Annotated in this window: 106 protein-coding genes and 1 tRNA gene (1 of these 107 running past the window's edge); 39 read left to right on the forward strand and 68 right to left on the reverse strand. The window is 38.2% G+C overall.

The window, feature by feature from the left end; translation table 11 throughout:
• Positions 1-409: 409 nt before the first annotated feature.
• From AC1M9F_RS06265 to AC1M9F_RS06295, 7 genes are all read right to left on the reverse strand, one after another.
• A complete protein-coding gene (locus AC1M9F_RS06265; protein WP_155757002.1) occupies positions 410-517 on the reverse strand; it encodes a DUF2474 family protein in 108 nt (35 codons plus the stop codon).
• Positions 518-528: 11 nt separating this feature from the next.
• Entirely contained in the window at positions 529-1,533 is a 1,005-nt protein-coding gene (cydB, locus tag AC1M9F_RS06270; RefSeq protein WP_481597333.1) for a cytochrome d ubiquinol oxidase subunit II, read from the reverse strand.
• The gene (locus AC1M9F_RS06275; protein WP_481597334.1) at positions 1,530-2,975 is read right to left on the reverse strand and encodes a cytochrome ubiquinol oxidase subunit I; all 1,446 of its coding nucleotides are present in this window, start codon (positions 2,973-2,975) and stop codon (positions 1,530-1,532) included. Before AC1M9F_RS06275 ends, cydB begins: the two co-directional genes overlap by 4 nt.
• A gap of 236 nt (positions 2,976-3,211) precedes the next feature.
• Positions 3,212-3,625 (reverse strand): DUF2946 domain-containing protein, encoded by a 414-nt coding sequence (locus AC1M9F_RS06280; protein WP_092768857.1) that lies wholly within the window; start codon positions 3,623-3,625, stop codon positions 3,212-3,214.
• 186 nt (positions 3,626-3,811) lie between these two features.
• Positions 3,812-4,705: an MBL fold metallo-hydrolase gene (locus AC1M9F_RS06285; protein ID WP_481597418.1), complete on the reverse strand. Its 894-nt coding sequence runs from the start codon at positions 4,703-4,705 to the stop codon at positions 3,812-3,814.
• A 14-nt stretch (positions 4,706-4,719) separates the two neighbouring features.
• Positions 4,720-5,136, reverse strand: a complete 417-nt coding sequence (locus AC1M9F_RS06290; RefSeq protein ID WP_179997938.1) for a DUF6691 family protein — start codon at positions 5,134-5,136, stop codon at positions 4,720-4,722.
• Positions 5,137-5,553: a YeeE/YedE family protein gene (locus tag AC1M9F_RS06295; RefSeq protein WP_481597335.1), complete on the reverse strand. Its 417-nt coding sequence runs from the start codon at positions 5,551-5,553 to the stop codon at positions 5,137-5,139. It abuts the gene before it with no gap.
• A 102-nt stretch (positions 5,554-5,655) separates the two neighbouring features.
• Here AC1M9F_RS06295 and AC1M9F_RS06300 point away from each other — a divergent pair, with 102 nt between their 5' ends.
• Complete coding sequence (locus tag AC1M9F_RS06300) at positions 5,656-5,973, forward strand: metalloregulator ArsR/SmtB family transcription factor (RefSeq protein WP_481597336.1); 318 nt, start codon at positions 5,656-5,658, stop codon at positions 5,971-5,973.
• Between the two features lie 117 nt (positions 5,974-6,090).
• On the opposite strand, the gene dsbG is transcribed toward AC1M9F_RS06300, so the two are convergent.
• The 3 genes from dsbG to dsbD are packed head-to-tail and all read right to left on the reverse strand — an operon-like array spanning position 6,091 to position 9,649.
• The gene (dsbG, locus tag AC1M9F_RS06305) at positions 6,091-6,822 is read right to left on the reverse strand and encodes a thiol:disulfide interchange protein DsbG (protein ID WP_481597419.1); all 732 of its coding nucleotides are present in this window, start codon (positions 6,820-6,822) and stop codon (positions 6,091-6,093) included.
• 20 nt (positions 6,823-6,842) lie between these two features.
• Positions 6,843-7,688: a prolipoprotein diacylglyceryl transferase family protein gene (locus AC1M9F_RS06310; protein ID WP_481597337.1), complete on the reverse strand. Its 846-nt coding sequence runs from the start codon at positions 7,686-7,688 to the stop codon at positions 6,843-6,845.
• Positions 7,688-9,649 carry a protein-disulfide reductase DsbD gene (dsbD, locus tag AC1M9F_RS06315; protein WP_481597338.1) on the reverse strand — a complete coding sequence of 654 codons (1,962 nt, stop codon included), beginning with the start codon at positions 9,647-9,649 and terminating at the stop codon, positions 7,688-7,690. The genes AC1M9F_RS06310 and dsbD overlap by 1 nt, the downstream gene beginning before the upstream one ends.
• 1,110 nt (positions 9,650-10,759) lie before the next feature.
• On the opposite strand from dsbD, the gene AC1M9F_RS06320 reads away from it, so the two are divergent.
• Complete coding sequence (locus AC1M9F_RS06320) at positions 10,760-11,572, forward strand: M48 family metallopeptidase (RefSeq protein WP_180028996.1); 813 nt, start codon at positions 10,760-10,762, stop codon at positions 11,570-11,572.
• A 45-nt stretch (positions 11,573-11,617) separates the two neighbouring features.
• Here AC1M9F_RS06320 and AC1M9F_RS06325 read toward each other — a convergent pair whose 3' ends face one another.
• The 4 genes from AC1M9F_RS06325 to hrpA form a co-directional block, all read right to left on the reverse strand.
• Complete coding sequence (locus AC1M9F_RS06325; protein ID WP_180028997.1) at positions 11,618-12,445, reverse strand: SDR family oxidoreductase; 828 nt, start codon at positions 12,443-12,445, stop codon at positions 11,618-11,620.
• Between the two features lie 469 nt (positions 12,446-12,914).
• Positions 12,915-13,685 (reverse strand): lysophospholipid acyltransferase family protein, encoded by a 771-nt coding sequence (locus AC1M9F_RS06330; RefSeq protein WP_481597339.1) that lies wholly within the window; start codon positions 13,683-13,685, stop codon positions 12,915-12,917.
• 19 nt (positions 13,686-13,704) lie between these two features.
• Positions 13,705-14,820 (reverse strand): beta-ketoacyl-ACP synthase III, encoded by a 1,116-nt coding sequence (locus tag AC1M9F_RS06335; RefSeq protein ID WP_035270185.1) that lies wholly within the window; start codon positions 14,818-14,820, stop codon positions 13,705-13,707.
• Between the two features lie 47 nt (positions 14,821-14,867).
• Positions 14,868-18,755, reverse strand: a complete 3,888-nt coding sequence (gene hrpA, locus AC1M9F_RS06340) for an ATP-dependent RNA helicase HrpA (protein WP_481597420.1) — start codon at positions 18,753-18,755, stop codon at positions 14,868-14,870.
• Between the two features lie 510 nt (positions 18,756-19,265).
• Between hrpA and ahpC the strand changes: the two genes are divergently transcribed.
• The gene (gene ahpC / locus AC1M9F_RS06345; RefSeq protein WP_035270191.1) at positions 19,266-19,829 is read left to right on the forward strand and encodes an alkyl hydroperoxide reductase subunit C; all 564 of its coding nucleotides are present in this window, start codon (positions 19,266-19,268) and stop codon (positions 19,827-19,829) included.
• A 76-nt stretch (positions 19,830-19,905) separates the two neighbouring features.
• Here ahpC and AC1M9F_RS06350 read toward each other — a convergent pair whose 3' ends face one another.
• The gene (locus tag AC1M9F_RS06350) at positions 19,906-20,490 is read right to left on the reverse strand and encodes an O-methyltransferase (protein ID WP_180028998.1); all 585 of its coding nucleotides are present in this window, start codon (positions 20,488-20,490) and stop codon (positions 19,906-19,908) included.
• Between the two features lie 65 nt (positions 20,491-20,555).
• Positions 20,556-20,777, reverse strand: coding sequence for a DUF1653 domain-containing protein (locus AC1M9F_RS06355; protein ID WP_035270203.1), 222 nt, complete (start codon positions 20,775-20,777; stop codon positions 20,556-20,558).
• 236 nt (positions 20,778-21,013) lie between these two features.
• Between AC1M9F_RS06355 and ahpF the strand changes: the two genes are divergently transcribed.
• The 4 genes from ahpF (at position 21,014) to AC1M9F_RS06375 (ending at position 25,292) form a co-directional block, all read left to right on the forward strand.
• On the forward strand, positions 21,014-22,579 hold the full coding sequence (gene ahpF, locus AC1M9F_RS06360) for an alkyl hydroperoxide reductase subunit F (protein ID WP_481597340.1): 1,566 nt from the start codon (positions 21,014-21,016) through the stop codon (positions 22,577-22,579).
• A gap of 174 nt (positions 22,580-22,753) precedes the next feature.
• Entirely contained in the window at positions 22,754-23,098 is a 345-nt protein-coding gene (locus AC1M9F_RS06365) for a hypothetical protein (protein WP_481597341.1), read from the forward strand.
• Between the two features lie 149 nt (positions 23,099-23,247).
• Positions 23,248-23,949 (forward strand): VIT1/CCC1 transporter family protein, encoded by a 702-nt coding sequence (locus AC1M9F_RS06370; protein WP_180028406.1) that lies wholly within the window; start codon positions 23,248-23,250, stop codon positions 23,947-23,949.
• Positions 23,950-24,080: 131 nt separating this feature from the next.
• Positions 24,081-25,292, forward strand: coding sequence for a YeeE/YedE family protein (locus AC1M9F_RS06375; RefSeq protein ID WP_481597342.1), 1,212 nt, complete (start codon positions 24,081-24,083; stop codon positions 25,290-25,292).
• A gap of 255 nt (positions 25,293-25,547) precedes the next feature.
• Here the strand turns inward: AC1M9F_RS06375 and AC1M9F_RS06380 are convergent, their stop codons facing one another.
• From AC1M9F_RS06380 to AC1M9F_RS06390, 3 genes are all read right to left on the reverse strand, one after another.
• Positions 25,548-26,846 (reverse strand): dicarboxylate/amino acid:cation symporter, encoded by a 1,299-nt coding sequence (locus AC1M9F_RS06380; protein WP_481597343.1) that lies wholly within the window; start codon positions 26,844-26,846, stop codon positions 25,548-25,550.
• Positions 26,847-27,381: 535 nt separating this feature from the next.
• A complete protein-coding gene (locus AC1M9F_RS06385) occupies positions 27,382-28,161 on the reverse strand; it encodes a TIGR03915 family putative DNA repair protein (RefSeq protein WP_481597344.1) in 780 nt (259 codons plus the stop codon).
• Positions 28,162-29,421 (reverse strand): putative DNA modification/repair radical SAM protein, encoded by a 1,260-nt coding sequence (locus AC1M9F_RS06390; protein WP_180028409.1) that lies wholly within the window; start codon positions 29,419-29,421, stop codon positions 28,162-28,164.
• Between the two features lie 178 nt (positions 29,422-29,599).
• Between AC1M9F_RS06390 and AC1M9F_RS06395 the strand changes: the two genes are divergently transcribed.
• Both AC1M9F_RS06395 and AC1M9F_RS06400 read left to right on the forward strand, forming a co-directional pair.
• Positions 29,600-30,649, forward strand: a complete 1,050-nt coding sequence (locus AC1M9F_RS06395; RefSeq protein WP_481597345.1) for an NAD(P)H-dependent flavin oxidoreductase — start codon at positions 29,600-29,602, stop codon at positions 30,647-30,649.
• A gap of 73 nt (positions 30,650-30,722) precedes the next feature.
• On the forward strand, positions 30,723-30,923 hold the full coding sequence (locus AC1M9F_RS06400) for a hypothetical protein (RefSeq protein ID WP_481597346.1): 201 nt from the start codon (positions 30,723-30,725) through the stop codon (positions 30,921-30,923).
• Between the two features lie 45 nt (positions 30,924-30,968).
• Here the strand turns inward: AC1M9F_RS06400 and dusB are convergent, their stop codons facing one another.
• The gene (gene dusB, locus AC1M9F_RS06405) at positions 30,969-32,015 is read right to left on the reverse strand and encodes a tRNA dihydrouridine synthase DusB (RefSeq protein WP_180028412.1); all 1,047 of its coding nucleotides are present in this window, start codon (positions 32,013-32,015) and stop codon (positions 30,969-30,971) included.
• 282 nt (positions 32,016-32,297) lie between these two features.
• On the opposite strand from dusB, the gene AC1M9F_RS06410 reads away from it, so the two are divergent.
• Together AC1M9F_RS06410 and AC1M9F_RS06415 are read left to right on the forward strand one after the other, a co-directional pair.
• Positions 32,298-33,503 (forward strand): DUF1615 domain-containing protein, encoded by a 1,206-nt coding sequence (locus tag AC1M9F_RS06410; protein ID WP_481597347.1) that lies wholly within the window; start codon positions 32,298-32,300, stop codon positions 33,501-33,503.
• The gene (locus AC1M9F_RS06415; protein WP_481597348.1) at positions 33,470-34,117 is read left to right on the forward strand and encodes an HAD-IB family hydrolase; all 648 of its coding nucleotides are present in this window, start codon (positions 33,470-33,472) and stop codon (positions 34,115-34,117) included. Before AC1M9F_RS06410 ends, AC1M9F_RS06415 begins: the two co-directional genes overlap by 34 nt.
• A gap of 22 nt (positions 34,118-34,139) precedes the next feature.
• Here AC1M9F_RS06415 and proB read toward each other — a convergent pair whose 3' ends face one another.
• Positions 34,140-35,273 (reverse strand): glutamate 5-kinase, encoded by a 1,134-nt coding sequence (gene proB / locus AC1M9F_RS06420; RefSeq protein ID WP_035265485.1) that lies wholly within the window; start codon positions 35,271-35,273, stop codon positions 34,140-34,142.
• Between the two features lie 28 nt (positions 35,274-35,301).
• Positions 35,302-36,513 carry an Obg family GTPase CgtA gene (gene cgtA / locus AC1M9F_RS06425; RefSeq protein WP_092767039.1) on the reverse strand — a complete coding sequence of 404 codons (1,212 nt, stop codon included), beginning with the start codon at positions 36,511-36,513 and terminating at the stop codon, positions 35,302-35,304.
• 257 nt (positions 36,514-36,770) lie between these two features.
• Here cgtA and AC1M9F_RS06430 point away from each other — a divergent pair, with 257 nt between their 5' ends.
• Positions 36,771-37,952 (forward strand): MFS transporter, encoded by a 1,182-nt coding sequence (locus AC1M9F_RS06430; protein ID WP_481597349.1) that lies wholly within the window; start codon positions 36,771-36,773, stop codon positions 37,950-37,952.
• A 55-nt stretch (positions 37,953-38,007) separates the two neighbouring features.
• On the opposite strand, the gene AC1M9F_RS06435 is transcribed toward AC1M9F_RS06430, so the two are convergent.
• Complete coding sequence (locus AC1M9F_RS06435) at positions 38,008-38,382, reverse strand: winged helix-turn-helix transcriptional regulator (RefSeq protein WP_481597421.1); 375 nt, start codon at positions 38,380-38,382, stop codon at positions 38,008-38,010.
• A gap of 117 nt (positions 38,383-38,499) precedes the next feature.
• Between AC1M9F_RS06435 and AC1M9F_RS06440 the strand changes: the two genes are divergently transcribed.
• Positions 38,500-39,363, forward strand: a complete 864-nt coding sequence (locus tag AC1M9F_RS06440; protein ID WP_481597350.1) for an SDR family oxidoreductase — start codon at positions 38,500-38,502, stop codon at positions 39,361-39,363.
• Between the two features lie 28 nt (positions 39,364-39,391).
• Here AC1M9F_RS06440 and AC1M9F_RS06445 read toward each other — a convergent pair whose 3' ends face one another.
• The 7 genes from AC1M9F_RS06445 to uvrB all read right to left on the reverse strand — a co-directional run bounded on the left by AC1M9F_RS06445 (position 39,392) and on the right by uvrB (position 48,403).
• Entirely contained in the window at positions 39,392-40,072 is a 681-nt protein-coding gene (locus AC1M9F_RS06445; RefSeq protein WP_481597351.1) for a hypothetical protein, read from the reverse strand.
• An 11-nt stretch (positions 40,073-40,083) separates the two neighbouring features.
• Positions 40,084-40,842, reverse strand: coding sequence for an MFS transporter (locus tag AC1M9F_RS06450; protein WP_481597352.1), 759 nt, complete (start codon positions 40,840-40,842; stop codon positions 40,084-40,086).
• 190 nt (positions 40,843-41,032) lie between these two features.
• Positions 41,033-42,490 carry a glyceraldehyde-3-phosphate dehydrogenase gene (locus tag AC1M9F_RS06455; protein WP_180028420.1) on the reverse strand — a complete coding sequence of 486 codons (1,458 nt, stop codon included), beginning with the start codon at positions 42,488-42,490 and terminating at the stop codon, positions 41,033-41,035.
• 245 nt (positions 42,491-42,735) lie between these two features.
• Positions 42,736-44,448, reverse strand: coding sequence for a hypothetical protein (locus tag AC1M9F_RS06460; protein ID WP_481597353.1), 1,713 nt, complete (start codon positions 44,446-44,448; stop codon positions 42,736-42,738).
• A 157-nt stretch (positions 44,449-44,605) separates the two neighbouring features.
• Positions 44,606-45,550: an EamA family transporter RarD gene (gene rarD / locus AC1M9F_RS06465; protein WP_481597354.1), complete on the reverse strand. Its 945-nt coding sequence runs from the start codon at positions 45,548-45,550 to the stop codon at positions 44,606-44,608.
• Positions 45,551-45,656: 106 nt separating this feature from the next.
• Positions 45,657-46,259: a lipocalin family protein gene (locus tag AC1M9F_RS06470; protein WP_180028423.1), complete on the reverse strand. Its 603-nt coding sequence runs from the start codon at positions 46,257-46,259 to the stop codon at positions 45,657-45,659.
• Between the two features lie 122 nt (positions 46,260-46,381).
• Entirely contained in the window at positions 46,382-48,403 is a 2,022-nt protein-coding gene (uvrB, locus tag AC1M9F_RS06475) for an excinuclease ABC subunit UvrB (protein WP_481591428.1), read from the reverse strand.
• 190 nt (positions 48,404-48,593) lie between these two features.
• On the opposite strand from uvrB, the gene AC1M9F_RS06480 reads away from it, so the two are divergent.
• The 4 genes from AC1M9F_RS06480 (at position 48,594) to AC1M9F_RS06495 (ending at position 55,615) form a co-directional block, all read left to right on the forward strand.
• Positions 48,594-49,379 carry an A1S_2505 family phage non-structural protein gene (locus AC1M9F_RS06480; RefSeq protein WP_481597355.1) on the forward strand — a complete coding sequence of 262 codons (786 nt, stop codon included), beginning with the start codon at positions 48,594-48,596 and terminating at the stop codon, positions 49,377-49,379.
• Between the two features lie 76 nt (positions 49,380-49,455).
• Complete coding sequence (locus tag AC1M9F_RS06485; protein ID WP_481597356.1) at positions 49,456-50,871, forward strand: diguanylate cyclase; 1,416 nt, start codon at positions 49,456-49,458, stop codon at positions 50,869-50,871.
• 145 nt (positions 50,872-51,016) lie between these two features.
• Positions 51,017-52,459, forward strand: coding sequence for a sensor domain-containing diguanylate cyclase (locus tag AC1M9F_RS06490; protein ID WP_481597357.1), 1,443 nt, complete (start codon positions 51,017-51,019; stop codon positions 52,457-52,459).
• A 261-nt stretch (positions 52,460-52,720) separates the two neighbouring features.
• Positions 52,721-55,615 (forward strand): calcium-binding protein, encoded by a 2,895-nt coding sequence (locus AC1M9F_RS06495; protein ID WP_481597358.1) that lies wholly within the window; start codon positions 52,721-52,723, stop codon positions 55,613-55,615.
• Between the two features lie 41 nt (positions 55,616-55,656).
• Here the strand turns inward: AC1M9F_RS06495 and AC1M9F_RS06500 are convergent, their stop codons facing one another.
• Complete coding sequence (locus AC1M9F_RS06500) at positions 55,657-55,839, reverse strand: hypothetical protein (RefSeq protein ID WP_179997905.1); 183 nt, start codon at positions 55,837-55,839, stop codon at positions 55,657-55,659.
• Positions 55,840-56,054: 215 nt separating this feature from the next.
• Between AC1M9F_RS06500 and AC1M9F_RS06505 the strand changes: the two genes are divergently transcribed.
• Positions 56,055-57,281, forward strand: coding sequence for a pyridoxal phosphate-dependent aminotransferase (locus AC1M9F_RS06505; RefSeq protein ID WP_481597359.1), 1,227 nt, complete (start codon positions 56,055-56,057; stop codon positions 57,279-57,281).
• A gap of 496 nt (positions 57,282-57,777) precedes the next feature.
• On the opposite strand, the gene AC1M9F_RS06510 is transcribed toward AC1M9F_RS06505, so the two are convergent.
• Positions 57,778-58,221: a hypothetical protein gene (locus AC1M9F_RS06510; RefSeq protein ID WP_481587793.1), complete on the reverse strand. Its 444-nt coding sequence runs from the start codon at positions 58,219-58,221 to the stop codon at positions 57,778-57,780.
• 239 nt (positions 58,222-58,460) lie between these two features.
• Here AC1M9F_RS06510 and AC1M9F_RS06515 point away from each other — a divergent pair.
• Positions 58,461-58,536, forward strand: a tRNA-Asn gene (locus AC1M9F_RS06515).
• 87 nt (positions 58,537-58,623) lie between these two features.
• On the opposite strand, the gene AC1M9F_RS06520 is transcribed toward AC1M9F_RS06515, so the two are convergent.
• From AC1M9F_RS06520 to AC1M9F_RS06570, 11 genes are all read right to left on the reverse strand, one after another.
• The gene (locus AC1M9F_RS06520; RefSeq protein WP_180028430.1) at positions 58,624-59,277 is read right to left on the reverse strand and encodes a MiaE family protein; all 654 of its coding nucleotides are present in this window, start codon (positions 59,275-59,277) and stop codon (positions 58,624-58,626) included.
• 14 nt (positions 59,278-59,291) lie between these two features.
• The gene (gene pdxJ / locus AC1M9F_RS06525; RefSeq protein WP_035267175.1) at positions 59,292-60,017 is read right to left on the reverse strand and encodes a pyridoxine 5'-phosphate synthase; all 726 of its coding nucleotides are present in this window, start codon (positions 60,015-60,017) and stop codon (positions 59,292-59,294) included.
• Positions 60,018-60,026: 9 nt separating this feature from the next.
• Positions 60,027-60,740 (reverse strand): DNA repair protein RecO, encoded by a 714-nt coding sequence (recO, locus tag AC1M9F_RS06530; protein ID WP_092767057.1) that lies wholly within the window; start codon positions 60,738-60,740, stop codon positions 60,027-60,029.
• Positions 60,741-60,752: 12 nt separating this feature from the next.
• Complete coding sequence (locus tag AC1M9F_RS06535; RefSeq protein WP_180028433.1) at positions 60,753-60,944, reverse strand: NF038104 family lipoprotein; 192 nt, start codon at positions 60,942-60,944, stop codon at positions 60,753-60,755.
• 26 nt (positions 60,945-60,970) lie between these two features.
• Positions 60,971-61,999 carry a GTPase Era gene (gene era, locus AC1M9F_RS06540; RefSeq protein ID WP_035267178.1) on the reverse strand — a complete coding sequence of 343 codons (1,029 nt, stop codon included), beginning with the start codon at positions 61,997-61,999 and terminating at the stop codon, positions 60,971-60,973.
• The gene (rnc, locus tag AC1M9F_RS06545) at positions 61,996-62,697 is read right to left on the reverse strand and encodes a ribonuclease III (protein WP_035267179.1); all 702 of its coding nucleotides are present in this window, start codon (positions 62,695-62,697) and stop codon (positions 61,996-61,998) included. The genes era and rnc overlap by 4 nt, the downstream gene beginning before the upstream one ends.
• Entirely contained in the window at positions 62,669-63,043 is a 375-nt protein-coding gene (locus AC1M9F_RS06550; RefSeq protein ID WP_035267180.1) for a DUF4845 domain-containing protein, read from the reverse strand. The genes rnc and AC1M9F_RS06550 overlap by 29 nt, the downstream gene beginning before the upstream one ends.
• A gap of 25 nt (positions 63,044-63,068) precedes the next feature.
• Positions 63,069-63,923, reverse strand: a complete 855-nt coding sequence (gene lepB / locus AC1M9F_RS06555; RefSeq protein ID WP_481591419.1) for a signal peptidase I — start codon at positions 63,921-63,923, stop codon at positions 63,069-63,071.
• Between the two features lie 16 nt (positions 63,924-63,939).
• Entirely contained in the window at positions 63,940-65,757 is a 1,818-nt protein-coding gene (gene lepA / locus AC1M9F_RS06560) for a translation elongation factor 4 (protein WP_035267184.1), read from the reverse strand.
• Positions 65,758-65,920: 163 nt separating this feature from the next.
• Entirely contained in the window at positions 65,921-66,382 is a 462-nt protein-coding gene (locus AC1M9F_RS06565; protein ID WP_481595972.1) for an acyl-CoA thioesterase, read from the reverse strand.
• A 112-nt stretch (positions 66,383-66,494) separates the two neighbouring features.
• Positions 66,495-67,880, reverse strand: coding sequence for a Do family serine endopeptidase (locus AC1M9F_RS06570; RefSeq protein WP_481597360.1), 1,386 nt, complete (start codon positions 67,878-67,880; stop codon positions 66,495-66,497).
• A 233-nt stretch (positions 67,881-68,113) separates the two neighbouring features.
• Between AC1M9F_RS06570 and nadB the strand changes: the two genes are divergently transcribed.
• Positions 68,114-69,745, forward strand: coding sequence for an L-aspartate oxidase (gene nadB / locus AC1M9F_RS06575; RefSeq protein WP_481597361.1), 1,632 nt, complete (start codon positions 68,114-68,116; stop codon positions 69,743-69,745).
• Positions 69,746-69,780: 35 nt separating this feature from the next.
• On the opposite strand, the gene AC1M9F_RS06580 is transcribed toward nadB, so the two are convergent.
• The 4 genes from AC1M9F_RS06580 to pabC all read right to left on the reverse strand — a co-directional run bounded on the left by AC1M9F_RS06580 (position 69,781) and on the right by pabC (position 72,764).
• A complete protein-coding gene (locus AC1M9F_RS06580; protein ID WP_481597362.1) occupies positions 69,781-70,200 on the reverse strand; it encodes a PaaI family thioesterase in 420 nt (139 codons plus the stop codon).
• A gap of 61 nt (positions 70,201-70,261) precedes the next feature.
• Positions 70,262-70,885, reverse strand: a complete 624-nt coding sequence (tmk, locus tag AC1M9F_RS06585; protein WP_481597363.1) for a dTMP kinase — start codon at positions 70,883-70,885, stop codon at positions 70,262-70,264.
• 14 nt (positions 70,886-70,899) lie between these two features.
• Positions 70,900-71,949, reverse strand: coding sequence for an endolytic transglycosylase MltG (mltG, locus tag AC1M9F_RS06590; protein ID WP_481597364.1), 1,050 nt, complete (start codon positions 71,947-71,949; stop codon positions 70,900-70,902).
• Positions 71,950-71,954: 5 nt separating this feature from the next.
• A complete protein-coding gene (pabC, locus tag AC1M9F_RS06595) occupies positions 71,955-72,764 on the reverse strand; it encodes an aminodeoxychorismate lyase (RefSeq protein WP_481597422.1) in 810 nt (269 codons plus the stop codon).
• 153 nt (positions 72,765-72,917) lie between these two features.
• On the opposite strand from pabC, the gene AC1M9F_RS06600 reads away from it, so the two are divergent.
• The 7 genes from AC1M9F_RS06600 (at position 72,918) to AC1M9F_RS06630 (ending at position 79,602) form a co-directional block, all read left to right on the forward strand.
• On the forward strand, positions 72,918-73,925 hold the full coding sequence (locus AC1M9F_RS06600) for a sulfate ABC transporter substrate-binding protein (protein WP_481597365.1): 1,008 nt from the start codon (positions 72,918-72,920) through the stop codon (positions 73,923-73,925).
• A 175-nt stretch (positions 73,926-74,100) separates the two neighbouring features.
• Positions 74,101-75,117: a sulfate ABC transporter substrate-binding protein gene (locus tag AC1M9F_RS06605; protein WP_481589028.1), complete on the forward strand. Its 1,017-nt coding sequence runs from the start codon at positions 74,101-74,103 to the stop codon at positions 75,115-75,117.
• Between the two features lie 15 nt (positions 75,118-75,132).
• Entirely contained in the window at positions 75,133-75,738 is a 606-nt protein-coding gene (locus AC1M9F_RS06610) for an alpha/beta hydrolase (protein WP_481597366.1), read from the forward strand.
• 84 nt (positions 75,739-75,822) lie between these two features.
• Entirely contained in the window at positions 75,823-76,656 is an 834-nt protein-coding gene (cysT, locus tag AC1M9F_RS06615) for a sulfate ABC transporter permease subunit CysT (RefSeq protein ID WP_035267202.1), read from the forward strand.
• Entirely contained in the window at positions 76,653-77,543 is an 891-nt protein-coding gene (cysW, locus tag AC1M9F_RS06620) for a sulfate ABC transporter permease subunit CysW (protein ID WP_481589027.1), read from the forward strand. The genes cysT and cysW overlap by 4 nt, the downstream gene beginning before the upstream one ends.
• Positions 77,544-77,555: 12 nt before the next feature.
• Positions 77,556-78,617 (forward strand): sulfate/molybdate ABC transporter ATP-binding protein, encoded by a 1,062-nt coding sequence (locus AC1M9F_RS06625; protein WP_481597367.1) that lies wholly within the window; start codon positions 77,556-77,558, stop codon positions 78,615-78,617.
• 55 nt (positions 78,618-78,672) lie between these two features.
• Positions 78,673-79,602 (forward strand): CysB family HTH-type transcriptional regulator, encoded by a 930-nt coding sequence (locus AC1M9F_RS06630; protein ID WP_481597368.1) that lies wholly within the window; start codon positions 78,673-78,675, stop codon positions 79,600-79,602.
• A gap of 95 nt (positions 79,603-79,697) precedes the next feature.
• Here AC1M9F_RS06630 and carO read toward each other — a convergent pair whose 3' ends face one another.
• Positions 79,698-80,435 carry an ornithine uptake porin CarO gene (carO, locus tag AC1M9F_RS06635; protein WP_481597369.1) on the reverse strand — a complete coding sequence of 246 codons (738 nt, stop codon included), beginning with the start codon at positions 80,433-80,435 and terminating at the stop codon, positions 79,698-79,700.
• Between the two features lie 298 nt (positions 80,436-80,733).
• Between carO and dapD the strand changes: the two genes are divergently transcribed.
• Positions 80,734-81,555 carry a 2,3,4,5-tetrahydropyridine-2,6-dicarboxylate N-succinyltransferase gene (dapD, locus tag AC1M9F_RS06640; RefSeq protein WP_035267212.1) on the forward strand — a complete coding sequence of 274 codons (822 nt, stop codon included), beginning with the start codon at positions 80,734-80,736 and terminating at the stop codon, positions 81,553-81,555.
• Between the two features lie 110 nt (positions 81,556-81,665).
• A complete protein-coding gene (queE, locus tag AC1M9F_RS06645; RefSeq protein ID WP_481589025.1) occupies positions 81,666-82,376 on the forward strand; it encodes a 7-carboxy-7-deazaguanine synthase QueE in 711 nt (236 codons plus the stop codon).
• A 71-nt stretch (positions 82,377-82,447) separates the two neighbouring features.
• On the opposite strand, the gene filA is transcribed toward queE, so the two are convergent.
• Complete coding sequence (gene filA, locus AC1M9F_RS06650; protein WP_481597370.1) at positions 82,448-83,323, reverse strand: putative pilus system protein FilA; 876 nt, start codon at positions 83,321-83,323, stop codon at positions 82,448-82,450.
• 276 nt (positions 83,324-83,599) lie between these two features.
• Here filA and queC point away from each other — a divergent pair, with 276 nt between their 5' ends.
• The 3 genes from queC to AC1M9F_RS06665 all read left to right on the forward strand — a co-directional run bounded on the left by queC (position 83,600) and on the right by AC1M9F_RS06665 (position 85,247).
• Entirely contained in the window at positions 83,600-84,268 is a 669-nt protein-coding gene (gene queC, locus AC1M9F_RS06655) for a 7-cyano-7-deazaguanine synthase QueC (protein ID WP_180028449.1), read from the forward strand.
• 16 nt (positions 84,269-84,284) lie between these two features.
• On the forward strand, positions 84,285-84,698 hold the full coding sequence (locus AC1M9F_RS06660; protein ID WP_481590297.1) for a hypothetical protein: 414 nt from the start codon (positions 84,285-84,287) through the stop codon (positions 84,696-84,698).
• Positions 84,699-84,785: 87 nt separating this feature from the next.
• Entirely contained in the window at positions 84,786-85,247 is a 462-nt protein-coding gene (locus tag AC1M9F_RS06665) for a peroxiredoxin (RefSeq protein WP_035267221.1), read from the forward strand.
• A gap of 57 nt (positions 85,248-85,304) precedes the next feature.
• Here AC1M9F_RS06665 and AC1M9F_RS06670 read toward each other — a convergent pair whose 3' ends face one another.
• Entirely contained in the window at positions 85,305-87,461 is a 2,157-nt protein-coding gene (locus tag AC1M9F_RS06670) for a TonB-dependent receptor (RefSeq protein ID WP_481597371.1), read from the reverse strand.
• A gap of 131 nt (positions 87,462-87,592) precedes the next feature.
• Positions 87,593-88,195, reverse strand: coding sequence for a LysE/ArgO family amino acid transporter (locus tag AC1M9F_RS06675; RefSeq protein WP_481597372.1), 603 nt, complete (start codon positions 88,193-88,195; stop codon positions 87,593-87,595).
• A 101-nt stretch (positions 88,196-88,296) separates the two neighbouring features.
• Here AC1M9F_RS06675 and AC1M9F_RS06680 point away from each other — a divergent pair, with 101 nt between their 5' ends.
• Positions 88,297-89,178 (forward strand): LysR family transcriptional regulator ArgP, encoded by an 882-nt coding sequence (locus AC1M9F_RS06680; protein WP_481597423.1) that lies wholly within the window; start codon positions 88,297-88,299, stop codon positions 89,176-89,178.
• Positions 89,179-89,205: 27 nt separating this feature from the next.
• Here the strand turns inward: AC1M9F_RS06680 and AC1M9F_RS06685 are convergent, their stop codons facing one another.
• Together AC1M9F_RS06685 and AC1M9F_RS06690 are read right to left on the reverse strand one after the other, a co-directional pair.
• On the reverse strand, positions 89,206-89,763 hold the full coding sequence (locus tag AC1M9F_RS06685) for a YceI family protein (RefSeq protein ID WP_481591406.1): 558 nt from the start codon (positions 89,761-89,763) through the stop codon (positions 89,206-89,208).
• A gap of 32 nt (positions 89,764-89,795) precedes the next feature.
• Complete coding sequence (locus tag AC1M9F_RS06690; protein WP_481597373.1) at positions 89,796-90,377, reverse strand: nicotinate-nicotinamide nucleotide adenylyltransferase; 582 nt, start codon at positions 90,375-90,377, stop codon at positions 89,796-89,798.
• Between the two features lie 103 nt (positions 90,378-90,480).
• On the opposite strand from AC1M9F_RS06690, the gene AC1M9F_RS06695 reads away from it, so the two are divergent.
• The 4 genes from AC1M9F_RS06695 to AC1M9F_RS06710 all read left to right on the forward strand — a co-directional run bounded on the left by AC1M9F_RS06695 (position 90,481) and on the right by AC1M9F_RS06710 (position 94,514).
• On the forward strand, positions 90,481-91,281 hold the full coding sequence (locus AC1M9F_RS06695) for an enoyl-CoA hydratase-related protein (protein ID WP_481591404.1): 801 nt from the start codon (positions 90,481-90,483) through the stop codon (positions 91,279-91,281).
• A gap of 56 nt (positions 91,282-91,337) precedes the next feature.
• The gene (locus AC1M9F_RS06700) at positions 91,338-92,087 is read left to right on the forward strand and encodes a nitroreductase family protein (RefSeq protein ID WP_481589018.1); all 750 of its coding nucleotides are present in this window, start codon (positions 91,338-91,340) and stop codon (positions 92,085-92,087) included.
• A gap of 159 nt (positions 92,088-92,246) precedes the next feature.
• Positions 92,247-93,263: a DUF6670 family protein gene (locus AC1M9F_RS06705; protein WP_481597374.1), complete on the forward strand. Its 1,017-nt coding sequence runs from the start codon at positions 92,247-92,249 to the stop codon at positions 93,261-93,263.
• 168 nt (positions 93,264-93,431) lie between these two features.
• Positions 93,432-94,514: a helix-turn-helix domain-containing protein gene (locus AC1M9F_RS06710; RefSeq protein WP_481597375.1), complete on the forward strand. Its 1,083-nt coding sequence runs from the start codon at positions 93,432-93,434 to the stop codon at positions 94,512-94,514.
• Here the strand turns inward: AC1M9F_RS06710 and AC1M9F_RS06715 are convergent.
• Together AC1M9F_RS06715 and AC1M9F_RS06720 are read right to left on the reverse strand one after the other, a co-directional pair.
• On the reverse strand, positions 94,463-94,780 hold the full coding sequence (locus tag AC1M9F_RS06715; RefSeq protein ID WP_092767083.1) for a YqfO family protein: 318 nt from the start codon (positions 94,778-94,780) through the stop codon (positions 94,463-94,465). The two genes, AC1M9F_RS06710 and AC1M9F_RS06715, sit on opposite strands and share 52 nt — an antisense overlap.
• Complete coding sequence (locus tag AC1M9F_RS06720; protein ID WP_481597376.1) at positions 94,773-95,681, reverse strand: LysR family transcriptional regulator; 909 nt, start codon at positions 95,679-95,681, stop codon at positions 94,773-94,775. The genes AC1M9F_RS06715 and AC1M9F_RS06720 overlap by 8 nt, the downstream gene beginning before the upstream one ends.
• 159 nt (positions 95,682-95,840) lie before the next feature.
• Here AC1M9F_RS06720 and AC1M9F_RS06725 point away from each other — a divergent pair, with 159 nt between their 5' ends.
• Positions 95,841-97,583 (forward strand): FAD-dependent monooxygenase, encoded by a 1,743-nt coding sequence (locus tag AC1M9F_RS06725; RefSeq protein ID WP_481597377.1) that lies wholly within the window; start codon positions 95,841-95,843, stop codon positions 97,581-97,583.
• 122 nt (positions 97,584-97,705) lie between these two features.
• Here AC1M9F_RS06725 and AC1M9F_RS06730 read toward each other — a convergent pair whose 3' ends face one another.
• Entirely contained in the window at positions 97,706-97,927 is a 222-nt protein-coding gene (locus tag AC1M9F_RS06730) for a hypothetical protein (protein ID WP_481587768.1), read from the reverse strand.
• Between the two features lie 699 nt (positions 97,928-98,626).
• Between AC1M9F_RS06730 and AC1M9F_RS06735 the strand changes: the two genes are divergently transcribed.
• A complete protein-coding gene (locus AC1M9F_RS06735) occupies positions 98,627-99,103 on the forward strand; it encodes a hypothetical protein (RefSeq protein ID WP_481597378.1) in 477 nt (158 codons plus the stop codon).
• A gap of 88 nt (positions 99,104-99,191) precedes the next feature.
• Here AC1M9F_RS06735 and AC1M9F_RS06740 read toward each other — a convergent pair whose 3' ends face one another.
• The 12 genes from AC1M9F_RS06740 to hcaD form a co-directional block, all read right to left on the reverse strand.
• Complete coding sequence (locus tag AC1M9F_RS06740; protein WP_257219859.1) at positions 99,192-99,314, reverse strand: KGW motif small protein; 123 nt, start codon at positions 99,312-99,314, stop codon at positions 99,192-99,194.
• A gap of 270 nt (positions 99,315-99,584) precedes the next feature.
• The gene (locus tag AC1M9F_RS06745; protein ID WP_481597379.1) at positions 99,585-100,298 is read right to left on the reverse strand and encodes an abortive infection family protein; all 714 of its coding nucleotides are present in this window, start codon (positions 100,296-100,298) and stop codon (positions 99,585-99,587) included.
• Positions 100,299-100,432: 134 nt separating this feature from the next.
• Entirely contained in the window at positions 100,433-104,266 is a 3,834-nt protein-coding gene (gene purL, locus AC1M9F_RS06750) for a phosphoribosylformylglycinamidine synthase (RefSeq protein WP_481597380.1), read from the reverse strand.
• Positions 104,267-104,496: 230 nt separating this feature from the next.
• Entirely contained in the window at positions 104,497-105,543 is a 1,047-nt protein-coding gene (locus tag AC1M9F_RS06755) for a M20/M25/M40 family metallo-hydrolase (RefSeq protein WP_481586385.1), read from the reverse strand.
• A 116-nt stretch (positions 105,544-105,659) separates the two neighbouring features.
• Entirely contained in the window at positions 105,660-106,583 is a 924-nt protein-coding gene (gene pstB / locus AC1M9F_RS06760) for a phosphate ABC transporter ATP-binding protein PstB (RefSeq protein WP_035267112.1), read from the reverse strand.
• A gap of 12 nt (positions 106,584-106,595) precedes the next feature.
• Entirely contained in the window at positions 106,596-107,984 is a 1,389-nt protein-coding gene (gene pstA, locus AC1M9F_RS06765) for a phosphate ABC transporter permease PstA (protein ID WP_481591394.1), read from the reverse strand.
• Positions 107,984-109,363, reverse strand: coding sequence for a phosphate ABC transporter permease subunit PstC (pstC, locus tag AC1M9F_RS06770; RefSeq protein WP_481597381.1), 1,380 nt, complete (start codon positions 109,361-109,363; stop codon positions 107,984-107,986). The genes pstA and pstC overlap by 1 nt, the downstream gene beginning before the upstream one ends.
• Before the next feature lie 99 nt (positions 109,364-109,462).
• Positions 109,463-110,488 (reverse strand): substrate-binding domain-containing protein, encoded by a 1,026-nt coding sequence (locus tag AC1M9F_RS06775; RefSeq protein ID WP_179997953.1) that lies wholly within the window; start codon positions 110,486-110,488, stop codon positions 109,463-109,465.
• Positions 110,489-110,842: 354 nt separating this feature from the next.
• The gene (locus tag AC1M9F_RS06780) at positions 110,843-112,375 is read right to left on the reverse strand and encodes a pyridoxal phosphate-dependent decarboxylase family protein (RefSeq protein WP_481597382.1); all 1,533 of its coding nucleotides are present in this window, start codon (positions 112,373-112,375) and stop codon (positions 110,843-110,845) included.
• Between the two features lie 3 nt (positions 112,376-112,378).
• Complete coding sequence (locus AC1M9F_RS06785) at positions 112,379-113,752, reverse strand: diaminobutyrate--2-oxoglutarate transaminase (protein WP_481591392.1); 1,374 nt, start codon at positions 113,750-113,752, stop codon at positions 112,379-112,381.
• 432 nt (positions 113,753-114,184) lie between these two features.
• Complete coding sequence (locus AC1M9F_RS06790; RefSeq protein ID WP_481595948.1) at positions 114,185-115,090, reverse strand: DMT family transporter; 906 nt, start codon at positions 115,088-115,090, stop codon at positions 114,185-114,187.
• A gap of 88 nt (positions 115,091-115,178) precedes the next feature.
• Positions 115,179-115,343: the 3' portion of a 3-phenylpropionate/cinnamic acid dioxygenase ferredoxin--NAD(+) reductase subunit gene (gene hcaD, locus AC1M9F_RS06795; protein WP_481589006.1), read on the reverse strand. 1,065 nt of this gene lie beyond the right edge of the window; the window shows 165 of its 1,230 coding nt (coding positions 1,066-1,230); its start codon lies beyond the right edge, outside the window; its stop codon occupies positions 115,179-115,181.

Below are 115,343 nucleotides of genomic sequence, written 5' to 3' on the forward strand. Positions count from 1 at the left end.
CAACTCAAACCTGAACTCAGGAAACATCACTTGTCACGGGTGACTCATCTTGACGCTTTGCCAGATTGCTCCACCAGTCTGGCTTTTTTTTCACAGTAATTAGACCATGAACAACGACAATTAAATATCAGTCTCGTGATTCCTTAAAACGGCGATAGTTATGTCATAAGTGATTGAAACGATTTCACTCATCATTCTCAAAGATTCAGATGATTCTTCTAATTTTATCTTAAATCAATTGTTTAAGTAAATTTTTAAAGCGTTGTTTTAGAAGCTAAAATCCGCTTAATTGTGCCTATATCATAGTTTCTATTACCCAATTATGATCAACAACGATTAGTCGTTAGTATTTAAATTAAAAACCCATCACCTAGATGATGGGTTAATTGTTGATGTCTCAAGATTTAGATTAATACGCCCACTGGATGAGCAATCGAAATAGACCAGCAATCAATAATAGACTTAAAAAACCACCGAGCCATAAAACAATAAACCACCCTGCTTGATTCAGTTTCATTATCATTCTCCTCAGTGATAACCTTCGTCACCAACACGAACCTTGTCTCTAAATACCCAATAAGATAAAGCGGTATAAAACAATATAATTGGGATTAGAATGAGTGCACCAATGAGAGCAAATAATTGACTACTTTGAGGTGCAGCAGCTTGCCAAATCGTTACACTTGGCGGAATGATATTCGGCCATAAACTAATTAAGAAGCCCGTATACGCAAGAAATACCAAAGCCAATGTATAGATGAAAGGCGCAAACTCCTGACGACGTTTACAAGCTCTGAGCGCTAGGAAAGTGAAAATCAATACCAGTAATGGTACGGGACTGAAATACCACATTTGTGGCTGACTAAACCAACGCTGTGCAATATCGTCATGTACAAGGGGAGTATAAATACTGACAGCGCCAAATATTAGAAATAACGCGATCATAAGCTTAGGCATCAGACGGTACATATGATCTTGTACACGCTCATCTGTTTTAAAAATTAACCATCCGCAACCGAGTGTCGCGTATAAAACAACAACGCCTAAACCTGTAAAGAGTGAAAATGGAGTGAGCCAATCCAGACCACCACCCGTGAACACACCATTGGTGGTCTGTATTCCTTGAATATAAGCGCCTAAAATCACACCTTGTAAAAATGAAGCTAAAATTGAACCCCAAATAAATGCTTGGTCCCAAAGTGCTTTAGTCCGATTAGCCTTAAAACGAAACTCAAAAGCGACTCCACGAAATATAAGCGCGATCACCATTAAGGTAATGGGCATATATAATGCGGACAATACAGTCGAATAGACCAGTGGAAAAGCGGCAAATAAACCAGCTCCACCAAGTACCATCCAAGTCTCATTGCCATCCCATACGGGTGCTACAGTATTCATCATGACATCACGCTCTTGGCGATCTTTCACAAATGGAAATAAAATACCAATTCCCAAATCAAAACCATCAAGAACGACATAAATCAACACACCTAGTGCGATGATCACAATCCAAATCAATGATAAATCAATCATTTCAAATTCTCCTGATCATTCACCTTATTTGATGCTTCAAGTTGTTGTTCATTATCAATGGTACTCATCGGGCGTTTAGATGCTCGGATCACTTCGCCATCTGAATGTGGTGTTGAATAAATAAATTCTGGTCCTTTCACCATCATTTTCAACATATAAAAGATACCGATACCAAATACGATGCAGTACACCACAACAAAAATAATTAGCGTAAGTCCAACCTGTTCCGCAGAGACAGGAGATAACGCATCTTTCGTACGCATTACGCCATAGATAATCCAAGGTTGACGTCCCACCTCTGTGGTAAACCAGCCTGCCAACAATGCAATAAAACCCGAAGGCCCCATCCACAAAGCAAACTTGTGCAACCATTTTGACTCATAGAATTTTCCTGTCTTACGTAGCCATAGACCAAATACAGCCAGTAAGATCATGAGCATGCCCATACCCACCATGATTCGGAAACTCCAAAAAACGATGGTTGAATTAGGTCGATCCTCAGGAGCGAATTCTTTTAAGCCTTTAACCTCACCATTAAGAGTATGTGTCATGATAAGGCTACCCAGATTTGGAATACCAATCGCATATTTAGTTTCTTCAGCTTCCATATCTGGAATACCAAATAGATACAACGGCATACCATGATCTTTATTGGTTTCCCAATGACCTTCGATTGCAGCTAATTTAGCAGGCTGATGTTCTAAGGTATTCAATCCATGTAAATCACCCACGAACATCTGTAGTGGAGCTAAAGCAAGGATCATCCACATTGCCATCGAGAATGACTTTTTAACTAACGTATCACGGCGTCCTTTGAGTAGATGCCATGCAGCAGTTGCGGCAACCAATAAGCCTGAAACCAAGAAAGCGGCCAGTGCCATATGGGCTAATCGATAAGGAAAGGATGGGTTAAAGACAATCGCGAACCAATCTTGGGGAACGATTATTCCATTTTCAAATGCAAAGCCTTGAGGTGTTTGCATCCAGCTATTAGATGACAGAATCCAAAACATGGATATACATGTTCCTATTGCCACCATTAAGGTTGCAAAAAAATGCGTCTTTGGTCCAACTCGCCCCCAGCCAAACAACATGATACCGAGGAAACCAGCTTCTAAGAAAAACGCACTGAGCACTTCATAAGTTAGCAATGGTCCGGTGACACTACCAGCTATACGTGAAAATTCACTCCAGTTGGTTCCAAACTGATAGCTCATCACCACGCCTGAAACGACACCCATACCAAATGAAAGTGCGAATATTTTTATCCAAAATTTAAACAGATCTCGATAAACAGGATCATTCGTTTTAAGCCAACGCCATTCGAGCACAGCCAAAAAACTTGCCAATCCAATCGAAATTGCTGGAAAGATAATGTGAAATGAAACAGTGAATGCAAATTGTATACGCGCCAATTCGAGCGCTGTTAGTCCTAGATCCATGAGGTCACCTTATCATTGAATTTTGTGGTGAATGTTGTTCTTCAATGAGTTTAAAACTACAGTCAGAATTACATTGTAGATGTCATGTATCATTCCGATAACACGCGATTTTAAATTCACTTTTTTGAGGATGAGTGAATACCGTCTGTTAGCTACAGACTGTTTAAAGATTTTTTTCATAAGATTGAACTCTAAATAAATTGATTAAGATCAAAATGATCCAAGGTTTAAATCAATTAGAGTCCAAAAGGTGGCGCTCGGCCTTGAGGCAGAAGATAGAGCTTCTGTAGAGAAAAATAGACATGCCAAAAAGAATTGCGGTAGAAGCTCAACTTGACTTGTAAGCGATCAAAAATTTCTTTTACACCAAAATCAAATGGTAAGACGAGGTCTCCATACACAGTGCAATATTGGCATTGGTGAGTAATTTGATTATGGTCGTGATGATGTTCGTTTTCACTCAAATGGTGGACGAGATCGTGATAAGTCTCATGAACATGCTGATGGCGTTCTGGAGAAAGTAAATTATGCATAATAGACATGCATACCGGAGCGACATGAAATTTCTCCGGTAAGATCGGTTGTAAATAAACCGCTAGTTGTAATAACACCGTTGCAAATGCAATGATGAGTCCACTAGATCTTAGCAAAATTTCCTCTCAACTCTTTTCAATAAAGAGTGTTTAGAAACATAGAAAAAAAATCAAGTTAATAACCGACTAGGCTGATCAACTTTCATACTTAACTATACGCCTATTGAACTTGTTTTTAAAGCCTTTTCAATTTTATACATAACATGTATTTATAATATCTATAAAAATTAAAGTAGCTAAATTTTATGATTTGAAAAAATTTAAAGGGATTTTCAAATAAGATACTCCATTGTGTTCAGTGGGCGGAAATTTGCCACCGTTTATATTAATTTGAATGGCTGGTAAAATGAGCTTTGGCATCCCCAATGTCGCGTCACGGTTATTGCGCATTTCCACAAAATCATTCTTTTTTGAATCAATTCGAATGTGTATATTCGATTTTTTTTGCGTTCTTATATCCGTTTGACACATATATTGGTGTCGATTTTCTGGTAAATAATCGTGACATAGATATACACGCATATGATCAGGCAGTTGATAAAGCTTCTGAACTGAATCAAATAATTCTGCTGCACTGCCCCGTGGAAAATCACATCGTGCTGTACCATAGTCTGGCATAAATATAGTATCACCCACGAAAACTGCATCACCTATCACATAACTAAGACAAGCAGGTGTATGACCAGGCGTTGGAATATTGTAGGCTTCAATTTCTCCAATTTTGAAACACTCATGATCTTTAAATAAATAATCGAATGGTTGCTGTGCGTTTATTGCCTTAATATCCAATTGATAAATTGAGCCAAATGTTTCTTGTACAATTCCAATATGATGACTCATGGCAATTTTGCCACCTAGCTTTGATTTTAAATATTGCGCAGCGGTCAAATGATCAGCATGCACATGTGTTTCTAAAATCCACTCAACCTTGTAATGCTGTTCATGTATGTATTGAATAATCTGGTTAGCATGTTCCGTCGTTGTTGTCGCAGAAGCAGCATCAAAATCTAAAACACTATCGATAATGGCACAACTTAATGTCACAGGATCAGCCACGACATAACTAAATGTATTGGTATTTTGATCAAAAAAATCTTTAATTAGCGGCTTGATTTGATCTTGAGTGGCGTCTTTCATCACTAGTTTCATAACTATGCCCCCATCCATTTACGGTGAATTAAAACTCCTATCAACATCGCAATCACAAAATAGAGTGATTGATAATGCCCTAAACCAATCAATGTTAATCCTGGTGCTGGACAGATACCTGCGATGCCCCAGCCTATCCCAAACAAGCTAGCACCTATAATGAGCTTGTTATCAAGCTGATTGCTCTTTGGTAGATCAATAGTCTCATTGAATAGAGTTAAAGGTTTTTCACTTCTGGTTACGATCTGAAAGGGTATGAATGCCACGACAATGGCACCCATCATGACAAATGCCAAACTTGCATCCCACTCACCGAATAAATCAAGAAAATTAAGAACTTTTTCAGGGTTCGACATTCCAGATAACATGAGCCCCACGGAAAAAAGTGAGCCAAACAAAAAAGCAAAAAGGTTTTTCATTTAGAATGCTCCTGTGACATGTCGAATTAAATAAACCGTTATAAAGCCTGTCAGCATAAAACTTAGTGTTGCCACAATAGATCTTTTGGACAATCTACTTAAACCACAAATGCCATGCCCACTTGTACAGCCAGAACCTAAACGTGTTCCAAATCCAACTAAAATACCTGCCACGATCATCATGAATGGACTTGCTTCGAGTTCAATTTCAGGCTGAACCCAAATACCATAGATAAACGGTGTGATGATGAGACCCATTAAAAACCACAATGCTGGTGTTTTGAAAACTTTATGCGGATTTAGTACTTGACCGATTAAACCACTAATCCCTGCTATTCGACCATTCACATATAAGTATCCAACCACAGATAAACCGAGTAGTGCTCCACCTAAAAAAGCAATCACAATATCATGCATAACAATTTACTTATTTACAATATATTTTTTTATATTATATAATTTTGAAAAATAATCAAGATGCTTTAACATACGCATCCTTCTGTTTCAAAGGAACATCTAATGCAATCTGATGTTGAATTCAATCAAATGGATTTTTCACAAGTTGATCAAGTCAGCGATCGACTTAAAGTCCTGTCGAATCCTGATCGCTTAAAGATACTTTGTATTTTAGTAGATGGTGAATTGAACGTTCAGGAAATTGAGAATCGAACTCAAATCTTTCAACCCACGCTTTCACAACAGTTAACCGTATTACGTAAAGCTGAAATGGTGGTGACTCGTCGTGAAGGTAAACAAATTTTTTATCAAGTGAGTGATCCTAAAGTCCTCACCATTATACAATCGCTTTATCGCTTATATTGCGATCCTACTTCATAATCTTGCAATTCTTTCAGTTTTGGATATAAGACTCAAATACGATCATATTCTCCATGCAAATGACCATGTATTAAATTTTAAAGTTTTGTATTCAATAGTACTAAAGTCCAAAAAATTCTATTTTTCAAAAACTTCTTGCAAGTCTTTTGCCATTCCTTGCATAGACTTAAACTCTCCTTGTTGATTTTTCCATACCATAGCTGGCGTGGAAAAAAATCCATATTTATCCATGAGTGACTCGTTATAGTCGATTTTTTCATGTAAAGATTTTGATATATTTTGCGTAACAACTAATCGCTCTTTACCTTTCTTTTTATTGTAGTCATTAAATACTTTAGCAGGATCACTTGAGTTAAGTATGGTGACAATCTGCCCTCGACTTTCTTCTCGAATTACACCAACTTGTATATGTCGAAGTTGAACTTTTCCCGAGTTTACCCATGGTCGTGCAGCTTCCCAAAATTGATGGCAATATGGGCAGTTAGGATCTGAAAATACATAAACAACGCGTGCTGCTGTATTTTCACCATCTTGAATCCAAGTCGACTTTTCAATGCTCTTCCATACATCATCTAACACAGCGTCTTTGACATGTGTATTTAATGCTTCAATAGAAATATTTTCACCTTGAGCATTATATAAATCACCCATAATGTAATATTTCTGATCATTAGAAATAAAAACCGTGCCTGGATGTTGGTTCATATGCCCTCCCCAGCCTGTCATACCTGCTGGTGCTGGAATTTCTTTTACAAACTCAAAGCCCTCTACTGAAATCTGCTTTTTTAAATCCGCATAACTGACGCTACTTATTAAAAATACGCTAGACAACAATATTAATTTATTTATATCTTTCATACCCTTTAGCTCTACTCAGCTGTCATTTTAATTAAATATTCTTGCAATTTTGCAGCGCTTAACTCACCCATATGTCTATCCACCAATTTACCTTTTTCATCGTAAAACAATGTAGTTGGCAAGCCAAAACTATTGCTCTGCTTGGGCATTTCCCCATTTACATCAAGTCTGACATTTTTAAAGTTGAAGCTGTGTTTTTGTAAATAGTTTTGAACCGTTGTGATATCTTCACCTTGATTGAGCATCACAAAATGAATATTGGGATGAGCCTTTTGTGCTTGAAAAAGTATTGGCATCTCTCTATGACATGGCGGGCACCAACTCGCCCACAAATTAACGACTGTAGGCTGACCCAAAAAATCTGTGAAATACCCTTCATTCTTATTTTCACTATGATCAGTTGGGAGTATCTGAAAACTTAGGTCAGGATAATAACTTTCAACCTTGTATTGAATTTTTATCATTACGCCAATCGCTACCCAAAATAAAAACACCCCAACTAAAATGATTTTCATTTTTGTTCGTAAGCTTCGATTGAGAATGATATAGCTTAGCCCACCGAAGAATAATCCACTCCATAAGCTAAATCCTTTATCTTGGATATTGAGTATATCTAAAGGATTTTCAATATAAATCTCCCAATAGAACATAACAAAGATGACTCTAGCGGCAACTGCTCCAATAATGATGCTTGTCCACACTGAATCTTTACTGATTTTGACTTGGGTATCAGTCCATTTATAGTGATGACCTAAAACATTGATCAGGATACTGATGAACAGTATCCCACTGAATAGAATCAATAAAACCCATGGAAACATGAGTGATCCAAGTTGAATCCCATCAAATGAAATCATTACTGAACCATCCCGACAGATTGTTCCTGCAATCGATTTAATAACTGTGTTGCAGTAAAAGTGCCAGTCAAGCGCAGATCACGTATTTCATCATGTTGCGTATTTAAAAAAATAAATGTTGGCGGACCTAAAATTTGCCATTTTTTTAACAGTTCATCTTGGCTTGGTTCAAAATGAGTGAGATCTAATTTAATTAAAACCAACTCATTGAGTTTGGCTTGAACATCTTCACGCGGAAGTACCTCTTTTTCTATCGGTTGACATGCAACACACCAATCTGCGTAAACATCAATTACTACGGCTTTACCTTGATTTGCGTTCAAAACATTTGAAAGCTGAGCGGCAGAGTTGACTTTATGCCATGTATGTAATGTTTTGGCCTGCGTTACAAGCGAGTACGTATACCCTTGCTGCACATAATTCACTCCTAAAAACATCATGCCAAGACTGAGTAATATGATGATGCTTTTAACCACTATTTTTTCGACATAAGGTCGCATTTTCCAGAGTAAATATACAGCGAATCCAAGAAGTAAAAGACCCATCAGAATTTGATAAATACTGGTTGGGATAAGTGGCCGTGCAAAATAAATGGCCACAAGCAACATCACGAAACCAAAACAGACCTTGAGTCGATCCATCCATACCCCAGGTTTAGGTAAAAAATGCGTCCCGAAAACTGCCGCAATAAAAAGCGGCAAACCAATCCCAATGCCCAAAACAAAAAGATAAGTCGCCCCTAATAAAGGTTGGTTCATCTGTGAGACAAATATCAATGCTCCAGCCAACGGAGCACTCATGCAGGGTCCAACTATCAGTGCAGAAATCACCCCCATGAGTCCTGCACCGATCAATGTTCCACCTTTTTGTTTTTGTTGCCAAAGATCTAAGCGTTGTAACATTCCTTGAGGTAAAGAGATTTGAAATGCACCAAAAAGATTAAGGGCAAAAATAATAAACAGGAGACTAAAAATACTGATGAAGATCGGACTTTGAAACCAACGCTGAAAACTATAGCCCAGTTGAGAAACAACGAATCCCATTAATGCATAAACGATAGCCATCCCTGTGACAAAAATAAAAGCTATTACCGCGGCACGATAACCTCTGTGATTTTGCACAAGAATGCCTGATAAAATCGGAATTAAGGGCAATGAACAAGGCAAGAATGCCAACAATATTCCAAGTCCTAAAAACACCAATAAATTAAGCCCTACACTTTGTTGAGAGAGCAAATTTAAAAAAAAAAGATCGTTGTTCCATACACTCGAAAATCTCGCTGGCCTATTCAGATTTTCTTTAGATAAATTTGCATCTAGTGTGGTTTGATCCTCACTGATTAAATTATTTTCCCCAAATTCGTTTTTATCTCGCTCAAGCGCAGTAGCGTTAAAATTTTTACGATCTGAGACTGTATTATTATCCTTTGAAATGAGTTGTGTTTCTGTTTTTGGTGAAGCATTTTCTTGTGCATCTCGAGTATTTACTACTCCATTAGATGCCGCTGAAATTTCATTGAGATTTAAAACTTTCTTAGCTTGTGTAGTTTGCTGCGCTGGGAATAAACCTGTGCTGTCAGTTGTTATCGTTGTTCTTTGAATCGGATAACATAAACCACTTTCAGCACATCCTTGCCATTGAATCTTAAATTCTTGATTTGGTTTGACTGGAATATTGCTGATTACATCCTGATAATGCACTTGGGTCATACCAAAGTTTGGATCATCTTTCTCTTTTGGGCGTGGTAGAGATAACTTTACAGGACCTTGAATGTCCGAAACTTTGATTTGATCATGATAGAGATAGTAACCATCTGCGATCTTCCATTTTAGTTCAGCTTGATGATGACTGACTGATACTGCCTCAAATTGAAATGCTTGATCTGGTGGTAGAAAATCTGCAAATGCAAAACTACTCACCAAAGAACCAAGCAATAAACTACCCTTAAACCACTTATTCATATTGACTGTATCAGTTCCTGTCTAGTCGTTCAAAGTTCAAAGAATGAATTAAGAAAGCGTGATAAAACAAATGCCGCTTCAACGCCAATCGTCACTCGAGATCGCTCATACATTTGTACTCGCCCTAACATGAACTTTATATCGCAAAAAATCTCATTATTCCGTTGGAATTCTTTAAATATTTCTGTTGATCACCTTGGCACACCGTTTGTGATTGAGACTTTACTCGAACCACGAAAGAAACCCTCATTTGATTCACCGAGTACTCAACATCAAGATTAATCATTCTTTCAAAATACGATGCGATTGAATGACGAGTACTGAAAACTCAAGTTCAGGTTAAACACCTTTAAAATTGAGCGAATTAATACACTCATATTGACTGAAGACATAATAAGTTTAGATGAATTTATTTTAAAGTGTTCTGTTGCATCGATTGGCTAGGATAAGCAGCATGCGCATATTAATGATGCTCAGACCTTATCAAAAATCAAACAGGCCTTATAACACTGTGATCAAAAAAATTCGTGGTTATAAATCATATAATTAGTCCACCCAAATTTAATTAAAATACCCAACGATAATATGTGTGAATTAAATCACAAAATACACCAATTCAATGTAAGAAAAGCTTCACAATATAAGAATTAATTTTTAATAGCCTTGAATGAAATTCCAAAATGTTTCGTTATGAGTTATTTATCAATATTCAATTAAAATATTGAGAATTTATTCTCACATTAAACTAAATTCGAAAACAAAATCACATTCAAATATTTAAAAAAACAATGATAAAACATAAGATACTGATTTTTATATACTATTAATTTTAATAAATATTAATCCAACCACCAATAATATAATAAAAGTATAATAAAATACAATATATATATAAATAAAATAATTTATCTAAATAATAAAATAACGAATTAATAAATATTAATGTGACAAAAATCTCATTATAACCACCATGATATTAATTAGTTCAAATTAATAGTTAAAATAATGTTTGTTTAATTAATCTAAATACTGAACAATAATTAAACACGAAATCTGGCCATTAAAAATCAAGTCAGCTTTCAAATAATATCCCATCATTAAGGTGTAATTATGAAATCCTTCGCGTTTGGTATTATAAGTTCAATTGCATTAATCTCGACTGGCTGTGTTTCAACCACATCATTAGGCACTGTAGCTTCCGAACGTAAACAACTCATGATTATTCCAGAATCAGCTTGGAATAAAATTTCAAACCGTAGCTATAATAAATTTGAAAAGAAAGCGAAGACTAAGTCTTTATATCTTGAAGATCCACGTTTAAATCAAATTTTGGCACGTTTAATTCCACATGCTAATCAATATTTACGTGAAGGTCGTCAACCAATTCAATGGCGAATTAACGGTGTGCTCAGTAGCAAACCTAATGCCCAATCCTTTCAAAGTGGGCAAATTGTAGTTAATTCGGCTGTATATATGTTTGAAAACTTATCTGATGACGAGTTAGCCACCCTAATTGCGCATGAAATGGCACACATTATCCGTAATCATAGTCGTGAAAAGGCTTCTCGTTTCGCAGCAATGAATTTGGGTCTAATGGGTGCAACCATGGGAACTGGGGCTGCCATCGGGCTTGCAAGTGGTTTATCTGGTAATCAAACCAATATGTCTCATCGCCGTCATCTAGAAGAAGAAGCTGATTTGATTGGTTTAGATTTGATGGTGAGAGCGGGCTACAATCACAATGCAGCACTCTCATTTTGGGATAAATTCGAAGCTAATCTCAACAAACGTAAAATGAATAAAGATCAATCAACTTTGTTTGCAAGTCATCCGAGCAATGACCAACGTAAAGCATTCTTAACTGAACAAGTCATGCAGATCGAGATGTATCAAAAGGATGTCAACCTTACTGCATTACGATAATTTAGTATAAATAATAAAGCCCAACGCTATGTTGGGCTTTCTCATTTATGGATCAACAAATAAATCGACCATCAATTCCTCATCTGATGGCTCAACTCGATATTTTTCGAAATCAGTTTCACCTTTCTCTCTTAATATCTCTTCATCGATCATCATACGACCCGTGATCGAACGTTTCTCACTCGTCAAGATTGCATACGCTGCATCAGCCATGATTGCCGGTGTCCGAGCCTTGCTAAATAACTCACGTCCACCGAGAGAAAATTCTATCGCTGCAGTTGCAATAATGGTTCTAGGCCACAAGGCATTAACACTTATCCCATAACGTTCGAATTCTTGATTCATTCCCATGGTCAACATACTCATGCCATATTTACTGATGGTGTAAGGAGAATGAACCGCAAACCACGATTCTTTTAAATTTAAAGGTGGAGAGAGACTAAGAATGTGTGGATTTTGACTTTGTTTTAAATAAGGCAAGGCAGCTTGACTACAGACCATAACGGCGCGAGTATTCACTTGATACATGAGATCAAAACGATTTGGATCAAGCGTTTCAACCCCACTCAAATTAATCGCACCAGCATTATTAATGAGGACATCTATCCCACCAAAATGTTCAGCAGCCTGTTTCATTGCGGCTGCGACAGCATCTTGATCTCGTACATCAAGTTGGATCGCTAATGCTCTCCCACCAGCTGCTTCTATTTCTTTTGCAACAGAATGAATCGTACCACTGAGTTTCGAATGTTCAGTGCTCGTTTTTGCAGCAACCACAATATTTGCACCATCTTTTGCAGCTTTAAGTGCAATCTCACGACCGATACCTCTGCTTGCACCTGTAATGAACAGTGTTTTTCCTTGTAGTGTCATAATCCCTCTGTGTTATTTTGTTTTTGAGTTTTCAATGTACAAAAAAAAAGCACTTATGCAAAATTTCTTTATGAACCTCTAAGTCGTAGAAGCATACATTTTGCAATTACAAAATTAGAATTGTTTTGATAGCATGCTAAAAAATTTAAATAACATTCTGTTTTTATTAATTTTTAAAAAACCAACTATAGTTGCATTTTGTGCCAAAAATTCACCTTTGATTTTCAAACTTAATTTGTGTGAAATTTAAAAAGTGAAAATCGCTCTTATACGCCTATTATTATTCTGAGATAAAAAAAAGCCCAAGGAGGAGTACAATCTTTGGGCTTAGTAAACTGAATATTTACATTAAAATAATATACCTAATTGATATAAAATAGAAAGCACTAATTTATTTTTTTAATATTATTTTAAAAATATTTTTATAATCAACAATATAATTAGATTAAGAAGTATAATTTTCTAAGATTTAACTTTGTCTATCTCGTATCAACTGCGTTGATGCAATATTTTCGTAAATTGTTTGCTGCAATTGATCTCTAAATTCAATCAAATCTTGTTCTGTTTTGATATTTGAGATTGATTGTCGTGGTAAAAAATTGAAATAGAATGGGACTCTTTTAGGAATAATATTTTTGGGTATTGAAGGCAAGACATCACCTTGACGGAGTAATTTTCCAATTTTAGGAACAGCTAAAAGCTTTTTAAACCACTTTTTTTCAAGTAAATAATTTGCATCAAGTGCCAAATCGAATACTTCATCACCACCTACAGCTACAAAAGGTGCAATGTCATAGTCAAATTCTTGAGCTAACTTTAAGAAGCCGTAGCGCTCTTTCCATATGAGTTGATATTCTTCCCCTTTGCGCTTTACGACCTCACGCCCACCACCTGGAAAAACTAAGATAGAATATCCTTGTTGCATTGCATCTCTGGCGTATTCTCTTAGCCCCTCAATTGCACCCATTTTATGAACCATATCTTTCCAATACGGTATTTTGAAATGAATGTGATCACCTAAACTCACAATTTTAATTTTGTGCTCTGTATATAGATAATCAATCAAAATTGGCGTATCAAATACGCCATAAATTGTATGATTACCCACATACATGGCAGGTCGATCAGCATTGAGATGTTCAACACCAAGAAAGGTCGGTTTAAAATAAAAACGTTGCAACAAACTACCATATCTGATCATTTTAGAATGGTGTTGGATTTGCAATGCTTTATTTTCCATTGAACATCTCTTTATCTAATTAAGCTACTCGCTTCTGAACCAGTATCGAACCAACAGAATAACCCGCACCAAATGAACATAATACGCCGTATTCACCATCATTCACTTGATCAGCAGTTCGGTGTAACGCAATGATGACACCAGCTGAAGAAGTGTTTGCAAACTCGTCTAAAATGATTGGAACTAAGTCTGGATCTGCTTCAGCAGCAGCTTTACCCACAACCAGCTTTAAAATTAACTCGTTCATGCTGGCATTGGCTTGATGTAACCAGAAACGTTTAACATTCGTTGGTTCGATTTGGTTTTTCTCAAGTTGCTTTGTAATCATTTTCGCAACCAATGGGCATACTTCTTTAAACACTTTACGGCCATCTTGACGGAAGCGTTTATCATCCGCATTGGTTGTTTCACTTGGATTCAAGAAACCAAAATTATTACGAATGTTATTAGAGAATTGCGTAAACAATTGCGTATCTAAAATTTCGAATCCAGTTTTAGAATCTGTATCTTCGATAATTGAAGCTGTCGCTACATCACCAAAAATGAAATGACAATCACGTGAACGATAATCTGTATGACCTGATGTGATTTCCACATTGACCAAGAGCACACGACGAGCACCAGACTTGATCGCATCATAAGCTTGTTTTAAGCCAAATGTTGCAGCAGAACAAGCAACATTCATGTCATAAGCATAACCTTGAATGCCCAATGCAGTTTGAATTTCAATAGCAACCGCAGGATATGCACGTTGCATATTTGAACAAGCCAATATTACAACATCAATGTCTTCAGCAGTTACACCGGCATTTTCCATTGCTTGTTTTGAAGCGATCACACCCCACTCAGCTTGAAGTGAAATTTCATCATCTGATCGTTCTGCTAAGTTTGGACGTAAACGATTAGGATCTAATACGCCTTCCTTCTCTACAACATAACGTGCTTTAACACCTGAAGCCTTCTCAATAAATTCTGCACTTGATCCACGGCGTGCTTCGATTTCGCCCGCAGCAATTTTTTCAGCATTCTCTTGATTAAACTTTTCTACATAAGCATTTAAACTTTCAACCAATTCTTCATTGGTGATGACATGTTCAGGATGGAATAAGCCAGTGCCTGTAATACGAATGCCCATGCAAAACTCCTTTTTTGAGTAACTCAATATTTCAAATTAAAGCTATATTAACTGATTCCGAGACGTTCCCATACTTTTTGAATACGGTTTGGCGAAATTGGCATCTTGGTTTTCATCGGTTGAGAGAATAATGAGATTCTCAGTTCTTCAACCATAAAATATAACTCTTTCAATTTCTGATCATTTTTATATTTAAATAATTTTTCCATCCAAGGATCGACTTGAGCAATCGCATCATCATCTCGTTTGAGATTATGAGGCAAACGATCAATCCTGATCAATAAAGCTTTAAGATAGCGTGGAAATTCAATCCACACGTCTACAGATTTACTATAAGCAAAATCCGCTAAACTCATTAGATCAAGTTGATCTTCAATATCATCGATATTTTTACCAAATACATTGGCATCAATCATCATCAACTCGCGTCGAATTTGTTGCCATTGTACATAAATGTCATTAAAGGCAGCCAAAACCTTTTGACCATGCGTCAGGAAAGACTGCTTGACAGCCTGCAGAATTGTTTGGAAATCTTGCGCATCTACAGGCTCTTTCTCTAAAGCCATTTGCAATGTTGCGTAAACTAACATTTGTTCTAACTGAGCTTTATCACCCAAAGGGGAATAGGCTAATGCGAGTGGTTTAGAAATTTGTTTTTTAAGCTGTCGAATCAAATCACCTAGCTGCATATGAATCAGGCGAATAATACCAGCACGATGATGGCGTATCGCTTCATGCTGATCATTAAACGTTTGAATGACAACACCTGACTCATCCTTTTGCTCAAGCTTAGAAAATTCCTTGCTTGGTACAAGTGCTTGATATTGTTTGACGACGACACCTGTGACTTTTTGCGATGCTTCAAACACAAAATGCTCAGGGAAAGTTTGATACTCACCTTTTAACTGCTTGACTGGACTATGCGTTTCAGTACGACAGCGTGCTTTTAATTCTGATAAATCGCGACCTTGCTCAATCACTCGCCCTTTTTCATCGATGACTTTTATGAGCGGTAAAAGATATTGTTCAATTCGATCTACATTAAAATCTTTTTCAGTGATCTGTTCGCCTCTCAATTGAAAAGCTAAAAAACTAAAAATATGCTTTTGTAAATCTTGCGCATCTATTTTGGACATCAGTTTACGCGCAGTATCTGGTATAGGTACCAAGCCACGACGCTTATCTTTTGGAAGAGCTTTTAATAGTGCTTCAATCAAATCAAGACGCCAACCTGGAATGCCCCATGACCATAAGTTTTCATCTACTTGTGGCAGGGCCTGTAGTGGAATCTTGACCGTCGCACCATCTTCATCATGACTTGGGTCAAATCGATAACTTGCCGCTAAACGAAGGTCCCCATTACGTAAGTAATCAGGAAACTGTTGGGTAGTTGGACGATCGTTAAGCCACAAAGCATCGTCATCGATGAACAAATAACGTGGATTTTGAGGCTCAACTGTTGCACGCCAATCTTCAAAACTACGCCGACTCGCTACATCTGCAGGCACTTTTGCAGCATAAAACTGATAAATCGTCTCTTCGTCTACCACCAAATCACGACGTCGCAATTTGTCTTCAACTCGCTCAACCTCTTCTAGTTTAAGCAAGTTATGTTTTAAAAATGGTGGTGTAATCCCCAGATGACCCGTCGTTAAAGCATCGCGAAGGAAAATTTCATGCGCTGCAGTTTGATCGACCTTTTCATAATTGATTTGACGCTTAGGTTCAATAATCAAACCAAACAGTGAAATTTGATCATATGCGTTAACTACACCTGCTTTTTTCGACCAATGCGGTTCAAAGTAATGATGTTTCACTAAATCACGTGCAGCTAGCAAAATCCACTCAGGCTCAATTTTTGCCAGTGTTCGTAAATACACCTGAGAGGTTTCTACCATCTCAAATGCCATGACCCATGGTGTATTGGTTTTGTGTAAGGTCGATGCAGGAAATATACGTGCCTTTTGTTGACGCACTGCCATGAATACATTGCGTTCATCTGTTTTATTTGCAATGAATGACAATAGTCCCGTGAGTAAAGCTCTGTGAAGATTTTCGTAACTGGTTTTCTTTTCATTAAAAGAAAGCTTTAAGCCTTGAGCAAGATCAACCAGTTGCTCATGTGTTTTTTTCCATTCTCTCAAGCGTAACCAACTCAAGAAATGATTACGTGCAAATGTGCGACGCTTATTTTCACTCATCTCCCGATTTGCAACCAACGCATCCCATAATTTGAGATAGAACAGAAAGTCAGAGTCGGCTTCACGAAACAAGGCATGCTTCTGATCCGCTTGCATTTGTTTATCAGCAGGACGCTCTCTTGGATCCTGAACAGCTAACGCTGCCACGATAATCAATACTTCATTGAGCGCCCCAAAATGAGCCCCCCCCAAAATCATACGTGCGAGTCTTGGATCAATTGGCATTTTTGCCATTTGTTGACCAATTTTGGTGAGAGAATCGCCTTTGCCTTGAAGTCCACCTTTATCTAAATATGAGGCTGTTTTAGCCGCAAGAGAAGGATTACTCTTTTCCGTCATCGCCCCGAGTTCAATCAGCAGTTTACGACCATCATTGACGAGACGATGATCAGGCGGTTCAATAAAGTCAAAATCTTCGAGTGTTCCAAGACCTAAACTCTGCATCTGCAAAATAACAGATGCCAAATTAGTACGTTTGATTTCAGGTTCAGTAAATTCGGGACGACTTAAAAAGTCTTCTTCTGAATACAGTCGAATACACACACCCGGTGCAATACGACCACAACGACCTTTACGCTGATTGGCTGCTGCTTGAGAAATCGCTTCAATCGGTAAACGCTGAACACGCGAACGGTAGTTATAACGAGAGATACGTGCAAAACCACTATCAATGACGTAACGTATGTTTGGAACGGTCAATGCAGTTTCCGCAACGTTGGTGGCAATAATGATACGCCGTCCACCACCTGCAGGATTAAAAATCTTTTGTTGTTCAGATAACGCTAGTCTCGCATACAAAGGTAGAACTTCTGTATGACGAGGTCCATGTTTGATTAAAGTTTCCTGTAGCTCACGAATCTCTTGTTCCGTACTGGCAAAAATCAAAATATCTGCGTGTTCAGGATGACCTTTTTCCTGTGCATCTTTGAAACATTCTTCAACAGCTGATACTACTGCGCGCGGTAGGTTTTCTTCAAAGTCATCAAACTCATCATCATCACTCCCTACAATACTCATTTCAGAGATCGGACGATAACGCACTTCTACAGGAAAACTACGACCTTCAACCTCAAAGATCGGTGCGTTATTGAAGTAACTTGAAAAACGATTAACGTCTAAAGTTGCAGATGTGATGATGACTTTAAGATCTTTACGACGTGGCAAGAGCTGTTTTAAATAGCCCATGATGAAGTCAATATTGAGCGAGCGCTCATGTGCTTCATCAATAATAATGGTGTCATATTTGGTTAAGAAACGATCATGAGCCAATTCAGCCAGCAAAATACCATCTGTCATTAAACGAACGATAGAGTCCTGTGAACCCTGTTCGTTAAACCTTACTTTAAATGAAATAGACTCACCGAGTTTTTCACCCACCTCTTCTGCAATACGTTGCGATACACTGCGCGCAGCTAATCGTCGTGGCTGGGTATGACCAATTAACCCTGTTAAACCACGCCCCGCAAGCATGGCTATCTGAGGAAGCTGAGTTGTTTTACCTGAACCTGTTTCACCCGCAACGATAATGACCTGATGTTTTTGAATGGCCTCAATCAATTTGTCTGCATATTGGGTAACAGGTAAATCTTGATTAAGTTTGATATTAGGAATGCGTTGAATACGCTGTTGTACTTTTAAATTTGATTTTTCAAAAAGTTCTTGATATTGCTTTTCATTGGCATCTTTTCCTTTGCGTAGTCGATTTAAACGATGAAGATCTCGTGCCATCACCATTTGTTCTACATTTAACCCTATCGTTGCCAAGTTTTAGCCCTATATCAATTACGAAACGCTTTATTCTACTCATTTTCAAAAATTATCCCAAATCTGAATCGGACTATTTTTTTAGATTAAATGAGAATATAAAGCTTAAAATGATCTTATGTTGAAATAGAAACATGTCAGCCGTGTTATGTGACAATTCATACAATTTTTGAAATTTTCATGTAGCTTTTTATATTTTTGAAAAACTAAATCCAAAATAATGATGATTTTTTTAATATTTACCCTTGAATTTTCACTTCAGTGTCTTCATGTTGGTAGGCATGTGAAATTTTCTCATCCTGTCACGAATACATCATTTTGATGTGTTACAAGGAAGACAGATGACAAACTTAAATGGCAATCAATTTACATAATTCGGTTTTTCCGATTTTTGTAATGTAAAAATACCATTTCAGCACAGAACGAAAGTTCGATACTCTAATTGAAAATTAAAGACTAACCTCAATCATGGAGACAATGATGAGCTTAATTAATACTGAAGTTAAACCATTCGCAGCTACAGCTTACCACAACGGTCAATTCGTAGACGTGACTGAAGCTGATCTTAAAGGCAAATGGTCTGTAGTATTTTTCTACCCTGCTGACTTCACTTTCGTTTGCCCAACTGAACTTGGTGACCTTGCTGACAACTACGCTGAATTCCAAAAATTAGGCGTGGAAATCTACGGTGTTTCTACTGACACTCACTTCACTCACAAAGCTTGGCACGACACTTCTGACGTAATTGGTAAAATCCAATATCCATTAATCGGCGATCCAACTTGGACTCTTTCTAAAAACTTCGAAGTTCTAATCGAATCTGCTGGTCTTGCTGACCGTGGTACTTTCGTAATCGACCCAGAAGGTAAAATCCAAATCGTTGAAATCAACGCTGGTGGTATCGGTCGTGATGCTCAAGAACTTCTTCGTAAAGTTAAAGCAGCTCAATACGTTCACGCTCACCCAGGCGAAGTTTGCCCTGCTAAATGGAAAGAAGGCGATGCAACTCTTGCTCCTTCAATCGATCTAGTTGGTAAAATCTAATTCATTAGATAGCACTAAAAAAACCACGCTTTGCGTGGTTTTTTTAGTGTTCAATCCATCAAATTCTCAATCACCATCAATTCCGCGTAATCATCAATAATCCACACCCAATATTCAGCGTCATCGTGCAAAAATCAGGATCAGCCTTAACATCCTTTAAAAAACTTTGTATTTCAGCAGCATGGGAAATCACTTTATCTACAAGTATTACGCCATGTTCAGGATGTAGTACCTTTTTTAAATATTGCCAATAATCAGGATATGCATGTCGATTCGCATCTAAGATAATTAAGTCATACACATCGCCTTCATTAATTAATAAATCAATTGCATCACTGCTGATAAAATCAATAAGGTGATCTAAACTAAACTGTTTGGCGTACTGAGTCGCAAGTGCTGTTCTTTTTGAGTTTATATCAACCGTCGTCACTCGACCCTGATGATCCGAAACCGACTCCGCCATCCATAATGTTAAATATCCTGTCGAAGTTCCTATTTCAAGAATTCGTTTAGAGGTCTGGATCTTAATAAGCATCGAAATATAATGAGCAGATTCTGGTTTTATATTTCGATATCTCAGATCGCGATCAGTTTGATATGCATCATGTTGAATTAACTGCTGATATAAACTTTGCATTTGACTTAGAAATTCAGCATTCATGACATATTCTCATTGAATCGATTTCTATAAACTAATCAAAGATAAAGTCTTTACTATGACAATCATCATAATTTTTGAATCAATTTAAAACGTTCAATTTCACGATCATCATCCTCTAGATAAATGCTTTCTGTAAACATCGCTAATGGCCTTACCCATATTGAATAATCTCCATAAAGGCATTGATAGACCACAAGCTTTTCTTGAGTTTCACTATGCGTCGCTACATGAAGGACTTGATAAAGTTGTCCTTTATAGTGCTTATAAATGCCTCTCTCTAAGGTCATAATTGGTCCTCGCTCATATCTATTAAAATAATTTTAATGTAAATATCTGAATTCAAATTGCTTTTATACTTGAAAATTCAAGTTTTAACTCAATACTTTCATACATCTACACCAAAGACTTTGATAAAATTTATTTTTCCGATTGAATTTATAAAAACAAACTGTTTTATCTATTCAATCAATTGTCTTAGTATACCTGTATCGAATGAATTATTACTCCTTTGGAGACGTTAGCAATGTTAGATCAAAATACTTCAGCTCAATTAAAAACGCTTTTAGAACGCCTTGAAGGTCCAATCGAATTGGTTGCGACTTTAAATGATTCAGACAAATCTGCAAAAATCAAAGAACTTGTGGAAGAAGTGGCTGCACTTTCTCCATTCGTCACAGCTCGTTTTGATGGTCAAAATAAACGTGCGCCGAGCTTTGGTATTGCAAAAGCAGGTGAAGAACCGCGTGTCTTCTTCGCAGGCTTACCGATGGGTCATGAGTTCACTTCTTTGATTTTGGCATTGCTACAAACTTCTGGTTATGCACCAAAAGTTTCTGACGAAGTATTGGCATCCATCAAAGCTTTAGAAATCAAATCTGACTTTGATGTATTCGTATCTTTAAGCTGTCATAACTGTCCAGATGTGGTTCAAGCACTTAACTTGATCGCAATCTACAACCCTGGCACAACAGCAACCATGATTGATGGTGCATTCTTCCAAGACGAAGTTGAAGAACGCAAAATCATGGCTGTCCCTATGGTGTTCCAAGACAACGAACATATTGGTCAAGGTCGTATGACATTGGAAGAAATTGTTGCGAAGCTCGATACTAATTCTGCTGCGAAAGATGCTGAAAAGCTCAATGCCAAAGATGCATTTGACGTGCTTGTGATCGGTGGTGGTCCTGCAGGCAACACTTCTGCAATCTATGCCGCTCGTAAAGGTATCCGTACGGGGATCGTTGCTGAGCGCATGGGTGGTCAGGTCATGGACACCATGGATATTGAAAACTTTACATCAGTGCAAAAGACGCAAGGTCCTAAGTTTGCAGCTGAAATGGAAGCACATGTTCGTGAATACGGTGTCGACATCATGAACCTACAACGTGTGTCTGACATCAAAGGTGCAGATGAAACTGCCAACGGTTTAGTTGAAGTGACTTTAGAGAATGGTGCAAAACTTGAATCGAAAACGGTCATCCTGTCTACAGGTGCTCGTTGGAGAGAAATGAATGTACCAGGTGAGCAAGAATACAAAACCCGTGGTGTTGCGTACTGCCCACACTGTGATGGCCCATTGTTCAAAGGTAAACGTGTGGCTGTGATCGGTGGTGGTAACTCTGGTGTTGAAGCGGCAATTGACCTTGCGGGTATTGTTGAGCATGTCACTTTAGTTGAGTTTGATACCAAACTACGTGCTGACCAAGTTCTTCAAGATAAATTGAACAGCTTATCTAACACGACTGTCATCAAAAATGCGTTGTCTACAGAAGTTGTGGGTGATGGCAAACAAGTCACTGCACTGAAATACAAAGACCGTGCGACGGATGAAGAACACACTGTCGAATTGGCGGGGATCTTCGTACAAATCGGTTTGTTACCTAACACGGATTTCTTAAAAGAAACTCAAGTTGAGTTAACCAACCGTGGTGAGATTGTGATTAACGATCGCAACGAAACCAATGTAAAAGGTGTATTTGCAGCAGGTGACTGTACAACAGTACCTTATAAACAAATCATCATTGCCACTGGTGAAGGCGCGAAAGCATCACTGTCAGCGTTTGATTACATCATTCGTTCTGGACAGTAATTTCAGCCTTAATATACCGCATTAAAGTGTAGCCCTGAGAAAACTCTTTCTCGGGGCGTTTTTATAAGCCAATATTATCTTTACAATTTTTGAATAAAACTTTATTTAAAATCTGCTTATATTGTTCTCATCCATGCTACTTGGATAATCATTGAATTAAAAAAGGAAGATAAAATGAATAAGATTCTTGTTGCTTTAGGTCTTGCTGCTACAGTTGTTTTGGTTGGGTGTAATAAGGATAAAGCTCCTGAAACTGGCGCGACAACTGGTGAACATTTAGAAAATGCCGCTGAACAAGCAGGTGCAGATATTCAGAATGCGACTGAAGATGCAGCTCAATCAACTGCAACTGCAGTCGACAATGCTGCTGATGCGACAGCGCAAGCTGCAGATAATGCTGCTGCACATGCTGAAAATGCTGCGCACAACGCTTCAGAAGCGGCTAAAGAAGCAACTGCTAATGCAGCAGCAGCTGTAGAAGAAGGTGCAGCGAATGTAAAAGAAAAAGCTCAACAATAATTTGAGTTCTACCAATTAAAGCCTCTTTAGAGGCTTTAATTTTTTCTCTAACAGAGCAATTTTACAGCCCCAAGATACGAATCAAGCCTATACTGTATGAATAACAACTCTTTTTTGAATAACATTTTCAGATAATAAGACAAAATCCTATGAGCTATTCACATCATACAGAACCACATTATATACATCGCACAGGTTGGTTAAGAGCTGCTGTTCTTGGTGCCAACGACGGTATAATTTCAGTCACTAGTTTAATCATGGGGATGGCAGCAAGTGGCGCGAATCAACATACCCTTTTAATCACTTGTATTGCTGGTTTGATTGCAGGCGCAACGTCCATGGCAGCTGGTGAATATATTTCGGTAAAATCTCAGTCTGATATTGAAGAAGCTGATCTAAAGTTTGAAGCAAGTGAGTTAGCACGCAATCCACAAATCGAACTGAAAGAATTAACGCATATTTATGTACAAAGAGGATTATCACCCGAACTTGCTCATCAAGTTGCTATACAACTGAGCGAGCATGATGCGTTAGCTGCACATGCACGCGATGAAATTGGTATTCATGAAAATACAACAGCTCAACCTTTTCAAGCCGCTTGGTCTTCTGCCACCGCCTTTTCAATAGGTGCAGCTTGCCCTATGATCGCTATACTGATCAGTCCTCCTGCATATCTAGAATACAGTGTTGCCTTTTTTTGCATTTTAGCGTTATTTATTCTAGGGGCTTTATCTGGATATTTTGCTGGAACGTCTAAAGTAAAATCTGCATTGCGAATTACGCTTTGGGGAATCGCAGCGATGGCATTTTCAAGTTGGATTGGCTCACTGTTTAATGTACATGTCGGCTAACATATAAGAATTACAAATATATAAAATCAATATTACTCAGCAGCATTTAATGCATAAATGCAGTGTAGGACTATCAACCCACAATCAATCAATTAAAATACTGATGTGTTTTATCAGCTTTTCTTATCTTCATGTCCATTATTGCAGCTCAATCTGACCGATCACACTCATCGGTCTGGATCGCTATTGTTTTATTGATTGTAGGCACCCTTGGTGCTTATCAAATTGTGGGAATTAATCAAGCCCTGTTATTCCTTATTGGTGGTGCGTTTGGTATGACGCTCTACCATGCATCATTTGGTTTTACATCGAGCTGGCGCGTTTTTATTAAAGAACGCAAAGGTCGTGGTTTACGTGCACAAATGATTATGCTCGCACTAGCAGTGCTGCTCTTCTTCCCAGCTTTAGGTGCAGGTGAATTATTTGGTCAACCAGTTAAAGGCAACGTCAATCCCGTATCGATGTCCGTGATGATTGGTGCATTTATTTTCGGAATTGGCATGCAACTGGGTGGTGGTTGCGCATCTGGGACACTCTATACAGTCGGTGGTGGTAGCTCACGTATGCTGATCACTCTATTCTTTTTCTGTTTAGGCTCACTGATCGCTACTTCACATATTGAATGGTGGTTTGCACTGCCACACTTAGCCCCTATTTCAGTAGTACAAAGCTTTGGTGTTATTCCAGCGCTAATACTCAATTTCGTGCTATTTGGTTTGATCGCATTAGCAACAGTCTACTTCGAGAAAAAACGCCACGGTCAGCTTGAACAAGAACCTGTTGCAGCACATCAAGGCTGGAAACGTTTCTTAAAGGGACCATGGCCTTTAATTTGGGGTGGTATTATTCTCACCCTGCTTAATTTCGCCACGCTTGCATTGGCTGGTCGCCCATGGGGTGTCACATCTGCACTCGCAGTATGGGCAGCGAAAGGTGCAACATTAGTCGGAATTGATGTAACAGCTTGGGACTATTGGCAACAACCTGGAAATGCTAAAGCTTTAGCAAATTCGTTGTGGTTTGATATCACCTCTATGATGAATTTTGGCATCATACTCGGCGCTTTACTTGCAGCAGGTCTCGCTGGAAAATTTGCACCGAATCTCAATATCCCTAAACGCTCAATTCTAGCAGCTGTCATTGGGGGGATCATGTTGGGTTATGGCGCTCGATTAGCATACGGTTGTAACATCGGTGCTTATTTCAGCGGCATTGCATCAGGCAGTCTACATGGGTGGTTATGGCTGATTTTCGCTTTTATTGGTAATGGTATAGGTGTGAAACTTCGTCCACTATTTTTCCCGAATGAAAAGCCTCAGCCTGAAAAAATTACAGGTTGCTAATCAGCAAATATCGATATTTGAGAACGCCTAATTTCAATTGGGCGTTTTTATCTTTCTATAGTGCAATTACAACCACTTAATAGAATAAGAAAAAGAAAGGAGTATTAAATTTCAGCCGATTGAAATCAGCTAAGTCACCAAAGTTTGTTCTTATAATAAGTCTTTATGTGCTTACTTTGAGTTTGTTAAATGCTGCATCATCTATATAAAAACCCATCCTAAGATGGGCTTAAGATTTAGATATTAAAAGTGAAGTCAAGCCTCTACTTTCTTTTTCAAAGTTGCATCTAATTGTTCTTTATCTAATGCATTATCCCAACGTGCTACAACGATTGCTGCACAAGCATTGCCAACAAGATTAGTTAATGCGCGGCATTCAGACATGAAACGATCGATACCTAAAATAAGTGCCATCCCTGCAACAGGTAATGCTGGAACGACGGATAATGTAGCTGCCAGAGTAATAAAGCCCGCACCCGTTACACCTGCAGCCCCTTTTGAACTAATCATCGCAACCAACAAAATTGTGATCTGTTCCCAAATGGTCAAATCGATATTACAGGCTTGAGCAATAAAAAGAGCAGCCATCGTCATATAGATATTTGTACCATCTAAATTAAATGAATATCCAGTTGGAATGACCAAACCAACGACCGACTTTTCACAACCCGCTTTTTCCATTTTATTCATCAGCGTTGGCAGTGCAGCTTCAGAAGAGCTCGTGCCTAATACTAACCATAATTCATCTTTGATATAGCGGATGAGATCAATGATAGAAAATCCATTGTATCGTGCAACTGCTCCCAGAATAAGCAGAACAAATAAAAGTGAAGTAATATAGAACGTTACGATTAATAATAGTAAATTTCCAATACTCGAAATACCGAAAGCACCAATCGTATACGCCATCGCACCAAATGCACCAATTGGAGCTAGTTTCATCAACATACCGACAAGGTAAAATACCGGAGCGGTCAGTGTCGTTAAGAAGTCTGTAACTGGTTTCCCTTTTTCACCCACCGCTGCAAGCGCTAAACCAAATAGAACAGCAACAAATAAAACCTGAAGAATCTCACCACCCGCCAAAGGACTGATTAAAGTCTTTGGTATGATATTCATGAAGAAGTCAACAATAGAGGCATCCTGAGCTTTTTCAACATAAGTTGAAACTTTGTCACCTTCTAAAGCAGCAGGATCGATATTAAGACCTTTACCCGGCTGAATAAGATTGGCAACAATCATGCCCACAATCAGCGCAAGCGTAGAGAAAGTTAAAAAGTAAGCCATTGCTTTACCCGTCACTCGCCCCACTGCGCCCATATTCGTCATACCAGCAATACCCGTGACCACAGTCAAGAAAATAACGGGTGCAATGATCATTTTGACGATTTTAATAAAAGCATCGCCAAGAGGTTTTAAACTTGCCCCCAACTCCGGCATAAAATGTCCAAGTGTGACACCCGCAATAATTGCAAAGATGACTTGAACATATAAAATTTGATAAAACTTTTGCTTCTTAGGTGGTTGAGATTGCTCATCAACGTGAATATCCATGGAAGACCCTTCTAATTCAAAAAAGTGAATCCATTGTTAAATGCAATAAATTTCACACTCAAAAATGAATTGCGCGTTAAATAATTTCAAAGGTCGAAATTCTAGTGACATTCACTTTTTGAATGAAAAAGTCGGGCTTAACTATTAGTCTAAGAAAAAAAGATCTATAGAGTTCAATTGGGCTGAGATGACTAAATATGAATCGTCATAAAAATTAACTCATATAAAATTAAGTTTTGATATTTTTAGAAAAAAAATGAAAATTAAAAATTCATAAGTTAATTTTGAATATTAAAAATACAAATAATTTTATTTTATGACCCAATATATACCTATAAAGTATAATTAAATTTCAATGCAATCTAAGAACAATATATATAAATATATAATTCAATATCTTATGTAAATAACCCTTAAAGAAATATAATCAAAAAATATTAATCATTTTAGTAGTATAAATTTAAAACACTCTTACAAAATTGTTTTTATTATATTTTATCAAATAAATTCAATAACTTATTTTTAAAAAATCGTACTAAACCTGCTTTTCATTCATATATCTCCAATACCTTTTAGGTACGTATTGAACATGCAACTTAGGATTATCACGTGCCACTATATTTACACTCTTAAAATAATCCTTCCAAAGTTGATCATATAGCTCTTCTTGATCATCGAGTTCAATCATGAATGATTGACTAGAACCTATATGGATATTTTGATCAATTTCGGCTGCATTCAAATTAACTTGATGGACTTGCTTCAAATCATAGTAAATTCCGTAGCGTCGCTTTTCATCATAAATTAACCAACGCTGGTCTTGATAACGTGCTTTGAAATGCTTAGAGATTAAAGGCAGAACATTAAAATCTGGTCTTACTAATGATAAAAATAAACCATCCTTACACTTTTTAAAGCGAACAAATGCCTCCATTCGGTGCTTTTCACGACCAACTTGTTTAGCCCATTGTGCAAGCGCTAAAACATCACGATGACCGAAATTTTTTTCAACGGCATATTGGTGCTTAAAGATATAAATGGAATAATCAAATAGATGTTGATATGCCACTTCCTGCTCAGACAAAAAAGTAAAATACCAATTACGCAAACTTGAAGCAGAAATTTTAGATTTTAAACCTTGCCAGACTCGTTCAGCTTGCTTTTCTTCACTGTAAACTCGGACTGACTCATCAAATAAATTCTGGTGAGCGTTTCCTTCAGTTTGAACTTTTACGTCGAACTCTTTGAATTGAAAAGCTCTAAAAACACAGCACAGCAACCCAGTCATGGTACCATCAAAAACATAAACAGCCATTTAAAACCCAAATCCTAGTTGAGGTGACAGTTGTTTCACATATTTTGATTGCCCACTTTGTAAAATTTGCTGGCGGATCTGATGAGCGTGCTGTTCTCTTTTAAACTTAGGTGTATCAGCACATCGAATAAAATGTTGAGCACGATTATAAGCAACGCCTAAGCGCTTTAACTGATCGATATGAATTTTTCCAAAACGGCGAGCCTGTACAATTTTCTTAGCAGATCTCACACCAATGCCAGGAACACGTAAAATCATTTTATATTCAGCAGTATTAATATCCACTGGAAACTGCTCTGGATGTCTTAAAGCCCAACCTAATTTAGGATCAACCTCTAAATCTAAATTGGGATGTGCTTCATCCACAATTTCGTTGGCTTCAAATCCATAAAAACGCATTAACCAATCTGATTGATATAAGCGATTTTCTCGCAATAACGGCGGTGCAGAACCTACAGCAGGTAAAGCAGACTCTTCTGGATTGATAGGTATATATCCTGAGTAATACACCCGTTTTAATTTAAAATCTTTATAGTGCTTGTCAGCCATCAAGATTACATCACGATCTGTTTCGTGATGCGCACCGACCACCATTTGTGTTGTCTGACCAGCAGGCACAAATTTAGGAACCGACTTGATTAGTTTTCTCTCATCTTTCAATTCAATCAAACGGTCTCTCACAATACCTAAATCTTTCTGTACTTCTGCATGCGACTTTTCAGGTGCAAATTTCACCAAGCCTTCTTCTGTCGGCATTTCTAAGTTAATGCTCATCCGATCGACATACAGTCCAGCCTCATGAATAATTTCTTGCGAAGCGCCCGGAATAGTTTTGAGATGAATGTACCCATTAAAATTTTCTTCCAGTCTTAATTTTTTTACGACTTGAAGCATTCTCTCCATGGTGTAATCCGCGGATTTAAAAATTCCTGAACTTAAAAATAACCCTTCTATATAGTTTCGACGATAAAAATTAATGGTCAGATCTACCACTTCTTGGACGGTAAATGCTGCTCGCTTTACGTCATTTGAACGGCGAGAGACACAATACGCACAATCATAAATACAGACATTTGAGAATAAAATTTTTAATAATGAAACACAGCGACCATCTTCGGTATAACTATGGCAAATTCCGGAACCTGTATTACCAAGACCTTTATCTTTGTTCTTGCGGTTACTACCACTTGAGGAACAAGACACATCATATTTGGCAGCATCAGCTAAAATCTGTAATTTTTCACGGATACGATCAGACATATATGTAAGGGGAAACAATGAGATTTCGAATATTATAATTGTTTATTTATTCTACTAAATGTCGCTGATCATTCATGCGACACAGTTTGACGCTTTGCATTTTCGCACTAAATAATGAATATAATTTGATTCTCCGATCATGATTGTGCAAAGTGAAATTAAATCATGGAGCTTGATTATGTCTTTACTCGAACAATTATCCATTCAGCATCCCATTTTTTTGGCGCCAATGGCTGGGGTATCCACACCAGAACTGGCAGCTGAAGTATCCAATCAAGGTGGTTTAGGGTCTCTTGGTTTAGGTGCTGCCAGTATCGAAAGTGCTCGACAACAAATTTTTGCAACTCAAAAATTAACAGATTTACCCTTTCAGGTGAATTTCTTTTGCCACAAACCAACTGAACTTGATTCTGAACGGAATCTAAATTGGATAAATTATCTAAAACCCCACTTTGATAACTTCAATACTGAACCACCCAAAGAATTAAAATGTATTTACCCCAGTTTTTTAGATAATGATGATTTTTTAGATTTAGTCTTAGAAACTCGACCTAAGGCGGTGAGTTTTCACTTTGGGATACCTCATGCACATCAAATAGCTGCCCTCAAAGAGGCTGGTATTATTACGATGGTATCAGCAACGAACTTAGCGGAAGCTAGAGCAATTGAAGACGCTGGGATTGATATCATCATTGCACAAGGTATTGAAGCGGGAGGACACCGTGGTATTTTTAATGAGCATTTTGACAGTGCAATCAAAACAGCAGATTTAATAAAATTACTTGTTCCTACCTGCAAGATACCTGTCGTAGCAGCTGGTGGAATCATGAATGGCTTTCAAGCTAAATATATGATGAATCTCGGAGCTTCAGCCGTACAACTCGGTACTGCATTTGTACAATGCAAGAGTTCAGCTGCAAATGCAGCTTATCGTAATGCATTATTAAGTAAGCCTTTAACTCAAATTACATCAAGCATCTCTGGGCGACCAGCGAGAGGGATAATCAACAGTTGGTCAACTCTCGTAGATTTACCTCAGCGTGAGTTAGTTGCTCCCTACCCTTATGCATATGATTTAGGTAAACAACTAAATGCAGCAGCATTAACCAACAAAGATGAAAGTTTTGGTGCATTCTGGGCAGGAAGTAATGTAAATCAAATCAGAGTTTTAGAAGCACCTGATTTAATCAATCAAATCATATTAGAAATTGATCAATATGATGCTTAAATAATCGATAAAACCCATACCGAGCTGAAGTTTTTTTATTTACAATGAATTGTTAAATTATGTAGCGAAAAGTATGGGTTTTGTATTATTAGCACTTGTGGCGATTGGATTTGGAATAGACAGCTATTCACATGCTCAAGATAAATATCAGTACACTCAACATAATATTGAGCAGCTAGATACTCAAAATTTAAATCAAGATCAATTACATTCTTCTGAAGAGAAAAAATCGGATTCTGAAATAAATTTACAACCTCTTGAATCTCAACAGTAGAATGTATGAATAACTTATCTGAGTTGAGTGCTGACATATAGAAACTCAACCTGATTTTAATAAATCCACAGATTCCACTTGAACATCACTCATAATTTGCCCTTCTGACAAAAGTAAATCGAAATAATTGGCTACGACCTTGGCTTGTTCCGCTGTACTTTCTACTTTGTACATATTCTGACGAAATTCATTACTTGAGTGGAGACCTTTGGTGTACCACGCGATATGTTTACGTGCAATGCGACAGCCTGAATACTCACCGTAAAATTCATATAGCTCATTCAGATGACCCAATAGAACTTCTTTTACTTCAGCAATCGATGGCGCTGCAAGTGGCTGTCCCGTTTTTAAATAATGAGCAATTTCTCTAAAAATCCATGGACGACCTTGTGCTGCTCGACCAATCATCACGGCATCAGCACCAGTATGATCTAATACATACTTGGCTTTTTCTGGGCTATCAATATCTCCGTTTGCAATGACTGGAATAGAGATATTTTGCTTCACTTCTTTAATTAGATCATAACGTGCAGTATTTAAATACATATCTTCCCGTGTACGACCATGCAATGCTAAAGCTGCAATACCCGCTTGTTCTGCGCGCTTCGACACACGCATAATATTTTCATGTCCGTTTAAAAATCCTAAGCGCGTTTTAAGTGTTACAGGGACATCTACTGCCTCCACCACCGCATCTAAAATTCTGGCTACCAAGTCTTCATCTTGTAAGAGTGCAGAGCCTGCTAATTTATTGCACACCTTTTTCGCTGGGCAGCCCATATTGATGTCAACGATTTGAGCACCATTTGACACTTGATATCGTGCAGCTTCAGCTAAATCCCGTGGGTCTGATCCTGCTATTTGTGCTGAAATTGGAGCAATTTCACCATCAAAGTTGGCTCGGTAGAGACTTTTCTTGCTCATACGCAGCGTTTTGTCAGAAGTCATCATTTCACTAACTGCATGTCCTGCACCAAAATATTTACACAATGTTCTAAATGGTCGATCCGTTACACCTGCCATGGGTGCTACAAAAACAGGAGTTGTTTTTTCGCGATCAAATAAATCACGGATCACAGGATGTTGAGACATGAATAATACCAATGATGATGAAACAGTTTCAGAATGCTTAACTTTTTAAATCTGCACTCATTGAGAGATTGAAATTAGATACAAGCATTAAATTATATAACGTTTGAAACTAAAAATATGTTTTATCTCATTTTGCTTGAATGTTAATGGATGAACTTAAGCTCAACACTTAGATTTATATTTGAAGCATGCTGCCATTATCTTGTATACATATAAGTTCTCACAAATCGTGAATGAAATAGTATACTTCGCTAGAATCTTTATCCCTGATACTTTGCATTTATGAAAAATAGCTTTCGCTCTAATGTAATTTTTAAAGCCTGTAGTGTTGCTACATTAAGTTTATTCATGAGTGCTTGTGGTGACTCATCATGGTGGAACACACAAGATAAAACGATTGATGCAGAACAAATCTCAAAACTCATTCCTGGCCGCGTTAATAATCGTGGTTCATGGGCCGAGGATATTTATAAAATAACCGAGCAACTCGGTATACCCCAAACGAAAGAAAATGTGTGTACCATTATTGCTGTAGTCGATCAAGAATCTAATTTTGTTGCAGATCCCCATGTACCCGGACTAGGTGCCAAAGCAGTTAAAGAAATTGAAGATCGTTTAGATGAAAAATTTAAAGATAAATTAGGAGATAGTATCGGAGGCACCGTTGCGGGGTATTTCCAAGAAGTCTTAAAAAATCAACCAACACCTGAAGACAATTATCTAAAACAAATGCGAAAAGTCTCCACCGAACGAGAATTAGATGAATTGTATCGTGAGATTTTTGCTCACATGGCAAAACACTACCATGTCAGTGCACTCACTGGTGCAGCTAAACTCGTTGGTCAAGATATTGGTGAAAAACTAAATCCCATTACCACTTTAGGCTCTATGCAAGTTCATATTAGCTATGCAAAAGATCATAAGCGCCAAGGTGGAAGTATCGCAGATCTAAGATCAGACCTTTATAGTCAATATGGCGGACTCTATTATGGTATTCACCGCCTGATGATGTATCCAGCAGATTATGATCAACCCATATATCGCTTTGCAGACTACAATTCAGGCATGTATTCAAGTCGTAACGCCGCTTTCCAAAGCATGCTCAATGAATTAACAGCAGCGGAGTTAACGCTTGATGGAGACTTATTACTGTACAATAAAAATAGCAATCCAAAAGCTGAAAAGAGTCAATCTGAACAAGAACTTATCAATGTATTTGCCGCAAATAATGTATTTATTACACCTCGTCAAATTCGAGCTGATTTAAAGAACGAAAAAGAGAAAAAGTTTGAAGATACGCAAACCTATAAAGCTGTGACTGAGCTTTACGAAAAGAAAATTGGAAAAGAAAAATTTTATGCCATTATGCCTGAAGTGGTTATTTCAGGTCCTAAGCTTAGTCGCGACTACAATACCAACTGGTTTGCTACGCGAGTTAACGGTCGATATCAAACATGTATGCAGAAAGCAAAAAGAATCAAAACCTAGCATTATTTGATTTTGATGGAACATTATGTGATAAAGATAGTTTTACTAGCTTTATCTTTTACGCCTTATCAAAACGACATATTGTTAAGCAAGGACTAAAAACCTTGCCTTGGATTCAAGCCTATTTTTTAAATATTTACCCCGCGCACGCAATGCGCCCTAAGCTATTCAAGGCAATGTTTACTGGATTTTCTAGGTCTGATGCAGATCCGATTGCACTTGAATACGCCCATTCATTACAACAACACTTAAACTCACCCATTTATGAACAATTAATCAAGCATCAACTCCGTGGTGACCGCATTGCGATTGTCTCTGCATCCATTGATATTTATTTAAAACCCATTTCTCAGATTTTAAATGTAGATTTGATTTGTACTGAAACTGAAGTGCTCAATCAGTTTTATACGGGTCATTATTCTTCTCGTGATTGTAGTGGCGAAGAAAAAAGACAGCGCATACTCAAGCAATATGATGTAGACCAATTTCAATCAATTTATGCTTATGGAAATTCTTATGAGGATCAAGCGATGTTAGATATGGCTGATTATCCTTATATGGTCGGATCATCTCATCAATTACCCGATCTTGTCCCACAAAAAAAGCTCGCCTAAGCGAGCTTTTTTTAATAAGAAATTAATAGATCGCCATATGATTGCGATGGATCATTTCTAATGAACGTGCTTCACCTAGAACTTGGTGTACCTTATCTGATGGTAAGCCTTTGACAATTTCAGCGCTACGTGAACTAAAGTTGACACGACCAACTGCGACGCGATGCCGTTGCTGATCCACACACTCCACCACATCACCACGCTCGAAATGCCCTTCAACTGCTTTCACACCTACAGGCAATAAACTCCGATGATTTTCTTTGATTGCTTTCACAGCACCATCATCAATCACCAATCGCCCTGCAGTTTGCAAATGCGCAGCTAACCATTGTTGGTGAGCAGTTATTCGATCATTATCAGTGATAAACAACGTACCCAGCATCTCACCCGACATTAATCGAGTTAACACATGATTACTGTCTCCACTGGCAATCAGTGTAGGACATCCTGATTTCGCGGCTAAACGTGCAGCACGCACTTTGGTCAGCATTCCACCTCGACCAAACTTACCACCACCACCTGCCATATCAAACAAACTTTCATCTAATGCACGAACTGTATGGAACAACTTCGCATTAGGATTTGAACGCGGGTCTGAATCAAACATCCCCTCTTGATCTGTCAATATAATCAGCAAGTCAGCATGAACTTGGCCTGCAACCATTGCAGCTAAAGTATCATTGTCTCCGAATCGAATCTCATCAGTAGATACAGTGTCATTTTCATTAATCACTGGAATCACTTTCCAATCGATTAAATGTTGTAAAGCATCACAAGAATTCAAATAACGGCGACGGTCAGCCAAGTCATCGTGAGTCAATAAAACTTGGGCAGATTGAATATTGTGATTCAACAATACACTTGACCAAGTTTGTATGAGCCCCATTTGACCAATGGCAGCACAAGCTTGAAGACTGGGTAGATCCGTGGGTCGATTCTCAAGTTTCATTCGAACCATACCTTCAGCCACAGCACCGGAAGACACGAGAATAATCTCATGCCCTGCATTGTGTAGATCTGCAATTTGCCCCGCCCAATGCGAGATTGCATCTATATCTAAACCTTTTCCGTTTGCTGTGAGTAAAGATGATCCGATTTTAACAACGATTCTTTTGCAACCCTTGAGCTGACGTTGCCCATCTACCACTTCTATCATCTTGTCCTCTGTCTCTTATATAAAGAGATTAACGTACGTAGTACACTTCCATTTCGCCATCATCTTCATCATCGTCAAAATCGTCATCCTCTTGACTGGCAAGACGTTGTTTACGACGCATTTCACGATAAGCCTCTTTAGCGGCAATGGTTTGTTCACGTGTTTCAGCTTCAAGCTGATCACGGAATGCTTGCATTTCTGCTGCATACTCTGGATCTTCAACTTCGCGTTCGCGCTGTTGTTCAATTTGATCCATTAAATAATAAACGACTTCTTTGGTTCCCTCAGACATCAAGCCTGAAGTCTTAAATACTGGACCCTCCCATTTCAACTCTTCAAGGATGTGATTGCACCACTCATCTCTTGAGTCTTCAGGCAACTGATCTACTTTATTTAAAACCAACACCACTGGGAGTTTTGACAATGTTGGAGAGAACTTTAAAAGTTCATTTAAAATTGCCTTAGCATTATAAGCTGGATCTGATCCATCAATTGGCTGTACATCCACGATATGTAGAAGAATACGAGTACGCGCCAAATGTTTTAAGAAGCGAATACCAAGACCTGCACCTTCTGCAGCACCTTCGATCAAACCTGGAATATCAGCCATTACAAATGAACGGTGACGATCTGCATCTACAACACCAAGATTAGGTACCATAGTTGTAAATGGGTAATCTGCTACTTTTGGTTTTGCTGCAGAGACAGCACGAATAAATGTTGATTTGCCCGCATTTGGCATACCTAATAAGCCAACATCTGCCAAAACTTTCAGCTCTAGGCGAATTTCGCGGAACTCACCTTTGTTACCATGTGTACATTTACGTGGAGCACGGTTCGTTGATGACTTAAAGTGAGTGTTACCTAAACCACCGTCACCACCTTGAGCAACAAGAACACGTTGACCATTTTCAATTAAATCACCAATGATGTCGCCAGACTCAGTATCTACAATTGTTGTTCCTACTGGAACATATAGTGTTACGGATTCACCACCGCGACCTGCACAGTTTGCGCCAGCACCATTTTTACCACGTTCAGCACGAAATCTACGGGTATAACGATAATCTACAAGCGTACTGGTGTTGTCATCAGCTTGAATATATACGCTGCCACCACGACCACCATCACCACCATCTGGACCACCAAATGGTACGAATTTTTCACGGCGAAAACTGGCTACGCCATTGCCACCGTCGCCAGCCTCTACGGTAATGACTGCTTCATCAACAAAGCGCATAATGCCAATCCTCTAAAAACTTTAAAACCGCCTATTCTGCCATATTTTAAAGTATTTCTCGACTATATTTATGCTGGTTGAGAATAAGTTAGCGACTTTTTTCATAAATTGAGTCTTTAATATTTTGGTGTATCACTGCATTAAATTTGATTTATTCATTACTCATTGTTTTATCAAATAACATCATTGGTTTTATTTATTTCTGAAACCACAAAATAATGCCTATAGTGCATTAAATTGCACTCTAAGATTTTGACATGGATCGCTCTGCTACCCCTTTATCCTCACAATTCGTGCTTATTATGGCTTTGGCCTGTGGTGTCTGTGCAGGTTCAGCCTATTTCAATCAACCACTGATTTATTCAATCGAAAGAAGTTTAGAAATTTCGACCAGCCAAGCTGGATTTACCGTGGTTATCGCTCAAGTGGGTTATATGCTCGGACTCATGCTTTTGGTACCCCTTGGAGATTTTTTTAATAAACGAAAACTCATTGTGAGTTTAATGATATTTGCGGCAATTTCGCAGATCCTTTTGTCTTTCAGCTCAGATATTAGCACTTTATATATCTTTACCCTTTGTGCAACATTTGGAGCCATATCAGCACAAGTATTAATTCCATTTGCTTCTTCCATTAGCCCACCGGAATTAAGCTCGGCAGTTGTAGGTAAACTCATGAGCGGATTGGTCATGGGGATTATTTTATCTAGGACATTTGCCGGCTTTGTTTCAACTTATTGGTCTTGGGAAGGCGTTTATTTCAGTAGTGGTATTTTGACTTTATGTTTTGCATGTTTAATGTGGAAAAAACTCCCCAACACTCAACCTGCTTCGCATTTACAAGTGTTCGATATTTACAAATCACTTTGGAGCATCGCGAAGCATAATCCGCATCTCATACGCCGTGCCTGCGCGGGTGCCCTAGGATTTGGCATTCTCTCAATGGTGTTTACATCGATGACTTTTGTTTTAGGGAGTGCCCCATATCAATTTACTGATTTTCAAATTGGTCTATTTGGTCTGTTAGGTATTATCGGAATTTATTCCTCGAGTTGGTCTGGTAAAACAGTTGGCAAAGGGAAAGAAGAATTTGTCGCTCAATTATGTATCACCTTGATGCTGTTCTCTTGTATTCCATTATATTTCGCGCAACAGAACATCTTCATTTATGCACTTGGCGTATTGATGAGCTATTTTGGTCTCACTGCATTTCATGTTTTGAATCAAAATCTAGTCTATCGTATTGATGGTCAAGCACGCTCACGAATTAATGCTGTATATATGACCATTTACTTTTCAGGCGCTGCATTAGGTTCATTAGGTGCTGTCTATGCTTGGGAACATTATGCATGGATTGGTTGCGTTGCTTTGGGACTGTTTTTCTCAATTTTAATTTTATGTATTGATCGTTATGATTTTAAGATCATGAAAACCATATAAACATCTCGCTCAGTACACACTTTAAACTGAGCGATAACGAAATGATGAAATATAACTATCGCGTAATAAGTGCCTTACTTTCCAAAATCTCGGGTAAATTTCGCTCAATCCAATGGATCAACTCATTTAATTTCATCGCTGCATTTGAACCCAATACAGTGAGTTGATACTCCACCTTTGGAGGAACTACTGGATAGACAGTGCGCAAAATAAAACCATCTTTTTCTAAGGTTTTTAGTGTCTGAGCCAACATTTTTTCGCTCACCCCCTCAATTCTTTGTTTTAGCTCACTAAAACGATGCACACCATCACTCAAGCAACTTAGGACGAGAACTGACCATTTACTGGTGAGATGCTCCAAAATTTCACGAGAAGGACATTCACTGGATAAAACTTGACCTAATAAATCACTATACGCATAAGTATTCATCATTTTTCTCTTAACAGTTAATAACTTACTTTTAGGTACGTACTTTCATTAAGTAAGTTAACAGATTAATATGCCTTCATCAAGTTTATTTTTTAGCCACAATGAGAGGAAATTAAAATGAAAATTGCGATTACAGGTACAACTGGTGAATTAGGTCGTTTAGTTGTTCAAGAACTTAAAAAACTTCATAGCAAGCATGAAATTATTGCTTTGGTTCGCAACCCAGAAAAAGCTAAAATTTTATTTTCTGAAGATATTCAAGTACGCAAATTTGATTATGATCAGCCAGATGATCTCGCAAATTCCCTTCAGGATGTTGATAAACTCCTGCTCATTTCTGCCAATGAAATTGGTCGTCGCACTCCACAACACAAGGCTGTTATTGATGCTGCGATTCAAGCTAGAGTTCCTCACTTAATCTATACCAGCTTACTGAACGCAGATCATTCTCCGCTTGGCTTAGCCAATGAACATCGAGAAACGGAAAAATTAATACGTGAAAGTTCTATTACCTACACCTTTTTAAGAAATAATTGGTATAGCGAAAACTATTTATCTGCGCTCACCCATCAAATCGAGACAGGCATTGTGTACGGAGCGGCTCAAGATGGTTTAATTAGTTCAGCTTCTCGTTTGGATTATGCCACTGCTGCAGCTCAAGTATTAAATGATGAATCAGCTCAACATTTGAACAAAATTTACGAGCTTGCAGGTAGCGAAAGCTTTAGCTTAAATGATTTTGCGACCTTACTTTCTGAGTTTTCACAACAGCCTGTGAAATATCAAAACTTATCTCCAGAAGATTATCGTCAAGGATTAATTCAAGCTGGTTTACCACTAGGTCTCATTGACGTCATTGTAGATGCAGATCTTCACACCGCCCATGGTGCGATGTACAGTGAACACAAAGATCTTGAACATTTAATTGGTCGAAAAACCACATCGATTCGTGAAAGCATTCAGCAAGCCCTGAATGCTTAGAGGATAGACTCCCCTTAAAGGGGAGTTTTTACTTTTTAATATTGCGCAGAGGTAAATCCAAGTTCATATCTAAATTCGCCTTTGTTTCTCGCTCCAAGTTATACATTGTTGCTCTAAAACTAGATACATCCTTCATCAAAATTGGATCATTTAAATGCAATACCGGTTTGAAAACATGATCAATATCCACATCAAGCTGCTCATGCAAATCTAAATAGACAGGACCATCAAAATCAATCGTAATCGGAACCTGATAAGTACGCTTTAAATGAAATGGAACTTCAAGCTGAATAGGCAAATCTAAATTTAACGGAAATTTAGGTAAAAGTCGTGTTTTATACACCAAATCTGTTGTTGCACTAATTGGAATCGTTTGATCGATTTTTACTTTCGTTTGATAATCCACACTCACAGAAACAGGGACTTCGACTTTAAACTTGAGATTGGTTTTGTATTTACCCTGCAAATCTAAATCAATATTTTCCTGCACTTTAATTTGTGTATTTAGCGCACCAATCGCTTGTACCTCAAGATAATTCCCAACATCAATTTTTGTCGGCAATGATTCTGATAATTGTACACTTGCATTCTTCGCAGTGACTTGAATCGATGCTTGAATATTGAGATATAGCCAAAAACCTACGGCGACAATGCTTGCCACGATAATAAACAAGAGCGAACCATATCCCACGATTTTTTTAGCACTCATGCTTCTCGAGCTCACTGGGCTTTCACCGATTCAGCAGATTGATCATCCTTCTGAACTTTGATGGGTGATGCTGCTTCCACTTTTTGATTTTTTTGCAATGTTAAGGTATTGAGTGGGATAACCAACTCACCTTTTTGTATTTTAATTGGCAAAGTATTTTGTACGTTGACTGAAGCCTCTAACGCAGTTTTAATTGGTGCATTCAAATGACCTTGTACTGGTATATCCACATCTAAATCCTTATTTAATGGGATGCGTAGATTCTCTTTTAAATCCGCTTGAACAGGTGCTTGAAATTTCAAGTGAACCATTTGATCTAAGGGAACATCCATTTCAACAGGTACATCAAGTTTAATTGGAATCGTCCCTTTCAATGGCAGTGTAATATCTTTACCCAAAATGCGAACCTTAACTTTAGTATCTACTGCTAAATTTTGATCCACAATCAAATTTTCACGGACTGGAATAACCGTTTTAATTGGTACTTGATTGTCGAAATGAACCATAGGATTCAATGTTTGTTGTACAGGAATAGAAAGATTTTCACGTATAGGAATGGTCGTTTTCACACGACCTGTCACATTCACATCCAAAGCATCATGGATTTGAACTTTCGCTTGCAATGGCTCTTGAAGATCAATATTCACGGCTTGATCTTCAAGTGGAATGTAAATTTTAAAATGTTGAAAAACCCATAAGGCAATTGCTATACCACTCGCGGCAGCCAAAGCAATCAGCACGAAGCCAATGACAAGATATTTGATGCGCAAAAATATAATCCTTTAACACTTATTTTTTTTAATCACCTGCTCACAATCCATATTTTATGTGAACAAATACACAATTTTTCAATATTAAACCACTTATTTTGAAGAAACCATATTGCTCTAAAGTCTTAATTACGTAAATTTAGGCAAATAAAAAAGAGCCTCGAAAGAGGCTCTTTTTATGTCTTACAAATTATGCATTTGTTTCAGCAGGAACTTTTGGATAGCTTACGCCGCCCATTTGTTCAGCAATACGCAGAACTTGGCAGCTATAACCTACTTCGTTGTCGTACCATACATATGCTGTTAAACGGTTACCAGACGTAATTGTTGCTTGCGCATCAAAAACACCTGCAGTGCGTGAACCGATAAAGTCAGATGATACAACTTCAGTAGAGTTTGTATAACCAATTTGACCTTGTAGATTAGAGTTGATAGAAATTTGACGAATATATTCGTTCACTTCATCACGATCAACTTCTTTATCTAAAGTCAGATTAAGGATGGCTAAAGACACGTTAGGTGTTGGAACACGTACAGAGTTACCAGTTAATTTGCCTTTAAGCGCTGGAAGTGCTTTAGCAACTGCTTTAGCAGCACCCGTTTCAGTGATCACCATGTTCAACGTTGCAGCACGGCCACGACGGTCAGCTTTATGGTAGTTGTCGATCAAGTTTTGGTCATTCGTGAATGAGTGAACTGTTTCAACGTGACCATTAATCACTGTATATTTGTCATGAAGTACTTTCAACGTCGGTGTAATCGCGTTTGTAGTACAGCTTGCAGCAGAGATGATTGTATCTTCATCAAGAATGTCAGCTTGGTTAACACCAAACACAACGTTCTTCATATCACCTTTACCAGGTGCAGTTAAAATTACACGTGCAGCGCCTGGGCATTTAAGGTGCTGAGCAAGACCTTCAGCGTCACGCCATTTACCAGTGTTATCAATCACCAATGCATTTTCAATACCATATGCAGTGTAATCCACTTCTGATGGATTAGATGCATAGATCACTTTGATGAATTGACCATTCGCAATAATTGCTTCGTTCTCTTCATCTACAGAAATCGTACCTGCAAATGGACCATGAATAGAGTCACGACGAAGTAAAGAAGCACGTTTCTCTAAATCACCATCAGATGATTTACGAACAACAATCGCTTTAAGATTTAGACCACGACCAAGACCAGACTGACCAATCATAAGACGTGCAAGGATACGACCAATACGACCAAAACCATAAAGCACAACATCTTTATGCTCAACAGATGCGGCATTGCCTTGTAGTGATTTAACAGCGTCAGCAACGAATGCATCTACATCGCCACCTTTTGCTTTAAATTCTACAGCAAGTTTGCCTAAATCGATTTCAGCTGTGCCGATATTTTGTACTTTAACCAATGCTTCAAGGATTGGGAAAGTATCTACAGCAGAAAGTTCAACGTCTAAAACACGTGTACGACGGTGAGCTTTAAGAATTTGGATAACCGAGCGGTTAATTAAAGAGCGACCGTATACTGTAGCTACGATGTTTTTTTCACGGTATAACTGACCAACAAGGGCAATCATACGTTCCGCGAGTTCTTCACGGTTTTTCCAGCGACCTTGGTGCTCTGCATGTAGGGCAACGATAGTGTCTTTGCTCACAGATACGTCCTCTAATTAATTGTAAATCTAAGCATAAATTTCAAAACCCCATAATTGTAAAGGAATTAACTCAGAGTTGAAATGAAAACTCGTTTTATTTTTTACTAAAGCAATTTTCTCTTTGTAAAAAATATATTTTAGCAATTGAATTACAATATAATTTTTTGGGTAAATGATTTCATTTAGATATCAAATACTGATCATTAAGCCTACAAATCCAATTTCGTCACTGAGTTACAGCCTGTTCAACTAAATACTGGTGAAGCCGAAATATCCTGACTCAACATCATATTTAAATCTTCTAAATTAAAATCTTCTAAGTTTTCTGGGAGTTTGACCAATACTGGAAGCTTAGTTAAACCATTTTGCCCCGAAGGGAATGCATAATGTCGTTCAAACTCACTTGTAGCTGAAAAACTTTCAAATTCAATAAATACACTATATTTTCGATAGCTTTTAGGCACACTTAAAATATCTAGATAAGCCTGCTTCTTGATTTTCACCATGGCCAATGAAGTTTGTTGAAGTTCTTTTTCTAGCTTTTCTCCAGCCACCATTCTTTTTAAAAATGAGCCTTGAACTTCAGCATAATCTCGTTTCAAACGCATCGTATGAGACAGCATTTCTCGGTAATCTTGAATATGTTGGCTTAAATCTTCTTGTAATGCATTTAACGGTTTCTTGGAGCGCTCATGCATGACTCCACGCTCATACATATTCAATGGTACAAATATTTCATCTTTACGCTTTTCAAGTAGTTTTAAATAGGCTAACAACTTGTATTCAAACAATTGGACTGAGGAATTAAAAAATAATGAAGGCTGTTGTTTAAAATCTTTATAATTCGCCAGAATATCTGAAAATATGCGATGCACACTTTTAAACAGATGCTCATATTCTTCAATATGTGATAAATGCTGTTCTAAAGCCACCACGAGAGGTTGTAGCAATTCGACAGTCAATGCTTGCTCAATCTTCCGTAAATGCTGTTTGGCTACAAAATCACTATTACTTCCAGCCATCCCTAAATTTTGTGTCAAAAGCGGTAATATCTTCTGTTCAGCAACATCTTCAAATTCTTGCACAATTTGAATGACATCTTTATGGACTTGATGCTGAATAGTAACCATCATCTGCACGTGTTCCATAAACTGTTTGATATACCCCTCTTCATTGTAACGGCGCATATCCAAAACCAACCCATTGAGATAAATTTGCTGGTTGTATTCCATTCGATCTTCAAATAAAAAACGACGGATCGAAAATGCATTTTGTTCAAACTGACTGGTTGGTGCGATGACGAATAGAAATTCAGAGGTTTTAACAATATCAAAGTGTCGAATGGACTGTTCTTTCAGCAACCATTGTGCAAAAAAAGGATGCTCCATGATCGATGAGCTTCTAGGTAGAAGGGGTTTAAACCAATACCCCAATAATTGTTGCTTAATAAATACCTCTATCATAAAGCTCTTAATCTGAGCTGAAGTTAACTGACGAGCTCCAACTGGTGTTTCAAGATTTAATTCACGAATTAACTTAGCAACATCTTGCAAAAAAACCCGACGCATTAACATTTTTTCGCGTTGTAATTTTAAATTGTCCTCAACAGCAATTAGGTCAATTTGATACAGCGCATTTTCTAAATAGTCTGCCACTTGTACGCAATCCGTCATCTCCTTCAACCATTGGATAGATTGACATAACTTTGCTGCAATGGAGCGCATTCTTTCACTAGAAAAACTATGCTTTAAAATTCCCAGCGACGTCGTGACTTTATATTCGAATGTGTTATTCACACGATTCCAAAATATATCTTTAGGTTTGAGAATTTGACGATCAATTTCTTCGCGAACGTCACTATCTGAATGTTGAAATATACGCTCTAAGAGTCTTTGCCAGTTTAAATCCAGACTAGGCTCCATCTGTAATAATGCTGCTCTTGTTTGGTACTGAATCATGATTGTTAAATTAGAATTATTATTGATTTAACAAATTTACCACATTTTTATGTTTTAGTTAATTATGTCACAAATATTTTTAAAGAATAAGTAATTATTCTTATCATTCAGTCAAAAACTCTTATGTACAACTCATGCTTATGTAATGATATGAAACTTAGTGCTCATCTTTTTTGGCTAGACGCGATTGTAGTTTCTTATGTTGATATTGAAGTAACTTTTCAGTTCTTCTTTGACGATAGAGATAAATTGTACCTTCCAAAATAAGGAGCAATACAGCAAACCAAATTGGAATATAAGTCAACCATTCTCCTGCTTCCACGCGTTCACCCATTGCAATTGATGCTCCTGCCAACAAAATTGGCTCTAAATAACTCAATAACCCAAAAATCACAAATGGAAGATATCTGCTCGCCAAGATGTAACTTCCAAGCCCTAAGGCACTTAAGCAACCTAGACCTAGTACAGCTAAAATGAGATATTTAAACTCAATAATCAGGGGCAATGTGTTTGAATAAAAAAATGCTAGAAAAATAGCAACTGGAATCACCAGCAATAAATCCCACCAGAATCCACCTAAATGATCTGTTCCAAATTTTCTTCTTAAAAAAAAGTAGATCGGATAAGCCACAGCAACATACATGGTCTCCCATGCCACAGTACCGATGCGCCAGATTTCATGGCTGACACCAAGAATTGCAAAAAACACTGCTGCAATTTGCCACTTTGAGAGCTTTTCTTTGTAAAGAACGCAACCAAAGAGAACCATCACCAGAGGCAACAAAAAATATCCTAAAGAAACCTCAAGCCCCCGACCATTGATTGGCCCCCACAAAAATAACCAGAGTTGAGTTGTACACAAAAACGAACTGATCAAGAGCCAAATTAAAATAGATGGTTGTTTGTAAATTTTATTATAAATTTCTCGAACATATTTTAGATCACCCGACCACCACATAAACAGCGTTAAAAAAGGTAATGTTGCTAACATTCGCCAAGCAAAGGTTTGCTCACTGTCTAGTGGTCTAAGAAAATACGTATAAAAATATAGCACCCCAAAAGTCACTGATGCCATAACTGACAATGCTATACCTTTTAACATATCTGAACCTAAATTTTACCAAACGATATTATAGCTAGAATTCGTAGCAATAGATGTTGATGCATAAAAAAACCACGCCTTAGCGTGGTTCTCATCATTTTCAACATTATTTTGTTGAACCAGGTGCTTGACCCGTTTGCTTTGTGCGTATCACATCACTTAAGTCATAACCAACAGATTTAGCATAATCAAGATACTCATTCACTACTGCTTGATCAGGATTATGCGTGCGAGAAAGTACCCACATATACTTACGTTTAGGCTCACCCACGAGTACAGTTTGATAATCCTCATCCAGTTTCAGCACCCAGTAGTCGCCACGACCAACTGGTAACCATCGAATAGCACTCGGCAAAAAACTGACTTTCAATTTTGTATTAAATGGCTGATTTTGTACAAATGCCTCACCCACTGACTGGGTAACTTTACCGTCAGCGGTAAAACAACGGTTATCAACAGTCACATTACCATTTTCATTTAATGTATATGTCGCAGTTACATCACGATCACACTTGTTTTGGAAATAAAGTGGCTTACGTGCTACTTCATACCAAACACCTAAGTATTTATCGAGTTCAACTTTTTCAACAGTATTGAGTGGCTTGTCCTGAGCATAAACCATCGTTGCTGCCCCTAAACCAACCAATAAGGCACCACCCAATACAATCTTGCTAACATTGAAACCAGCAGATGGGAGACTCTTGATCATCTAAATAACCCCTATTTATTGAATTTGTTTGTGAGTATTCATTTACTCTTCAACAATAACGGTTATTTTTCGGCTTAATGTTACGTTATGTGATGATTTTACAGTGTTTTTTGTAAATTAAATCACTGAATTAACTGTGCTTTTAAACGCACGATCTCATCACGGAAACGCGCTGCTTGCTCAAACTGAAGCTCTTTCGAAGCTTTGAGCATTTCCTTCTCTAATTTAGCCAAATGTTTTGCCAATAGTTTTGGATCGGAAACTATATGGCGCTCATCCGCACTTAATGCACGTGCTTGTCCCGATACACTCTCATCAATTGACTCATCATCATACTCTTCACCAGTATCAATTTCTTTGATGACTTGGCGGACTGCTGAACGCGGAGTGATGCCATGTTCTAAGTTAAAATTAATTTGTTTGGTACGGCGACGCTCCGTTTCATCAATTGCTTTTTGCATTGAATCCGTAATCCGATCTGCATATAAAATAGCCTTTCCTTCAACATTTCGAGCAGCACGACCAATGGTTTGGATAAGTGAACGTTCTGAGCGTAAAAAGCCTTCTTTGTCGGCATCTAAAATTGCGACTAAAGATACCTCAGGCATGTCTAAACCTTCACGGAGTAAGTTAATTCCAATCAATGCATCGTAGACACCTGTTCGTAATTCATGAATGATCTTCACACGTTCAACAGTATCGATATCAGAGTGCAGATAAGCCACTTTGATCCCGTACTCTTTTAAATATGACGTCAAATCTTCAGCCATGCGTTTGGTTAACGTTGTGACCAAGACACGTTCATTTTTATCTTTACGTTGATTAATCTCCGAAAGGACATCGTCCACCTGAGTCAATACTGGACGAATCTCAATAACGGGGTCAATCAAACCTGTTGGACGCACCACCTGCTCGGCAATTTGTTCTGATTTTTCTAATTCATAATTGGCAGGCGTCGCACTGACATAAATTGTAGTAGGAATAATACGTTCCCACTCTTCAAACTTCATTGGTCGATTATCCAATGCACTTGGCAAGCGGAAACCATAATTCACTAGATTTTCTTTACGTGATCGATCTCCTTTATACATCGCACCAATTTGAGGAACCGTAACATGCGATTCATCAATAATAAGTAATGCATCCTCAGGCAGGTAGTCGAAAAGCGTTGGCGGGGCCTCTCCAGCTGGTCGACCTGATAAATGTCTCGAGTAATTCTCAATACCATTGGTATAACCAAGCTGTTGCATCATCTCAAGGTCATATCGAGTACGCTGTTCGATACGTTGAGCTTCAAGCAATTTATCTTCAGCTCTGAAATATGCCAAGCGCTCTTTGAGTTCTTCACGAATCGTTTCGATGGCACGCTGTAAGTTATCTTTAGGCGTCACATAGTGACTTTTTGGATAAATCGTGATTCGTGGGACTTTACGAATCATTTTTCCAGTCAAAGGATCAAACCAGCGGATCGAATCCACTTCATCATCAAATAGCTCAATCCGCACTGCATTTTGTTCTGACTCTGCGGGGAAAATATCAAGAATTTCTCCACGAATTCGATAAGTACCTCGTAAAAATTCGAGTTCATTACGCGTATATTGCATTTCTACCAATCGACGAATCAACTCATCACGGCTGACTCGATCACCTGTCACAATATGTAGGAGCATATTCATATATGCATTAGGATCACCTAAACCATAAATGGCGGATACCGAAGCAACGATAATAGCATCCTTACGCTCAAGCAAAGCACGCGTTGCAGACAACCGCATCTGATCGATGTGATCATTAATAGCAGAATCCTTTTCAATAAAAGTATCAGATGACGGTACGTATGCTTCTGGCTGATAGTAATCGTAATAACTTACAAAATACTCAACAGCATTATGTGGAAAAAATGCTTTAAATTCTCCATAGAGTTGAGCCGCAAGGGTTTTGTTATGTGCCATTACAATAGTAGGACGTTGTAATTGCATAATCACATTCGCCATCGTATAGGTCTTACCAGAGCCTGTTACCCCTAGTAGCAATTGATCCTTAAAACCTTGTTGTACTCCTTTAACAAGTTTCTCAATCGCTTGAGGTTGATCTCCTGCAGGCTCGTAATTAGTTACTAATTCAAATGGACGACTGTCACTCACTCGATAATTCTCGCTATACAGATGATGAAAATATGCAATAACACTGGTAATGCATGGCTTGCTTGCTCAAATCTTTATGATTTACTCATCTGATGATGAGGGTGAAAACCATAAATTCAATCAATTTTACTTGACCCTTACAACAATCAATTGCACCATGAACTTAAATTACATGTTGATGTAAAAAACTATGACTTACCAATATCACGATGAAACGATTATCAACAGTTTAAATGAAGATACAGTATTTGTATTTGGTAGTAATTTAGCAGGCACGCATGCAGGTGGTGCTGCAAAAATTGCACTTCAACATTTCGGTGCGATTAAAGGTGCTGGTCGCGGCTGGGCTGGACAGAGCTATGCAATACCTACCATGAATGAGCATTTGCAACAAATGCCTCTATCCCAGATTGAACACTACATCAATGATTTTAAGATCTATACAAAAAACCACCCCAAGATTAAGTATTTTATTACAGCCGTTGGTTGTGGTGTAGCAGGTTACAAAGTTGCTGAAATAGCACCCATGTTCAAAGGTATATCAAAAAATGTGATTTTCCCGATTTCATTTAAACCTTTCGTTGAACGAACCTTTCCTAAATTAAGCCAACCTTTATTACATGCCATTTTTTCTTCTGAACTACTGTTCGCGGATTCTTTAGAAACGGCATTTGAGCAACTTAATTTAAATGAATCTGAAAAGAAACTAGCCAATATTTTGATCGAAACGCCGATGTTCCCCGTGGACAGTAATGGACGTGAACGCATATTTGAAATCGAAGATATCCTCTATCATCTAAAAGATCAAACCTTCCAATATGAACCTAAGTCCGATCGTGCATTCATGATGGGTGGTGTAGTATTGGCTTTACTTGAACTCTACCAAATTAATGAACAAGATTTTGTTGATGTTTGGCAAGGGCTTAAGTCAATTTCTGCGCCAAAACCTGAGCATCGAGCAAAAAAATCAGTTTAATAAGATGTTGATTTTATAAGATTCATTCACTTATATTGTATAAATGAATGAATTTTAAACACCAAGGCTCGCATCTATGGATCATTTAGATCTGACCATCTTTGATTTATCTCCAATTGCGATGTGGCTACAAGACTTCAGCGGTGTTAAACAAATTTTCGAACAATGGACTGCTGAAGGTATTGAAGATATTGAAGCATATTTGATGGAGGATCACAGTCGTCTCCACCTTTGCTTGAGTACGATTCATACCTTACGTGTTAACCAAAGTACGCTTAAACTGTATGAAGCAAAAAACTTAGAAGAAATTTTAGAAAGTTTTCAGAAGTTCCTTCATCCTGAAGTCAGCACTTTCCAAATCCAATTTTTCGTATCACTTTGGAAGAATACTGAACATCATATTCCAGTGATCAATTATACGACCAATGGAAAGCGTTTAGATGTTCAATTACGCGGTATGAAATTAAAAGGTTATGAGGATAATTGGAAATGCCTACTCATGACCACCGAAGACATTTCCCAATATCAAAAAGCACGTCATTTTGCCGAATCCTTATTTACTTATAATCCAACAGCACTATGGATCATGGATTTTAGCCAAATTAAAAAAAGATTTGAGCTGCTCCGTATGCAAAACATTGAAAATTTAGATCAACACATTCATCAACATCCAGAATTTGTTGTGGAATGCTTCGAGCAAATACAATTCATTGATGTTAATGAAGCAGCGCTCAAACTTTTTGCTGTGAAAGATAAATCTCAATTTTTACATCATTCTCATGATTTATTTGATATTAAACGTTTGGAAAATTTTAAAAGTCAGCTACTTCAATTGTGGAATCATGAAGAATATCAACAGCGTGAAAGTAGTTTCTACAACGCGAATGGAGAACAAATCTTCGTTTTAGAACAGTTAAATATTTTTCCACATAATTTAGATGATTGGGCGGTGATACAAGTCGCCCTTACAGATATCACTGAGCGAAAAAAATTAGAAAATCACTTACATTATTTGGGTCAACATGACATTTTAACTGATTTACATAACAGAACTTATTTTAACGAAGAAATTGAACGGATTGAGCAACTTGATCTCTATCCAGTGTCTTGTATTTACATTGACATGAACGGTTTAAAAATCATTAATGATCAGTTCGGACATGATGTCGGTGATCAGTATCTAAAAAACTTTGCCGAAATTCTTCAATTTGTCACCCACAAAAAAGATTTTTCAATTTCTAGAATAGGTGGCGATGAATTTGTATTATTGATGCCTCATGCCGATGGTGAGCAAGTTAAAATCCTTGTTCATGATCTTGAAACTCAAATACATCAACATAATCTAGATCACCCTCATCTTTCTATCAGCGTTTCACTCGGACATGCCACAAGACTTAAAGGCGAAACCTTAGAAGATATGTTACGCCGTGCAGATAAATGCATGTATATTAACAAGCATCATTTTTATCAAAATAAAAATCTAACGAATTGAGCATAGGATTTAGCTCAACGTTAGCTTAGCTCAAAAAAGTGCCTTAAATCACAAAAATAACAAAAAATTTGAATTTTATATCAAAATAATTTAGTGCTATATTATCCACAATTTATTGTTTTAAAAGAAAAGTTCAAGGGTAGTTATGGAGATACTTGATTCATCAATTTTTGATTTATCTCCTATCCCAATGTGGTTGGAAGATTTTAGTGCCATTCAAACCATCTTTAACCAATGGCGTAGTGATGGGGTCACTGATTTAGCTTTACATCTGCAGCAAAATCCAGATCTTGTGACTTTATGCGCACATCAAATTAAGATTGTTAAAGTAAATCAAAAAACTCTCGATCTTTTTGAAGCACAAAGCCTTAAACATCTCACACAAAATTTAAGCACCATTTTCCAACATCAAATGTTTGATGCACATGTAGCGGAATTAGTTGCACTTTGGAAGGGTGAATTAGAGTTTACAAGTACAACCACTAATTTCACCTTGAGTGGTCAACCCTTAGACATAAAACTGCGAGCTGTCGTTTTACCTGGTTCAGAACAAAGTTTAGACCGTATTTTGCTTACTACAGAAGATATTAGTGGTTATATGCAAGCTCGGCGTTTAGAAGAAAAAAATCGTCGATTAGCTGAAGCAAGATTTAGTTATTCACCCACATCATTATGGGTTGAAGACTTTAGTCGCATTAAATTAAGACTCGATCATCTTAAATCAATTGGTATTGATGATTTCAGAATTTTTTTAGATGTGCATCAAGATTTCGTACAACAATGCATTGAAGACATTGTATTACTAGACGTCAACCAAGCAACATTGGATTTGTTCAAGGCATCGACGAAATCAGATTTATTTCAAAATCTAAAAAAAGTTTTCTCGAAAGAAATGCATCAAACTTTTAAGGAACAATTGATCGAACTATGGAATGGGAAAATTCATCATAGTCGTGAAGCGATCAATTATGCTTTGGATGGTTCAATTCGCTATGTTTTACTTCAATTCACTGTGTTTCCAGGTTATGAAGAAGATTGGGGACTTGTACAACTTGCCCTAACGGACATTACAGCGCGAAAAAAAGCTGAGAGCTATTTAGAATATTTAGGTAAACACGACGTTTTAACAAAACTCAAAAATCGCTCGTTCTACACTGAAGAAATCCATCGATTGGAACGCGCACTTATTCGCCCAGTTTCTGCAATTTTTCTAGATATGAATGGCCTTAAACCGATTAATGATCAATTTGGTCATGATGTAGGTGATGAGATTTTACGCAGAATGGGTAATATCTTAAGTAGAACGATTCACAATACCAGTTATACAGCCTCTCGAATTGGAGGTGATGAATTTGTTATCCTGATGCAAGGTGCAAATGAAACTACCGTTCAGTCGACGATTTTGACCATTCAAGAATTATTGAATATCGATAATCAATATTATTCTAACCATATCATCAGTGCATCAATGGGATTTGCTACAAGCCTTGAGAATGAAACAATTGAGGATATGTTAAAGCGTGCAGACCAATCCATGTATGATCACAAGAGACAATACTACAAATATTTATCCAATAAAAATCAATAGTTTACAGTATTTATACTTTTAGATCATACATTTTATTTGCTCTTGAAACACTAGTCATTGCACTGGTGTTTTTTTTTAAAAAAATCAAACTTATTTAGTTCTCATATTAGCTTTACTATATTTTTCATTTAATTATGACAAAAAATTCATGATCTTGTCTAACAAAAGAAATTGATTTTAAATTAATAAAATGTGATTCTCATCACACTTTAATCACGAACAATGATTAAAAACACTTTATTTTTTTAAGAGACTATAACAATGGCTTTGTTCAATTATAAATCATTCGATTACTTACCTAACTTTAAATTAAGTTCAGTTCTCTCAATTCCAGCTCAACTCGTTGGTAATGGTCTAATCGCTGCCACCAATGCTGTGAATACTGTTCTTGATGTAGTTTCTCCTATTGGTTTAGCAGGTAATGCTTTACTTGGCAAACCTTTCGAAGCAGTGCACGAACTTGGTGATAAAATTATTGATGCAGCTTCAGATGCAGTGAATTCAGTGGGTAAAGCACTTGGTGCAACCATCGAACCGAATGACACTCATCATAAAAATGAGTGGGAAGACAAAGAACTCAGCTTAGATAACATTTTAAGCCTTCCTGGGGATTTAATCGGAAACACCATTATCGGTGCAACCAATATTGCCAATGATATTCTTGATGCTGCTGCACCGATTGCTATTGCAGGAAATGCGCTTATCCCTGGTTTTGATGTTGTTCATAAAGCTGGTGATACGATTATTGATGCTGTCTCTGATGTGGCTAATGACATTGGCTCAGCGATTGGCGGGACAATTGAACCTAAAGATACTCATTATGATAATGAATGGTCTCAAGAGCTTCCATCAGCTACTGAAAACCTAAAATCAATTGTGAATACAGTTGCAAATCAAGTTGAAAATGCACTTGAACCTATTTTCGATTATGTTCCTGATTTCAAATTTAGCTCAGTACTTTCTATTCCAGCTCAGTTACTAGGTAATGGTTTAGTCACGACAGCAAATTTAGTCAATACAGTTTTAGATGTGGCTTCGCCTATTGGCCTAGCAGGTAATGCTCTACTTGGTAAACCATTTGAAGTTGTTCATGAGTTAGGTGACCGCATTATCGATGCAGCATCGAATTTACTCAGTGGTGCTGGTGAGGCCCTCGGCTCAAATGTAGAAGCAAAAGATACACACCACAAAAATGAATGGAAAGATGGCGAACTTAGCCTTGATTCAATTTTAAAAATTCCAAGTGAACTGATTGGTAATTTGATTATCGGCAAAGATGGCATCGTGAATGATTTATTAGATAGCGTTGCACCATTGGTTAAAGTTGGTGATAAATTCATTCCTGGTTTCGAAGAAATTCATAAAGCCGGTGATGCAATCATTGATCAAATTTCAGACATTATCGTAAATATTGGTAAGGATATTGGTGCCACTCTTCCACCTTCAGACTCACATTTTGATCGAGAATGGGGGCAACCAAAACAACCAGATCAATCTAATCCATCAGATGACGGTCGTCCTAAATTCTACAAAATTGACAATCAATTAAGTTACCGTGTAAGTGAATCTGCATTTAAACAAGTTCAAGAACTATATAACAAGTTTATCTCAACTGGTTCTTTACAAGGTAAAAATTTCTGGCGCCCTATTTATACCGTGATCAAAGAAGATTTAGCATCAAATGATGCAGTTGATCAGGGTACTAAAAACTGGTTAAAAGTTGCTGAAGCTGTTGCAATAGCTGATCCTCAGAGCTTCCTTTATCAATACGTTCGCTTAGGAACAGGTAAATCACTCGCAGATAAAGGCATCTATATTACGGATGAACAATTCTGGCAAGCATCAAATGTATTGATCAAAACTTTAGCTGACAATTTCTTGAATGGCGTTAAAAATGCTGATGGCGAGACTGTTGTTCCAGCAGGATATTTACCAAGCTCTGATGGTAAGTTTGGATTGGTACTTATGGATGCAACGCAAGCTCTTGAAAACTTGGGTGGCGAGCTAGGTGATTGGACAGGTATCACACCATTAAGTATTCTTGATCACTATTTAGGTGTTGATACTTCACAATTGAATGGTGGTGATAGCCGTCCGTTTACTTGGTATTTAGAGCTATTGGGTGATGTAGTTAAAGCCAACTTAAAAGCTGGTGCGAGTATCTTTGATGTTGTGAATCAGATCGTGACTGAGGGCTTAAACTTCGTTGGACAATTCATCAAAGGTGAAATATTTGATGATGGCTTCTCTTCACGTGATCAACTTGTAAATACATTGACTCAACTTGCTTACGCATATGCAGGTGATTTGGCTGGTTCTGTAGCAGTAGCGACAAACTTATTTAACCCTAACACCAACATTATTACCACTTACTCAGTTTTCGGACGTACCTTAAACGGTAAAGATGGTAATGACATCATTAAAGGCGGTGTCGGCAATGATACGCTTGTAGGTGGTAAAGGTGATGACTTGCTCTTTGGTGGTTGGGGCAATGACATTCTAAAAGGTGGTGAAGGCATCAATGTCCTCGTAGGTGGTCGTGGTGACGATACCTATTATGTACAATCAAAATATGACTTCGTACTTGAACACAACTATGAAGGTACAGACACTGTCATTAGTTCTGCAGATCAGTATCAATTAACCGAAAATATTGAAAACCTTACGCTGATCAATCCAATCAAAGAACTTTTGATTGCTGGATCAGAAATTCAACAAAATGGTACGGGTAACCAATCTGACAACATTATCACAGGTAGCAAATTCGTAAATAACGAATTAAAAGGCCTCGCTGGAGATGACACCTTAATCGCAAACGGGGGTCTAATTAACATCTTAAATGGTGGTATTGGTAACGACAAATTGTATGGCGATCTTGGTAACGAGACATACTATTTTGATCAAGGCTTTGGAGTAGATACAATCTATGAAAAAGGTGGTCAAGATACCATTCAATTTGGTGCTGGTATCTCAATTGATGATTTACTCGTTCAAGACTCTGGGAATGATCGTATCATCAAACTTAAAGATTCTTCTGATCAAATCACTATTAAAGATTGGGCAAAAGGTGAAGCACATCAAGTTGAATCAATCGTATTTAAAGACGGTTCTACATTCAACTTACTGACTCTAGATCAAAACTTAAGTTACGTGTAATTCTTACCCGCAAAAAAATAGGTGCTTAAAGCACCTATTTTTTATCTTTTACCCATTGAGCGACGTGTACCACGTGGCGGCATCCATGTGCGATCAGCATAGCGCTGAGGCTTTGGACGTAGATCTTCGATTTCTTCATCAGCTTGCTTTGCGTCATTCACTTGCTTGATAGGAAATGGAAGATTCACTACAGGCTTCTTTTTGGGAGAATTTTCCGAACTCATTTGAGACTACTCATTTCAATCTAACGCTATTGTACGGAAATTTGTTTTTTTATGCGACCCACGTTGTTTAATGTGGATATGTATCATTGCATTAAAATTCGGTGAATTTCGTGATTTTTTGCTAATTTGCCTAGATATTGGACGACTAAAACATTCAATTTAAGCTAAGATAGTGTGCTTTTTATTTTTTAATCCCTATAAGAAGGAATACTGCCGTGGACGTACGTCTCTCTGATCGTGTCAATGCCATCAAACCGTCCCCAACGCTTGCTGTGACCAATAAAGCTGCAGAACTTAAAGCTGCTGGTAAAAACGTTATTGGTTTAGGTGCAGGTGAACCGGATTTCGATACACCACAACACATCAAAGATGCAGCAATTGCAGCGATTAACAACGGTTTCACTAAATACACCGCAGTTGACGGTACGCCAGGTCTTAAAAAAGCAATTATCGCTAAATTAAAACGTGATAATAACCTTGATTATGCTGCTAACCAGATTCTCGTTTCTTGTGGCGGTAAGCAATCATTCTTTAACCTTGCGCTTGCATTGTTAAATAAAGGCGATGAAGTAATCATCCCTGCTCCATTCTGGGTAAGCTATCCAGATATGGTGATCATCGCAGAAGGTGTGCCAGTTATTGTTAAATGTGGTGAAGAACAACGTTTCAAAATCACACCAGCACAATTAGAAGCTGCAATTACTGATAAAACTCGCCTAGTTGTTTTAAACAGCCCTTCTAACCCAACAGGTATGATTTATAGCAAAGAAGAATTAGAAGCATTAGCTGAAGTTCTTCGTAAATATCCTGAAGTATATGTTGCTTCTGATGATATGTACGAACCAATTCGTTGGGACGACGAGTTTTATAACATTGCTACAGTTGCACCAGATCTTTACGATCGCGTAATCGTTCTCAACGGTGTATCTAAAGCATATGCAATGACAGGTTGGCGTATCGGCTATGCAGCAGGTCCTGTTAAATTAATCGGCGCAATGAAGAAAATTCAATCACAATCTACTTCTAACCCAACTTCAATTTCGCAAGTTGCGGCAGAAGCTGCATTGAATGGTCCTCAAGATGTACTTAAACCTATGATTGAAGCTTTCAAACGACGTCATGATTTAGTTGTTAATGGCTTGAATGATATCAAAGGCATTACATGCTTACCTGCTGACGGTGCATTCTATGCTTATGCAAACATTCGTCCATTGATCCGTGCAAAAGGTTTAAAATCTTGCACAGAATTCTCTGCATGGTTATTGGAAGAAACTGGTGTTGCGGTTGTTCCTGGTGATGCATTCGGTTTAGGCGGTTATATGCGTATTTCATATGCAACAGCAGATGAAGTATTGGTTGATGCGCTTGCACGTATCAAAAAAGCAGCTGACTCAATCGAAGGCGTAGATGCAGCAATTGCTTCTATCGCAGCTGAAAAATAATCTGATAAATTAATCAGATCAAAAAACCCGCGATTTTCGCGGGTTTTTTTTATTAAATCTAAACCCCTTCATGCACCTACATAACCCAATACGCAACATAAAACCTTTTGGTTAATACGCTCTCTCACTGAAGCGAAAAAAGTGTGCTTTTAGGATTGGATAAACGTCGGAGGTTTTTTTAAAGCTATCCAAACATGATCCATTAGTGATCCAAATAGAATATTGAAATTTAAACACTATTCATAGTATCGATAGCTCATTCTGAAAGATCATATTTATCACTGAAAAATCCCATTTATAGATATGCTTTGCACCATCATATAGAAGTTGGAACTGATCTAAGTAACCATAATATGGGATTTAATTAATGAAAAATAAGTTCTAGAAACACCAATTCACCCTACTAAAGAAGATAAAATGACACAGGCTAACTTGGACTATATTTAAAAAAAATCAATTCACTCAACAATTTCAGATTTGACTTGTGAAAATTTGCCTAAACTGCAAGCTGTTTATTAAACAAATGCTTTGAAGGACGAGAACAACTTAGGCATTCAACATAATATTTAAGTGGTGACTTTAATAAAATCTCACTCACCGCATTCGATTCATTTAACCAAGCAAGCGATTTATTCGTGCCAAGAATGGCATTCCCTTTTATGGAGTAGATATAGACTTTATTTACGTTAGGTGTTAAGTCATTTGCTGCCAAATATTGTTCAAGCGTGAATGATTGATCTTGATCAACAGACCATTTTTCAGAAAACCACAGCTGTAATAACTCACCCAAAACCAGATGATGTTTTTTAAAAGGAAATACATCAATTACCGCGCCCTCTACTTCAATGAAATAAGAACTAGGCGAATTCAAGATAGACAGGTAATTTTGTTTATAGAATTCAAGATTAGAAAAGATCTGAGAAATGGTAAGCGTATTCATTCGCTTTCTCCTATTTTAGCCATTTAGTGCTGGCAAGTTGGTATAAATCCACACTGCTTAAAACTCTGTTTCAAGCGCTCTGTTGTTAAATAAATCTAACAAGCTCATTCTAAATTGGCAAGTAAATTTAAAAAAAACATTTTATTTGAGCAAATAAACAACATGCGGCTCAAAAGTGACAATTGTATGGCAATTTACACTTGACCCAATCTTAAATCCCCTTATAATCGCATTCAGATTCTCCAATAGCTCAGTCGGTAGAGCGACGGACTGTTAATCCGCAGGTCCCTGGTTCGAGCCCAGGTTGGAGAGCCAAATACTAAAAAGCCCAAGCATTTAAGACTTGGGCTTTTTTTTATGTCAAAAAAATCCCCCACTTGGGAGGATTTTCTCAACCATATTTTAAGCTGCTTTTGCTGGAACTCCACTGTGAAAACGGAAGGTTTCATCAGGTGTTAAGATGAGTTGCTTTTCAACTTCACGAATGTGCTCTATACGACTTTGAATATCCTCCTCAGGATCTTTCAATTTCGCAGTTTTAGCCACATCCAGAGCTAGAGCCAAATAATCCTCATAATGGCGTGATTCAGATTTTAGTAAGTAGCGATAATAGCGCCCTAATTCCTCATCGACTCTAGGCGCTAATGCATAAAAACGTTCACATGAGCGTGCTTCCACAAACGCACCAATAATTAAAACATCAATTAGCGCTTCTGGTTCATACGTCCGAATTTCTTTGCGTAAGCCACCCGCATAACGCCCAGCACTTAAACCGACCCATTGCTGCCCGCGCTTGTTCATAAACTCTAAAACCTGCTCATAATGCAGCATTTCCTCACGCACTAATTGAGCGAGCTTAACTTGTAAATCTACAAAAAAGCTGTATCTAAACATGAGATTCATGGCTGTACTGGCTGCTTTCTTTTCACAGTTCGCATGATCTTGCATCAAAATATCAAGATTATTTACAGCCTCATCTAACCAAGCTTGTGGAGTTTCGCAACCAAGGAAGCTTATGACAGGCTTCATTAATTCATCATAATCAATATTTGACATAGTACTCATCAATCTTATCGTGCAGCTTTGATTGCTGCTTTCATATCTTGAACTGCTTGCGTAAGTCCTTTGAAAACAGCATCGGCAATCAGAGAATGTCCAATATTCAATTCGTGTATTTGAGGAATTGCTGCAATAGGAGCAACATTGTCAAGATTAAGTCCATGCCCAGCATTTACGACCAAACCTTTAGCAGCAGCGTATTCTGTTCCACGGATAATACGTTGTAACTCTACCTGCTGTGCTTCTTCTGTTTCAGCATCTGCATAAGCACCTGTATGAATCTCAATAGTTGGCGCACCACAGGCAATTGCAGCATCAATTTGTTCAATATCAGCATCGATAAATAACGATACATCACATCCAATCGCTGCTAATTCCTGTGTAGCAGACTTAACAGCCTCAAAATTACCAACAACATCTAAGCCACCTTCGGTCGTGACTTCTTGACGCTTTTCAGGCACAAAACACACGTGATGCGGCTTTATTTCTTTAGCAAATGCCACCATCTCATCTGTCACTGCCATTTCAAGGTTCATGCGTGTTTTAAGTACAGGGCGCATGCGACGGACATCATCATCATGAATATGACGACGATCCTCACGTAAATGTAATGTAATACCTTCAGCCCCTGCCTCTTCACAAATTAGTGCTGCCTGTACTGGATCCGGGTAGCGTGTGCCTCGAGCCTGTCTTAGAGTTGCAACATGATCAATGTTCACACCAAGCAATGCAGCCATAACATTTTCCTAATTTGATTTTGATTGAGCGTTTTGAATCCACAATTGACGACTTTTTAGTGGGCGATCACCCAATAATGAAGTAATCATTTGACGATATAATTTATTCAACAATTGTAACTGTTCAGCGTTAAAATCTGTACCATTTTCATAATTTATCATGCTGCGAATTTGCTCACCTGTCAGTGTAGCGGCACTTGAATACTGAACTGGTATGAAGCCTTCGTTTAATTGAAATTGATATTTTTGTGAAGTTAAAATTTCATTTTGGTGTGCATCTATCGAGTAATCAATCGCATAACCAAGCTCTTCTAGAAGTACGTATTCAAATTGACGAAGAATTTGCTTCAAGAATTCGTTAGGATTTGAATGTTGAGCTAATTTTTGTAAACTTTCTAATGTCTTGTGGTACTGTGCAAAAGTATCTGGCATTGCCTCTTCTAATGGACATAATCTCAATAAGATTTCATTTAAATAAAATCCTGAAAAGAATGCATCTCCATGAAAAAAAATAGGATGATTAACAATTTCTAATTTTGTGAAATTTTTTAATTCAGACTTACCTGTCGCTTGGAGTGCGATAGGCTGATATTGTGGTGGTGGAGGTTGTCTTAGTATGCCGTCAACTCGTCCATACTCTTCAGTGAATAAATGGACAATATGACTCCGCTCTCGATACTTTCGATGATGGATTAAGTATCCATGCAAAAGTTCATTTCGCATCGACTAATCTTATTATTTATCTTTCTTTAGTTCTTTTTCATCATCGTCATCACCATCGGGAATAACAGCCCCAACTACTGCTGCAGTACCTTTGACGACTCCTTTGGTGGTTTTATACGCAACTTTTACAGGAACTGTGACAACTTTATGAATGCAACCTTGTAAAACCAAAGCACATACAATTATCGCAACCATCTTCATCATCATCAGCTCCTATAACCGTTTAATCCTTAGATATCACTATACCCTAGGCTTTTTAATGCACGCTCATCATCAGACCAACCGCCTTTGACTTTAACCCAAAGGGTGAGCATGATCTTTTCTTCGAACATTTTTTCCATATCAGCACGTGCATCCATACCAATTTTTTTCAACTTTGATCCTTTTTCACCGATGACAATGGCTTTTTGCCCAGGGCGATCAACAAAAATCGTAGCATCAATATAGGTACAAGCAGGCTTCATACGACCAGTTTTCTCATTTAAAGTCGCTTCTTCTGTTTTAAACGATTCAATTTGAACCGTTAAATCATATGGAAGCTCTTCACCCAGTTGACGCATGATTTTTTCACGAATAATTTCAGAAGCTAAGAAGCGTTCAGAACGATCTGTGAGTTGATCTAGTGCATACAATGGTGGTTGAAACGGTAAGTATTTTTCGATCGTATCTCGAAGATGATCAAGGTTAGCGCCACGCAATGCCGATACCGGAACGATCTCAGCAAAATTCATTAATTTAGTACGTTCTTGAATTAGTGGTAATGCCTGATTTTTATTCTCAAATGTGTCCAATTTATTAATGACCAAGATGACAGGCATTTCGGCATTTTTGAGCTTCTCAAGGACTAATTCATCATTTTGAGTCCATTTGTCAGCGTCTACAACAAATAGTACAAGATTTACATCACGCAAGGCTGAATGAGCTGCACGATTCATCATTTTATTGATAGCACGGACTTCTTTCTTATGCATTCCAGGGGTGTCAACAAATACTGCCTGAGATTTCTCACGCGTATCAATACCCACAATCTTGTGTCGAGTTGTTTGAGGCTTACGAGACGTAATCGAAAGCTTCTGACCCAAAATATGGTTCATTAATGTAGATTTACCTACATTCGGACGACCTACAATTGCTACAAAGCCACTTTTGTAGTCTGAGGGAATTGTAGTACCTTGAGAACTAAAAAATTGATTGATTAAATCATTGCCGCTGTCTTGCGACTCGTGATCAGCATCGATGTGATCGGAATGAGTAGTCATGAAGACTTTTGCTCCAAAAATTTTAAAATTTCCGCCGCTACTGCTTGCTCAGCAAAACGACGACTTGAACCCTCACCCATACATTTTGGCAAGCCTTCAACCATACACTCCACTTTAAAATGTTGGTTTGGTGCATCACCCTGAATATCAACAACCTCATACACTGGGAGAGGTTTTTTACGAGCTTGAAGATACTCTTGTAAACGGGACTTAGGATCTTTCAATTGATCTGTTGGTTCAATATGATCTAAATAAGGTTCATACCATTTCAACACAATTGATTCTAACAACTTTAAATCTTGGCTATCAGTATAAATTGCACCAATAATCGCTTCGACTGTGTCAGCGAGTATCGACTCTCTATGATGACCACCAGATTTTAATTCACCAGTACTGAGTATTAAACTCTGACTAAGTTTCAAATCTGTTGCAATTTTGCCTAACGCTTCTTGTCGAACCAAAGTAGCTCGCATACGCGTCAGACGACCTTCGTTTTCATGTGGATAAGCATGATAAAGGTAATTGGCAATAATCATACCTAACAATGAATCGCCTAGAAACTCTAGGCGTTCATAGTTATGTTTATGGCTAACCGATCGGTGTGTCAATGCAAGTTGAAGTAATTCAATTTTCTTAAACTGATAACCGATGCGACTCAGTAAGCGAGAATCACTTACTTTGAACTGACCTTTGATCAAAACTTTTCTCGAATGTGAGGACTAAATCAATATTAAATAAGAATGGCTTTCTTACTTCATATTTCTTTGTCACTTGTAAACCTTGTTTAGATTTGACAGTCGCAATATCTTTAAACTCAATGTCACGGATATTGTTCATGCTAAATTTCTGCCCCATTGTTGAAGCAAACTGTTGTGGTGTTGTCGCCTTTGAGCTGATTGCAACTTGCTCTTCAATCAATTGATTGATTAGTCGGTCATCCCAATAAGGCTGCCACAATGCTACGAGCACTTTAAGTCCAAATGCCGCAACAATTACCCCTAATAAAATCGCTGTATACGATGCACCACGTTGAGTGTTACGCATTTTTTATTATCCATATATTTGAAGATTACTGAATTTGACCATTACGACTGAATGATGGCAATTTCAAACCAGCTTCTTTATGCATCCATACATAAATTGCTTGTCCTGTTAAATTTGCCTCAGGTACGAATCCCCAGATTCGACTATCAGCACTCTGATCACGGTTGTCACCCATGGCAAAGTAATATCCTTTCGGAACAGTTACTTCCCAGCTTTGACCATTTGTTCTTACAAAGCGATCATTCGCAGTGGCAACATAAGGAAGATCTTGTTTGGTTTGTGCATAATTAAAATGCGCAATAATCGGGTTTTGACCTTCCAAATTACGAACCAAATACTTATGATCACCTAAAGTTTCATAATGATAAATTGAATTTGGCGTGTCTGAAACATCTTTTTCACGATTAAATTCAGTCGATTCCGTTACAACTTTTTCACCATTGATGGTTAATTGATTATTCTCAAAAACGATATGATCACCAGGTAAACCAATAATACGCTTAATATAGCTAATTGATGGGTTTGGTGGATATCTAAATACCGCCACATCACCACGTTCAGGCTCATTGACATTCAACACTTTGGTGTTGCTAATCGGTAAACGAACACCATATTGATATTTGTTCACCAAGATATAATCACCTGTTTCCAATGCCGGAACCATGGATTCAGATGGAATATTATAAGGTTCAAAGAAGAATGAACGCAGCACTAACACAACTGCAAGTACAGGCCAAAAATCATATGCCCATGTAATAATGAAATTTTCATTCCCTTTTCCTTTGGTTGCTCTTTGTTTGAGCACCAATTTATCCAGCAACCACAATCCAAAAAAGATTAGGGTTGCAGGTACGAGAATGAGGTTAAAATCAAAATCCATGGGATATTCCTTGTTGTTATCGCTCTACTTTTAACACAGCTAAGAAAGCTTCTTGTGGGATTTCTACACTACCCACCTGCTTCATACGTTTCTTACCTTCTTTCTGTTTAGCGAGAAGTTTCTTCTTACGTGAAACGTCACCACCATAACATTTTGCCAATACGTTCTTACGCATTGCTTTTACTGTTGAACGCGCGATAATTTGAGCACCAATCGCAGCTTGAATCGCCACATCAAACATTTGACGAGGAATCAAATCTTTCATTTTTTCTACAAGTGCAATACCACGATGACGCGCATCTTGACGGTGACAAATCATTGCCAATGCATCAACTTTTTCACCATTGATCAAGACATCTACTTTTACAAGAGAAGAAGACTCAAAACGGATGAAGTTATAATCTAATGATGCAAAACCACGTGAACATGATTTCAATTTATCAAAGAAATCCATCACGACTTCAGCCATTGGTATCTCAAATGTAATGGCTACTTGGTTTGCCATAAACTTCATATCTTTTTGAACACCACGTCGCTCAACACACAACGTCATTACATTGCCAAGATATTCTTGTGGCACAAGGATATTACATTCTGCGATCGGCTCACGAAGGTCTTCTACAGTAGATCCATCTGGCATTTTTGATGGACTGTCGATATAAACTGTCTCACCACTCTTCATGACAGCTTCGTAAATTACAGTCGGTGCCGATGAAATCAGGTCTAGATCATATTCACGCTCTAAACGCTCTTGAACAATCTCCATGTGCAGCATACCCAAGAAACCGCAACGGAAACCAAATCCTAATGCATCTGAACTTTCAGGTTCAAAGAATAATGCTGAATCGTTAATTTGCAGTTTTTGTAATGCTTCACGGAAAGGTTCAAATTCACTCGAATCAATTGGAAATAAACCAGCATATACCTGTGGTTTAACTTTTTTGAACCCAGGTAAAGTTTCTACTTCCGGCGTTGTAGCAAGTGTAATCGTATCACCAACTGGCGCACCAAAAATATCTTTGATACCAGCAATCACAAAGCCGACTTCACCTGCTTCTAAAATATCAGTTTCTGTATGTTTAGGATTGAAAATACCGACAGAGGTAATGATGTGCGTTTGACCTGTTGATTTCATCAACATTTTATCGCCTTTACGCACACGACCTTGCTTAATACGAACTAAGGATACAACACCTAGATAGTTGTCAAACCATGAGTCAATAATTAAAGCTTGAAGCGGCGCTTCACGGTCACCCGTCGGAGCAGGAATGGTATTCACAAGTGTTTCTAAAACACCTTCGATTCCTAATCCAGTTTTAGCTGAACACGTAGGTGCTTCAGTTGCTTCAATTCCGATAATGTCTTCAATTTCTTGAATAACACGCTCTGGTTCAGCTTGAGGTAAATCAATTTTATTAAGTACTGGAAGAACCTCAAGACCTTGCTCAATAGCTGTATAACAGTTTGCAACTGACTGAGCTTCAACACCCTGAGCTGCGTCAACAACTAAAAGTGCACCTTCACAAGCAGCAAGCGAGCGCGAAACTTCATATGAGAAGTCAACGTGCCCAGGTGTATCAATAAAGTTCAGTTGATATTCTTCGCCATTTGGGTGTGTATAATAAAGCGTCACAGATGCAGCTTTAATGGTAATCCCGCGCTCACGCTCAAGCTCCATTGAGTCTAGAACTTGCGCTTGCATTTCGCGATCTTGCAAACCACCACAGGTCTGAATAAAACGGTCAGCTAAAGTTGACTTCCCGTGATCAATGTGAGCAATGATCGAAAAGTTACGTATATTTTTGATATTTACGGATTTTTTAGCTTGCGCCATGGGTTACCTTGAACAATAAATTGCGCTATGCATGAAATAAAAACTACATAGCAAAAGCTGTTTAACAAATTGCGGACGATTATAGCAGATGGATTTTTCAAAGTATTCATAATAATGAACACCATGTGGTGAAATATTTAATTCGTCCGACTCAAGCAATTCTTTAGTTAGCGGGTAAAGAATAATCTTGAGTGAAATCCAAAGGATTTAATACCTCAGAAATAGGCTGATAAGCTTGAGTAAATGTTGGCGATAATCGTTTAGGTCTGCCTGTCGCAATCTCTACACAGGCCCATTTGGTATTTCCCACAAATAATAATGATTGGTCTGAAGGTCTAAAAAAAGCGTACTGACGGAATGAATACATCGCATTCAAATCATTAAGCCAAGTTCTTAAAATAATTTCATCATTTTCAAAACACGCCTTTCTGTAATTCATGTGATGCTCAACAGCAACCATGGCATGTTTGAGTTCTAGATATTGCTCAACCCCCAAACCCAGTTGTTCAATATGTGCTGTTGCAACATCTTGCATCCATTTTACATACACCACATTATTCACATGACCTAAAATATCAATGTCTTGTGCTGTTGCTTTTATTTTAAGGTCAAAGATTGTACTCACTGTATTCCCTTGTATTGCGTATTCATCATCAACATTCGAAAAGAGTTTAATATAATTTTAGGGTTAAATATAAAAGACCTTGCTATCGCAAGGCCCTTTATTCAATTCATGTTTACTTGATTCTTAATCCGATCATGGCATTTCGCCCTTCACGGATGATACCCACTCGTGCAACGGTATTGGTTTTAAGATTAGCCACCGCTTCCACAAAATCTTGTGTTGTACTTACATTCTTACCATTAATCGAGGTTATCACATCACCAGCCATAATTCGAGATTGTGCCGCCAAACCTCCGCGTACAACCTCTTGAATGTAGACACCACCTTTAACACCAAGACGTGTTTTTTCAACAGGTGCAAGTTCGCGAATCGCAACACCTAGTGTAGGTCCGCGTTTTTTGGCTTCACTTACATTTTGCGCTTGTGCTGGTGTTTCATCTGGTGCTGATGCAAGTGTTGCTGAAATCGTACGTACACGTTCATCGCGTAAGATTTCTAGCTGAATTTTTTGATTTGGCTGTGTTCTATTTAAGTAATTTAGTAGCTCACTCGTTCTTGAAATTGCAGTTCCGTTGTATTTCAAAATAATATCATTTTGCTTTAAACCAGCGCGCTCTGCTGGGGAGTTTGGCGCGATTTCTGTAATTAAAGCACCTTCAGGTTTTGGTAGTTTATAAGCTTCTGCGAGGTTACGATCAATCTCTTGTAAATGAATACCAAGATATGAGCGAGTAACTTTACCAGTTTTCTTTAATTGATCCGCCACATCCATCGCTACATCGATTGGAATGGAGAATGACAATCCCATATATCCGCCAGTACCACTGAAAATACGAGAATTCACACCAATCACTTGACCTTGTTGATTAAACAATGGTCCCCCAGAGTTACCAGGGTTTAATGCGACATCGGTTTGAATAAACGGAACTGATGTTTCACCCAACATATTTCTTGATTTGGCACTGACAATCCCTGCAGAGGCCGAGTATTCAAAACCAAACGGTGAGCCAATGGCGAGAACAGGTTCCCCAACTCTTAATTGGTCGATATTCCCAGTCGAAAGTGCTGGGTAGTTCGTACCTTCAACTTTCAGTAATGCCACATCAGTACGTTCATCACTACCAATAACTTTGGCATCAATCTCGCGACGATCATTTAACATGATGGTGATTTGTGAAGCATTTTCTACAACATGATGGTTGGTAATCAGGTAACCATCACGGCTAATAAAAAATGCACTTCCAAAACCCGTTTTCTCTTGAGGAGCTTGGCGCTGCGGAATAATAATTTGATTGCCGAAGAATCGTTTCAGTAGTTCAGGTACTTGTTGTTGAAGAATTTCTTCTTGTGTCATTTTCTTAACAACATTCACGCTGACGACACCCGGACTTACTCGCTCTACAAGATTTGAAAAGTCAACAGTAGCCGCCGCTTGAGTTTGCACTGCCGCAGTAAAGACTGCAGCAAAAAGTCCTGATGCTATAACGCGATTTTTCATGTTAAGTGAACTCTCATTTATGATTCTTGGATAAAATAATTTTTAGCACAATCAAAATTCTCTGTGCGTAAATAAATGTTTCTATATTAATAGAAAACAATACTTTACTTAAAATATGATTAAAAACTATTAGTTCAAGTGCATAAAAAAAAATTTGATCAATCAAACTCTTGAATTTTGCTTTGAAAAAGAGCCATATTAACGCACTTTTAAAATTCAGTTTGCGAATGGAAATGCCGAAAAATACAAGTGCGCATCAATTTGATGTGATTATTGTGGGCAGTGGCGGTGCGGGTTTAAGTCTAGCACTCTCATTACCTGATCATTTTAATATCGCAGTGTTAGCAAAATCTCATTTGAAAGATGCCAGCACGTATTATGCACAAGGAGGCGTTGCAGCTGTTCTTGATGAGGCTGATTCTATTCAACAACATATTGATGACACGCTCATTGCAGGTGCTTATCTCTGTGAAAAACAAGCTGTTCAACACACGGTTGAAGGAGGAAAACCCTCTGTTGATTTTTTACTGAAACAAGGTGTTAAATTCACACTAGATGATGAAGATAACTTGCATCTCACACGTGAAGGTGGGCATTCTCAGCGCCGCATTATTCATTCCGCAGATGCAACAGGGAAAGCAATTTCAACCACTTTAGTTGAACGGGCACAAGAAAAAAACAATATTCACATCTTTGAAAATTACATTGCGATTGACCTCATTACAGCGCATAAGCTGGGGCATTTGAATCAGGAAAATCGTGCTTTAGGCTTATATGCTTTAGATGAGCAAACCGAGCAAGTGCATACTTTCTTAGCACCATTTACTGCACTGGCATGTGGCGGTGCCATGAAAGCATATTTATATACCTCTAACCCTGATATCGCTACAGGCGATGGTATTGCAATGGCATATCGTGCTGGATGCCGCGTCGCCAATATGGAATTTAATCAATTCCACCCAACCTGTTTATATCATCCTCAAGCACGTTCCTTCTTAATTACTGAAGCAATGCGTGGTGAAGGCGCTTATCTTCGTTTACCTGATGGCGAACGCTTCATGCTTCGTTTCGATGAACGTGCAGAGTTAGCACCACGTGATATTGTAGCTCGAGCTATCGACTACGAAATTAAACGATTGGGTATACGACATGTATGGCTAGATATTACCCACAAATCTCCTGAGTTTATTAAAGAGCACTTCCCTACGTTGTATGCTCGCCTACTCGAGCTGGGTATTGATATCACCAAAGATATGATCCCAGTTGTGCCAGCAGCGCACTACACCTGTGGTGGTGTAGTCGTCGATGAACATAGTCAAACGGACATTCAAGGTCTATATGCGATTGGTGAGACGTCTTATACGGGTTTACACGGTGCCAACCGTATGGCAAGTAACTCACTTTTAGAATGTTTTGTATATGGCATGAGTGCAGCAAAGCATATTCAAGATCAACATCAAAATATTATAGATCACTATGAAGTCCCTGAATGGGATGCTTCTCAAGTCATGAATCCTGATGAAGACGTTGTCATTTTGCAAAACTGGGATGAGTTACGTCAGACCATGTGGAACTATGTAGGTATTGTACGAACGACCAAACGTTTAGAACGTGCATTACATCGCGTTGAAATGCTGAAACATGAAATCACCGAATATTATCAAGATTATCATGTCAGTAAAAATCTAATTGAGCTTCGTAACCTTGTACTCGTTTCTGAGATGATTATTCGTTGTGCGATGCAAAGAAAAGAATCACGCGGATTACATTACACTTTGGACTATCCTGAGCCTTCGCAAGAATTACGAAAAACCGTACTCACCCCACCAAATTTTGAAGTGGAAACACCTTTAGTTGAGGTTTAAGTTCAAAATAAAAAAGCGAGTTCATACTCGCTTTTTTATGCCCTTTTGGGAGGAATTGAGTAAGTCCCAGTAACGTGCGCTATCGGCTCATCGTCCCCAACAGAGTACAAGTAAACCTCTCCGACAACTAGAGCTTTGCCAACTTTCATTAATTTACAAACACCCTTGATGTCACAACCACCTTTGGGTTTTCTAAGAAAGTTTATATTCATATTGGTTGTCACTGTAAGACCTACAATACCAATTTCTCCCAGTATTGCGATATACAACCCATAATCGGCAGCTGTCATCATGGTCGGACCTGAAACTGTCCCTCCAGGTCTTAAATCATTTTCATCAACATGATAAATGACTGTAGCACCACGTGGCTCTACTGACACTATTTCACATTTTTGGAGACTTTGTGGAAATTCGGTTTGTAGGAATTTGAATATTTCTTCTTTATTACTGATCATATTGAGTCTAATCGTTTTTCCATAAACAATGACTCAATATAAATCATATTTGCTTTTTTAATTAGCACTTATGCTCAGCTTTCCATGAACTAATTCGTTCAATTGCATCATTAAATACTTGCTCAGGACTTCGTGTTGCATCAATACGCTTAACACGATTGGGTTCTAACTGATGTAATTCAGCAAATCCTGCGCGTACTTTTTCAAAAAAAGCTGCTTTTTCTTGTTCAAACCGATCCAATGCTCCACGCGCACGCGCTCGTTGCATTCCGAGTTCAGTCGGAGCATCCAACCAAAATGTCAGGTCAGGCATTTTTAGAACAAAGTTTTGGTTTAAAAGCGCTAATTTTTCACGGCTTAACCCACGACCTGCACACTGATACGCGAAACTGCTATCACAAAAACGGTCGCATAACACGATCGAACTATTTTCAAGTGCAGGCATTATAACTTGTTGCAGATGTTGCGCTCGAGCTGCGTACATTAATAATAGTTCAGTATCATTACTCATTCTTTCTTCATGATTTACTGTCAGAAGTACGGAACGAATTTGCTCAGCGAGCGGAGTACCACCTGGTTCACGAGTTAGAACAACTTGCTTTGATTGCTCAAGGAAGTAGTCACGAATTTTATGAATCAATGTCGTTTTACCAACACCTTCTGTGCCTTCAAAGCTAATAAACACGTCTATTTTACCCCTTACTTTTTAGATCGAATCACAGCAAGATATTCTTGAACAGCGCGATTATGGTCATCTAGATTGGTACTGAATTTGTGACCTCCATTTCCAGTCGCCACAAAATAAATATAGTCAGAATGATCTGGATGCATTGCCGCTTCGATCGCTTTATCACTTGGTAATGCGATCGGTGTTGGTGGCAATCCGTAATTCGTATAAGTGTTATATGGTGTTGGCGTTCTTAAATCTTTACGGGTAATGTTACCCGTATATTGATCACCCATACCGTAAATCACGGTTGGATCAGTTTGTAAACGCATACCAATTTTTAATCGACGAACGAATACGCCCGAGACTTTATCTAACTCATGATCAACATTGGTTTCTTTCTCAATGATTGATGCCATGATGAGCGCTTCATATTTATTTTTATACGGCAAATCAGAAGCTCGATTTTCCCAGGCTTTATCTAGCGCCTTCATCTGGTGTTGATACAAATCGGTTAAAATTTTACGATCTGTTTCACCCTTTGCAAAAAAATAAGTATTTGGCGCAAACAATCCTTCTGGATGTGAAAATGAAATATTCAATTCCTTTAATATTTCTGCATCGCTCAAATGAACCAGCTCTTTCGTCACCAATTCATCATTCTTAAGTGCATTTTTTAACTGCTTAAATGTTGTACCCTCAATGACCAAAATTCGATTCAGTTGTGCATTTTCAGAATTAGAAATCATGTCTAGAACTTGACGGACACTCATTCCCTCTTTAACTTCATAAACTCCAGCTTTCATGCTGTCATGAATCATCAATCGTTGATAAATCTTTAAAATAATGGGAAATGAAACTTGTTTATTTTGAGCTAAACGATCAATAAATTGTGAGTAAGTATCACCATGATTAATCGCGAGCATTTGCTTTTTACCCTCTACAGGATAATCCTTCCATAGACTTGTAGATAGAATCATGGTTGCAAGCAACATTAGGCCTGCAATAATGAGTAAAAGCGCTTTAGGTTTAAAGGATGTCTTGCTGTTCTTTTTCTTTGTTGATTTCTGAGGAGAGGACATAAGCTTTAAATCTGATTAAGTTGAAGGTGGTGAAAAAGATCAATACACGCTTGTGTATCTAATCGACGATCATCAAGGCAAGAGGCGATTTTCATTGGGTGGAGCGCATTACAATAAAATACACTTTGAATGTGAGGAAGCTCATTCAAATCAATTACTCTTTTTTGGAACGTTATACCATAATGATTCATGCGCTCCAAAATTTCAGCACGCATCACCCCATGAACGCCATTATAACGAAGTTCAGGGCAAATCCACGTATCATTCAATCGTATAAAGCAGTTGCTGCTGATTCCTTCAACAATATAGCCTTGCACATCTGTAACTAAGGCTTCTTGAAAACCCTTCTCATCAGCTTCCTGCTTTAGTAACACTTGTTCTAACCGATTCAGTGATTTAATTCCCACCAATTGTGGCATGGTTAAACCCATGGCTCGCTCAAGTAAACCACTCACAATGACTTCATAGTGATGATCAGTCACGTTTTGCGGATAATAATACAACCAAAGATCTGCTGAATGATGAGGTAAACTGTATCCTCGTTGCCCCTCGCCACGACTCAGTACAATTTTAATGGTCCCGTTTAATTGATCATACTTTTGCTGTAAATACTGGATAGACTCAGAAATATAGTCAAGATTAGCTTGAAGTGACAATCGCTCAATGGCGGTATTCAATCTTTTTAAATGACGTTCAAATAATTCAATTTTATTATTTCGAATTCTCGCCGTGGTAAAACAGCCATCTCCATAATGGAAGCCTCGATCAAAAATAGATATTGCATCCATTGGCTTGGCATTTTTTAAACAGATCATTTCAAGCAACCTCATTCCGTTCTCATAGTGTAAAAAGTCACTCACAAAATGAATAGCTGTTTTGATCATAACTTTTTCATTTCTTCTTATTTTTTTATTTTAAAAAATTTCCCTATGCTCAAATCATCAAAAAACGACAAACACATAGGAATAATGATGCGTTCTTTTAAAATTGGGGTCATTACAGCTTTACTTTCAGTCACTTCTGTTTCTACACTCGCAAAAGATTTTTTAAATGTTTCATATGATCCAACTCGCGAACTTTATGACAACTTTAATAAAGAGTTTGGAGCATATTGGAAAAAGCAGACTGGTCAAGATTTGAATTTTAAACAATCTCATGGTGGATCTGGTAAACAAGCGCGTGCGGTCATTGATGGCCTAGATGGAGACGTCGTGACTCTCGCACTCGCAGCAGATATTCATGCGATTGCTGAAAAAACCAATTTATTACCAAAAGACTGGCAGAAAAAATTTCCACAGAACTCTACACCCTATACCTCAACCATCGTGTTTTTAGTCAAAAAAGGCAATCCCAAAGGGATCAAAGACTGGGGAGACTTGATTAAAAATGATGTTGGAATTATTACGCCAAACCCTAAGACATCAGGTGGTGCGCGTTGGAATTACTTAGCAGCATGGGCTTGGGCAAAACACCAACCCGGCGGTAACGATGCTAAAGCACAAGAATTTGTACGAAAAATTTATAAAAATACTAAAGTGCTAGACTCTGGTGCACGTGGTGCAACAACAACTTTTGCAGAGCGTGGCATTGGAGATGTACTCCTGGCTTGGGAGAATGAAGCACATTTAGCTCTTCGTGAACAACCTGGAAAATTTGAAATCATTACACCAACACTTTCCATTCTTGCTGAGCCCCCTGTAGCAATTGTTGAGAAAAATGCGCAAAAAGATGGCAACCTCAATGTAGCAAAAGCCTATTTGAATTATCTGTATTCTCCAGCTGGTCAAACCATTGCTGCCAAAAACTTTTATCGACCACGAAATGCAACGGTACTTTCAAAATATCAATCCGTGTTTAAACCTTTAAAATTAGTCACGATTGATAAAGAGTTTGGAGGTTGGACAAAAGTCCAAAAACAACATTTTGATAATGGCGGGATATTCGATCAAATTGTCAAAGCAAACAGTAATAAATAAATTAAGATTTAAGCATTAACTTATCGCTTGCCGATCATATTCATGATCGGCATTTTTTTAACAACACACATAAATCTTTTTTTTTCATATAAAATTCATTTTTTATTATTTTTTATGCATAAAGATTAGATTTATTCTAGCGCCATGTAACAGAATATTTTCTTTTGAGGTTGCCATGCGCTTTTCAGCTAAATTAAAACTTGGGGTTCTCGCAGCTTTTGTTTCAGCTGCTTCGCTTAGCGCTTCCGCTAAAGATTTATTAAACGTCTCTTACGATCCTACTCGTGAATTCTACGTAGAAGTAAATAAAGAATTTGGTGCGTATTGGAAATCTCGGACTGGGCAAAACGTCAACTTTCGTCAGTCACATGGCGGTTCAGGTAAACAAGCGCGTGCAGTCATTGATGGTTTAAATGCAGATGTCGTGACTCTCGCACTGGCAGCTGACATTGATGCGATTGCTGAAAAAACCAATTTATTACCAAAAGACTGGCAGAAAAAATTCCCACAGAACTCTACACCCTATACCTCAACCATCGTGTTTTTAGTCAAAAAAGGCAATCCAAAAAATATTAAAGACTGGGGTGATTTAGTAAAACCGGGTGTGGACATTATTACACCAAACCCTAAGACGTCAGGTGGCGCACGTTGGAATTATTTAGCGGCTTGGGCATGGGCCAAACACCAACCAGGTGGAAATGACGCCAAAGCACAACAATTTGTTCAGCAAATTTATAAACAAACTAAGGTCTTAGATTCAGGTGCTCGTGGCTCAACTACAACTTTTGCTGAACGCGGTATTGGCGATGTTTTGCTTGCTTGGGAAAATGAAGCTCATTTAGCACTGCGTGAACAACCCGGTAAATTTGAAATCGTGACGCCATCACTTTCTATACTTGCTGAACCACCTGTAGCAATCGTTGAAAAAAATGCAGAAAAATCAGGCAATAAATATTTGGCGCAAGGTTATTTGAATTTCCTTTACTCGCCTAAAGGACAACATATTGCCGCAAAGAATTTCTATCGTCCGCGTAATCAAACTGTATTAAAACAATATTCATCAACATTTAAGCCACTGAAATTGGTCACAATTGATCAAGAGTTTGGTGGCTGGGCGAAAGTACAAAAAGCTCATTTTGAGAATAATGGTATTTTTGACCAAATTACTAAAGCCAATAACACAAAAAAATAATCAGTGGAGCATGACATGATACATACACTCATTGTACCCGGCGTCGGCGGAAGTGATGAAAATCATTGGCAATCATGGTTGCAACGTCAAGTCATGCCATGCTCACGTGTTCAACAAGATGATTGGAACTTTCCCCTACTTTCAGATTGGATCAATCGTTTTGTAGAAAAAATTTCGCAGATTGATGCACCCATCCAGATTGTTGCACATAGTTTTGGCTGTTTAACGTCTGTCGCTGCTCTGCATCAGCATCCTGAAATAGCACAGAAAGTTAAACAACTGGTTTTAGTTGCACCAGCCAATCCAAGTCGTTTTGGTGAAAATGGTTTTGCTCGTTTGAGTTTGACTGATTATAGTTTTTACTTTCATCAAATTAAGATTAGCGTTCCCACAAAAATGCTCATCAGTGAAAATGATCCGTGGTTAGGTTTTGAGGATGCAAAAAAATTAGCAAAATCATGGGGTGTAAAACCGATTAACTTAGGTCAAGTCGGTCATATTAATGTTGATTCAGGATTTGGACCATTTCCAGAGATCTTCGATTTTTTGATTCATGAAAAGCTGTCGAACTATATCAATAGTATTGATAATGGCAAGTTGTATTACAAATTTGCAATTTAAAGTTCGCCACTTATTCTTGATAAATTTTTCAATTCAATTGCTTATTGATTACGGTAAGCTTTTTCTCTCATTTGAGGAGTAGTCATGTCGCAGCGATCCCGAGTGCTGCCAGGATTTGGTCTATCTCTAGGCTTTACCCTAGCGTATTTATCTTTAATTGTGCTCATACCCTTGTCGGCTGTTTTTATTAAGTCTTTAGGTATTGGCTGGGAAGGTTTATGGGAGATTTTAAGTTCTGAGCGTATCTTAAAATCATTACAACTAAGTTTCAGTGCTGCACTCATTGCTGCCTTCATTAATGTTGTATTTGGCTTATTACTCGCTTGGTGTCTCGTGCGCTATAGTTTCCCTGGTAAAAGAATTGTTGATGCATTGGTTGATTTACCCTTTGCGTTACCAACAGCTGTTGCTGGGATTGCATTAACATCTTTATATGCTCCGACAGGCTGGATTGGTCAATATCTTGAACCCTTAGGAATTAAAGTTGCTTATAGTCCTATTGGGATTACATTAGCCCTGATATTTATTGGCTTACCTTTTGTGGTTCGTACAGTACAACCTGTACTAAGTGACTTAGAGACTGAACTTGAAGAAGCAGCGTCAGCATTGGGTGCAAATCGACTACAAATTGTAACCAAAGTGATTTTACCGATTCTTTTCCCTGCATTAATCACAGGATTTGCTCTCGCATTTGCCCGTGGCGTGGGTGAATATGGTTCGGTCATCTTTATCGCAGGTAACCAACCCTTCGAAACTGAAATTGCGCCATTAATGATTATTTCTCGATTGGAAGAATATGACTATGCAGGTGCAACAACGATCGCCGTTGTCATGCTCCTTATTTCATTCGCTATCTTGTTCTTGATTAACTTGTTACAAGCATGGGCGAGTCGTCGTACAGGGAGAACTGCACAATGAGTTTGAATACAAATAGCAATGCTTTAGCGGAAAAATTGCAATCTCGTGATGCGACGCGTGAACCGACTTGGGTTCGTTATACACTCATTGTCATTGCCATGATTTTCTTCCTCAGTTGCTTAATCCTGCCTTTGATTTTAGTTTTTGTTGAAGCATTCAAACAGGGTATCGGCGTTTATGCGCAAGCTTTAGTTCATCCAGACACGTTGTCGGCTGTAAAGCTCACCTTACTAACAGCTGCAATTGCTGTACCGCTCAACGTAGTATTTGGTGTGGCGGCGGCTTGGTCTGTTGCGAAATTTAATTTCCGTGGTAAATCCATATTGACCACGATTATCGATATGCCTTTCTCAGTATCACCTGTAATCGCAGGTTTGATGTTGGTATTGATGTTTGGTACGCAAGGTTGGTTCGGTGGATGGCTGATGGATAACGACATTAAGATTCTATATGCCGTTCCAGCAATTGTACTAGCAACCATCTTTATTACAGTTCCTTTTGTGGCGCGTGAGCTCATCCCACTGATGGAAGCTCAAGGTACAGAAGAAGAGGAAGCGGCAATCGTTTTAGGTGCTTCAGGCTGGCAAACTTTTTGGAAAATCACGATTCCAAATATTAAATGGGGCTTGATATACGGGGTTATTCTTTGTAACGCACGTGCAATGGGTGAATTCGGGGCGGTCTCTGTAGTATCGGGTCATATTCGTGGAGAGACCAATACATTGCCACTGCATGTAGAGATTCTCTACAACGAATATACCTTTAGTGCAGCATTTGCTGTTTCATCCCTCTTGGCTTTATTGGCGATTGTGACATTGATTCTTAAAACATGGGTCGAAATTCGCCAAGAGAAATTAAGCAAACGTAATGAAGATTCTACAGTTTAAAGGAAGTGTCCGATGAGTATTCAAGTTAAAAATATTGAAAAACACTTTGGTGCTTTCCATGCACTAAACAATATCTCCCTAGATTTTCCTGATGGTCAACTCGTTGCATTGTTAGGACCTTCAGGCTGCGGTAAAACGACTTTACTTCGCATTATTGCTGGTCTTGAATCTGCTGACAGCGGTCAAGTGATCCTTGAAGGTCAAGACTCAACGAATGTTCATGTTCGTGAACGTCAAGTCGGCTTCGTATTCCAACACTATGCTTTATTCCGTCATATGACAGTATTTGACAATATTGCTTTTGGTTTACGTGTTCGTCCACGTTCAACACGCCCTTCAGAATCTGAAATAAAAAAACGGGTTACACGACTACTGGATTTAGTACAATTAGGCTTCTTATCAGATCGTTATCCAGCACAATTGTCTGGTGGACAGCGTCAACGTATTGCACTTGCACGTGCGCTTGCAGTTGAACCTCGTGTACTACTTCTAGATGAGCCATTTGGCGCACTTGATGCTAAAGTTCGTAAAGAGTTACGTCGCTGGCTGAGAACTTTACACGATGAACTTCACATCACCTCGATTTTTGTAACTCACGATCAAGAAGAAGCGCTTGAAGTTGCAGATCAAATCATTGTAATGAATAAAGGCAATGTTGAACAAATTGGCTCACCTCGTGAAGTTTATGAAAAACCAGCAACGCCTTTTGTATTTGACTTCTTAGGTCAAGCGAATAAGTTCGAAGGTCATAATCAAGCGGGAATCGTACAGATCGGAAATGATCGCATTCAACTGCCTTTAGCTAAAGATGCACCTGAAGGTAAAGTGATTGCCTTCATTCGACCAGATGAGTTCCAAATTCATGCTCAACCTACAGACAATGCAATTCAAGCAACGTTCTTACGTGAAGTTTGGATTGCAGGAAAAGTGGTTGCCGAACTTCAAGGTCAAGATGGCAATCTCATCGAAATTCTACTCACTCCAGATGAAGCTAAACTGCATCAATTCCGCCCAAATCAATCGGTTTGGTTAACGACTAATACATTGCACTTATTTGCACAAGAAAACGCATAAAAATGTGTAGATGGGGCTTTTATATAGCCCCATCATTTTAAAGGTAACAAAGACTATGAACTTTCAACAATTAAGAATTATTCGAGAAACCGTCAGACAAAATTTTAACTTAACGGAAGCTTCCGCTGCCCTTTACACGTCTCAATCAGGTGTAAGTAAACATATTAAAGATTTAGAAGATGAATTAGGTGTTCAACTATTTATCCGAAAAGGTAAACGCTTATTAGGGTTAACTGAACCTGGTCAAGCTTTGCTCGGTATCGTAGAGCGCATGCTGGTCGATGCAGACAATATTAAAAGATTAGCCGATGATTTTAATCGTGTAGATGAAGGTACATTAACCATCGCAACCACTCATACTCAAGCGCGATATGTATTACCACCAATTGTAAATTCATTCAAAAAATTATTTCCGAAAGTTCATTTGATTTTGCAACAAGCAAGCCCAACCGAAATCACTGAAATGTTACTTTTAGGCGATGCTGATATTGGTATTGCTACTGAGAATCTGACTACTGAAGAAAACTTAGCAAGTGTTCCTTTTTATAACTGGAAACACAGTATTATTACGCCTCAAGGTCATCCACTTACTCAAATAGCATCACGAGAGATTAGCTTAGAACATTTGGCAGAGTATCCTATTATTACCTATCACGGTGGTTTTACGGGACGTTCAAAGATTGATAAAGCCTTTGAAGACTCAGGACTTGATGTTGATTTAGTGATGTCTGCGCTTGATGCTGATGTAATCAAAACTTATGTTGAATTAGGTATGGGTGTCGGGATTGTCAACGATGTTGCCTACGATGCAGAACGAGATCATCGCTTAAAACAAATTGATACTGATTTATTTGGGGTAAATACCACTTGGATTGCTGTTCGTAAAGGTCATTTATTACGTGGATACGGTTACGAGTTTATTTCGCTATGTGCACCTAGTGCTGATATCAAAGCGTTAAAACGAGTAGCTTATCCTGAGGATTAATGAAGCCGCAAATAATAAAGGCGCCTATAGCGCCTTTATTATTTACATTAACTTGCGTAAAAAAACGAGCCGAAGCTCGTTTTTTTAATAGGATCTTACCAGTGGAAGCTCACACCCACTTTACCAACTGGAAGCCACTCATATTTGTCGTCGTTACGGATTTTATTTTCTTCAGCTAAAATAGATTGCTCGATTGTTGGAGCACCATCAGCACCTGTCAAATTACCATACGAGGTTAAGTTAACAGATGGATTACCAGTATAGAAGGCACCAACTTCTCCAAACACACCGAAGTTTTTGTTGATTTTAGGAGCGAAACCAAAACCTACATATGGAGCAATTTCATTATCATAAGATAATTTACCATTCACACCACCGTTACCAACGTAAGCAACATTGTTAACCTCGATTGAGCCCTGTGCATTTTTATTACGTTTATCTAGATCATATTTTGTATCAACATAACCCACACCCGCTGCCATATATAAGCCTTGAGCCCATGGATTTTCGCTCGCACCCCAAGGACGAATTTCAGCGTTTAAATAAGCTACATTATTATCCATTTCAGCATCATACTTAGTACCGTTGATTGATAAATCATCAGACCAAGAGATATCACCACCGTTGTAACCTAAAGCAAGACCAACGTATGGGTTAGCAGTCCAAAGTAATGCACCACCGTAACCAGTTGTACCAACTTCAGCACGAACACCGGTAGGGATTAATTGATTAGCTTCAAATACATTACCTGTACGTACTACTTGAGTGTCCGCCATAGCGAAGCCTGAAACAGATAATGCTGTTGTAACAGCAAGTAATTTTAACACTTTCATTTTTTTCTCCTCAAAGAAATGAGTTGTTCTTTAATCATTAATGTGTTCGACTCGGAAGCATCTTAATGGAGATTTCAAAGCTGGTTAATATTCAAATTGATGCTTTTTTGTTATTTTTTGATACAATTTTGATTTAGTTGTTGTTTTATAAATAATTTGCACTTAAGTCTTTTATTAACTTTTATTAACATACTTATAAAGAATAGTCATTATTGTCGGACATTTTTTCAGGATTAATTGTAATTTTTATAATCAATTTAGTGTAAAATCTTGGAAATTTTTTTTGGAAGAGAAGATTATGTCTCAGCTTTCGTCAATCATCGAACAAGCGTTTGAAGATCGTGCAAACTTCACAGCTACAGATTGCCCTGCTGAAATTCGCCAAGCAGTCGAGGAAGCAATTGCTGGCTTAGATAATGGTTCATTACGTGTTGCTGAAAAGATTAATGGTGAATGGGTTGTTCATCAATGGTTAAAAAAAGCTGTTCTATTGTCATTCAAACTCAATGATAATAAACCAATCGAATCATGCGATCTCCAATTCTATGACAAAGTAGACACTAAATTTACAGGTTGGACTGAAGAGCAATTTAAAGCAGCTGGTGTACGTGTTGTACCGCCTGCAGTTGCACGCAAAGGTTCTTACCAAGCTAAGAATGTTGTGCTTATGCCATCTTATGTCAATATTGGAGCTTATGTTGACGAAGGTACAATGGTTGATACATGGGCGACTGTAGGTTCATGTGCGCAAATTGGTAAAAATGTTCACCTTTCTGGTGGGGTTGGGATTGGCGGTGTACTCGAACCTCTTCAAGCGAACCCTACGATCATTGAAGATAATTGTTTTATCGGTGCACGTTCTGAAATCGTTGAAGGTGTAATCGTTGAAGAAGGCTCAGTGATTTCAATGGGTGTTTACATTGGTCAATCAACTAAGATTTATGACCGTGAAACAGGTGAAATTCACTACGGTCGTGTTCCAGCTGGTTCAGTGGTAGTTTCTGGTAGCCTTCCTTCTAAATGCGGTAAATACAGCTTGTATGCTGCAATTATCGTGAAAAAAGTCGATGCTCAGACTCGTGCTAAAACAAGTTTGAACGACTTATTACGCGCTGACTAATTTTTTTATACTTTATAGTATTTGGAGTTACACTCCCCATCTCTACGGTTAGTAATAATCGTAGAGATTTTTCTTTTATATAATCTCTATTTTAGTTTGGTTTTGTCGATATGAGTAATTTGCGATCTTCCGCTATTCCTGTTTCTGATCCGTCTGCGGGGTTACGTATTACGGAGATCTTCTATTCATTACAAGGTGAAGCCAACACTTCAGGCTTACCTACAGTGTTTATACGCTTAACAGGTTGTCCGCTGCGTTGTACTTATTGTGATACCACCTATTCTTTTGAAGGCGGTGAACGACACTCTTTAGAGGATATTATCCAGACCACGCTTGATTTTAAGACACCTTATATTTGTGTTACTGGTGGTGAACCATTAGCCCAACCCAATGCGTTACCACTCATGGAGCGTCTAGCAGATTTAGGCTGTGAAGTTTCCCTTGAAACGAGTGGAGCGCTAGATGTTTCAAAAGTGGATCGTAGAGTTTCCAAAGTCCTAGATTTAAAGACACCGACTTCAGGTGAAGACTCACGTAATTTAATGAGTAATTTAGACCATTTAACTCAACATGATCAGATTAAATTTGTCATATGCAATCGTGAAGATTATGAATGGTCTAAACAACAAGTGAATCAATATGAATTGCACAAGCGTGTAAGTACCGTTTGGTTCTCACCTGCGTTTGCTGTTGAAAAAGGTGCTGCAAAGTTACCGCAACTTGCGCGTGATTTAGCACAATGGATCTTAGAGGATCACTTACCAGTTCGTTTCCAGCTTCAATTACATAAGTTGCTCTGGAATGACGAAACAGGTCGTTAAAATGTAACAAATAGCTCAAATTAAAAACAGTACAGCACTTTTTGTGCTGTTTTTTAAGAGAAAATGATCTTTTAGTGCGCTGACACTTTAATGGTCGTGCCATTTAAATTAATCCCTTTCATTGAAATATCCCCAATTTTATTATTTATTGATGATGCATCTCCAACGCCTACTCCCCATAACATTGCATTAAAGCCATTTTGATCTCCAAGACGATTTATTTTGAGTTCCAGTCCATCTGTACGTATCGAACCTGCAACATCGAAATCAAGATTATTGATGCCGAAACGCCCTGGTTGAGTATTTTTTAAATTAATAAATTCTATTCCGAATGCGCCACCACCATCATGATCGTGGACTTTGAAGCCCTCTAAACGTAAGCCGTCTTTAAATATTCCATTCAGTTTTAAAAGACTGCCTTGAGGTGCTGAACCGAGCTGAATATTGGTAGAGAGATTGGATACATAAAATTTCATATTATCCATTATTTTAACGGGGTCACTATAGCCTCGTCCTGTTGGACTAACTTGACCCGATTTACCAACCCAAATATCACCGGTATTAATAATAATATCTTCAGGAACAAATACACCTAAATTCAGAAAAGGGCCTGTAGTACTACTCCCTCCTTGAGCATCGATTTTTAAGGTAATACTAATATCTGCCGAACCAGAAGAAAGTGATAATGGATTCTTACTACGTCCATTCGCTGTACCGAAAATTAAGGCACCTGCTTTTGTGTTTCCTTCGTTGTAATGTGGCCCGAATCCACTGTTATCGTGCCAAATCAAATCAGCTTGAATGGGTCCACCTGGTAAAAGGCTAATCGTAATACCATCTTGTGCTGCATATGTTGACAATTCTTGATCTGAAAGCTCCTCAAATGCAAAAGAATTTGTACTGATCAACGCAGCAGTGGTTAAAATTAAAGTATTAATTTGATTCATTTTCATTCCGTAAAAATTATTTTTGTAAGTTTTAATCAAGTGTTTGTTAAATTATATTTAATATTTAAACAAAAACAACAACTGTTTAAACTTTATTCGACTTAAAAGAGAGTTTTATCTCATCTTCTAAAACGAACATTTCGCGTTCTTTATAATGCTCTCATATATTTTTAGACTTCAACAGATCTATTTATACGAAAAATTTATACCCCATTATTCTTTATATAATCAGTTATAATTCATTTTTTATTCACTTTAATTTTTTGGAGTTCTCCTATGCGCCCTCGTGCCATTGTATTGTTATCAGGTGGTTTAGACTCAACGACTTGCTTGGCTTGGGCGCAAGCACGCTATGAATGTATCGCTTTAAGTTTTATGTATGGTCAACGCTCAACAACTGAATTGGATGCTGCACGTAAACTGACACAACAAGCAGGCGTTGAACATCGCGTGATTAATATAGATTTGGGTAATTTAGGTGGTTCTGCATTAACTGATCATTCCATTGATGTTCCTGATCAAGAACAAGAAGGGATCCCTGTCACTTATGTTCCAGCACGTAATACGATTTTCCTGTCTTATGCACTTGCAGCAGCAGAAGTGTTTGACGCAGAAGCCATCGTAATTGGAATTAATGCGGTAGATTATTCGGGTTATCCAGATTGTCGACCAGAATTTATTGAAGCATTTGCCAATATGGCAAGATTAGCGACAAAAGTAGGTGTGGAAGGAAAACCTCTTAAATTTGAAACACCTTTACTACAATTATCCAAAGCAAATATTATTCGCTTAGGCATCGAACATGGCGTAGACTACAGTCAAACGGTGTCATGCTATCAAGCAGATGACCAAGGACGAGCTTGTGGAAAATGCGACAGCTGTCGTTTGCGTAAACAAGGTTTTGCAGATGCTGGCGTTGAAGACCCAACTCGTTATATACCGTAATAACAGGGTGCCATATATGAAAAATTTAAAATCAAACATTATTCTTTCAGCGATTGTTTCTGCTGCAGCACTTTTCGGTTCTGCGGCTCAAGCAAATGAGCCGAATAATAAAATGCAGCAAGCCTACAAAAGTACTAACGTAAAATCTGCACTGATTAATGTTTGTAAGGAAGAAACTGCTAAAGGGAACAAGCTTTCTGCTACTGAAGTCAGCAAATATTGTACATGTGCAATTGAAGCAGACGGCAAGCTAACTAATGCTCAAAAATGGGAAATCCAAAGTGCGATTAACCAAAAGAAAAGCCCTTCTACTTTAGCTATCGTGAAGAAACAGAACGCTGATCTTCAAGCATGCTTCGGCCCACAGTTAACGTCTAAGCTACAGTCGTTAACAGAGGAAGCAATGAAAGCAGCACAAGCTAAAAAATAATCGCAGTTTACATAAGATAGCCACCTCGTGTGGCTATTTTTTTTGAATTCCCCTATAAATGTAGTGACAAATTTTGAGGAAAATATAATGTCTACGGAAACGATTAGTTTACCCAATCAAACATTCCCAACAACTACAGGTTCTGTGAATTTAACTGAGTTGAATACAGATTGGCTCATCATTTATTTTTATCCAAAAGATTCAACGCCTGGGTGTACAACGCAAGCTGTTGGTTTTTCATGTTTGAAAGATCAGTTTGATGCGCTTCATACCACTATTTTCGGTGTTTCTAGGGACTCAGTGAAAGCCCATCAAAACTTCACCGAAAAGCAATCTTTAACAATTGATTTGATTAGCGATAAAGAAGAAGTGCTTTGCCAACACTTTGATGTGATTAAAGAGAAAAATATGTATGGAAAAAAAGTGATGGGGATTGAGCGCTCAACTTTTATTTTTCATCAAGGAAAACTCGTTAAAGAATATCGTAAAGTCAAAGCTGCAGGGCATGCTGAACAAGTGCTTGAAGATTTAAAAGCTTTGCAAAACTAATAAAAAAACCCACGATTGACGTGGGTTTCATCTACTTATAATTTTTTTTAACTACAATTAGAAATCAAAGCTTACGCCAAGTTTATAAGTTCTTGATCCACCAATCAGCGCATAATTCGAGTTAAAAGCACCTTCCCAATATTTTTTATCTGTAATGTTATCAACATTAGCTAAGAACGTCGTATTCACGCCACCAAGCTTGGTCTTATAACGTGCACCTAGATCGATGACAGTATAATCTGGAAGTTGCAAGGTATTGGTATCATTTAAATACTGTTCGCTGACATAACTTGCTCTGGCATTTAAATTTAATCCTTCGAGTTGTGGGACATCATAATCCACCCCAAGCGTTGCAGTAAAATCAGGTACACCAAAAACTTGATTTCCTTGATTCATTTGAGCTTTGGAATATTTTGCATCAATATAAGCCATACTTCCCATTAGGTTTAAATCTTCAGTAATCGCTCCAGAAAATGACCACTCAATGCCGCGTGATCGAGTTTCAGCACCATCTGTTGTAATTTGATTAATTGTTACACCATTTTCTGTATAAGGTTCAATCGACTTGCTCATCGTGCTTGGTTTTTCAATTTGATAAAGTGCCAGCGTATTCAGCCAAGTTCCATGCTGATGTTTTGCACCTAACTCATATTGCTTCGTCACAAACGGCGCAAAAGTGACTTTGTCGTTTGCATCATTGACATTATCAACGGTCGATCCTTCTGATAACCCTTCTACATAGCTTGCATATAGTGACAAGTCTTCACCAAAAGGTTTAACGACGATCCCTAAACTTGGTGAAATACGGTCTTCTTGGTAATTTTTTTTGGTCTGTAAATTATTCGTTTCAATATCTTGATAACGAGCGCCTACAATCAATTGAAGCTGATCATTCAATAATGAAATTTGATCAGTCAGTGTATAACTGATGTACTTATTATCTGCTAAAGGTGCAATTTCTGGACGCTGTAAAGGCATATTGCCTTCTTTACTTGGGTCATAAAGATTGGTGTTAAAATCTACAGGAGGAGCTCCACGTCCTTTATGTTGATCCGATTTTTTATTTAAATAATCTGCACGCAATCCAACATTATGCTGTATTCCAGCAGTATCAAATTTTCCTTCAACCCCAATGTGTGCTGTTTTATTTTTTTCATTTGCACCCACTCGGTAATATTGAGAAGAGGCATCGCCGTCCTCATTCTTTACGATCATTCGTGTACCGAATAAATGACCATCATATGATTTTTCAGCATATCCTAGACCAGCAAAGGTTTTCAAATAGGGAGTAAATTGATATTCACCTGATAAGCCAGCAAATTTACTGTCAGAATTCCCTTCTAACCACGGAAAATAGTTTTGGCCACCTTTAGGCGGTGCAATGACTTTGTTAACTGTATCTTTTCCACCCAGTGCAACCATTGTCGGTGACCCACCATCGCGATTTTGCTTAATAGCATAACTATCAAAATTAATTTTAAGTTTATCCGTGGTGTAATCCGCAGCGATGGAACCAAGAACTAGGCGATCATTCATATCATTAATGATATGTTCACCATCACCATATGTACCATTGACCCGGACACCAAACTCACGGTTTGCACCAAATCGTCTTGACACATCAATACCTGATTGATAGTAGCCGCCATCTTGGTATTGTGTGTTTAGTCTTGTGATGTCTTTGTCAGCGCGTTTAGAGTTGGCAATGACCACACCACCAACGCCTCCATTCGGTGCCATACCAGCGACAATTGCATTTGGTCCTTTCAAAACTGTCACTGATTCTAAAAATTCAGTCGGCACTTTTCCGTATGGTGCAACACCATAAAATCCGTTGTAGTTCATATCCTCATGATTTAAGTCAAAACCACGAATTTTGAAGTTTTCGTTTAAATGACCTTGATTTGTCGTCAGTCGAATACTGGCATCATTTTTTAAAACATCACCTACGGTGGATGCCTGTCTTTCTCGTATTAATTGCTCCTCATATTGCGTTACAGTGAATGGTGTATCGATTAATTTTTTTTCACCTAAAGCACCCAACTTAGATACATTGCTTAATTTTCCATCTGCATATGCATTTATCGCTTCAGCTTGTGTTGTAATCGTAGGAAGTTGGTTTTGATCATTTGCCCATGTGATAGTCGCTATACCGCCACTCATCATAAGAACACTTACAGATTGAGAGAGTAATTTGATACTGTAATTTTTCATTTTCGGAACAATTAATAATAATGAGAATCATTATTATATGATTCTCATTATTATCTTTATGTGAGTTTTTGTTCATTAAATGTTGTTATCTAACGACGTACAAGCTTTAGAGGAATTTATTTAATCAATATTCATATAATTAAGTTATAGGCGATGTACCACATGATTAGAGCAATCAAAATATCCAAGGCTTGCCATGCGCGGGGATTGTGAAAGTAAGCTGATAGATATTGCGCACCAAAACCCAAACTAAAGAAAAATAACCATGATGCCGTGATCGCACCTATGGCAAACGATAATAAGTGATCTTCAAATTGCGTCGATATTGCGCCTACAAGCACGACAGTATCTAGATACACATGGGGATTCAGCCATGTGAATGCCAAGCAAAAGAGAATAATTTTAAACCATGAAACAGCCGTATGATGATCAAGACACATCGATTTTTTGGTCGATAATGCTTGATAAAAATGATGGGCACCATATACCACTAGAAATGCGGCACCACCCCATTGTGCATACGTCATTATTTGTGGATGGCCTGAGATAAACTTCCCAAATCCAAATACGCCAGCCAAAATTAGAAGTGAGTCTGAAAAGGCACAAATGAGGCAAATGGATAAAACATATTCTTTTTTTAAGCCCTGTTTAAGCACAAAAGCATTCTGAGCACCTATCGCCATAATCAAACTTAAACTCGTTACAAAGCCATTAAACAGTTCGAATAAAGACATAAAACACCTAATATTTATCATTAGGCGGATTATGAACAATTCAATCTTAAATTGAGTATTATTAAATTAATATTAAGTTCATTAAGTTTTATTAAATCATGATTTTCAATTATAAAGACTGTGTCGCGTTTATCACCGTGGCGGAAACTGGAAGTTTTGATCTGGCTGCTAAAAAGCTTTGTCTCTCTGCGGCTGCAATTACTCTTCGAATCCAACAATTAGAACGGCAGATTGGGCAAACATTAATCCTGAGAGAACGACCTTGTCGTGTGACACATGCAGGTGAAATATTGCTTGAACATTTATTAAGGCAAAAGCGTCAAGAAGAAAATGTTCTGCAGCTTATTCAGGGAAAAAGTCAAAATTCTGAGTTTTATAAAATTATCATTGGAACGAATGCAGATTCATTAGAAACTTGGCTTTTGCCTGCGATTGCTGAAAAGTTAATAGAGCATAAAATCACAATACAACTTCGAATAGATGATCAGGATCATACGCATCAATTAATGGAATCAGGCTATGTAAATGCATGTATAAGCGCTGAATCCCAACCCATGACAGGTTGCCACTCAGAATTTTTGTTCACGATGCGTTATCAAATGGTGTGTACGCCAGAATTCAAATTAGCATGGTTTAAAAACGGACTAAATCGCGATTCCTTTCGCCGTGCGCCTGCGGTCATCTTTAATGATAAAGATCATTTACATGAAACGGTTCTACTCAATCAATTTGGATTACCGCAATCTAGTTATCCATATCATTATGTCCCCTCCTCAAAGTCATTTGTCGATGCAATCCAACTCGGTTTAGGCTATGGCATGGTGCCTGAACTGCAAATTCAAGACTTACTCGATCAAGGACAATTGATTTGTTTGTTGCCTGAGGCAACACAAGACGTTGATCTATATTGGCATCATTGGAAACAGCAGTCCCCACAACTCAAACATATTACTGACATACTCATGACATTAAAAAAGCAGTGATTGAATCACTGCTTTCTTTTTATCGATTTAGTTGGCTTTCCATTGCCCTTCAAGCTTGATATTCACTTTTTCGCCAATTCCACCAATCGCTTTGCGCATACCAAAATCACTACGGTTGATGACTGTTGAAGATTGTACATTCAACACATTTGGATTCGATGCATTTGGAGTTAAAGTTGTCTCAAATGAAACTGGACGTGTCACACCACGCATAGTGAGTTGTCCATCAAATTTGTATTTATTATTTCCTAAAGCACGAATTTGATTACTTTGAAAGGTCACAGTTTTATATTTGCTTGCATGAAAGAAACTGTCACCAAAGACCATATCCTTTAAAGAGTTTTTGCTCAGTTTAAGGCTATTCACATCCATCACAAATTTAGCTGAACCTTGATTAGGCTGTGCCGGATCAAAATTCATCTGTGATTGATACTTTTGAAATTGCCCATTTACAATCGACATTCCTGCAGATCGGATATCAAAGCTGATCTTACTGCTAGGTGATAGTGTCCATGTTTGCGCTTGAGCAAAAACAGAAGCAGACAATAGCACTGTGGCCAAACTCATTTGTGTAATAGTACGCACGATTTCCCTCGGTTTTCTTGTGTTAAACACAATCATTCAATTGATGCACTCAAACTTGTACTGTCTTGACGTTGGTATTTAGTTTTAAGTTGTTGGTAAATTTCTGAATTTTGAAACGCTTGTAAAAATTGAATGGTTCCGTGGGGAAGTTCTTTTTCCATAATTTCCCCCCGATAGTATGCTTCGCGAAGTGGTGTTGCAGAAATTGCACCTTTTAAACTATCGAGTTCCAACATCTCCCATTCTGGGAAAAATTTTAGATAATAGGATGAGTCATCTTTAAAGTGACCGATTAAGCCAACTTGATCATTTGGCTGTACTACACTCGCCACTAAAGATTTGACCAATTTTTGCCATTTTTTATCATTATAAACATCAATGACGTGTACAAATTTGATTCTTGCCTGTTGATCAGGAGAAAAGTTAGACAAAATCATCTGTTCACGTTCAATGGCTAAAAATGGATTTTTTATATTCCGCTCTAATTGAGCAGAACCAAGCGCTAAAATAACATTCTGGCTATGCGTTAGCGCAATTTTAATGGTTTCCATATGTGCCAAATGAAAAGGCTGAAAACGTCCGATATAAACCAAATAATCAAATTTATAATTCATCGCCAAGTCACGTTTATGAACTGATCAGTTATGTCACTCTTCGCCAGAATACGACATAATAGATTTCATAAAATCTATATTAATTGAAAGCAAGGATAGTACGATGTCATTAAGTTGTATTCAACAACCTCATGAGCATTTAAATGCAAAATTAGAAGAAGGTGTGCTGACCTTGGCGATTAATCGTCCTAAAGCCAAAAATGCATTATACGGCGAATTATACCTCTGGATCGCCAAAGCCCTTGATGAAGCAGACAAAGATCAAGCTGTTCGTGTGGTCATTTTACGTGGCGAAGATGCGGATTTCAGTGCTGGTAATGATATGCAAGACTTCATGAAATCTGCGGCGATGAAAGATCAAATTCGTCCAGAAGATGGTCCTCCTTTTGTGCTTTTAAAATCTGCTGCTAAATTTTCTAAACCACTGATTGCTGCGGTACGTGGTGTCGCAATTGGTATTGGCGTAACGATCTTATTGCATTGTGACTTAGTTTATGCAGATAACACTGCTTTGTTCCAAATTCCATTTGTAAGCTTAGGTCTTTCACCTGAAGGCGCATCTAGTAAATTACTAGCACGTCAAGCAGGTCATGTGAAAGCAGCAGAACTTTTATTAACTGCTGATAAATTCGACAGTGAAAAAGCATTGGCTGCAAACTTGATCAACAGTATTGAATCTGACGTTTATGCAATTGCCGCTCAAAAAGCCACTCAACTGGCTTCACTACCACTTGCTTCTCTCGTGCAATCTAAAGCCTTAATGAAACATGATGTTGATGAGATCGTGTCCTGGATTGATCATGAAGCAGTAATCTTTATGGGGCGCGTCGGTTCTCCAGAAATGATGGAAGCTGTACAAGCTTTTATGCAAAAACGTAAACCTGATTTCACACAATTTAATTAAGCTAAAAGATCCGAGTCTCACGACTCGGTGAATACTCTCTATCTAAGGAATGGATCATGACGACTGAAAAAAAACGCTACTACGAACCTGCACCACAAGGCATTGATGTTGAAAATTTCAAAAAGGTCGTGACCAGTCGTCGATCTGTTCGGAAGTTTACAGAAAAACCTATACCGTCTGATATCCTCGATCAATGTTTAGATTTAGCACTCTTGGCCCCTAATTCGTCTAACTTACAACCTTGGACTTTTTATGTTGTCCAAAATCCTGAAAAGAAACAAAAGATTGTAAAAGCATGTCTAAATCAATGGGCTGCGCGCACAGCGGCTGAATTGATTGTCTGTGTCGCACGTACAGATCGAATTAATGAAATGGCAAAGCTGAATATTCAAGAATTTCCATTTCCTGAGATTCCTCCACTCGTCAAAAAATATTACACCTATATTCCACTGAATTATAAAACGGGTTACTTAAATGCAATTGGTAACTTTAAGAAAGTAACTTTCAAAGTAGCACGTACTTTTGACAAACAAATGCCTGTTACCGCTTTTACACCTGCGGATGCCAAACTTTGGGCAGCGAAGACAACAGCTTTAGCCTGCGAAAATCTTGTACTCGCGCTCAGAGCTTATGGATTCGACAGTTGTATGATGGAAGGTTTTGACGAACCTTTAGTATGTAAAACATTGGGGCTAAATGCTAAAGAGTTTCCAATTATGGTCATTGGTGCGGGAGAGCGTGCTGAAGATGGTGTGTTCTTCCCACAATATCGTTTCGATCGAGACTTATTTATTCAAAAAGTTTAAATGTAATATCACACATTTTTGATGACTTATTTTTCGTGTTGACACTTCAAACAATTGCTTACTGTTTGTAGTGTCAATTTTTTTCTTTTATCTCGATTTATATTTTTGATTGTATTTTTCCAAAAATGATTTTAAGCCAAAATATTAATTGAGAATAAGATGAAAATTAAACTTCCCTCAAGCATTGTTAAACATATAGATCATTCAGCTCTAGTAAATGGTCAAGCTTTTGATGCAAACACTGCGATCCACACACCTCTCGGAAAATATACCTGTGTACACTACGGGATCATGATTCCCAATCTACCTGCCCCATTCAACTTCTTAAATATGATTGTGGTTGCAGGACAACCTCTCGTTAAAATATTCAGAAATTCTCATTTAATAAAAACTTCAGATTTAGATACCGCAAATCTATTAATTGGTACTGCTGCAACGCAGCCTAATTTATTTTCTGGATATAGTATACAGCATGAATGTTTACTGGCGACTAATGGTCAATATCTCAAATTCGGTAATGACTTAGTTATAGAGGTTAACTACCCAGACATTAAAGCAACTCGCCAAGGTCATGCTTTCAATTATGAACTTAAATTAAAAGCGACTGATAAAATCGCACATTTCGTTAAACTCGCCGGAAGCATGTATGAACATTGGTCACTGCTTTGTGAGTACCAAGGATATTTAGAAATCGATGGACAGAAAACTCAAGTTCAAGGTCTATGCACCTTCGAATATGCACGTGGTGTCAATATCAAGATTCCCATTCGATTTTTTACTTATCAAATCTTAAATATTAATAACCACACTCAAGTCTTATTTGTGGACACTCATGGTCCAATGGGCTTAGTTTTGCAAAGTCGTGTTTATGTTCGTTCTGTAGATCATCATGGAGGAATATACGAACGAGGGCTTGAATCTGTGGTGCATGAATATGAGCCTGAACCTGTAACTACACCAAATGGCATTAAAATGCGTTTACCTCGAGTCTTTGAATGGCAAGTCAATGATGATCAAGGCAATCTTCTGATTTCTATTTATGGCAAGGCTAATGGCGACTTTAAATATGGTATGGCTGGCGGTTATGCAGGTAGTTACCAATATTCAGGTCAATTCAAAGGTCAGCATATTCAGGGTCGAGGTTATATTGAGTATATTGATCCTATAAGCAATTAAGCGCTTCAAAATAAACTTTCAATAATTAAGCCTCATGAGATGGGGCTTTGACATTTAAAGACATGTTCATTCATTCAAATTATTTCTAAACTCATTTCAACATTATAATTTCAGCATTTTAAACTGAGGATAGAGCATCCTTAGTTTTTCCAATGCATGACTTGAGTCTTGAATATCGGTATGAGCGCAAGAAAAAGTAAAATCAGAACCGATGCTGGTATTTTTCCAAGCATGGTATACGAGACACTGCAAAATATGGGCGTTGATGTGGATTTAATATTTTCGCAATTAAATGCATTACAACATCCAATCGACTATCCTCAACGCGATTTAAGATATGACAATCGTGTTCAAAAAAAATTCTGGGAACTCACAGAAGTTATTACACAAAATTCCAATATTGGTTTAACTGTCGGTCACCATCTCCCCACTTTTCGTGGTCAACTTTTTGAATACATTTTTTTAAGTAGTGCAAATTTTGGCGATGCATTAAAAATAGCAATGAAATACTATCAATATTTCACTACAGGATTGGATATTGAACTTCACATAGAAGATGACACCGTTACCCTAAAAGGTTTTCATCACCCTGTCCGTCATTATTTAGAATGTACGATTACCATTGTTTTATCTTTTTTTGATTATATCAGTCAGGGAAAATTTCAAGCACAAGAAATTTGGCTCAGCTACGACAATACAGAATTTCAGGACTTATATCATGAGCTATGGCATTGCCCAGTTTATTTTAATCAGCCTTATGGTTGTATAAAATTCAAAGCAGAAATTCTAGAATATGCTTCTCCGTCTGCTCAGCCTGATTTATTTCTGTTACATCAAGCTATCATTGAGAAGCACATTGAACTTGTAGATAAACATGAACTAGTCATTCAAATTGAAGAGGCTTTAGGCGAACAACTAAAATTAAGACAATTCGCTCTAGAAGATATCGCAAGAATTTTTAAACTCTCCCCGCGTAAAATCCAAATTTCACTCAAAGATATTGGAACGAATTACGAGAATGTTCTAACGTCATTCAGACAAAAACTTGCTCGTCAGTTACTAGCGAAAACCGCACTCAAACATGATGAAATTGTCTATTTAACAGGGTTTTCAGAGCCATCAGCCTTTTCTCGAGCCTTCAAATATTGGACAGGAGAATCTCCATCCTCGTATCGTCAGCGCATACAAAATTCAACCGATCATGGGTCAATAGAAATAATGTGTAAGAATTCAAAAGCTGGTTCTTCATAAGGATGACTGGCTTTTAATGCACGTGCCACTTCTATGGCTTTATCTTCAGGCACAATAGTTTCTACACGCCACTCTTCAACTTGTTCAAGCTCTCCGACTTGACCTATAAATGGTTGAGCCCCATTGACAGGTTTAAATTGACCTAAGCCCTTGACCTGCCAAGCGCATTGCTCATAATCACCGATCCCGCCTGCACCTGCTTCAAATACTGCCTGTTTCGTCAACTCTAGATGTGATTCTGGTACAAAATAGATCAGTTTAAGCATGAATAACCTCTTCCACTCTTTTCCGCTCTGTTGTCATTTGCATAAGGGCTTCAGTAATCATTTTCAATGCAATATTGTTTGAATGACGATGATAATTCGCATATAGACCAAGCTGTGGTAATTGCTCATCTGTTTTCACAATTTTGATATTATGATTTAAAAACTTCAGGAGGTATTCGGGAGCAAAACTAAAGCCCATTCCCAAATTAATCAGATTGATATGCTGTAATACATTAGTCACCCACAGCATTTGATCATCCATCTTTTCGAAGGGAACTAGAACATTTAATTTGTCATAGAATATTGGTGAAGCATTTTGTTCACACATAATCACTGATGAATTTTTTAATTCTTGTAGTTTCAATGTCCGTTCTGAAGGATGAAGATTGTCTGCAGCCACCAAATAAATTTGTTCTGTCAAAATATGGATATCTTCATAATCTGGATGATCCATTTTGTATCGAGTAAAACATATATCAAGTTCAGCATTTCTAAGTTTTTGTATTTGCTCAGTACAAGTCAAACTGTGTAAATGAATTTTAAGATTAGGAATATTCTTTCTTAACTGCGCCAGAATGCTAGGCATCAGTTTCAGTTCAGCCACATTCAAAAATCCAATGTGAATCTGATTATTCTTTTGCTGAGCGACCTGTCTAGCTGCAGCTACAGCTTGCTTGGCATTGTCCAGCGTCAAAGCTGCGTATTTTAAAAATGCTTCCCCCTCATCAGTCAGTTTGACTTTACGAGTGGTCCGATCAAATAAAGTAACACCGACTTCCTGTTCAAGATCTTTAATTTGCTGACTGAGTGATGGTTGTGCGGTATAGAGCTTTTCGGCAGCTTTAGTAAAGCTTTGCTCTTGAGCAACAGTCATAAAATACCGTAAATGTCGTAATTCCATATCTCAATCAGCCCATCGTGCATAAGTGCACGTTCATTACTTTGAATTTTATATAGATCGATAGTTTATATGAATACGACTATAGATCACTGCACTTTTTTTCTAGACTGACTCAATTCAAAAACTCTCCCCATGTATTCAATTCATTTAGGAAAAAGCATGTCTCAACATTTTGACACTGATGTTCTTGTCATTGGTACTGGTCCTGCTGGTTCAACTCTGGGGCTTGCCCTTGCCAATTATGGCGTCAAAGTTCAATTGTTTACCCAGTTTAATTGGTTAGCCAACAGTCCTCGTGCACATATTACTAATCAACGTGCCATGGAAGTCCTCCGTGATTTAGGTATCGAAGAACAGGTGAAGGAAATCGCAACACCTTGGGAACACATGGGTGAAAGCCTGATCACAACCAGTTTAGTCGGCGAAGAAATTGCCCGTATCAGTGCTTGGGGCACAGGTGATGAGCGTCATGGCGATTATATCAAAGGAAGTCCATGCCCTTTAGTGGATCTTATCCAACCTAAAATGGAAGCGCTGCTCGTTAAAAATGCGGCAGAGCGTGGCGCTATTTTTAACTTCAATACTGAATATTTATCTCACGTACAAGATGAACATGGCGTGACTGCAACATTCCTCAATCATATTACCAATACCGAATTTAGTTTACGTGCAAAATACTTGGTGGGAATGGACGGTGCACGTTCAAAAGTTGTCGAACAATTGGGATTACCACTTGAAGGCGTTATGGCGCGAGCTGGTACAGTTTATGTGACCTTTAAGGCGGACTTATCTAAATATGTTCAGCACCGCCCTGCGATTTTGCAATGGATAGTCAATCCTGAAGCAAGTTTTGGTGATTTAGGTATGGGGCTATTGCGTGCCATCACCCCATGGAATGAGTGGATTATGGGTTGGGGCTTCGATATTTCTAAGGGCGAGCCTCAAGTGACTGCAGAGCAAGTTCGTGCACGTTTAGATGCTTTCGTTGGTGAGCATGTTGAAGATGTTGAAATTCAAAAATTGTCTTATTGGTACGTGAACCAAACATGGGCAACTGAATATTCGAAAGGTCGTGTATTCTGTGGTGGTGATGCAGTGCATCGTCACCCACCATCAAGTGGTCTAGGCTCAAACACCTGCATGCAAGATGCCTTTAATCTCGGTTGGAAACTTGCATATGCAGTTAAAGGTTGGTCTCAACCTACGCTTCTCGATTCTTATACCGTTGAACGTGCGCCTGTAGGTAAGCAAATTGTTGCGCGAGCAAACCAATCACGATTTGATTATAAACACCTCAAAGAAGTTTTTGGTTTTGATCAAGGTGTAACAACCCAAAAGCAAATGCTGGAGCGTATTTTTGCTGAAAATGAACAAGGCGCTGAAATACGTACAAAACTCTACAATGCATTAGCAATTAAAAATTTTGAATTTAATGCTCAAGGTGTTGAACTGAATCAGCGTTATAGCTCAAATGCGGTCATCTCTGAATCAGAACCTGAAGTATTTAAACAAGATGATCAACTTTACCTACAAGCCACTACACGCCCTGGAGCAAAAGTACCGCATACTTGGCTCATCAATGCTAAAGGTCAAAAAGTTTCAACTCTGGATATTACGGGCAAAGGTCGTTTTACCTTACTCACAGGCCTCTCAGGCAAAGGCTGGAAACAAGCTGCTGAACAGCTTAATCTTGAGTATTTAGATGTCATTCAAATCGGTTCAAGAGATTATCGTGATGTCTATGGTACATGGAATGCGAAGTCTGAAATTCATGAATCTGGTGCTGTTTTAGTACGTCCAGATGGCTATGTTGCTTGGCGTTATCAAGACAGTACCAATGAATCTTTTGATTTTGAAAATACTTTGAGAGCAGTTCTGAAACAGATCCAACTTACTGTTTAAACGAATAAAGCCACCGTTAGGTGGCTTTATTCTGCTGAATTTTTTGGCTAACGTCAGGATTAATAAACAAAGTGTCTTATGATCATGGTCGAAATTTGTTAGATATGTTTATTTGACTTCCTTCATCCTATATACACACAGCTTAACTTGGTATTTCCCTGAGGTGTTTCATCCAAGCTCAGCTCACTAATCCACTTCTCGCCAAAGTATTTTTTCAGTTGATAAAGTACAGTCGATGGGTGACCTTGAAAAATAAAATAATAAGCGCCTGATTCACTCTCTGAAGTTTTAATTGCTTGAAATGCAATTTTGATGACTCGCACACCATACTTTTTAAAGTTCACAGCAAAATCATCTTGAACCATATGTTTGGTTTTATAATTTTGATAAGCATAGATTCCCTGATAAACATCATGGGCTAATTTAACTTCCTGTTTCGTCTAATTTACCTTAGTTCCACGCTTTTTTGTTCATTAAAATCATTTGAAATTTGAAAGATTTGCGCTGACGCTTGACAGTTTAAAGAATTTAAATTCATCAGTTTATCAACTGTAATATTTGTTGGATCAGCATGACTGCACATAAGTGCCAAGCCTGTTAAGATCAATATTTTTTTCATAGTGACTATTTTAAAATCTCAAATTTATAAAACATTAAAACCACGAACAATCTGATGACTCGATTGAGTTTTAAAGTTAAATAATAGTTACTCAGTTTAATTAGGTATTTTTTAGCTCCAAATATATTATTCATATAAATTCAACAATTTAAAAAATATTTTACTCTACAAAATGCTTTATTTAATTGTTTATTGAAATAGTAGAATTAACTTATAGAGGGCTTTTGATAAAAATCTTCCTCACTACTTGTGAGTGACTGTTTAGATATATTCCGTTATTGAACAAAATAGTCATTATTAAGTTTTATTTATACAAATTATCATTAAAGCAAAAAAATTAGCTGAGTATTCAAAGGATTGTCACATTTCTTTCATATCATGACATGGTTCAATTATGAACATATTATAATGAAAGGAGTTTAAAATGAATAAGTTAATTTTATCATCCCTACTTTTAGGTTTGTCTGTTCCAGCGCTCGCTGACTTTAATTGTAACGGTGTAATTAAGAATAAAACCATTGATGACAATATAAAAGTGAAACAACCATGTGCGCTTGATCAAGTTACGGTCAAAGGCAATGTAATGCTCTATTCAAATGCGCAAGCAACTATTTTAAATAGCACGATTGACGGTAACCTCGAATCTAAAGGAAATTTTGGTCAAGTGACGGCTAAAAACAATAGCATTGACGGCAATATTCAACTTGAAAAAGGTAAAACGATCCAACTGCACAATAACCGTGTAGATGGCAATATTGAACTTAAAGAAAATCGTTCAAGCATTCAGGTTACTGCAAATCAGGTCGATGGTAATTTAAAATGTGAGTCAAATAGCCAAACTCCAAAAGGCGGACAAAACCGCGTTAAGGGTGACAAAGAAGGACAATGTCGTAGCTTGTAATCATTTATTCGATCAGCATCAACTTAAAGATTCATTAACTGAGCTTTAAATTCGAATTTAAAGAAAGCCACCTTAAGGTGGCTTTTTTTTACGCAGTTAAGAAATAACCTGCAATTAAAAATAGGATTTGAAGACTGGCCACAAAAGCGAATAGCTTCCAGCCTTTTTGCCTCAACTCGTGTTTGTTCAGTATCATCATTGTTTTGGTCATATCGTCACCTCATACCTGAGTTAAAAACGAACCGCATTAAATTCTTACTTATTATGGTTAGCTATATGTCCAATAAACACACTTGTCCTAACCTCTATATAAAAGCAAAAACCAAACCAAGTCCAGTGGGAGAAAGATTTTGAAACCAAATCTATAAAAACAAAAAACCACCAAAATGGTGGCTGAATAAGCTCATGTTAGCGAATCTAAATTTATTTTTCCATAAGGTAAATTTAAGATACTATTTAACAATGCTTTTTATTAATAAATTTATTCATTATTTTCTTTTAAGCTCCACGTTGAAAATAAACAAACTGACATTGTTCCAGCTAAATTGACTGCCAATTCAGCATGACGCGATGCAGGCTTAAAATTCTTTTTGCCCTGACCATGTGCATCCCCTACTTTGTTTCTCAATGATCCTAAGCCTCCAATCACTGAACTACATCCTCCAAGAATCTGTTTAAAAGTTTGTTCTGTGTGTTGAGAAGGTGCTAAATTTAATTCTTTACTGACTAATCTATATAGTTGATTAATATCAGGCGCATTTCCGTAGTCAATTTGATGTTCATCAAGAATATATTTACAAGTCGACTCTAAAAGTGTCCTTGCTAATGTAATAGCACCATCAGGATCAGTTACTCTCCGCTCTAATGCTTTCTGCCATATTTGATGAATATAATCAGAACTTAATTCGTTAATTCTCAACTCCACTACTTGATCTAAGGGAGAAGTATTTCTACTTTCTAAAACATTCAATAACTCTTTAAATTCTGAATAAATATAATTCTCACGTTCCACATAAGATTTAAAATCCCATTTAATTCTTGCTTCAAACTCATCTAAGGTATTTGTATCTTTAACAATAAATGGAATATATCCATAAAGGTTTTTTATCAGCAATTCTTTTCTAAGCTCTTGAAATGCCTCTGAGGTACCTTTTTCATAACCATCTGTAGCCCTAGCTATTAGCAATTCACGCAAGTGTAATACTTTTTAAATTAGACCAGACATTTGAGAACTCTTTATTTTTTTTCAACTCAATTCTACATCTTCAAAACAATAATTTACCTATGAAAAAGCCACCTTATGGTGGCTTTTTCAATCTATTGATTTAATCAACCAATAAACTTACGAGCATTACGGAACATACGTAACCATGCACCATCTTGATCCCAATCTTCAGGTTTCCAAGAGTGCTGAATCGCACGGAAGTTACGCTCTGGATGAGGCATCATAATCGTCGCACGACCATCAGTTGAAGTCACACCTGTAATTGCTTCAGGTGAGCCGTTCGGGTTCAATGGGTAATGTTGAGTTGGATTACCTTGGCTATCAACATAACGTAAAGTCACTTGATTACCCGCATTCAATGCAGCAATAGAGCTGTCCGCTGCAACAACGCGACCTTCACCATGCGCCACAGCAATTGGTAAAATCGAACCTTCCATACCTTCTAACAGTACAGATTTAGATTTTTCAACACGAACGTTTACAGCTCGCGCTTCAAACATTTCTGATACGTTACGATGGAAACGTGGCCAGTTTTCAGCACCTGGAATGAGTGGAGCCAATTGAGACAACATTTGGCAACCGTTACAGATACCGAGTGAGAATGTTTCTTGACGGTTAAAGAATTTCTCAAATTGATCACGAAGTTTAGGATTGAACAATACTGACTTCGCCCAACCACCACCAGCGCCTAAAACGTCACCGTAAGAGAAACCACCACATGCCACTAAACCTTCAAATTCATCAAGGCTTACACGACCAGCGAGTAGGTCACTCATATGGACATCGATCGTATTGAAACCGACTTTGTCGAATGCAGCTGCCATCTCGACATGACCGTTTACACCCTGCTCACGCAAGATTGCCATATTCGGACGACGTGTATTGATATACGGTGCTTCAATTTCTTCATTCAAATCGAATGTCGCTTTTGCAATAAGACCTTTATGATCTTTATTCGCAATTAAACTATATTCTTGATCTGCAGTTTCCACGTTGTCACGTAAACGTTGAATCTGATGTGACACTTCAGTCCACGCTTGTTGCAGTTCAACACGATCAAGCGTTAAACCATTGATCGTTAGCGTATCAGTAGTATTCACTGTACCAACGACACTGATCGCATCTTTTAAGCTTGATGCTGAAACTTCAGCCTGTAGTGCATCCCAATCAGCTTTAGCAATTTGTAATACTGCACCAATTTCTTCAGCAAATAAGCTTGCTACAGATTGATCTTCTAATGCCACACCTAAGCGTGAAGCGAACATCATCTCTGCAACAGTTGCGATTAAACCACCATCACCGATGTCATGGTAAGCCTTGATTAAGCCACGGTTGTTCCAATCTTGCACCAATGCAAAGAATGCTTTGAAGTCATCGAAGCTATCTACGTCAGGCGTTACAGAACCAATTGCTTTATACACTTGCGCAAGGATCGAACCACCTAGACGGAATTGACCTTTAGACAAATCAATACGTACAAGTACTGAATCTAAGTTTTTCAATTCTGGTGTTAATGTCTTACGCACATCAGTCACTGGTGCAAATGCTGTGATCACACCTGACATTGGAGAAGTTACAGACTTATCTTCACCTTCGTCATTCCAAGTCGTACGCATCGATAAAGAATCTTTACCTACAGGAATTGCGATACCAAGCGCAGGACACATTTCCATACCGATGGCTTTTACACCTTCGAATAATGCTTGATCTTCGCCTACTTGACCTGCTGCTGCCATCCAGTTCGCAGACAATTTAATGTCGCTGATTTTCTCGATTTTTGCAGACATGATGTTGGTGATTGACTCAGCCACTGCTAAACGTGCAGATGCCGCAGGATTTAACAATGCTACAGGTGGACGTTCACCCATTGCCATTGCTTCGCCTGTGTAGCCCACTAAACTTGTTGTTGTTACCGCAGCATCCGCTACAGGCACTTGCCATGGACCAACCATTTGGTCACGTGCAACCATACCTGTAATTGAACGGTCACCAATGGTAATTAAGAATGATTTAGACGCAACTGTTGGGTTCTTAATCACACGGTAAATCGCATCTTTAAGATCAGTCACTTTAGCCGCATTAAAGTCATCACCGTGACGTTCGATACAGTCATAGGCGCGGCTCATACGTGGCGTACCACCTAAGATCACTTGCATTGGTACATCAACTGGGTTGTTACCAAACAAAGGATCTTCAACCGTTAAATGACGCGCTTCAGTCGCTTCACCTAATACGGCAAACGGACAACGTTCACGCGCACAGATTGATTCAAATAATTCTAATGAAGATGGACGGATCGCCAATACATAACGCTCTTGCGCTTCATTTGACCAAATTTCCATTGGCGCCATACCTGGCTCCAATGATGGTACTTTACGAAGATCAAGTTTTGCACCTAATTCGTGGTCATTTACCAGTTCAGGCATCGCATTTGAAATACCACCAGCACCTACGTCATGTACAGACACGATTGGGTTGTGGTCTTCCATACGCCAGCAAGTATCAATGACTTCTTGGCAACGGCGTTCCATTTCTGGGTTTTCACGTTGTACAGAAGCAAAGTCTAAGCTTTCGCCCATTGTACCGCTATCTACAGAAGAAGCAGCGCCACCACCAAGACCAATGAGCATTGCAGGACCACCAAGCACGATCAATAAATCGCCCGGTTGGATCGCATCTTTTTCAACGTGGTCAGGACGGATGTTACCGTAACCACCAGCAATCATAATTGGCTTATGGAAACCTTTTACATCACCATTTACATTTTGCTCAAATGTACGGAAGTAACCATTTAACGCAGGACGACCAAATTCGTTGTTAAATGCAGCACCACCCAATGGACCTTCAATCATAATTTGAAGTGGAGATGCCATACGAGATGGTTTACCGTAGTTTTCTTCCCATGGCTGTTCAAAGCCTGGAATATTCAAGTTAGATGTAGTGAAACCTGTTAAGCCTGCTTTTGGCTTACCACCACGACCTGTTGCACCTTCATCACGGATTTCACCGCCCGAACCTGTTGCCGCACCTGCAAATGGTGCAATCGCTGTAGGATGGTTGTGGGTTTCCACTTTCATTAAGATGTGGGCAGCTTGGCTCTTGTATTTATAAACATAATGACCATTTTCATCTTTTTTTGGATAAAAACGTTGCGTATCAAAACCAACAATCACTGAAGCATTGTCTTTATATGCTGACAATACATCTGTAGGTGATTCTTTATAGGTATTTTTAATCATTTGGAACAATGACAATGGTTGGACTTCTCCATCAATTGTCCATTCTGAACCAAAGATTTTATGACGACAATGCTCAGAGTTCGCTTGTGCAAACATCATGAGTTCAATGTCATGCGGATTGCGACCTAACTTGATAAATGCATCAGTTAAGTAATCAATTTCTTCATCCGATAAAGCAAAACCAAATTCAGAGTTTGCTTTTACGAGCGCTTCTTTACCTTGACCTAAAATATCAATCGAGTTCAGCGGTTTTGGCTCAGTTTCAGTGAATAAAGCAGCAGCATCTTCAATTTGATTGAAAACACTTTCTGTCATTCGGTCATGCAGAATTTGCTTAATTTCATTTGAAACGTCTTTTACACCCTTCAAAGTAAACAAAACACCGCGTTCAAGACGATGAACCGGTGTGTTGCAGTTCGCGAAAATATCGGTCGCTTTTGAAGACCACGGCGAAATTGTGCCTACGCGTGGAGTGACTAAGATTTGAATCTCATCTGTGGCTGCTTGGCGTAATTCAAATGACGCACCATCATTTAGAAGCTGTAAAGCTGATTGCTGTTGTTGCTCGTTGAGCGCTTGGTCGAATAAATAAACCCATTGACTTTCTATTGATTGAACCGAACTAATTGACTGTAAACGAGTTAATAGTTGCGTTTGCTTAAAAGAAGAGTGTGCTGGTGCACCGGCCACGATAAACATGCTGATTTTGGCTCCACGGGATGGTCTTTTGAACCATGCCACAATGTGACTTGAAGAGAGCGCATATTCTACTGTGTATTGCAAAATTCAGCTAGATAGCAAAACTGCTTTAAGACATATTTTCGATCGAGTTTACGAATAAATCTTTTTTATTCAGTAAAAAAAATTGAATTGCACCCTATGATGCAATTCAAATGAGATACGCCTAAATAATTCTTCAGTCATCTCAACTATTGAGTGTTGGTGACTTTTAACAGATGTTGAATCGCCTCTAGAGCCATAATCATAGATTTTGGATCAACTAAATCCTTGGTATCACAAGCTTGGTGATAACATGGCGCAAAATCTAAAATTATCTCCCCCTCGTTTGCACCTGGACGTTCTTGTTCATTAAATAAAATGATCGATGTGACCGGCACTTTTCCTAGAAATGGTGATGTGTCGCTTGCTGTTAAAGTGGTGATGTCTTCTTTGATCGTTAAGTTCTTTGCTTTAAAGAATGATTTTAAATGTTCTTCAAGCGCAGTATCTTCTGGATGACTAGGTAAAGACTTTAAGCCATCAATCATTGGTTTATAGTCAGATTCAGATAATCCAGCAGACTTAAACTGGGCTTCTAAATCTTTTAATGAAGATTTATCTACATCAGCAACCAAAATATTCGGATTTTTTGTACCGACCATATCAACATTGATATAAGCCTTTATTCCCTTCAGCTGTTCAGGTGTCATTTTAGCAACAAAATCTTGCGAACCTCCGATACCATCTTCTTCAGAATCCCAAAATGCAAGGTAAATTGTATTTTGAGGATGATTTTCAGATTTTGAATAATGTTGTAATAGCTCTAATAGAACGGCTACACCTGTACCATTATCATTGATCCCAGGCCCTGTGGTCACAGAATCATAATGTGCACCGATTATCGTAGCTAAATCAGGATTTTTACCTTTGATTTCGATAATAATATTCTGACCTACGAGCTTATTACGATTTTCAAACGGCAACATCTGAGCGTGCAAACCAGCTTTTTTTGCCTCTTCAATAATATAGGTTGCAGTTGCCTTACCACCATCCGTTCCAACTGCGCGATTACCGCCATGAGCTGCTGCAATATCTTCTAAGGCACTAAGATGACTCATGAGACGTTGTTCGATCAAATTCGAAGTATTGATTTGCGTGGTTACTTGTTGATTTTGATTTGGTGTATGTGAGCAAGCACTCAACATAAAAATACTGGTCATTAATGCTGTTAAACAAAGTATTTTTTTCATTGTCATGTGGATATCAGTTTATTAAGAATTCCATTTTAGAGAAAAACCTTATTCCATCCACAGATTTTTGTAATAAAAAAAGAGCCCGAAGACTCTTTTTATTTATGTTTCTAAATTTTTAATTAACCAAATCGACCCGTAATATATGCCTCAGTCAATTGATGATCAGGTTGAGTAAATACTTTTTCTGTCGAATTCACTTCAATCAAATCACCTAAATGGAAATAGGCAGTACGGTCTGATACACGTGCAGCTTGTTGCATTGAGTGCGTAACGATTGCAATAGTATATTGTGTTGAAAGCTCAGCGATTAACTCTTCAACTTTAGCCGTAGCAATTGGGTCAAGTGCTGAACAAGGTTCGTCCATTAAAATCACTTCTGGCGAAACTGCAATAGTTCGAGCAATACATAGACGTTGCTGTTGACCGCCTGATAAACCAGTTCCAGGCTGATTCAAACGATCCTTAACTTCATCCCACAAGCCCGCTTTACGTAAACTATTTTCAACGATCTCTTCTAAATCATATTTGTCACGTGCTAAACCATGGAGTTTAGGTCCGTATGCAACGTTTTCAAAAATTGATTTTGGGAATGGGTTTGGCTTTTGGAACACCATACCCACTTGCGCACGAAGTAGTACTACGTCGAGATTAGGATCATAAATGTCTTGATTATCCAACATGACTTTACCCGTTACCCGACAACTATCTATCGTGTCGTTCATACGATTTAAAGTACGTAGGAATGTTGACTTACCACATCCAGATGGACCAATAAAAGCAATCACTTCATTTTGGTAAATATTAAGATCAATGCCTTTAATCGCTTCAGATTCACCATAATAAACATGAACATCAGTTGTACTCAGTTTTACAACATCCGATTTTGCTTCTTTTTTATTTTCGCTTTGCGTGTCAAATTGTGAAACAAACGAAGTTGACGTTTTTTGATTTGCATCTTGAGATGTAAATTGTGTTTGATCTGAATTCACTGATTGATCCTTTTTTAAGGAATTTTGAGTTACTTGCGAAGTTACTGTATTCATATTTTGCTCCGACTACCAACGGACTTCAAATTTCTTACGTAACCAGATCGCTAAACTATTTAAGCTAATCATCATCGCAAGGAGAACAATAATGGCTGCAGCAGTACGACCTTCAAAGAAGTTACGAAGTTCATTACCCTGCCACAAGAAAATCTGTACAGGCAGCGCTGTAGATTGATCAAATGGACTTGCTGGAACACTGGCTACAAAAGCACTCATACCAATCAACAACAACGGCGCAGTCTCACCCAATGCTTGAGCCACACCAATAATTGCACCTGTTAAAATACCTGGTAATGCCAAAGGTAGAACGTGATGAAAAACAGTTTGCAGTCTTGATGCACCCAATCCTAATGCAGCTTGGCGAATCGAAGGTGGAACGGCTTTTAAAGAAGCCCGTGTCGTAATAATCACCGTTGGCAATGTCATTAAACTTAACACAAGACCACCCACCAAAGGGGCAGATAATGGTAAATGCATCCAACCAATAAAAATTGCAGCACCAAGCAAACCAAATACAATCGATGGAACAGCAGCCAAATTATTGATGTTGACTTCTACAATATCTGTAATCCAGTTCTTTGGTGCGAACTCTTCAAGATAGATCGCAGATGCAACGCCGATTGGAATCGAAATAAAGATTACAATCAACATCATAAACAATGAGCCCATGAATGCACCAGCTAAACCAGATGTCGCTGGTGAACTACGAGAGTCAGGACTCGTGAAAATATTCGTGTTAAATGAATTTTCGATGACACCTTTAGCCTTGAGTTCATCAGCAATTTGACGAATCTCAGGACTAAGTTGTTGCTGTTCATCTGGCAAAGAACGATCAATATTACCTGCAAGCCACACATCAATATTTGCATCAGCAAGGACTTTTACATCGACTGTTTTACCAACCAAGCTTGGATCATTCATCACCATATCACGGATACGATATGCTTCAGAGCTCGTATAGATATAGCTTAAATCATCACGTTGTGCTTCAAGTTGAGGATCTTGTTTGATCATTGCATTGATGATCAATGCATCCCAATCCACCATGCCAACTTCAGTCTGCCACTCAATAAAGCGTTCTTCATACTGAGCTGGATTCTCACCTTCAGCCAGTACAGGTTTTGGACCAACTTCAATAATTTTTGGATCGAAATAGATTGGCAAATTCATGCTACTTTGCCAAAAAGCAGGCAAGCCTTTCGCTAAAATACTACCGAATAGCAATACTACGAAGAATAAGCCAGCAATCACTGCTGAAAAACCGAAGAAACGGAACGTCTTTTCTTTACGATGACGTTTAGCTAAAGAATTCTGAATAGTCTTCTTACGCTTTTCTCTAAGCTGCTCAGCTGTTGCTGAATCAACTGTCTCGAGAGTATTAGGATTAGAAGTACTCATTAGTCGTATTGCTCACGGTATTTACGCACGATGTAAAGTGCAACAATGTTCAAACCTAAAGTAATCACAAACAATGTAAGTCCTAGTGCGAAAGCGACTAATGCTTGCGGACTTGCAAAGTCAGTATCACCTGTTAATTGATTAACAATCGTAATCGTTACGGTCGAAACAGCTTCTAATGGATTTGCGTGTAAAAGAGGACTGTTACCAGCTGCTAGAACTACGATCATAGTTTCGCCAATTGCACGGGAAGCAGCCAATAAAAATGCACCAATAATGCCAGGCAACGCTGCTGGAATGACCACTTTACGAATCGTTTCAGATTTGGTCGCCCCTAATCCTAAAGATCCATCACGTAATGCTCGAGGCACTTGAGTAATAATGTCATCAGATAAAGAAGACACAAAAGGAATGATCATGATTCCCATGACAAAACCTGCAGTGAGCGCACTCGTTGCGTTGATATCAATTCCAACCATTGCCCCTACAGTTTTAATAAATGGGCCAATAATTATGAGTGCAAATACACCATAAACGATCGTTGGAATACCAGCTAAAACTTCAATGGTCGGTTTTGCCCAAGAACGGAAGCGAGGAGAAGCATATTCAGCCAAATAAATCGCGATCATTAAACCTACTGGTACAGCAACCAATAGTGCGATCCCACTGACCATGAGCGTACCCCACAACAATGGAAGTAAACCATAGCTTCCTTCTGCACTTCCCGAAGTACTGAAACCCGGGTTCCACTCTGTTCCAAAGAAGAAATCAAAAGGATTAACAAAGCTGAAGAAGCGCATCGCTTCTCCAAACATCGACATTACAATTCCAAGTGTTGTAAGAATTGCGACACCAGAACATAAAGCTAAGCCAACATTGATGACTTTCTCGACCTGATTACGCGCTCTAAAATCTTGGCTAATTCTTTTTTTTGCCCATACTAAACCTGCCAATGCAGCGCAAATGACAACTGCTAATTTTGCAAAAGAGCCAATAGTTGAAAATTTACTCAGTTGCTCTGCAGCTGCAACTTCATAGGACGTTGCTGTATCACTGACACCAAATCCGGATGCAATCGCTTGAACACGGTCAACAACTACGTTTAGGCTTGCTGGATCTAGACTTGCTTTAATATCCTGTGGCAAATGATTAAGCACCACCTGCTCCAAGATCGTTGGCTCAACCAAGTTCCAAACAATCAAAATTAAAAATGCAGGGATACCACACCACAACGCAACTAATGCCCCATAGTAACCAGGACGTGAATGCAAAGCGGCAGAGTTATTTCCCTGACCTGCTAAGTTACGGCTTTTGCGTAATCCGATTTGATAGGCAATGGCGATGATCGCCAGTAACACACCTATAAGTAGCAGATTCATGTATTCTCCACTGTCTTTTCAATTTTCATGGTTTGAAAAAACTTTTTTCAATGAAAAAACCAATGGCAGGATAATTCCTGCCATTAGTTTGTCGTTTGATTACTTAACAGCTTTACCTGCTTTAAAGTTTGCCAAAATTGATGCGCGCTCTTTGTCAGAGAGTGAAATTAAGCCCGCTTTTTCTAACTTAGAACCTTTACCTGAAACACGCTTGTTTAAGAAATATTCAGTAAACTGTGGTAAACCTTTGATTGATTTCAAGTGTTCACCTTTTACATAGAAGAATAATGGGCGTGATACAGGGTAAGAACCATTTAAAATCGTGTTTTCAGACGGTGCCACATTGTTCACAGTTGCAACGCGTAAACGGTCACGGTTTTGATCATAGAAACCTAAACCAAACACACCAACAGCACTTGGAGAAGTTTTTAAGCGTGCAAGTGTTTCTGTATAGTCACCCGCAATTTCCACAACACGACCATCTTTACGGAACGTTGTGCAAGCTTTCTTTTTGGCATCTTTATCTAAAGCTTTAATAGCAGCATACGATTCACAACCAGCGTCCACCATTTTCTCCTGGAAGACTTCACGTGTACCATGATTCGAAGCTGGGATTACAAGCGTGATTGGCTCATTTGGTAATGATTTATCAATTTGATTCCAACGCGTATATGGGTTTTTTACCATTTTACCGTTTGAAGGCAATTCAGCTGCCAAAGCTGCAAATACATGTTGTGGACGTAATTTATAAGCTGCTTTGTTAGCATTTGAAGCAAATACGATACCGTCGTAACCGATTTTAATTTCTAATACTTGGTTAACGCCATTTTTCTTACATTCAGCCAATTCGCTCGATTTAATTGCACGAGATGAGTTAGCAATATCGATCGTATTGTCGCCAACACCATTACAAAATTGTTTTAAACCACCCGACGAACCGCCTGAACCAACTACTGGTGTTTTAAATTGAGGGAAGTTATTACCGAATTCTTCAGCCACAATACTTGCATATGGCAATACTGTAGAAGAACCCGCAATTTGAATTGTGTCACGTGCTGCATTTGCGGTTGTTGCTACAGCTGCCCCAGAAAGTGCTAATGCAATTGCAATATTTGTAAAGCGCATCATGTTATCTCTCAATTTATGCAAATTTGGAGTACGCTACTTTTTATTGAAGTATTGTACTTATTTCGATACATGCATTTTGATTTGATAATATGACAATAAGGTTACAGCTTTATTACGATTTTATTATTTTTATTACACCAACCTGCTTATTTATTTTTTAATTATATTTCAACGATTTATAATAATTACGGTTAAATACTGATATTTTTATTACCTACTTATTCTTTAATAATTATCCCCCCTAATTCCGCATAAAGATTTCTTCAATCATGATCTAAAAATATGTCAAAGTTATGAATTTTGAATATCAAAAAAGCGCTCAATTGAGCGCTTTTTTCAAAAAACAATCTATTAATCGATTGGTGGCGTATATGTACCATCAGCAATTGAAGCTTTGATGCGATCAGACTCAGCCAGTACAAGCGCAAGCAAGTTCTTCACATTGTCTAAAGTTGCTACTGGACTTAAAGTTGTCATTTTCAATGATTGAACCTGACCGACTTTAGTCACACCAATATTCGCTTCACCACTTGCAAACAATTCATCCGCAACGTTTTGGTTCAGTGTATCGAGTAATTCTGTTGGGTAACCTTCAGGAACTACACGGAATAAGACTGATGCAAATTGTGGCTCAACCAATAACTCTAAACCATCTGTTGCTTTAATATAATCTGCAACATCACGCGTTAAAGTAACACCATGGTCAATCATAGAGCCGTAAAGCTCTTCACCGAGTGCTTCAATCGTCATCCACAATTTCAACGCATCAAAACGACGTGTTGTTTGTAGCGATTTAGACACTAAGTTTGGTACACCATGCTCTTCATCATAAGCAGAGTTTAAGTATTCCGCTTCATAATGCATAAAGCGATAGTTCGCTTCATCTTTAAGTAAGAATGCACCACAAGAAATCGTTTGGAAGTAATGCTTATGGAAATCAAGTGTGATTGAATCAGAAAGCTCGATACCATCTAACAAATCACGGTGATTATTAGATAGGATTAAAGCACCGCCCCATGCTGCATCGATATGCATCCACGCGCCGTACTTGTTGGTGATTTCACGGACTTTCTTTAAAGGATCAATTGCACCCGCATCGGTAGTACCTGCAGTTGCAACCACACATGCCACAATTTTGCCTTCATTTTGAAGGTGTGCCATGGTTTTCTCTAGTGCATCCATGTCCATACGCGCATTTTCGTCGACAGGCACAGTCACTACAGATTGGAAGCCCATTCCCATCATCGCCATGTTCTTTTGCACAGAGAAGTGAGCATTTTCAGAACAAATGACTTTAACGTTTCGCATCGCTTCCGCAGGTACACCATCACGCTGAACAGACCACGGATTGCCGTTTTCGTCTTTCCAGTTTTTCGCGATACATGCATCACGTGCAAGCAATACACCCATCAAGTTTGACTGCGTACCGCCAGAGGTGAACACACCTGCTTGACCTGCACCATAACCAACTTTTTGACGAAGCCAATCGATCAACTGAACTTCCATCAATGAACCTGCAGGGCTTTGATCCCATGAGTCCATCGATTGGTTAGTTGCGTTAATGAGTACTTCTGCGATTTGGCTAGTCACCATAGTAGGACAATGCAAATGCGCTAAAGAATGAGGATGATGTACTTTTAAGCTCTTATTGAGGAATAGCTCAACCATACGCTCTAATGACTTTTCCACACCCAATCCTTCTTTAGAAGGATTAAATGCAATTGCACTGCGTAGCTCTTTAATGCTACCGCCTGTGTACATTTTGTCATTTTGTAACCAAGCTGCTACTGCTTGAGTTGCCTGATCCATTGCTGACGTATAGTCAGCAATGGATGCAGCATCATTACAGAGCAAAGCTTTACGGTGTTCTGCAAAATCTACCATGAATTAAGCGCCTCGTACCGCAACTAATGCTTCAGAAATTGCTTTCTTAAAGCGCACAATTACTTCTTCACATTCAGCTTGGTTAATAATTAATGGGCAAAGTAGACGAATCACTGTACCGTTACGCCCACCCTTTTCTAACAACAATTTGTTGTTGAAACACGCTGCTTGGATTGCAGCAGCCAATTGACCATCTGCAGGAAGTGAACCCATATGGTCAGCAGGTTTACGCTCATCAACGATTTCGATACCGATCATTAAACCGCGGCCACGTACATTACCGATACATGGGAATTCTACAGCTAATTTCTTCAATTCAGCTTGAAGGAAATCACCGCGCTCTTGTGCGTTTTGCGCAAGATTTTGCTCTTTAATCGTTTTGATCGTAGCAAGACCAGTACCCATAGCCAATTGGTTACCACGGAAAGTACCCGTGTGACCTGCAGGCTGCCAAGCATCAAACTTACGCTTAATACCAAGTACTGCAAGTGGTAAGCTTCCACCTACTGCTTTCGACATCACTACAACATCAGGTTCGATACCCGCATGTTCAAAGGCAAACATTTTTCCTGAACGCGCGAAACCAGCTTGTACTTCATCAAGAATTAAAACGATGTTGTGCTTTTCAGTCACTTCACGAATTTTTTTCAACCATTTCACAGGTGCTGTAACCACACCGCCCTCGCCTTGAATCGCTTCAAGGATAACTGCAGCAGGCTTAGTCACACCGCTTTCAACATCTTCGATGAAGTTTTCAAAGAAATAAGTAAGCGCGTCAACACCCGCTTCACCGCCTAAACCTAGTGGGCAACGGTATTCATGTGGATACGGCATGAATTGAACGCCTGGCATTAAACCATTAACAGCGTTTTTAGCAGACAAATTACCTGTCATTGCTAATGAGCCGTGAGTCATACCATGGTAGCCACCAGAGAAGCTGATCACAGTGCCACGGCCAGTATATGTTTTTGCAAGTTTAATTGCTGCTTCTGTACCATCTGCACCAGATGGACCACAGAACTGTAGGCAGTACTCTTCTTTACCACCCGGTAATTCAGCAAGTAAAGCTTCAGTAAAAGCATCTTTTAAAGGTGTCGTTAAATCCAAAGTATGTAATGGAAGACCACTCGCTAAAGTGTCTTGAATACTTTGAATGACCGCAGGATGATTATGGCCCAAAGCCAATGTTCCTGCCCCAGCTAAACAATCGAGGTACTCTGTACCTTCAACATCAGTAACCCAGCAACCTTGTGCTTTTGCTATCGCTAACGGCAATTTACGTGGATAGCTACGAACATTAGATTCCATCTGACTTTGGCGAGTCAAATAGTATTCGTTAGTAGAATTAGGTGCAGGATTTACAGAAGAAACGCTCATATCGAATTACCATCTCTGATATGGGTTAATAGAAATAAGTCGGGTGACTTGCGGTCCTTTGACTCGGTGCTTTATAGAGTTCTAGTTAGCCTATTGTGTAGAGTTATAACTAGAGGGCGCGATGATAACGAATTTTGAAATAAAATAAATAGATTTCTATCGTTTTCACCAGCAGATTCTAAAATATTAATGTGACAAATTGATAACTTGTATAGATTTCAAACTGTACCACTTCTATTTTAGATAAGTTTGAACTTGAGCTAAAGTAAAACAGTCCAAATTATGCAAAAAATGTTCAATTTTTTTTGCTGATTTGAACTGACTTTTTCAGTATTCCTAAATTCGAGCTTGGGCTAAAGCATAGTTTTGTAACATTATGAATCTTATATATTCATGTAGTTGTACGTGTGTGATTAAAACCACTTTTTTCACTCATTTTTTTAAGAATAGTTTCAAGAGCTCTCGATTAAAATACATCAGCAACCCCATCATCACAACGACAATCCCCCACAAGGCGTCATTATGAATAATTTCATTATTTAAGGATGCCCCCAAAACTAGGGCGATGACTGGCGTCATGACATTACTCAAAGACACTGTCGACGCTGCTAAGCGGCGAATTAACCAAAAATAGCACAGCATCGCAACAATTGATGACATGATCATTGTGAATAAAAAACCCACCATCGCTTGTGTACTTGGTAGCACGGTTGGGATTTGTTTCCAAATAAATGGAATGATTAAGAGTGATCCTAGAGCTGAAACGATTAATGAACCAGTCGCCTGACTCATGGGGCTTAAAGGTGCATTAATTTGTTTGACCCAAAAAATCGAACTGATATACGACACCATACTGATCAGCATCAAAACCACACCCCAAGGATTGACTCGCTCATCTGCAGATTCTGCAAAAACAAATGTGAGACCTAATACGGCAATGACCATTCCACTCCATTGCAAAATAGACAACTTATGTGTTTTTAGAATGAGATGTCCAATGAGACCTGCAATCAATGGCGAAAATCCGAAGATCAGTGCCATTAAGCCTGACGTTAAATAATTCGCTGCCAAATAGATAAATAACTGCGCACCTATTAAATTTAGGCTACCAGCTACATAACTTTTCAGCGATACATGATCAAACGGGAGTGGATCACGCATCATTTTGAGCAACGCCAAAGCAATTATAGATGCACCAAAGTATCGAATGATGAGCACCCACATTGGATGAATTTCTGCAACACTCCATACAATGGCAAGTGGTGTTGCAGCCCATATCAATACCAATAAGGCATATATACTCGCAACGACCATTATATTTGAGGAACTAGAATTCATAATTTGCTCAAAATTAAATCAATATTTTCTTAGGCACATAAAAAACAGACCTAAGTTACCCTAGGTCTGTTGCACAATCTTACCAAGTTTACTTCACAAGTTTACGAAGGTCTTGGCTAAGATCTAAATATTTATCTGCTTCAAATGCAGCTTGTTTGCTAATCAATTTTTTAAGATGACGCATTTCTTTAGCCGCATTTACCGTAATACCACCAACAATAATACCGTCAGTCACACCGAACAATACAAATGA

The sequence above is a fragment of the Acinetobacter sp. ANC_7504 genome (genome assembly GCF_056779995.1).

Excerpts from the sequence above, each read along its gene's own strand:
- hrpA (WP_481597420.1), bottom strand. The coding sequence starts at position 18,755 with ATGGTGATGGCACGAGATCTTCATCGTTTAAATCGACTACGCAAAGGA.
- AC1M9F_RS06415 (WP_481597348.1), top strand. The coding sequence starts at position 33,470 with ATGTATGCAGAAAGCAAAAAGAATCAAAACCTAGCATTATTTGATTTT.
- era (WP_035267178.1), bottom strand. The coding sequence starts at position 61,999 with ATGACTACTCATTCCGATCACATCGATGCTGATCACGAGTCGCAAGAC.
- AC1M9F_RS06275 (WP_481597334.1), bottom strand. The coding sequence starts at position 2,975 with ATGGATCTAGGACTAACAGCGCTCGAATTGGCGCGTATACAATTTGCA.
- rarD (WP_481597354.1), bottom strand. The coding sequence starts at position 45,550 with ATGTTAAAAGGTATAGCATTGTCAGTTATGGCATCAGTGACTTTTGGG.
- AC1M9F_RS06390 (WP_180028409.1), bottom strand. The coding sequence starts at position 29,421 with ATGTCTGATCGTATCCGTGAAAAATTACAGATTTTAGCTGATGCTGCC.
- AC1M9F_RS06610 (WP_481597366.1), top strand. The coding sequence starts at position 75,133 with ATGATACATACACTCATTGTACCCGGCGTCGGCGGAAGTGATGAAAAT.
- queE (WP_481589025.1), top strand. The coding sequence starts at position 81,666 with ATGAGTAATTTGCGATCTTCCGCTATTCCTGTTTCTGATCCGTCTGCG.
- dusB (WP_180028412.1), bottom strand. The coding sequence starts at position 32,015 with ATGTCTCAACATCCTGTGATCCGTGATTTATTTGATCGCGAAAAAACA.
- AC1M9F_RS06720 (WP_481597376.1), bottom strand. The coding sequence starts at position 95,681 with ATGGAATTACGACATTTACGGTATTTTATGACTGTTGCTCAAGAGCAA.
- pabC (WP_481597422.1), bottom strand. The coding sequence starts at position 72,764 with ATGATCTGTTTAAAAAATGCCAAGCCAATGGATGCAATATCTATTTTT.
- AC1M9F_RS06325 (WP_180028997.1), bottom strand. The coding sequence starts at position 12,445 with ATGACACTACAAGGAAAAACACTGTTCATTACAGGTGCAAGCAGAGGT.
- lepA (WP_035267184.1), bottom strand. The coding sequence starts at position 65,757 with ATGGCGCAAGCTAAAAAATCCGTAAATATCAAAAATATACGTAACTTT.
- AC1M9F_RS06605 (WP_481589028.1), top strand. The coding sequence starts at position 74,101 with ATGCGCTTTTCAGCTAAATTAAAACTTGGGGTTCTCGCAGCTTTTGTT.
- AC1M9F_RS06755 (WP_481586385.1), bottom strand. The coding sequence starts at position 105,543 with ATGACAATGAAAAAAATACTTTGTTTAACAGCATTAATGACCAGTATT.
- pstA (WP_481591394.1), bottom strand. The coding sequence starts at position 107,984 with ATGAGTACTTCTAATCCTAATACTCTCGAGACAGTTGATTCAGCAACA.
- AC1M9F_RS06310 (WP_481597337.1), bottom strand. The coding sequence starts at position 7,688 with ATGATTTCATTTGATGGGATTCAACTTGGATCACTCATGTTTCCATGG.
- AC1M9F_RS06430 (WP_481597349.1), top strand. The coding sequence starts at position 36,771 with ATGGATCGCTCTGCTACCCCTTTATCCTCACAATTCGTGCTTATTATG.
- AC1M9F_RS06435 (WP_481597421.1), bottom strand. The coding sequence starts at position 38,382 with ATGAATACTTATGCGTATAGTGATTTATTAGGTCAAGTTTTATCCAGT.
- AC1M9F_RS06600 (WP_481597365.1), top strand. The coding sequence starts at position 72,918 with ATGATGCGTTCTTTTAAAATTGGGGTCATTACAGCTTTACTTTCAGTC.
- AC1M9F_RS06625 (WP_481597367.1), top strand. The coding sequence starts at position 77,556 with ATGAGTATTCAAGTTAAAAATATTGAAAAACACTTTGGTGCTTTCCAT.
- AC1M9F_RS06380 (WP_481597343.1), bottom strand. The coding sequence starts at position 26,846 with ATGGATATTCACGTTGATGAGCAATCTCAACCACCTAAGAAGCAAAAG.
- cysT (WP_035267202.1), top strand. The coding sequence starts at position 75,823 with ATGTCGCAGCGATCCCGAGTGCTGCCAGGATTTGGTCTATCTCTAGGC.
- AC1M9F_RS06440 (WP_481597350.1), top strand. The coding sequence starts at position 38,500 with ATGAAAATTGCGATTACAGGTACAACTGGTGAATTAGGTCGTTTAGTT.
- AC1M9F_RS06695 (WP_481591404.1), top strand. The coding sequence starts at position 90,481 with ATGTCATTAAGTTGTATTCAACAACCTCATGAGCATTTAAATGCAAAA.
- AC1M9F_RS06470 (WP_180028423.1), bottom strand. The coding sequence starts at position 46,259 with ATGATCAAGAGTCTCCCATCTGCTGGTTTCAATGTTAGCAAGATTGTA.
- AC1M9F_RS06670 (WP_481597371.1), bottom strand. The coding sequence starts at position 87,461 with ATGAAAAATTACAGTATCAAATTACTCTCTCAATCTGTAAGTGTTCTT.
- dapD (WP_035267212.1), top strand. The coding sequence starts at position 80,734 with ATGTCTCAGCTTTCGTCAATCATCGAACAAGCGTTTGAAGATCGTGCA.
- pdxJ (WP_035267175.1), bottom strand. The coding sequence starts at position 60,017 with ATGGCTGCATTGCTTGGTGTGAACATTGATCATGTTGCAACTCTAAGA.
- AC1M9F_RS06580 (WP_481597362.1), bottom strand. The coding sequence starts at position 70,200 with ATGATCAGTAATAAAGAAGAAATATTCAAATTCCTACAAACCGAATTT.
- AC1M9F_RS06700 (WP_481589018.1), top strand. The coding sequence starts at position 91,338 with ATGACGACTGAAAAAAAACGCTACTACGAACCTGCACCACAAGGCATT.
- AC1M9F_RS06460 (WP_481597353.1), bottom strand. The coding sequence starts at position 44,448 with ATGATTCAGTACCAAACAAGAGCAGCATTATTACAGATGGAGCCTAGT.
- lepB (WP_481591419.1), bottom strand. The coding sequence starts at position 63,923 with ATGGATTTTGATTTTAACCTCATTCTCGTACCTGCAACCCTAATCTTT.
- AC1M9F_RS06725 (WP_481597377.1), top strand. The coding sequence starts at position 95,841 with ATGTCTCAACATTTTGACACTGATGTTCTTGTCATTGGTACTGGTCCT.
- AC1M9F_RS06395 (WP_481597345.1), top strand. The coding sequence starts at position 29,600 with ATGTCTTTACTCGAACAATTATCCATTCAGCATCCCATTTTTTTGGCG.
- cgtA (WP_092767039.1), bottom strand. The coding sequence starts at position 36,513 with ATGCGCTTTGTTGATGAAGCAGTCATTACCGTAGAGGCTGGCGACGGT.
- AC1M9F_RS06445 (WP_481597351.1), bottom strand. The coding sequence starts at position 40,072 with ATGAGTGCTAAAAAAATCGTGGGATATGGTTCGCTCTTGTTTATTATC.
- AC1M9F_RS06735 (WP_481597378.1), top strand. The coding sequence starts at position 98,627 with ATGAATAAGTTAATTTTATCATCCCTACTTTTAGGTTTGTCTGTTCCA.
- AC1M9F_RS06330 (WP_481597339.1), bottom strand. The coding sequence starts at position 13,685 with ATGGAAAATAAAGCATTGCAAATCCAACACCATTCTAAAATGATCAGA.
- purL (WP_481597380.1), bottom strand. The coding sequence starts at position 104,266 with ATGTTTATCGTGGCCGGTGCACCAGCACACTCTTCTTTTAAGCAAACG.
- AC1M9F_RS06675 (WP_481597372.1), bottom strand. The coding sequence starts at position 88,195 with ATGTCTTTATTCGAACTGTTTAATGGCTTTGTAACGAGTTTAAGTTTG.
- AC1M9F_RS06350 (WP_180028998.1), bottom strand. The coding sequence starts at position 20,490 with ATGAATGCTGAATTTCTAAGTCAAATGCAAAGTTTATATCAGCAGTTA.
- filA (WP_481597370.1), bottom strand. The coding sequence starts at position 83,323 with ATGAATCAAATTAATACTTTAATTTTAACCACTGCTGCGTTGATCAGT.
- AC1M9F_RS06510 (WP_481587793.1), bottom strand. The coding sequence starts at position 58,221 with ATGAATACGCTTACCATTTCTCAGATCTTTTCTAATCTTGAATTCTAT.
- recO (WP_092767057.1), bottom strand. The coding sequence starts at position 60,740 with ATGCGAAATGAACTTTTGCATGGATACTTAATCCATCATCGAAAGTAT.
- AC1M9F_RS06375 (WP_481597342.1), top strand. The coding sequence starts at position 24,081 with ATGTCCATTATTGCAGCTCAATCTGACCGATCACACTCATCGGTCTGG.
- AC1M9F_RS06335 (WP_035270185.1), bottom strand. The coding sequence starts at position 14,820 with ATGGGCATTCGTATTACAGGCACTGGCTTATTCCATCCTGAACATGTC.
- AC1M9F_RS06780 (WP_481597382.1), bottom strand. The coding sequence starts at position 112,375 with ATGGTAGATTTTGCAGAACACCGTAAAGCTTTGCTCTGTAATGATGCT.
- AC1M9F_RS06495 (WP_481597358.1), top strand. The coding sequence starts at position 52,721 with ATGGCTTTGTTCAATTATAAATCATTCGATTACTTACCTAACTTTAAA.
- AC1M9F_RS06630 (WP_481597368.1), top strand. The coding sequence starts at position 78,673 with ATGAACTTTCAACAATTAAGAATTATTCGAGAAACCGTCAGACAAAAT.
- AC1M9F_RS06355 (WP_035270203.1), bottom strand. The coding sequence starts at position 20,777 with ATGACCTTAGAGAGAGGCATTTATAAGCACTATAAAGGACAACTTTAT.
- AC1M9F_RS06775 (WP_179997953.1), bottom strand. The coding sequence starts at position 110,488 with ATGCGCTTTACAAATATTGCAATTGCATTAGCACTTTCTGGGGCAGCT.
- AC1M9F_RS06715 (WP_092767083.1), bottom strand. The coding sequence starts at position 94,780 with ATGCTTAAACTGATCTATTTTGTACCAGAATCACATCTAGAGTTGACG.
- proB (WP_035265485.1), bottom strand. The coding sequence starts at position 35,273 with ATGATAGAAGTGGTAGATGGGCAACGTCAGCTCAAGGGTTGCAAAAGA.
- AC1M9F_RS06520 (WP_180028430.1), bottom strand. The coding sequence starts at position 59,277 with ATGTCAAATATTGATTATGATGAATTAATGAAGCCTGTCATAAGCTTC.
- pstC (WP_481597381.1), bottom strand. The coding sequence starts at position 109,363 with ATGAATCTGCTACTTATAGGTGTGTTACTGGCGATCATCGCCATTGCC.
- cydB (WP_481597333.1), bottom strand. The coding sequence starts at position 1,533 with ATGATTGATTTATCATTGATTTGGATTGTGATCATCGCACTAGGTGTG.
- AC1M9F_RS06660 (WP_481590297.1), top strand. The coding sequence starts at position 84,285 with ATGAAAAATTTAAAATCAAACATTATTCTTTCAGCGATTGTTTCTGCT.
- AC1M9F_RS06705 (WP_481597374.1), top strand. The coding sequence starts at position 92,247 with ATGAAAATTAAACTTCCCTCAAGCATTGTTAAACATATAGATCATTCA.
- nadB (WP_481597361.1), top strand. The coding sequence starts at position 68,114 with ATGCCGAAAAATACAAGTGCGCATCAATTTGATGTGATTATTGTGGGC.
- AC1M9F_RS06690 (WP_481597373.1), bottom strand. The coding sequence starts at position 90,377 with ATGAATTATAAATTTGATTATTTGGTTTATATCGGACGTTTTCAGCCT.
- AC1M9F_RS06570 (WP_481597360.1), bottom strand. The coding sequence starts at position 67,880 with ATGAAAAATCGCGTTATAGCATCAGGACTTTTTGCTGCAGTCTTTACT.
- AC1M9F_RS06535 (WP_180028433.1), bottom strand. The coding sequence starts at position 60,944 with ATGATGAAGATGGTTGCGATAATTGTATGTGCTTTGGTTTTACAAGGT.
- AC1M9F_RS06265 (WP_155757002.1), bottom strand. The coding sequence starts at position 517 with ATGAAACTGAATCAAGCAGGGTGGTTTATTGTTTTATGGCTCGGTGGT.
- queC (WP_180028449.1), top strand. The coding sequence starts at position 83,600 with ATGCGCCCTCGTGCCATTGTATTGTTATCAGGTGGTTTAGACTCAACG.
- AC1M9F_RS06740 (WP_257219859.1), bottom strand. The coding sequence starts at position 99,314 with ATGACCAAAACAATGATGATACTGAACAAACACGAGTTGAGGCAAAAA.
- AC1M9F_RS06365 (WP_481597341.1), top strand. The coding sequence starts at position 22,754 with ATGAATAAGATTCTTGTTGCTTTAGGTCTTGCTGCTACAGTTGTTTTG.
- mltG (WP_481597364.1), bottom strand. The coding sequence starts at position 71,949 with ATGTCCTCTCCTCAGAAATCAACAAAGAAAAAGAACAGCAAGACATCC.
- AC1M9F_RS06300 (WP_481597336.1), top strand. The coding sequence starts at position 5,656 with ATGCAATCTGATGTTGAATTCAATCAAATGGATTTTTCACAAGTTGAT.
- AC1M9F_RS06490 (WP_481597357.1), top strand. The coding sequence starts at position 51,017 with ATGGAGATACTTGATTCATCAATTTTTGATTTATCTCCTATCCCAATG.
- AC1M9F_RS06295 (WP_481597335.1), bottom strand. The coding sequence starts at position 5,553 with ATGCATGATATTGTGATTGCTTTTTTAGGTGGAGCACTACTCGGTTTA.
- AC1M9F_RS06370 (WP_180028406.1), top strand. The coding sequence starts at position 23,248 with ATGAGCTATTCACATCATACAGAACCACATTATATACATCGCACAGGT.
- AC1M9F_RS06285 (WP_481597418.1), bottom strand. The coding sequence starts at position 4,705 with ATGAAAGACGCCACTCAAGATCAAATCAAGCCGCTAATTAAAGATTTT.
- AC1M9F_RS06400 (WP_481597346.1), top strand. The coding sequence starts at position 30,723 with ATGGGTTTTGTATTATTAGCACTTGTGGCGATTGGATTTGGAATAGAC.
- AC1M9F_RS06320 (WP_180028996.1), top strand. The coding sequence starts at position 10,760 with ATGAAATCCTTCGCGTTTGGTATTATAAGTTCAATTGCATTAATCTCG.
- ahpC (WP_035270191.1), top strand. The coding sequence starts at position 19,266 with ATGAGCTTAATTAATACTGAAGTTAAACCATTCGCAGCTACAGCTTAC.
- AC1M9F_RS06550 (WP_035267180.1), bottom strand. The coding sequence starts at position 63,043 with ATGCGTAACACTCAACGTGGTGCATCGTATACAGCGATTTTATTAGGG.
- AC1M9F_RS06480 (WP_481597355.1), top strand. The coding sequence starts at position 48,594 with ATGACTTACCAATATCACGATGAAACGATTATCAACAGTTTAAATGAA.
- pstB (WP_035267112.1), bottom strand. The coding sequence starts at position 106,583 with ATGAATACAGTAACTTCGCAAGTAACTCAAAATTCCTTAAAAAAGGAT.
- AC1M9F_RS06500 (WP_179997905.1), bottom strand. The coding sequence starts at position 55,839 with ATGAGTTCGGAAAATTCTCCCAAAAAGAAGCCTGTAGTGAATCTTCCA.
- AC1M9F_RS06665 (WP_035267221.1), top strand. The coding sequence starts at position 84,786 with ATGTCTACGGAAACGATTAGTTTACCCAATCAAACATTCCCAACAACT.
- AC1M9F_RS06385 (WP_481597344.1), bottom strand. The coding sequence starts at position 28,161 with ATGGCTGTTTATGTTTTTGATGGTACCATGACTGGGTTGCTGTGCTGT.
- AC1M9F_RS06785 (WP_481591392.1), bottom strand. The coding sequence starts at position 113,752 with ATGAGCGTTTCTTCTGTAAATCCTGCACCTAATTCTACTAACGAATAC.
- cysW (WP_481589027.1), top strand. The coding sequence starts at position 76,653 with ATGAGTTTGAATACAAATAGCAATGCTTTAGCGGAAAAATTGCAATCT.
- carO (WP_481597369.1), bottom strand. The coding sequence starts at position 80,435 with ATGAAAGTGTTAAAATTACTTGCTGTTACAACAGCATTATCTGTTTCA.
- ahpF (WP_481597340.1), top strand. The coding sequence starts at position 21,014 with ATGTTAGATCAAAATACTTCAGCTCAATTAAAAACGCTTTTAGAACGC.
- AC1M9F_RS06290 (WP_179997938.1), bottom strand. The coding sequence starts at position 5,136 with ATGAAAAACCTTTTTGCTTTTTTGTTTGGCTCACTTTTTTCCGTGGGG.
- AC1M9F_RS06485 (WP_481597356.1), top strand. The coding sequence starts at position 49,456 with ATGGATCATTTAGATCTGACCATCTTTGATTTATCTCCAATTGCGATG.
- AC1M9F_RS06410 (WP_481597347.1), top strand. The coding sequence starts at position 32,298 with ATGAAAAATAGCTTTCGCTCTAATGTAATTTTTAAAGCCTGTAGTGTT.
- dsbD (WP_481597338.1), bottom strand. The coding sequence starts at position 9,649 with ATGAATAAGTGGTTTAAGGGTAGTTTATTGCTTGGTTCTTTGGTGAGT.
- AC1M9F_RS06790 (WP_481595948.1), bottom strand. The coding sequence starts at position 115,090 with ATGAATTCTAGTTCCTCAAATATAATGGTCGTTGCGAGTATATATGCC.